The organism is Staphylococcus auricularis, from assembly GCF_051172115.1.
Classification (GTDB): Bacteria; Bacillota; Bacilli; order Staphylococcales; family Staphylococcaceae; genus Staphylococcus; species Staphylococcus auricularis_A.
Genome location: NZ_JBPIZN010000002.1, coordinates 344,631 through 459,973, shown reverse-complemented (window position 1 = coordinate 459,973; position 115,343 = coordinate 344,631). Strand labels below are relative to the sequence as shown.

The following is a 115,343-nucleotide window of genomic DNA, read 5'->3' as shown; positions in this document are numbered from 1 at the left end:
TCAAGTTTTTTCTCTTCAAGTTCAATTTGACGGTCGAGTTTACTGAAGAAATCACCAATTTTTTGTTGTTCTTTTATAGATGGTAAATTAACAGAAAGATTTTTCACAATTTTAGCAGATAAATTACCTTGTCCTCCCTGTATATATACACTAAGAATATGATCTTTTTTTAACTTAAAAAAGTTATATAAAAATAATACAGATTCTGAGGTTCTAATGCATAATATTGCTTGATTAATTCCCCTTTAATTTTACTTATAGCAACTTCTCCGCTCGTAGCTCCATAAAGAGCAAATAGCAAATCACCTTTTTCTATTAACTTAGCTGAAGAATTTTGTAATGCATTATTGTTAATATGCAATTCTGTACTTAATTTCGCTATTTCTCCTGATCGTATGAAGGGTATATTCCCATTGTAATAACTTGTCTTATTTGAAGCAGGAGTGCCCCCACTAAATGTATTAGATATATTTTTAATTTTTGTTTCTTCCCACTCGTCTTCAAATCCAGGAAATCTGAGTTCTGGTACGTTTTTTGTTTCATTAGTCATGTTGTGCCACTCCTAGTTCTTTGAGATAACCGTTGATTTCGTTTTCAATGTCTACGATTTGATCATCGATGTCATTGATATCTTGTTGTACTTGTTCTAAATCGATGGGCTCTTCTTCTTCAAATGTATCAACATAGCGTGGGATATTAAGGTTGTAGTCATTCTCTTCAATTTCATCTAACGTTGCGGCGCAACTGTATTTATCAATTGTTTCTCGATTCGCATACGTATTGACGATTTTCTCAACATGTTCGTCAGTTAAGTGGTTTTGGTTTTTACCTTTTTCAAATTCATTAGATGCATCTATAAATAACACATCTTGATCGGCTTTACGACATTTTTTAAATACAAGGATACATGTTGGAATACTTGTGCCATAGAAGATATTCGCTGGTAACCCAATCACCGCATCTAGATAATTTTTCTCTTCAATAAGATATTGACGAATGGTACCTTCTGCAGCCCCACGGAATAACACACCATGTGGAAGCACAACCGCCATCGTACCGTCGTCATCAAGATAATGAATCATATGTTGAACGAAGGCAAAGTCGGCTTTAGATTTTGGTGCGAGTTTACCGTAACTACTGAAACGTTCATCGTTATTGAATTTTGAATCGGCTGGCCATTTCGCACTATAAGGTGGATTGGCAACCACGGCATCGAATTTTTCGTCTTCAAATGCTGGATTTTCCAATGTATCACCATTATAAATATCGAAGTTTTCATAGCGTACATCGTGAAGCAACATGTTCATTCGAGCCAGGTTATATGTGGTGTTGTTGCGTTCTTGGCCGTTATAACGATACACCGTTGCTTCTTTACCGACACGAAGTAGGAGTGAACCTGAACCGCATGTAGGGTCATAGACATTTCTTAATTTATCATGACCAAGTGTCACGATTTTCGCTAAAATTTTAGACACTTGTTGCGGCGTATAAAATTCTCCTGCTTTTTTACCGGCGCTTGCCGCAAAGCGACCGATGAGATATTCATATGCGTCACCTAACATATCAATTTCCATATCGCTATGAACGAATGGTATTTCAGACAAGTGTGCAATCATTTTACTAATAAGCTGGGTGCGTTCTTTAACCGTATTTCCTAAACGTGTAGAACTTAAGTCCATATCACTAAAGAGTCCAATAAAGTCTTCTTCACTATCTTGACCAAGTGTGGATGTTTCGACTTTACGAATCGCTTGTGATAGGTGTTCAATATCAAACGTTTGATTTTCAATTTCTTTAACCATGGTGCTAAAGAGATCTTGAGGTTCGATGTAATAACCGACATTATCGAGTAGTTCTTCTTTTAAATCATCACGGTATTCCTCGTCTTCCCATGCTTCTTCATAGTCTACATCTTCATCAGCGAGTGCTTCTGCGACCTCTTCTTCTGCCTTCTCAGATAGGAATCGATAGAAGATCAATCCAAGTATATAGTTACGGAATTCACTCGCGTCCATATTCCCTCTTAATTCATTTGCGATATTCCATAAATGTTTGTGTAATTCTGCTTGTTGTTGGCGCTGTTTCTCGGTTACTGACATATTTGTTCCTCCAGTAATTAAAATAATGTTGCGGATAAGTATTTCATTTCCAAATCGTAGCGTTGTTGTTTCAATAATTTCATTTTTGCTTTTGCTTCAAATAACTTCCCAATAATACGTTGTTCCTCTATAAAAGGAAACGTGATATGCATCGCGCGTATACTGCTGATGGATATCTTTTTAGTCTGTGTACCGCTTTGAACCGCACGATAAATTTGGTTCTGTGCTTCTTTCGAACGATTGAACCAATAAACAAAGTATCGTGGATCAATCTCATCATTCAATTCTACGCGTGCATAGTTAAAGGTTAAAAATGTTGCGTTATCATTATGCACTACCGCAGCTCTTTGGAGTGTTAAGTTGATCACAACATCCCCACGTTTCACGATCACTTTTGCACTCTTTTCTGCGACGTTGACATATTTCGGTGTTACTTTCACCGGGACATGCGCAAATACATCTTTATAAAAGTCATGATTGTCGTAAAGTTTATAACGCATCCCCGCTTCGTCTTCCACAATCCGTGACGTTAAGACTCCAGGTAAAATTTGTGCATGTTCTTCTAGTTTCATTGACATTCCCTTCAATGTAATAATATTTTATTTCATATATCGCTGTGGATTTAGTATAGCATAATCCACCCACCGATACAAAGATTTTTTAAAACGATTTCACCACAAAAAGACAAGGTGTGTTCACCTCGTCTTCATTCCCAATGTGATCTATATATTTATATTCCCTACTTCTTAATTTTTATTTTAGTTGTGCGACGTCTTTATATATTTTTAACATTTAAAGTGACTTTTTGGTATAATAAAAGATGTAAACCCTAGCTATGTCTCGAAATGAAAATAAATGAAAAAAGTTTTACTGTTTTTTTACAAATTCCCTAAATCTGGTTTTATTCCCGCCAACGTGGGTAAAACTTACTACACGAACTTCAATAATCACGATTTGCTATTTCTAGCAATTCGTGGTCTACATATGTACCGTAAAAGTAATCACTCAGTCTTTGATGATTTGTTTCATTTCTAGGAAAATTTTTATCCAAGGTGATAGACAGAGCCAGTGTACCTAACGGCGTGTTATCACCGATAAAATCAACAGCGAAATCATAAAAGGACATACCCTCACCCCTAAATGGATTTTCTCTCTTCAATGAATCCAAACTTCACAACACATGTTGTTTTCTCTATTTTATTTCTCACTATTCGACAAGGTGTTACTCAAAGTATAACGCGCGAATATGATTTAAACTTTATTTCAAACTAAACTTTATGTAAAGTTTAAGCCATGCATTTTCTCTCAAAAAATAATTTTTATGAATCACAATTGAATAGATTAAAATGATGTATAAAAAAATTCGTATCACCCATCGTCGAATGATGGCGCAATACGAATTTTTTGGTTTATTGCGTTTTTAACAATGTAAGATTAAACTTGAATATTACCATTTTCATCTGATTTTTTAAACAATGCGATAATACCTTGAATGATTGCGATGATGTGAGTAATACCTGCTAACCAGAAGAAAAGTAAGAATAAGATACCAAGTCCTGTTTTACCTGCGTAAAAGTTATGGATACCGAATCCACCAAGTAGGAAAGCAAGGACGATGTAGATGACTTTGTTTACCTCTCTCACTGATTTCACCTCCCGTAATGTTGTCAGGTTGACGGTGACAATTTTTTACCTGTGACTTATATAGCCGTATGTGATTGAAACTAAACTTCATCTTATCGCCAGTGTCTTGATTGCGCTGTACTGTTATGTGTAAAGAAAGAGTGGTATGATTGGAATTAATCATTATCCGCAGTATCAACTACTACAAGTTGTACAATCTAGGAGGTGTCGTCATGAGTCAACATTTCACAGTCGTGTTATGGGTGTCCATCATCTTTTTAATTATTGGAGGGATTACACTGACACTCTACTTAACAAAACGCGGCCAAGAATCGAAAGAATCGCTATTAGGTGTGACGGTCATGCTACTCATATTTGGCGCGTTAGGTCTGTTATTCTCCTTAGTATTTAGTAGATTTTTACCGTAATTTGTGATCAGGTGTGTATAAATTCACAAATGGTTTCTCTACTCCGAAAACTGATATAACCGCTCAAAACTTTATGAAAACTACATATGGTTTTGCACCTTCTTTCTGCTATAATTATAGTGATATATCAAATAATTTCAGGAGTAATTATGAGAAGAGAAAAAATTTATTCTCACATATTTTTTGTATTAACGGTAATTCTCGTCATCGGCCTCATCGCACTTGCCGCTTATGTTTATTTTGCAAAACCTTTTTCGAACGAAAATCAAACTTCATCCGATTATTATGAGAACTTCAAAGAAATGAAAAAAGATAATACTGAAGGTAAAGATTATCAGATTGATCATCAAAACGCTGATAGTGATATCCTCATTACAGCGATTCATGGTGGTGGGATTGAGCCCGGGACAACTGAACTTGCGAAAGTGACCGCTGACAAAGGCGAATACAATATGTATACCTTTAGAGGCTTATTAAAAGAGCATAACTCAAGATTACACGTCACATCTACAGAGTTTAACGAACCACGCTTAATCCGTATGATTAAACGTTCCAAAGTCGTTGTGTCTTTACACGGCATGGATAGCGATGAATCCGTCGTCTACATGGGCGGTGAAGACGCGACATTGAAAAAATCAATTAGAGAAGAATTAGAGAACGCTAATTTCACTGTTAAAAAAGCGCCGAAAGCTTTAGAAGGTGAATCTCACCTTAATATTACCAATAAATACGATAGCAGTAACGGTGTACAATTGGAAATCTCCGAAGGCTTGCGTAGAGAATTCTTTAAAGATGATGAACTCACACGCGCTTCAAGAGAGAATCCAGACAATTACAGTGAAGCAATGGAAGACTTCTCAGCAGCTTTAATACGCGGGTTGAAAACAGCCGAATAATGAGAGGCGTATGCCTAGTTGGGTGCCCTATTTCATTCTGTCATGTAAAACATGGCAGAATTTTTTATTGCGGAGATTTAATCGTTTAAAAAGCATGAGTCTGAGACAATATATCTTGTTTCAGACTCATTTTATAATCTATATGTTAACTTGAATAGAATTTTTAGATTCCCCATTAGAATGAAATTTATTTATAAGACACAAAAAAACTGCCAATAACGTCCATCGCGCTATCGGCAGTTTGAGGGCAGCCCTAATAAAGGGCTACGAGATATTAAATTTAAGTTTAATTACATTTTAACAACGTTAGCCGCTTGTTCGCCGCGGTCGCCTTCAACGATGTCGAATTCAACATTTTGGCCTTCTTCTAACGTTTTGTATCCTTCGCCTTGGATTGCTGAGAAGTGTACGAATACGTCATTCGCATTTTCTCTTTCGATAAATCCAAAACCTTTTTCTGCATTAAACCATTTAACTGTACCGTTATTCATCTAAAATACCTCCATGTGCTTTTGCACGAAATTTTTGTAACAAATACATTTCATTAAAAGGAGAATATTCTAAACAAATAACTCACAATCAATTTCACGTTCTTTTATTACTTAACTCTCACTATACACGCATTTGTCGTAAATGTAAAACTATTTTTGAAATTAATTTTTTAAAACGCCGAATTAATACGTATTTAGCAATTACAAAATGACTTATTTATCACGATTTCAACCATTTAATCACTAAAATTACAGCAGTCAAGATGAATACAGCTGTTAAAAATTCCACTTTCTCTTTTTTAGTTGTTTTTCTTACATTTATTGTTACTTTCATATATTTTACAGTGAAAGCCTTTTTTTTTATAAATTATTCTATTTTTTATTCACTGTATTGTTCACCTCATTATTAACTATACCACTACTCAAGATGTCTATACATGGAATATGACACTTTATCTACATCTACAATATAACTCAGTACTTTACCCTCTTAATTTAAAGTTATATTTGACAAAATAAATCCTACAGATTAGTATAGTGAGTAATCACTCACTATACTTTCGGATATAAATATATCTTATGGAGGATAAAAATATGTCTTATACACTAAATATAAAAACGGATTTATCTCTGCTCCTCAGAAACCAAAAATTAACGCCAGCAAAAGAAAAACTCTTACTATCTAGTATTCACTTATTTTCACTATATGGATATAACGGTGTGAGCACTTCAAAAATTGCTGAGGAAGCCAACGTAAGTGAAGCTACGTTATTTAAATACTTCAAAAGTAAACGCGGATTGTTAGAAGCAATCATCTCGCCTATTATCGATAATTTTGTCCCCTCTTATGAAGACATTTTCGCTGAGCAGTTGGAACACAGAAAACACTCAGACTTAAAATCACTTGTTCATTATATTGTGACAGATAGACTGAAATTCCTACGTAAAAATAAGGAAATTGTATGTATCCTGTTGAGTCAACTACTGATTGATGATGATGTCAGAACCCAACTTATTACTCATCTAGAGAAAAACCATGATGCCAATGCGAATAAAATTTATGATATTTTCTTGAGTACCGATGAACTCGCAAGTGATATTGACTATTCTGCTCTGCTTAGAATCGTCATGGGTCAATTAGTCATCTATTTCACACAGTCATTCCTCTTCAAAAATACACAGATCAACCAGAAAGATTTAGAGGCACAAATTTATCGTGCTTTAAAGAAGGAGGCGTAACATTATGAAATTCATCTTACGTCATTTTTATAATATCAGTGTGTTTATAGGCATTATAGCTATCATAGCTACAATTATTTATTGGGATCATTTAAGTGTCCTTCAGCGTTTAGCATTGCTTAATTTTGCAGTCATTAATTTTCATTTCTTTGAAGAGTTTGGTTTTCCTGGGGATTTCCGAAATTCTGTAACACGATGTTTGCTTATAAAAACAGTCCAAGACCAGAACGCTTTCCACTCAACCAAATGTCAGCTTTATTAATTAATTGGGGTACAGCATTAATATTGTACATTCCACCTATTTTCTTTCCAGAAAAAATTTGGTTCGGTTTATCCCCAATATTATTCGGTGGTTTAGCTCAACTGATTGTACACGGTGTGGTCAACAATAAAATGATGGGAACCCTTTATAATGTAGGTTTAGCGACAGTCTTATTTGGTCATTTCCCTATCATGGTTATATACATCATTTATATTCACACACAACACCTAGTCAGTGGTTGGGATTATTTGATTGGGGTAATCATCATGGTAGTTTGGTATGTTGTCGGGGTACGTTTACTTATTTCTAAAGGCTTCGAAAATATAAACTCCCCTTATCCATTTGCACCTGAAGAAATGGCAAGATTTAAACGTTAGTATATAGAATAAAGGAGTAAAACGTGGATATCGCGTTTTACTCCTTTTTAAATATATTGCTTTACCACGATCATGGAAGTTCTATTTTTGCTAGAATTAAATTTCAATAAGTTATTTCCACCCAAAATACAACTTCGCTTTGTGCTCAATTTCTTTGATAAATGTTGCTTTACCATCGGTGTATTTATCCCTATTGTCTGGGTACCATTGGGCTAACTGTTCTTTTAATGCTTCATAATTTCGAGCTTCCTTAGGATTTTTACGAAGATAGTCTCTGAAATCTAAATGTCTCTCAATTTGTGCTTGAGCACTTTGATCAAAGATGTGTACATGATGCGTTCTCTTCTGTGTATTCTTGTTTATTTTCAAGAAAAATCGGCGGCTAGATATGCCATTTTCACCTAAACCTTCATAACCTAGATTTTGCATTGCTGAATGATAGCGATCTATATCTTTAATGTTTTTGACTACACATAAAATATCGATAATTGGTTTTGCCTTTATATTTGGTATCGCAGTACTTCCTATATGATGAATAGTTATTAAATCTTGACCTAAAACATGTTGCAATTTCTCTTTTTCACTCAAGTACATATTTGGCCAGTCAGGATTGTAGTTCTCAAGTTCAATATTCACCTGTATCATCCTTTATAAAATTTTATTGTCATGTTTCATTTTAGTTTATAGTGTATTTTACAGGTTCAGCTTCTTTAATCATTTCTGTGGACATTGTTTCATTTTGTGCATAGTCATGTGCTCTAGACCAAGCTGTGTCGTTTGTTTGGATGATATTCAACATATCCTTCGCACTATAATCCTTATATTCTGTTATTACATTTTGAACTAATTCTCTTAAATAGTCACTATTTTCGAGACGAGAAATCTTATATTTTATAGGCAAGGTTGCTTTGTCTGACATACTAAAAATGGATTGATCATCTTCTACTGAAAGTAACTGATTCTCTTTTTGAGATGCATCATAGTCTTCAATTATGATTGGACCGTAATTAGAAGCTAAAAACGCTTCATTAAATAATGGTGTTTGAAATTGTAAAAGATAGCGTTCGTAGACAATGTAGAGCAATTTTTGTAATTTTAGTGGGGTTGTAGGATGAAGTATTAAAATATATCTCGCCACATCCATCGCACATAAACTTTGTGTACTTTTAGCGACCTCCAAAAATTCATCAAAGTCTTCATAGTAATCGATATCTCTAAAAAAACTATCCTTTTCTTCAATACTTGATATTGATTTATCCGAAGCACTAATTATATGTGTATAATATTCAAGATCTAAACGATCTAATTTGGAACCATAACTATTTAAATTATCAAAATCACTTTCTTGTTGTATTAATTTGTGAAATGCCTGTCTTCTACCGTCCATTTCGTTTTCCAAAAAGATTAAATAGTGTTTATAAAACATCCATGTCACCCCATATATAATTGCTAGAAACATTTTCATATTCTTTCCAATCTAAATATTCTTGTTTATACTTTTTATGAGATTTTTCGTTACTCACTCGATCGCTTGAAAGCCATATTTGTAATTCACAAGGAAAACACTGATTACTGATTTTAAAATATATATGCAATGCTTTATATCCTTGTTTGCTAGCGTTTTGAATCTTAACTTTGATTAAATCATAATTATTTTTTACATAAAATTGTATACCTTTAGATATATCTTCTAGTGTATTATTACTGTGGATGATAAACCTATACCCCAATAAATCATTTAAACACTTATTTATTAGATATTTCCCTCTACCCTCTTTTGCATGATATCTGTAAAGTTTTAGTTGGATGGATTTTCTATTTTTAATTCTACTTCCTATATCTAATTCGAATACTTCCTTTTTTACATGTATTTCTTTATCTTTTTTTACTATCTTCTCAAATAAAAGTATCGTTTTTAAGAAACACGCGTCTATTTCCATTTTCTCTATATCAAATATTTTATCTATACACGTCTTTTTCAAGTTACAGCTGTGAGGATTTTCTGCTACAAATACTTCCGTATAGTTTATCATCTTATTGTAGATACTATCGATAACTTGTGTTAAATAATAAAATTCTTCTTTGTACTTCATTTCGTGACCTCTACTTTATTATTTATATAGAGTATACATTCACTTAACGGTTAAAACAATACTACACTTTTTACTTAATTTTTACTCTAAATGATCATGTTATTATAATGCTTAAAACATTTTGTTATATTCTATGAATATTTAATTACCGAAATGTTACAGATAAAAGTAGGAGATTCATATGAATTTGATAGTAATATGCTAATTATTTTTTAAACTGTTTCCTCCTCAAATCAATAATGTTAGCAGCTGATTAAGATCTGTTTTAAAGTTCATCAACTTTTGTGGTTGGATGGCGAAAACCACTCGAATTTTTGATACAAAAAAGCGCAAATATTTCTATAACATTAAATAACCAGCCCACAGATTATAAGCAGATAATTGCGACTATGTGTATAAATATATCAAAACTACTGGAAATATCTATATCGCTGATATTGAGCAAAACGTTGAAGTGAGAAGGATTAAATCAGTCATTGTATATGTTATACTCACTTACAAAACCAAGTTCGTGTCACTTTTTTAATAATGAAAACGATGAAATTATACTTATAATTACTAACAAATTCATAAGTGATGGGCAATACTTTAACAAAATATAAAAATATAGCGTAATTTACAATGAGCTGGTCAAAGAGGAATTACAAAACAACAGTTTGCTCATGCAATGAGATATGGTCAAAAGTATACTGATAAAAAAACTGGTGCTAAAATACTGTATGATAAGAGTTCTAAAACAACTTTAGTATTAGATAAATCTGGTAAAACAGTTGTTACTACTTACAAACAAAATAGTCCAAAAAAAGTCTGGAGAAAGGGGCACTAATCATTGTCTATAAATCCAACAGTATTAAAAGATGTATCTTTTAAAGAAAACAATATACTTTTATCACTAGTTCATATAGAATCAAAAACTATTGATGATATAAAACATATCTACTTCAATATGATTATTACTTATGGAAACTCTAGTATCAAAAGAGAAATTATGCTATTTGAAGATGATATTTTAAACTTAAGTATTAGTAATTTTACCAATGACTCCCCTGACTACTTTTTTATTGAGCCAGATTTTTGGTTAACAGTTATTCAGTTAAACAATAATGATTTGATTTTATATATAAATTTTGATTCCGGGTTAATTCATACGAATATAGCTACTGAGTCAGGATTTTCAATACGCATGAATATTACGAAAGATTCGTTTGATACATTTATAAAAAATCTAAAGTCTATTATTTGAGGTTAGTACAAAACCTTCTTCCTTCAGAAAAAACAGTGGTTATTTGCTATAAATGATAGCAATAACCACTGTTTTCATTTTCTAATAAAAAAGTAACTCGATGAACTATTATTTTTTTATATTTGAGGCCATTCATACAAATCCAAGTTCTCGTTTTATTTATTGGAACATGCGACAATTTCTCAGATACTCGACCCCCTACTCGCATTTGCTAGGTGAACGTAAAAAAGAGTAAGGTCAACGAGTCAGAGAATTGTTTTCTTGACACTTATTTAACACTTACTCCTTCAAACCCTTGATATATCAAGGATCAGCTATGGAGACGGCGGGATTCGAACCCGCGTCCAGAGGTCCTGATACAAATCTTTCTACGTGCGTAGTCTATCTCGGAATTTCGCATGATGCACGGTGATAGACAACCAACATCACGCTAGCTTGATTGAATCTCTTCTAGACAGACTTCAAGCGGCAGTGTCTAGCGTATCCTACTTAGGGTTGAATCGCGTTAACAGCACATAGGAGATGCTGTTAGGCGATGCAGAGTGCTATTACGCAGCTACTGCTAAATTATTGTTTGATTTGCCAGTTATTATTAACTTAATGTGTTGGTACGGAGACAACCCTCCGACACGCTTAATAAGCTCGGGGGACCCCTGTCGAATCCAAGAACGCCCCCGTAATCAAAAATGACATGTACTTTCTGAAAGGGATTAACGAAAATTTTACAACTTCTTAACCTTTTAACAGAAAGCACATACTATCGTACCAAAATCTTTCATATTAAGCAACGGTTTCGCTTAATAACGGTCTTTCATCGCTCTATCTACGTCACGTTTCATCGCTTTTTCTTTCAGTGCTTGACGTTTATCATATTTTTTCTTACCTCGTGCAACACCGATTAATACTTTACAATGGCCGTGTTTCAAATAGAGCTTCAATGGTACGATAGAGTAACCTACTTCTCGCGTTTGGTTACCTAATTTAGCGATCTCGCGTTTATGCAAGAGTAATTTTCTAGGACGACGTGGGTCATGATTAAATTGATTGCCTTCTTCATAGGGTGCGATATGCATATTTTGAAGGTAAATCTCACCACGTTTTACCTGTGCGTAGCTATCTTTTAAGTTGGCACTGCCACGACGAATGGATTTAATTTCTGTACCTTTTAGCACGATACCCGCTTCCATCGTGTCTTCAATATTATAATCATGTCTCGCTTTACGATTTTCAGCGAGTGTGCCCGGTGATTTTTTCTTTTTCTTCGCCATTACGTGTCACCTCTTTGTTGAATTATTTTTTCTTTCTACGTGCTTTTTTCTTGATGTTCTTGTCTTTGTAGAATGGTTTGTGTTGGTTATTGCCATTCTTTTCACGTTGGCGTTGGTTCTTACCTTTACGTTGTTTCTTCTTGTTTTTATTCTTAGATTTATTTTGTTTATCGTTTCCAGCTTTACCACGCGTTTTCGCTTGGATTGTTTTTTCACGTGCTGGACGCTGTTTACCATTATTTTTCGGTAACGGCATACCGACGATTTGGAAATCGATCATGCGTTCATCAACATCTACATTGGTAACTTTAATTTTAACCGTGTCACCAATCTTGAACACTTTCGCACTGTGCTCACCAATCATCGCCATGTGACGTTCATCAAAGTGATAGTAGTCATCTGTCATATTCGCTACAGAGACCATACCTTCAATCGTATTCGGTAATTCGATAAACATACCGAAGTTTGCGACTGAACTGATGACGCCTTCGAATTCTTCGCCGATGTGTTGTACCATATATTCAGCTTTTTTCAATTCGTCTGTGTCACGTTCAGCATCTATGGCACGGCGTTCACGTTGTGACGTATGTTCTGCAATTTCAGGGAGTTTTTCTTCCCATTCATGTTTTTCTTTACCATCCATAGAGTTATCGATGAGATATTTTCGAATTAAACGGTGAACCGTTAAGTCTGGATAACGTCTAATCGGTGATGTGAAATGTGTATAATATTCTGCAGATAAGCCGAAGTGTCCTAAGTTGGTATCTTCATAACGCGCTTGTTGCATAGAGCGTAACATCATCGTAGAAATAACCATTTGTTCTGGTTTACCTTCTACTTCTTGGCGAATTTTTTGTAGTGTAGATGGATGGATATTTTCACCTGTACCACGTACGACAATGCCGAAGTTTGTAATGAACTCGAAGAATTGAGTAAGACGATCTGATTTCGGTTGTTCGTGAATACGGTAAATGAATGGCACTTCCATACGGTTAAAGTGTTCAGCAACAGTTTCGTTCGCTGCCAACATGAAGGATTCGATTAAGCGTTCACCTTCACCGCGATTTCTCAATTGAATATCAGTCGGAATACCATCTTCATCTACAATCACTTGTGCTTCACTAATATCGAAATCAATTTCACCACGACGGCGTCTCATATCAATTAAACGATTAGATAAATCTTGTGCTAGATCGAGCATCGGTGTCAACTCTGCATATTGTTGACGTGTTGCTTCATCATGATCAGTAATGATTTTATTTACCGCATCGTAGGTCATTCGATAGTTTGAATTGATGACACTATCAAAGATTTCATGTTTCACGACATTACCTTTTTGATCAAGCTCCATACGGCAACTGAGTGTAAGTCGATCCACGTTTGGATTTAATGAACAAATACCGTTACTTAAACGGTGTGGAATCATTGGAATGACGCGATCGACAAGGTAAACACTGGTACCACGTTCATAAGCTTCTTGATCAAGGGCTGAGCCTTCTGTGACATAATAGCTGACGTCCGCAATGCTGACGGTTAATTGCGTATGACCATTGTTTAACGCTTTGACGCTGATCGCATCGTCAAGGTCTTTCGCATCTGCACCATCAATCGTAATCGTTAACTCATCACGGAGATCACGACGATTTTTAATTTCTTCTGGTTTAATTTCGTCAGGTACATTTTCCGATTCTTCTAACACGTTATCAGGAAATTCGATTTCAATGCCATGTTGATAAATAATGGATAGAATATCGACACCTGGGTCATTTTTATGACCTAAGATTGCAGAAATCTGACCTTCTGGATTATCGGTCGCATCAGCATATTTCGTAATTTGTACTAGCACTTTGTGACCATCGACTGCACCTAAGTGGTGACCTTTTGGAATAAAGATATCCTGCATAATCCGTTTATCATCCGGGATGACAAAGCCGAAATGTCTTGCTTCACTGTAGGTACCGACCACTTGTGTCACAGAGTGTTGTTCAATCTGTTTGACCTCGCCTTCAATCTTACCTTTATAGCGCTGAAGTTCAACGAGGACCGTATCGCCGTCGAGTGCACGATTGATTTTGTTAGGTGGGATAAAGATATCTTCACGATCTTCCTCTTCTGGTCTTAGGAATGCGAAGCCTTTTTTATTTTGGCTGAGTTTCCCTTTGACCAATTGATGTGTTTTATCTTTACTTTTTTCCTTACGTTGATAACGATCTTTCTTCGTCCGTTCGATGAGACCGTTTTGTTCGAGTTCCACCAATACCTTTATTAAATCTCTAAATGAGTCAGCACTGTCTAAACCTAATGCATCCTGAAAGTCTGAAACAGACATCGGTTCATAGTCAGGTTGTTTGATAATTTCTTCAACGGATTGCTTTAAATTCATCATGCCCCTCCTTTCTCATTAATTGCGTGTGTGTTGTGACTTGGGTCTATAATGAATGTGTTTCGTTGTGTATGTGGTTTCTCGCACTTTAATGTGCTTACATATCCCAATCAATAGATTTTAAAAATTGTTCAATGTCTTCAAATAATTGTTCTTTTTCTTTGCCAATCGTAATGACGTGCTCTGAATTGGGATACCATTTAATGGATTTCGTTTCAGCATCTGTTTCATCATAAATGATATTTGCTGAATCTGTATTAATCATTTTATCTTGTTCTGCTTGAACGACAAAGATCGGATCCATCACTTCGTCAATGTGATCGCGTACATCTTGAATTTGGCTTTGTAATTCGCGAAGTGTTTCTGTTGGATGAAATGCTTCCATCTCTCGATCAATAGTCGCTTGATCTTTTCCTTCGTACTTTTTAAAATTGCGGGCGTAATCTAATACACCTTCAAACATGGCACCTTCTGTCTTGATATACATAGGCGCACACATTGTTATAATACCCTTTACATTTCTGTTTAAGCTTAATTTTAAGGCATAGCAACCACCGAGCGATAACCCAGCTACAACGATATCGTCGTAACCTTGATCGACTAAAAAGTCATAAGCATCTAACACATCTTTAAACCAGACGTGTGGACTTGAATGGAGAATCTCTTCTGGTGGTGCGCCATGTCCTTCATATTGGGGTGCATAACATGTGTAACCTTGCTTTTGTAAATAACGGCCGAGCTGTCTGACATCGGCTGAGCTACCAGTGAAACCATGTAGCAGCAACACTGCTTGTTGTCCTTCTTCAAAGAAAAATGGTTCAGGTAATTTCATAGGCAATACGTCCCTTCCTTTCCCTTGATCCCACCCTATTGCGCTAAACGGCGTAAGTGATCTCGGTTAACATGGATTACTATTATTTTATCATTTATATTTAAAGAAATAAAAAAAGAGGCAAGACAGAAATCTATCTTTGCCAACTTGAACGTTCCCGATCAAGTAGCCGACCACAATGGATTGATCCATTGTACACGTGTAACATGAGATTTCCAAGTCCTACCTTGCAACATTATCGCTGATTTTCTTTTTCACACTCAGTGACATCCTGTGTAATGATTACATTGATATGCTTGCTCTATCGTCTATCGCCATATCATCGCACTTTGAAATTAAAATCCGAAATAGCTAATCGCAATCATTAACAAGAAGAAAATGACGGACAATACAATTGTAACTCTATGCAAAAACAAATCGATACCGAGTTGTTTTTGTTTACCAAATAATTGTTCGGCGCCACCGCTTATCGCACCAGATAGTCCATTACTTTTACCTTCTTGGAGTAACACAACAGTGACTAATGCAATACAATCTATGATTAGTAAAACTGTAAAAAGTGTATGCATACATTTTGTCCTCCATTCATAATATACGCCCTGCATTATATCACATGCGATGGACAATTATCAATTATCTATTAAATATGCTTTTGCGTTTAACTGACACAACGACCATCCAAATCGCTAGAATGATAGAAACGGTTAACACGATAATAATAGGCATTGTCGCTAGCCATGTTTTTTGCGTGGCGATTGCACTTAACAACAAATTAAGATTGACTAGATTGGTTAATACGTTCGTAATATATACTACAAATAGGAACCACCACAAGTACATATGTCTGCTCCAAATTGCGAGGATCCCTGTCGCATACGCAATCGTGTACATGATACCTGTAAAGCGGAAGATGTTGATAATTTGACCTATCGCATTCTCTGTTGGTTTCTGGCTACTGTCTACAAGCATTTGTCTGACGACTTGATCATCTAACACGATAAATAAATGAATAGCCATTAATATCGCCATAATTAAAGACGCATATGCAATAAAATTACCTGTCTTTTCTTCTCTCGTTTTTTCGTTATTCTCCATTTGTGCAACAGGCCTTCCTTTCCGTAAACTACTCTCACTATTATAACAGTTTATCATTTAAAGATGAATGGTAAGCGTTATAGAAAAGGTGATGCATAGATTGATCCTGAAAAAGCGTCTTATTTCCCAGGAAATCAGTGAGATGAATGATGGCACCAAGCGTGCATCTCAAGCCGTCCAATTTACCAACACAAAAAGTCCCTACTAGGCAACCTAGTAGGGACTTGAGAATCATGTGCTAAACACTAAAACGAAGTGCTTATTTTTCTAAATTATAGAATGATTTAATGCCGTCGAATTTAGCTGTTTCGTATAATTCATCTTCAATGCGTAGAAGTTGATTGTATTTCGCAATACGGTCAGTTCTTGATAGAGAACCTGTTTTGATTTGACCCGCATTTGTCGCTACAGCGATATCAGCGATTGTTGTATCTTCAGTTTCACCTGAACGGTGTGAAACAACTGCTGTGTAACCTGCTTTTTGAGCCATTTCAATCGCATCAAATGTTTCAGTTAATGTACCGATTTGGTTCACTTTGATGAGGATTGAGTTACTGATACCTTTTTCGATACCTTCAGCTAATTTAGCAGTGTTTGTAACGAATAAGTCGTCACCCACTAATTGAACACGGTCACCGATGCGGTCAGTTAATAATTTCCAACCGTCCCAGTCGTTTTCGTCCATACCATCTTCAATTGTGATGATTGGGTAATCGTTTACTAATTTTTCAAGGTAATCCACTTGTTCTTCAGCGCTGCGTTTAGCACCTTGGTCTCCTTCGAATTTAGTGTAGTCATAAACACCATCTTCGTAGAATTCTGAAGAAGCACAGTCAAAGCCTAAGAATACGTCTTCACCTGGAGTAAGTCCAGTAGCTTTGATTGCTTCAAGAATTGTTTCTACAGCGTCTTCTGTACCTTTAAATTTAGGCGCAAAGCCACCTTCGTCACCAACTGCAGTTTCTAAGCCACGTGATTTAAGAATTGATTTTAAATTGTGGAAGATTTCTGCACCCCAACGTAGTGATTCTTTAAATGTATCTGCGCCTGTTGGTAAGATCATGAATTCTTGGAATGCGATTGGCGCATCTGAGTGAGAACCACCGTTAACGATATTCATCATTGGTACTGGTAATTGTTTACCATTGAAACCACCGAAATATTTATAAAGGGGTTGGCCTAAGAAGTCAGCAGCAGCACGGGCAACAGCGATAGAAACACCAAGAATAGCGTTCGCACCGAGTTTACCTTTGTTTGTTGTACCGTCTAATTGGATCATCATTTTATCAAGAGAAACTTGATCTAATGCTGAGAATTCACCTTCTAAGATTTCTGGAGCGATGAGTTCGTTCACGTTATCTACCGCTTTAGTCACACCTTTACCAAGATAACGGTCTTTATTACCGTCTCGAAGTTCGACTGCTTCATGTTCACCTGTAGAGGCACCTGATGGTACAAGTGCACGACCAAATGCACCGCTTTCTGTTAATACTTCAACTTCAACAGTTGGGTTACCACGTGAATCAAGGACTTCACGTGCATATACGTCTGTAATAATTGGCATAATATCATTCTCCTTATATAAATAGTTGAATCAGCTATTTCAATTTTATTATAGCTTGCTCATGTTGAGATACAAAACAATTGATTGAGATTATTCGTGATTGATGAGTGATTCGCCTGTCATTTCTGCTGGTTGTGCTACTTGCATTAAGTCTAATAATGTCGGTGCTAAATCACCAAGGCGTCCTGTTTCACGCAATGTGACACCATCTTTTGTCACGATGACTGGTACAGGATTTGTTGTGTGTGTCGTCATCGGTTGATCATCATCGGTTAAGACCATGTCTGAGTTACCGTGGTCTGCTGTGATGATGGCATAACCATCCATGTCTAAGATTTTATCAACGACTTCACCTAAGCATTCGTCAACCGCTTCAATCGCTTTAATTGTCGGTTCTAACATACCACTGTGGCCGACCATATCAGGATTAGCGAAGTTGAGTAAAATGAGGTCTAAATCACCTTTGTCTAATTCTTCTAATAGTGCATCTTTAACTTCATATGCACTCATTTCTGGTTTCAAATCATACGTAGCGACTTTAGGTGAATCAATCAAACGTCTACGTTCACCTTCAAATGTGTCGTTACGACCACCACTCATAAAGTAAGTCACGTGTGGATATTTTTCTGTTTCTGCGATACGCAATTGTGTTAAGCCGTTATCTTGAGCGACTTCACCAATGGTATTCACTAAATCAATTTTTTCAAATACGATCGCTGCATCGACATCATCGTTGTATTTTGTAAATGTCGCATAGTATAAGTCATTCACTTGTTCGACGTTAAAGCCATCGAATGCTTTATTCGTAAAGATTTCTGATAGTTGAGCAGCTCTGTCTGGACGGAAATTATAGAAAATGACTGCATCTCCGTCATTCACACCGTTATTTTGCCCATCAACGATGAACGGTTCGACAAATTCATCTGTTAAATCGTTATCGTAATTGGCTTCTACACCTGCTTTGGCAGATTCGTATACCGGTCCGTCAAAGTTGCGAATAGCGTTATAAGCGCGTTCTTCGCGTTCCCAACGTTTATCACGGTCCATCGCATAATAACGACCAGAGACAGATGCGAATTGTCCGATGCCAAGTGCTTCGAATTGTGCTTCTGTTTCTTCGATATATTTGAGTGCTGATTTTTGATCGACGTCACGACCATCTAGGAACGCATGTACGTACACTTGAGACACGCCGCGTTGTTTCGCTAATTTCAATATCGCGAAAAGATGTTTATAGTGACTATGAACACCGCCATCTGATAATAAACCAAATACGTGAAGTGCTGAGTCATGATCAAGTACGTGATCCATCGCTTGATTAAGCACACCATTATCAAAGAACTCACCGTCTTCAATCGATTTATTAATACGTGTCAAACTTTGGTAAACAATGCGACCTGCACCAATGTTCATGTGTCCTACTTCTGAGTTACCCATTTGGCCTTCAGGTAACCCTACATCTAAACCACTTGCTTCGATTTGAGTTGTAGGAAATGCATTATAATATCTGTCAAAGTTAGGTTTATGCGCTTGTTTCACAGCGTTCCCATGTTCGCTTTCTCTATTCGCAAAACCATCCAAAATAATGAGTGCAGTAGGTTGTTTCGCCATGTTATTTTGCACCTTCTAACAATTGTACGTAGTCTTCAACTTTAAGTGAAGCTCCGCCAACTAACGCACCATCGATATCATCTTGACCCATGTATTCTTTAATGTTGTTAGGTTTTACGCTACCGCCGTATTGAATGCGTGTTTCATTTGCAACTGCTTCACTAGCGATGTCAGCGATTGTTTGTCTTACAAATGCACACATTTCGTTAGCATCTTCAGCGTTAGATGATTTACCTGTACCGATTGCCCATACTGGTTCATAAGCGATGATGACTTGTTTCAATTGATCTTCAGATAAGCCTTCAACCGCTTTTTTCACTTGGTTACCTACAACTGTGTTAGCTTCACCATTTTCACGTTGTTCATTCGATTCACCGACACAGATAATTGGAGTCATACCATGATCGAAGACCGCATGTGCTTTTTTATTTACTTCTTCATCCGTTTCGTGGAAGATGTCACGGCGTTCTGAATGGCCGATGACTACATATTGTACACCTAAATCTGCAAGTGCAACGGGTGATGTTTCGCCAGTAAATGCACCGCTTTCTTCAAAGTACGTATTTTGTGCGCCGATTTTTAATCCTTCTGCTTTTCCTTCTTTCACGAGGTTGACCAATGCATCTAATTGGATTGTTGGTGCACAAATCACAGATTCCACTTCGTTTGTATCTGGTAATTCAGGTAATGCGTTGATGAAATCTTTTGCCTCTTGCACCGTTTTGTTCATTTTCCAGTTACCTGCGATAATTGGTTTTCTCATTCTAAACACTCCTATAAGTTAGAATTTTATTGTTCCATCGTAATGCGATTATTTTTCAGAAATTGAATCAATACCTGGTAAGTCTTTACCCTCTAAGTATTCTAATGAAGCACCGCCACCTGTTGAAATGTGACTGAAGTCATCTTCGTAACCGAGTGAAATCGCTGCTGCTGCAGAGTCACCACCACCGATAATTGTGTTGGCATCTTTCAACTCAGCAATTGCTTCGCAGACACCGATTGTACCTTTCGCAAAGTTACTGAATTCGAAGACACCCATAGGTCCGTTCCATACAACAGTGTGTGCACCTTGTAATTGTTCTTTGAATAAGTCAACTGTCTCTGAGCCCACGTCCATCGCTTCTTGATCAGCAGGGATTTCGTCAGTAGAAACGACTGTGATTTCAGCGTCATTTGAGAATTCTTTTGCGACTTTACAGTCAACTGGTAACACGATTTGGTCGCTGTATTGATCTAATAAATCTTTCGCAAAATCAATTTTGTCTTCCTCTAATAAGGATTGGCCAATTTCTTTACCTTGTGCTTTTAGGAAGGTATATGCCATACCGCCACCGATAAGTACTTTATCTGCGATTTGAAGTAAGTTTTGGATGACACCGATTTTGTCTGAAACTTTTGCACCACCAAGGATGGCTACAACCGGTTTATCTGGTGATTCTACAACGCCGCCAATATATTGAATTTCTTTATCCATTAAGTAACCTGCTGCTGTCTCTAAGTGTTTCGCAATACCAACATTAGATGCGTGTTCACGGTGTGCAGTACCAAATGCGTCGTTTACAAATACGTCACCTAATGATGCCCAATATTCACCTAATTCTGGATCGTTTTTAGATTCTTTTTTACCATCTAAGTCTTCGAAACGTGTATTTTCAACGAGTAATACGTCGCCCGCTTCAAGTGCTTGGATAGCAGATTCTAATTGTTCACCGCGTGTCGCAGGTACAAATTGGACGTCTTTCTCTAATTTATCTGATAAATCTTTTGCGACAGGGGCTAATGTTAATGATTCTTTGTCACTTTCTTCTTTCACTTTACCTAAATGAGAGAAGAGTACGACTTTACCACCTTGTTCAATGATGTATTTAATCGTTGGTAATGCTTGTACAATACGGTTGTCGTTTGTGATTTCTCCGTCTTTCATCGGCACGTTAAAATCAGCACGTACTAAAACGGTTTTGTCCTTCAACTCTAAATCAGAAACAATTTTTTTGGCCATACATTTTTCCTCCTCTAAATGCAATCTAAAGTAAAATAAGCGGAGAAGCGTTTGTGCTCCCCGCTTACTCATTAAGCTTACCTTATCCAATTACAGCACAATTAAATCATTATTTATTGTTGCGAATCTCTTATTTAGCTTGAGTAGCTAAGTGTTCTAATGTACGAACTAATTGTGCAGTGTAAGACATTTCGTTATCGTACCATGCAGCAACTTTGATTAATTGGTGATCGCCAACAGTCATGACACGAGTTTGAGTTGCATCGAATAATGAACCGTAAGTCATACCGATCACGTCAGAAGAAACGATTTCGTCATCTGTGTAACCGAATGATTCAGTTGATGCATTTTTCATTGCGTTGTTTACGTCTTCGATTGAAACATCTTTTTCTAATACAACTGTTAATTCTGTTAATGAACCAGTAGCAACTGGGACACGTTGTGCACCGCCGTCTAATTTACCATCGATTTCAGGGATAACTTTACCGATAGCTTTTGCAGCACCTGTTGAGTTAGGGATGATGTTTTGTGCAGCTGCACGTGCACGGCGTTTGTCACCTTTTTTGTGAGGTGCATCTTGTGTATTTTGGTCACCAGTGTATGCGTGGATTGTAGTCATAAATCCTTCTACTAAACCGAATTCATCGTTAAGTACTTTAGCTACGGGTGCTAATGAGTTAGTTGTACATGAAGCACCTGAAACCACTGTTTCTGAACCATCAAGTGTATCGTGGTTTGTGTTATAAACAATTGTTTTAACGTCACCTTTAGCTGGTGCAGAGATTAATACTTTTTTAGCACCTGCTTCGATGTGTGCTTCTGCTTTTTCTTTGTCTGTGAATAAACCAGTACATTCAAGTACCACGTCGATATCTAAGTCTTTCCAAGGTAATTTGCTTGGATCTGGTTCGTCGAATGATTTCACTTCTTGACCATTAACGCGGAAACCGCCTTCTACGATTTCAACTTCGCTTGTGAAACGACCTTGCATTGTGTCGTATTTTAATAAGTGTGCTAACATATCATCATCTGTTAAGTCATTGACTGCTACTACGTCAATGCCTTCAACATTTTGAATTCTTCTGAATGCTAAACGACCAATTCTACCAAAACCATTAATTGCTACTTTTACTGCCATGATACATGGCCTCCTTTAAAATGATATTTAAAAAGTGTATGTCACTTCTTATTACTGACTTCTGTGATGACCTTTGCTGCGCTCTCATCTGTGATAAGCACGGTGTTCTTAGGTGCAATCGTTAAATACGCTTTAATTGCTTCACCTTTGGATTTGCCTCCTGCTGCTGCGAAAATATACGCTTTCGACTCTAAATCTTCGAGTTGTAATCCAATGGTTTTCACTTTATGAACAATATGTCCTTGTTCATCAAAGTAATACCCAAATGCTTCTCCCACAGCATGATGATGTTGAAGTTTCTCAAGGACATCTTGAGAACTGTGACGTTGACGCGCGATCTTCAGCGCATCACCAATGCCGTGAATCGTAATGTTGGATTGTTTGATAATGTCTAATGTATGCAACACGGAAGGTTCTTGCATGAGATTGTCATATGTCGTTTCGCTCACATTATCCGGCACGTATAGTGTGGTGTAATCACCACTCGTTTGTTCTGCCATACTCGCCACGATGGTGTTCGCTTGAAAAACGACATTCTCACCAAGTCCACCTCTTGCAGGTACGAAGAAAACGTTGGCGTTTTGACGGTGCATCGCGTTACTCACATAAGCCATTGTTGAGCCACCCGTTACGGAAATAATGGCATCATCATAGAACTTATCTTCGAGTAATTGTCCCGCTTGGGTTGCGAGCTCTGTCTTCACCGTCTGTTCGATATCTGCATTACCTGGAACGACGTAAACATCTTTAATGTCGTATTGCTCTTTCACGCGTTGTGCAAGCTGTTCATTATCAGAATACACATTGAAAAAGCGCGCGAGTTCTTGAACAATCGTCTCACCTTGAGATGTAATTTCCATTCCAGTCGGTTTAACTTTAATCAAATCTTGTTGCTTTAACAAATCTGTCTCAGTACGGAGGACACGTTCTGTTAATGCGATCGTTTCACTCAAACTACGTCGGCCGATCGGTTGTTCTTGTTTAATAGTAGTGAGAATTGAAAAACGTCTATACATTTTTTCAACAAGTTCTGGAACCAATTGTTGCTGAAGCCGAATCAAATCTTTCACTACTATCCTCCTCCGTTCTTAAATAAGTGAAAGGGTCATGCTTTAACCACAGATTGACCTTTTTCGTCCCTCGTGGGACAAAAAAATATAACCTCTTTCATCTGTCATATTACTATTAAGCTTTCGAAATTGCAAGAAATAATGTCAAAATTGTCACAAATACCTTGTGCTAGGCATTTTTATCGATGTATGAACACATCGGTAATGTTTTACCCAGATAGGTTGAGCATTAATCATCTTTACTGTAGATGGCTTTATAGAGGCGTTTGATGTGGGTATTTGTACTATTTCATTCGCTTATATTTTGCGCTAAATGGTTTGAGAAGATAAGATATAAGATGAGTATGTAAGGAGGCACAACATTATGTCTGAGAATAAAGAACCAGAAGTCCTTGATCCAGATGATCGTGACTATAAAGACGATGATTACTTCGAACGACAAACGCATCCCGCATATGATTATCACGATCCACATCGTCACGTTTATCAACGCCACGTCTCATTCGGGTGTGGGCCTTTTGGTTGCGTGACAGGATGTTTATTCTGGATTATGATATCCATGCTGTTGTCACTCATCCTCACTTGGTTAGCGAATATGATTTTTTGGTGAGATGATGCACTTGTAAGATTTGGGATCTTCTGTAGAGGTTTATCATACAAATCGCAGTCTCGGTAAAAATAGCTTGATATAAAGAAAGTAGCGGATGACAAACCTTTTTGAGGGCGCCATTCGCTACTTTTTTATCATTCGTTACTATCTTGTCCACTGTTATTGTTGGATTGGTTACTACCACTTGATTGATTACTGCTACGTTGTTGAGACTGTGGTGACTGTTGTGTTTGCTGATTAGATGATTGTTGAGATGAATTATTTTGTTGTGATTGTTGTGTTGATGGTTGTTGTTGTGTCTGTTGTGAACTTTGAGCTGATTCTCTTGAAGGTTCACTCGTTTGTCTTTGTTGTGTAGTTTGTTGTTCTTGCGTACTAGGTTCTTGTTTAGACTGTTGTGTTTTAGGCTCTTTGGATTGTTCTTCAGTGCTTGGTTGCTGTTCTGTTGAACGTTTCTCACGTGTGCGCTCTTCTGAAGTTCGTTGTTGCGTTGTTTTCGGTTCTGAAGTTCGTTGTTGCGTTGTTTTCGGTTCTGAAGTTCGTTGTTGTTGCGTTTGTTGTGTCTGCTGAGTTTGCGGAGCTTGTTGTGTTTGTTGAGTCTGTTGCGTTTGTTGCGCAGTTTGTTGTGTTTGTTCCGTAGACGGTTGCTTACTTTTTTCTTCAGTTGATTTCTTATCTTTGTCCTTATCTTTATCTTTGTCTTTGTCTTTATCTTTGTCGTTGTCTTTTTGTTTTTGTTCTTCTTTTTGTTTATCCGCTAAACGTTCTTGGCTTTTGTTAGAATTATCAACGAACGCAAAAATCGCAAATGTTAATCCACCTAATAAGATTAAAACGATAATCGCACTAACAATTTTGGCGAAACCGCTCATCTTTTTATTGGATCCATTATCATAGTCATGTTTTTGATTAGGCATATACTCCCTCACTCCATATACGGTTCATTACTTATTTCCACAATATGAACATTTCATTTCAAATCTATATTTTACACTATTTATCTATCATAAAACATAAATTTGCTGCACGACAGTGTATTGTCTGGTCCCTGTTTAATGGTTACGTTATCGTGTGCATATCTTAGATACTTAAGTTAATATTAAGCCAAATGACGTCCTCTTTTCAACCGAATTACTATAACTTCATATTTTTATGAAATAGGTTGTTTGAAATTATTGGCGTGACATCAGCTTTTGGTGAAAATTAATCCACAGTTAAATTTTCCCATAAAAAAAGTTAGATGATGTAATGACTTCATACATCTCTAACAGTCATGTCATTTATCTTTATATAGAACTTCACTTATCAATTATGTCAAAATATTGTAAGCTTTTCATTTAAGTTAACGATTACTCTAAATGGTATAAATATAGAGGATGCGTTAATATAATAGAAGAGGTCGAGACAATAGCGTTTACAAGCGATGTGGCAACGAGCAATTTAATGTTGCCTTCTCATTGATTCAGAAGTAGCGAACAACTGAATCAATATTGCTCTTCGAATAACGTGAATCATTCCCCAAGGCATAAACGTTTAGTGTCTCAACCCCATTTAACGGGAGTTAAAAACAGTCTTCGGATAACCGTCTGATACGATTGCTATGCGAAGACATCTCTATTATAACGTAAATATCAAATTTTGATAGCCCTTGAAGGCATAACTTAATGACATATTAATGACTAATTACGTTTTACATGGAATTTGAAATCATCATTACTAGCAATGATAAGACATTTTATAGAGGTGAAGTTATGAAACACTATTTAATTACAGGTGGTACAGGGTTAATCGGTCGTCGTCTCGTTAACGTACTTAAAGAAACGGACGCCCATCTCACTATCTTAACGCGTAAAGATAGAAAGAGTGAGCATCCAAAGATCACCTATATCAACTGGCAACAAGCTGGATGGCAAGACGAAGTACCTGACATAGATATTGTTATCAATCTAGCGGGTGAATCGTTGAACCAACGTTGGACACCAGGAGCGAAACGCAATATCATGCTTAGCCGTCTGAAAGCGACACAAGCGCTCTACGATTTATTTGCTCACGTACACACAAACCGAGCACGTTGTTCAATGCAAGTGCAATCGGCTTTTATAAACCAGATTTAACGCGTACATACACAGAACTCTATCGCACTCAGCCCTTTGATTTCTTATCAGATGTCGTCTATCAATGGGAACGTTTAGCGCGTCAATTTGAGGCGTTCGGTACACGCGTCGTAATCGGTCGTTTTGGTATCGTTCTCGCAAACGAAGGCGGCGCTTTTCCAATGATGAAACTACCTTATAAGCTGTTCGCTGGCGGAAAATTAGGTTCAGGTAGACAATGGTATTCATGGATTCACATTACTGACTTGATCCGTGCCATTTTATATACGGTGCACGAACCTTTTGCACAGGGCGTATTTAATATGACAGCCCCAATTCCTGAAAGACAAAATTTATTCGGCTATACATTAGGTAGAAGTTTAAATCGACCTCACTATAGTTGGGTCCCCACTTTTGTGTTGCGGACGATACTCGGTGAGATGTCGACTGTGTTAGTAGATACCCAAAAGGTACTACCCAATCATTTACAAGCGATTGACTTTAACTTTGTCTATCCGAACCTCAAAGTCGCACTCGATTCATTAACAGCATAAAACTTATAATTGAAGGATGATTAGATGCAATCGGATACCTTTACACACATATTAATGTTGTGTTGCAGTATACTCTTAATCGTGAATGGCATGCTTTCGTTTGCCTCATCAGGTCCAGCGATCTTGATGTCTAGTCTATTTATCATTATTGGCTTAGGCTTATTGCTCGTGTCATTGCGACTCATCATACAACATCATGCACATAAACAATAAATTAAAATCAAAGCAACTTTATTCGTTTTTATACTTTTTTCAGCAGTTTTAATATATGATGATTCATAGGCGCAATATGTCTCCTTTATTTTATTGTTTAGTCACTTAAAATGTTAGAGACATTTGCGCTTTTCGTGTATTGAAAAGTGGGATGACTTTTTGTCATCCCACCACAAAAGATGAAGACCCATTAAAATGTAGGGAAACGAGATCCCCCCTATCATAAAAGTTCTGAAACAATAAAAAACTACCTACAACATATCTTGCTGTAGGTAGTTTTCTTCATCTTCATTTTTTATTATTTTTCTGGAGCCATAACTTCATCGATTAAGCCATATTCTTTTGCTTCTTCAGCAGTTAAGAAATTATCACGATCTGTGTCACGTTCAATTGTTTCAATAGATTGACCTGTACGTTCAGCAAAGATTTTATTTAATTTTTCACGTGTTTTAAGAATATGGTTCGCAGCAATTTCAATCTCTGTAGCTTGACCTTGCGCACCGCCTAATGGTTGGTGAATCATGACTTCCGCATTTGGTAACGCGAAACGTTTACCTTTAGCGCCAGCAGTGAGCAAGAATGAGCCCATTGAAGCCGCCATACCAATACAGATTGTTTGTACATCTGGTTTAATGTGTTGGATAGTATCATAAATCGCAAAACCAGCTGTCACACTGCCTCCTGGAGAATTAATATATAGATAGATATCTTTTTCAGAATCTTGAGCTTGTAAGAATAGTAATTGAGATACGATTGAGTTTGCGACATTATCATCAATTGGTGAACCTAACATGATAATACGGTCTTTTAATAAACGAGAATAAATATCGTAAGCACGTTCACCACGATTTGTCGTTTCAATTACTGTAGGAATTAAGTTCATGAATATATGCCTCCTTGATTGTAACTATTAATGATATTGTATAATAAAAGTCAAAAATGGTCAAAACATTTAGTTTGTCTGTTTTAATATTTAGTTATTGACCCAACTTAACAATATTTGTAAACTAGTATTGTTGTTTGTTTTTACCCCTCGTAGTGTAATGGATAACACATAAGATTCCGGTTCTTAGGATAGGGGTTCAATTCCCTTCGAGGGGATCATCTATTTTCTCATATAGCCTAAAACCTTGATATTACAGGGCTTTAGGCTTTTTATTTTGTAGCAAAATATAGGGAAACCGAACGGAAATGACGCAAAACTGACGCAAAAAACATCCTTTCGAAAGTGTCATACTAGTTTTTGAATGAAGCTGAAACCCATGAATGCCCAGGGTTTCAGCTTTTTTATTTTCAAATAAAGATGCAGAAAATGTTTTTTCATAACATAAGCGTTCGATCGTAAATCCGCTGTGTCAGTTAATCATCGTCTCGTCTAATTACGAGCACATAAATAAATGTGATGAGCGAAAGTATAACACCTAATGTGATGACTCCATTGGCAGTCGTATCATCAAATAGATGAATCACATCTAATTTACCTAAAGTGTCATAAACTACGTTATTAGATAACTCTGCATCAATAAAGCTTAACATCAGTGCGGTGATGAACGTTCCCACTAGCACGATGAGCGCATCTTTAATGGCAAATAACAGTTTACGCAATGGTTACCCTCCCTAATTCAAAAAATAATCATTTTAGCTTTCATCTGTATTTATCTCTCTTAACAAATTTGTCATTAATCATACCATGAGCCCTAGAAAAAAGTAAAAAACACAGATTTTACTAATCTTAAAAATCTGTGTCTCAACCTTTTATATTTTTTCATTTGTGGTTAAAGCTCAACGCGTTCACCATTACGTATTTTATCGGCGAGTTCATTCAGCTTACGCAATCTGTGATTCACACCTGATTTAGAAATTTTGCCTGTCGACATCATTTCACCTAATTCTTTTAGTGAAATTTCTTGATGTTCGACTCTCAGTTTCGCAATTTCTCTCAACCGGTCTGGTAGATTATCAATACCGATTTCTTCGTCTATCAACTGAATGCTCTCGACTTGGCGCATCGCCGCGCTCACCGTTTTATTCAAATTCGCTGTTTCACAATTCACGAGACGGTTCACCGAGTTACGCATATCACGCACGATGCGAACGTCTTCAAATTTTAACAGTGCTTGGTAGCCACCGATTAAACTTAAAAAGTCTGAGATACGTTCAGCCTCTTTGAGATACGTGATGCTACCTTTTTTACGTTCAATGTGTTTCGCATTGAGGTCGTATTCGTTCATCACTTTCGTTAAACCTTCTGAGTGATTTTCATAAAGTGAGAAGATCTCGAGATGATACGAAGACGTCTCAGGATTGTTCACAGAACCGCCAGCTAAAAAGGCACCACGTAAATAACTCCGCTTCATCTCATCATCTTGAATCATCGCAGGATCAATGTCATGCGTGAACACACCGTCTTTCAAAATACCCAAATCATCTAAGATTTCACGCGCGCGCATTTTGATGCGGCATATATAAATATTGTTTTTCTTTAATTTCATCTTTTTACGTACTAAGATTTCAACATCTACATCAAACACTTTTTTAATTAATGAATAGATGCGTCGTGCGGTTGTCGCATTTTCGGTTTGTACGTTAATAATAAATTGTTGATTGGACAGACTGAGCGCGCCATTCATCCGGATAATGGCACTGAGTTCTGCACGGCCATTCGGCACATCAACTTCGATTCTCGTCAATTCATTTTTCATATCTGATGCAAAGCTCATCGTCCGATCAACCTCCTTACTTTCTATATTTTAACGGCGTTTGTTTTTGCCTTTATTACGCTCGAATTCAATTGTACTTGTTTCTTTCAAGGCAATTTCATAAATCATTTTCGCGAGTACATCCGTATTATGTCTGACATAGTACTCTGGCGTAATTTGAATTAAATCTGGATGTGATACGACTTCGATCCCTGCTGCTTCTAAACGAGCTTGATCGGGTTCAGGTGGGACACCGTTTCGTTGTTTATAGCGTTCTAACACAACTTCATCAAAATCTTGCGTATTACAAATGACATAATCCACAAATGATTGGTTCACATGACGATGTAACGCATTCACGTGATCATAAGCAGTATAATCATTCGTTTCTCCAGACTGAGTCATGACGTTCGCCACATAGAGCTTCGGTGCGTCACTTTGAACGACCGCATCCGCAATGCCTTTGACACAAAGGTTAGAAATGACACTCGTATAGAGTGAACCAGGTCCGAGCACAATAAGGTCTGCTTCTTTCAACGCTTCGACCGCTTCTTCCATCGGTTGTACATCTTCAGGTTCTAAAAATACGCGCTCAATTCGTTTATTTTTCTTAGGAATTTCAGATTCACCGCAGACGATTTCACCATCGGTCATGACCGCATTTAATCTCACACTTGAATTGGTAGATGGAATGACCTGACCTTTGATGTTTAAGATTTCGCTGAGTTCCTTCACCGCATGACCAAAATCGTCACTGATGTTTGTGAGTGCCGCAATAATTAAATTGCCGAGCGAATGGCCTCCGATTTGATTTTCTTTAAATCGATATTGAAAGAGCTTTTCGAGTGTAGGTTCTGTTTCACTGAGCGCTGCAATAACGTTTCTAATGTCTCCAGGAGCTGGTATATCCATTTCACTGCGAATTTTACCCGTACTGCCTCCATCATCAGAAACGGTCACGATGGTCGTGATATCGATTGGAAAATTTTTCATCCCTCTCGCTAACACTGATAGCCCTGTACCGCCACCGATAAGTACAATTTTAATTTGTTTCATGTTTCTCTCCACTTTCTATGTGCATATCACGGTGATGCACGTATACATTATAATCAAAACGACCTCTCAAATCTTCAGCAATTCGTTTTGCCAATGCGACTGAACGATGCTGTCCTCCTGTACAACCCATTGCGATAACGAGCTGAGATTTACCTTCTTTTTTATATCCTGGAATCATAAATTGAAGTAAATCGATGAGTTTGTCGTAAAATACTTGTGTTTCATTCCACTTCATCACGTAACCATAAACATCTTTATCTTCACCGGTTAAAGGTCTAAGTTCTTCAACATAGTATGGATTAGGTAAAAATCTTACATCAAATACCAAATCGGCATCGATTTGAATTCCATGTTTAAATCCAAAGCTTGTCACTTGGATACTAAATGCTTCTTGATGATCTTTATTAAAATAATCCCCAATACATTGGCGCAATTCCTTTGTGGTCATGCCTGTGGTATCAATCGTGTAATTCGCGATACTCTTCACTTTATCGAGTAACGTGAGCTCTTCTTCTATCGCTTTGACGAGTGATTTACGTCCTGTGCGATTCAATGGATGTGCGCGACGTGTTTCTTTATAACGAGAGATTAAACGTTCCGTTGTCGCTTCGATAAACATGACATCAAGCTCAACGTCATCATGGTTTCTAATCTCGTCTAACTCTTTGAGCAGTGATTGGAAGAATTCTTTACCTCTTAAATCGATCGCAATCGCGACCTTTTGTAGAGAAGGGTTGCCTTGTTCCATCAGCTCTACAAATTTAGGTAGTAGAATGGGCGGCAAATTGTCGACACAGAAATAGCCGTTATCTTCTAGGCTTTGAATGACGACAGATTTACCTGCACCTGATAAACCTGTTACAACTAATAATTCACTTTTCACTTTTTCATTTTCCTCAGATTGCATATCCACACCGTCCATTGTATATTGATCCGCGTTAAAACATCATGCATCGTTAAAAACTGTTTGCTACGTGATGTGTTGTCAATGTGATCTTGTTTGATACATCTCATATTATGAACTTATTATCACTCATATTCTACATGAAAATACTGCAAGAAAATAGTTAAAACGATTTTTAATAAAAACGACTAAGGCGTTACGCGTAGTTTTTGGTCTACGCTGTTGTTGCCTTAGTCGTCCATACTCAAGTTATATATCATCTGTTATAAAGATTCCCGTGACTGGCCTTGTTCCCTATAGCCTCATGTGAGATTACTGGAATTCATTTTCCAACCGGTCGCGCTTCAACCTGGTCTTCACTCATCTCGTGTTCATTTCAAGTGTGACTTATTCTGCAGCTGCTTTATCTTTAATTGCTTCAATGTAAGCAATCGCACTTTGTGCAGCGATACTACCGTCACCTGTTGCTGTAACGATTTGACGTAAGCCTTTATCACAAACATCACCTGCTGCGAAGATACCAGGGACGTCTGTGCTCATGTCACTTTTCGCTGAAATGTAACCGACTTCGTTTGTAATGCCTAAGTCTTGGAATGGTTCAGTTAATGGTTTCATACCAATGTAAACGAACACACCATCTGCGTCAAGTGTTTGTTTAGATCCGTCTTTCGTTGAAACAAGTGTCACTGAGCCTACTTTGCCATCTTTTTCATTGATGGATTCAAGTGTGTGACTCCAGATGAAATCAATTTTTTCGTTTTTGAATGCACGGTCTTGTAAGATTTTTTGTGCACGTAATTCATCACGGCGGTGAACGATGGTTACGCTATCCGCGAATTTAGTTAAGAATGTACCTTCTTCTACGGCTGAGTCGCCCCCACCGATAACGAATAATTTTTTCCCTTTAAAGAATGCGCCATCACATACAGCACAATAGCTTACGCCACGGCCACCAAGTTCTTCTTCACCCGGCACACCGATTTTTTTGTATTCAGCACCTGTCGCAATGATGACTGCGTGTGCTGTAACATCGTCATTACCAAGGTGTATTACTTTGTAGTCACCTTTGTCTTCAATAGATTTGATATCTCCGTATTGATATTTCGCGCCGAATTTTTTAGCGTGCTCAAACATTTTAGTTGAAAGATCTGGACCGCTAATCATTTCAAAACCAGGGAAGTTTTCTACCTCTTCTGTATTCGCCATTTGACCGCCTGGCATACCACGTTCAATCATTACTGTTGATAAGTTTGCGCGAGATGCATATACCGCTGCAGTCATACCTGCTGGCCCTGCGCCTACAATCGCAACATCAAAATCCACTTGTTCAGCCATGTTAAATTGCCTCCTCGTTCGTAGTCATTATGGCGTATTATATAACAATACACACCTTACTGAAACTTATATGCTCAACAAATAGTCTACCATTTTATTCAATTGATACATTGAAATATCAAATTCCTCAGTCAGTTGTTTTTTCGTCATTTTACGCTCATCTTGTTGGTAGAAAAGATAGATAAATGCTGCAACGTAAGGTGTCACTTGTTCTAAATCTGCTTTGTCATCGATAATGGCTTCTGCTTGATCAATCCATGCCACCAACAAATCTTCCTCATCTGTGAACTCATCATTTTCATAGATCGTTACTAAACCGCGATGAATGAAATCAATCTTCGTTAATTTCAAACCTTGGATTAAGTAAGATAAATATAATTTTTCATAGTCACCCATTGATTCTAAGATCGACCAGATCTCTTCTGTCATCAACACTTCGCGGCCTTTTAATTGGTTTAACAAGAAGATTCCATACAAACGGTAATGACTATCATCAGACATTAAGTATGGCATGATGTGTAAGTTAAAGAAACTCTTGCTTTGTTCAATGATCCAAGGTGGGAAGGCAATGTGTATCGGTGTGAGTCGTCTGAGTTTACTCCAATACATTTCACTGTCTTCAACGTTGCCTAAATAGTAGCTGTTGAAACTCAATGCATTAAAGAGCTGTAAGGATTGGAATTTACCTTTTTTATAAAGTGGAAGTAATAGTTGTTGTGATGCTTCGTATTCTTTCAAGTAACTAAGTACAATCCCTACTTTGAAAGATTCATCATCATTCATCGGTGCGACTTTTTTCAAAATGTTTAAGTACTTCGGAGCTTTTTCGTCTTTGATATTGTGGAGTAATAACGTGTAATGGCAAAGTGCGTTGACATCTGTACTATCTTCAGCAAGTAGTGACTCGAGGATGGTTTTCGCCATGTCATATTCGCTTAAATATAAGTAAATCATCGCTAATAGATTGCGGATGATACGATGTGTCTTGATCTCTTCTTCTTGATCTAGCAAGTATCTGCGTGCTTCAGGCAATCGACCTTGTCCAAATAAATATTGGAAAATGATCTGAACCGCAAACAAGCGACTTTCTGTTTCTATTTTCTGAGGTGTGTGGTATCTCACCTCAAACATGCTCTCAAGTTCTGCTTGATAGTCCTCATCACCGGATACGATGACATAATTTATGCCGAAGAGAAATGCTTTATTCGGATCATTCAGATCAATATTAAGTTGACTGAGTTGGTAATAACTTTCTTCGACATAGCGTTTATTGACGATATTTTCGAAGTAAATATTTTCAGCTTGACTGCTTTCACCGTTATGAACTAAGCAGGTACTATATTTGACTTGTGCATCTAAATCTTGAGGTGACGAGTCCAGCACTTTTTTAAAATAAGTGGCTGCTTTTTTATAGTCTTGTTGCAAGTAACGTTGCTCAGCCATTTTGCGGTAAAAATCTGTGTCTAGGGTCATGGAAATTACATTATGATGTTGTTGTGCCATCATCGTCACCACCTTATCTTTGTTTAAATTGCATTGGGTTTCCGTATGCGAGTGTATCATCTGGCACATCTTTCGACACGATGGTACCTGCCCCAATCCGTACCCGATCTCCAATCGTGACACCAGGTAAGATGGTCACATTTGCCCCAATCATCGTATGGTGCCCAATGTGAACGGGTCCTGTGCGGAAAGATTCAACTAAATATTCATGTGTTAATATCGTTGTATTATACCCTACAATACTATTTTCGCCAACGGTAATCAATTCCGGGTACAATAAATCTGGCACGACTTTAAAGGCAAAAGCAGCACGCTCACCTAAAGTCATATGCAAGACATTTCGAAATAGCCAATGCTTCAACTTCACGTTTGGGATATAACGTGCCACTTCAATCACACAAGTTTGTTTGAATAACTTCAACGGACTGATGTAATGGTACATATCCCATAATGTATTAGGCTTTTTCGCTTTCGTCTCTTTTAAATTTCTCATCTGTCATCACTTCTCTTGCGCATTTTTTGACCATGGGAGAGGTCCCACTGCTCGATATTGAGGTGCGTTGTAACGAACGCGACGAACAACCATAATGACGATACCGATGACGATTAAAATGACTGAAACGACTTGAGCGACGCGAATATTTTCTGTCAACATCAAGCTATCTGTACGTAATCCTTCGACAAAGAAACGGCCGACAGAATACCAGATTAAGTAAAGACAAAATGTATCGCCGACGCGTAAATATTTACGGCATGTGATTAAAATGACAAAGCCAAGCACATCCCAAATCGATTCATAAAGGAATGTAGGGTGGTAATATTGTCCTTCAATATACATGTTGTTGATAATGAAGTCTGGTAAATGGAGATTTTCTAAAAATGAACGTGACACGGGGCCGCCGTGTGCTTCATGGTTCATAAAGTTACCCCAACGGCCGATTGCTTGCCCTAAGATCATACTCGGCGCAACCACGTCACCGATTTGAAATGGATTAATGTTTTTAATCTTACAAACGATGAGGCCCGTAATAAAGCCACCGATCAATCCACCATGTATCGCTATGCCGCCATTCCATATTTTAATGATCTCCCCTGGATGCTCGGCATAATATGGAAATTGGAAAATGACAAAATATATTCTCGCTGCAAGAAAGCCGAAAATAGCTCCCCAAAAGATAATATCTACTAATGTGTCGGTATGATATCCAATACGTTTAATACTCGCTTGTGCGATGAAGTACCCAAGTAAAATACCGCATGCGATGATGATGCCGTACCATCGTACTTCAATCGGTCCGAGTTGAAACGCCACCGGATCTATGTAACCTAGCGTTAAATTCATGACTTCTACCCCTCATCTTTTTGACTGTTGCGCTTAATTTCTGCGTTCAATCGCTCGTTAAAATCTTCAGCTGTATTAATACCCATGATATTTAAGCGATAGTTCATCGCTGCTACTTCTATGATAACCGCAAGATTACGTCCAGGTCGAACTGGAATCGTTTTTTTCGTAATTTCTGTATCCAGAATGCGCAATGTTTCTTCATGTAGGCCTACTCTGTCATAGAGTTTGTCTTTATCCCAATTTTCTAAGTTAATATTGAGACGTATTCTCTTTTCTGTCAAGACGGAACCTGCGCCAAACAATGTCATGACATTGATGATACCTAATCCTCGAATTTCTAATAAGTGTTTGATTAACTCAGGTGGTCGACCTACGAGTTCATCTTTCGTGATTTCTCTAATCTCTACGTTGTCATCAGCGACGAGTCTGTGTCCGCGCTTCACTAATTCAAGTGCGGTTTCACTCTTACCGATACCGGAATCACCTGTGATTAACACACCAATTCCGTAGATATCGACGAGCACACCGTGTAGCGACGTAGAACGCGCGAGTTCATGTTCTAAAAATGTAGTTAATCGACTCATCAATTGTGTCGTTGGCACATCTGAGCTGACGAGCGGTGTATCGAGCTCTTTCGCTGCTGCTAATAATTCATCAGGGGGTTCTAATCCTCTCGTTACGATAATGGCTGGCGTTTCTGGTTGGCATAGTTTGCGCATACGCCCTTTACGTTCTTCATCAGGTAATAAGTTGAAGAAGGACAATTCGGTTGTTCCAAGTAGTTGTATACGGTCTGATGCATAGTGCGAGAAATAACCCGCCATCTCTAGACCTGGACGAGAAATATCTGCATTCTTAATCGGTTTCGTCAAACCGCCTTCTCCAACTAATAGTTTCAAGTCAAATCTATCTATGATACTTTTTGTTGTTAACATAGCACACCTCAATTAAATTGACATACTTCCATTATGATAACATCATATCAAATTTTAATGCTATAGGTATTCTATCACGTTAATCATTTTCGAAATAAAAAAGTGAGCTTCAGCCGTTTAACTTTCATGTGCTCAAGCTCACTTTCATTTCATATTTACTTTACTTATCTCGTTCTAACACAGGTTTTAAATATTGACCTGTGTAGCTTTCAGGCACTTCTGCGATTTCTTCTGGGGTACCCGTCGCAACAATAGTACCGCCACCTTCACCGCCTTCAGGTCCTAAATCGATAATATAGTCTGCTGTTTTGATGACATCTAAATTGTGTTCGATAATCACGACGGTGTCACCATTTTCAACTAAACGATTTAGCACTTTCAATAAGCGGCTAATATCATCTACGTGGAGTCCTGTTGTCGGTTCGTCCAAGATATAAATGGAACGACCAGTAGAACGTTTGTGGAGTTCAGACGCTAATTTCACACGTTGCGCTTCCCCACCTGATAGCGTTGTCGCAGATTGACCGAGTTTCACATAACCTAATCCAACATCTACAAGTGTTTTCAGTTTGCGATAGATTTTCGGTACATTTTCAAAGAAGTTCATCGCTTCTTCAGCACGCATTGCAAGGACGTCGGCGATATTTTTACCTTTATAAGTCACTTCTAACGTTTCCCGATTATAGCGCGTACCGTCACACACTTCACATGGCACGTACACGTCAGGCAAGAAGTGCATTTCGATTTTGATGATACCGTCACCTTTACAAGCTTCACAGCGGCCACCTTTCACGTTGAAACTGAAACGGCCTTTTGAATAGCCTCTGATTTTCGCTTCGTTTGTTTGAGCAAAAATATCACGAATATCGTCAAAGACACCTGTATACGTCGCAGGGTTTGAACGCGGCGTACGTCCAATCGGTGACTGGTCAATATCAATGATACGTTCTAGTTCATCGATACCTTCTACAGCATCACAATCCCCTGGTTTCACTTTAGAATTGTTGATGCTTTTCGCTAAAGATTTATAGAGCACTTCGTTGACGAGTGAACTTTTACCAGAACCAGAAACTCCTGTCACGACCGTCATTGTAGAAAGTGGCACAGAGACATCTACATCTTTTAAGTTATTGCTGCGCGCACCTTTGATATCAATCGTACGATCTGTAGCTTCACGTCGATGTTCAGGTACTTCAATGCGTTTTTTATTGCTTAGATATTGTCCAGTTAAGGAATGCGTATTTTTCATCACTTGTTTTGGCGTACCGCTTGCGACGATTTCACCACCGTGATCACCTGCACCTGGACCTACATCAACAAGGTAATCCGCTTCACGCATCGTATCATCGTCGTGTTCTACGACAATCAGCGTATTTCCTAAGTCACGCATTTCTTTTAATGTTTGAATTAAGCGATCATTGTCACGTTGATGTAAACCGATGGACGGTTCATCGAGTACATATAGGACTCCAGATAAGCGTGAACCGATTTGCGTTGCTAAACGGATACGTTGTGCTTCCCCACCAGACAATGTGCCTGAAGGACGTTCAAGTGTAAGATATTCGAGACCCACATTATTTAAAAATTGTAAGCGTGAAATGATCTCTTTTAAGATTTGTGTGGCGATTTGCATATCTTGATCGGATAGTTCTAGATTTTCAAAATAATCGAGCGCATCTTTAATGGAATAAGCAACGATTTCTCCGATATTTTTCTCTCCCACATAGACAGAGAGTGCTTCTTTACTTAAACGTTGACCATGACATGTTTCACAAGGGAGTTCGACCATGTATTTACTCATCATTTCACGTGTATATTCTGATGGTGATTCATGGTAACGACGATCAATATTATTTACAACCCCTTCGAATGGCATCGTACGTTTACGTGTTTGGCCATTACGTTGTTTGAACGTAAACTCGATTTGTTTGTCACCTGAACCATACATAAGGATATTTTTCTGACGATCCGTCAATTTCTTATACGGTTTGTCCATGTTGATTTTGTAAACTTCACATACACGTTTTAATAGTGTTGGGTAAAAGTCTGAACTTGTCGGTTCCCAAGGGACGATGGCGCCTTCATTAAGGGTTAATTTGTCATCAGGTACAACAAGGTCGAGATCGACATTAAGTTTTTGGCCGAGACCATCACATGTCGGACATGCACCAAATGGGCTGTTAAAGCTAAACATACGAGGTTCTAATTCACCGATAGAAAAACCACAAATTGGACACGCATGGTTTTCAGAGAATTTCATGTCTTCTCCATCGATGACATCTACGACGAGATTACCTTCTGAAAGTGAAAGCACGGTTTCGATAGAATCTGCAAGACGTGATTCAATGCCTGATTTTACAACAAGTCGATCGACCACGACTTCAATCGTATGGTTTTTGTTTTTATCGAGTTCAGGTACTTCATTAATATCAACAATCTCGCCATCTACACGTACACGTACGTAGCCTTTCTTACTGATGTCTTCGATGAGCTTTTCATGTGAGCCTTTACGGTGTGATACAACAGGTGCGAGTAATTGAATTTTTGTACGTTCTTCAAGCTCTAAAATGCGGTCCACCATTTGTTGTACTGTTTGAGATTCGATTGGAATATGATGGTACGGACAATACGGCGTACCAACACGCGCATAGAGTAAACGAATATAGTCGTAAATCTCTGTTACAGTCGCAACTGTTGAACGTGGATTTTTGCTTGTTGTTTTTTGGTCGATAGAAATGGCAGGTGAAAGGCCTTCAATGGTGTCGACATCTGGTTTGTCCATCTGCCCTAAAAATTGACGTGCATAGGCACTCAATGATTCAACATAGCGGCGTTGACCTTCTGCGTAAATCGTATCAAAGGCTAATGAAGATTTACCTGAACCAGAAATACCGGTCATGACAATTAATTTATTTTTAGGTATTTCAATATCTACACCTTTTAAGTTATGGGCACGTGCCCCTTTCACTACAATGGATGGTTGTTTCATACTTGGTCACCCTTCTGCTTTTAATTCGAATAACATATCTCTGAGTTCCGTAGCTTTTTCGAAATCTAAGTCTTTCGCTGCTTGTTTCATTTCTTTTTCTATATTATCAATCGTTTTTTCACGTTCTTTTTTCGTCATTTTCTTAGGTACTTCTGTTTGTTGTTTTTCGTTTGTATCGTCACTTTCAACGGTTGCACTAATCACATCATGAATTTTCTTATTAATAGTTGTTGGTGTGATGTTGTGCTCTTCGTTATAAGCCATTTGTATTTTACGACGACGTTCGGTTTCATCGATCGCATATTGCATTGAGTCCGTCACTTTATCACCATACATGATAACCTTACCTTCACTGTTACGTGCGGCACGACCAATGGTTTGGACGAGTGAACGATCTGACCGTAAGAAACCTTCTTTATCGGCATCTAAAATCACGACGAGTGACACTTCAGGAATATCAATCCCTTCTCTAAGCAAGTTAATTCCTACGATGACGTCATACGTACCCATTCTTAAGTCACGAATGACTTCAATCCGTTCTAGTGTCTTAATTTCAGAGTGGAGGTAGTTAACTTTGATACCCGCTTCTTTCATATAAGTCGTTAAATCTTCACTCATTTTTTTCGTTAACGTTGTGACGAGGACACGTTCATTGCGTTCGATGCGTGCTTGAATTTCGTCGAGTAAGTCATCGATTTGATTTTCAGTAGGTCGTACTTCAACTTTCGGATCGAGTAAGCCGGTTGGACGGATGATTTGTTCGACCATTTCATCTGTGTGTTCTAATTCGTAAGGACCTGGCGTAGCAGAGACATAAACGAATTGTTTTGTTTTCTCTTCGAACTCTTCAAATTTAAGCGGTCTGTTATCTAATGCACTTGGAAGACGGAAGCCATGATCTACAAGCACTTGTTTACGTGCTTTGTCCCCATTATACATACCTCTTATTTGCGGTAGTGTAACATGGGATTCATCGATCATTACGAGCCAGTCATCACCAAAGTAATCTAATAATGTATAGGGTGTGGAACCCATAGGACGTAGTGTTAAGTGTACGGAATAGTTCTCTATACCCGAACAGAAGCCCATTTCACGCATCATTTCTAAATCGTAGTTTGTTCGTTGTTCTAGACGTTGCGCTTCGAGTAATTTATTTTCACCACGTAATTCTTCCAAGCGTTCTTCTAATTCACTTTCAATACGTTGAATCGCTGACTGCATTTTTTCATCACGGGTAACGAAGTGGGATGCCGGGAAGATCGCAAAGTGTTCACGGTCTCTTAATACTTCACCAGTTAAGTAGTTCACTTCGCGAATGCGGTCAATTTCATCACCGAAGAATTCAACACGAATACACATTTCTTCGCGTGACGCTGGGAAGATTTCAACGACGTCCCCTCGCACACGGAATGTCCCACGTCTAAAGTCAATGTCGTTACGTGTATATTGTACGTCGACTAATTTACGTAATAATTCACTGCGGTCCATTTCCATACCGACACGTAAGCTTACAACTAAATCACGGTATTCTTCTGGGTTACCTAAACCGTAAATACAGCTGACACTCGCAATGATAATGACGTCATCACGTTCGAATAACGCACTCGTTGCGGAGTGACGTAATTGGTCAATTTCGTCATTGATTGACGCATCTTTTTCAATAAATGTATCCGTGGAAGGTACATATGCTTCTGGTTGATAGTAATCATAATAGCTGACAAAGTATTCCACTCTATTTTCAGGGAAGAATTCCTTAAACTCACTATAGAGTTGACCAGCTAATGTCTTGTTATGTGCGATGATTAATGTAGGTTTCCCTACTTTTTTAATCACGTTACTCATCGTAAATGTCTTCCCTGTACCAGTGGCACCGAGCAACGTTTGATGGCGTTTACCTTGCTTTACGCCTTCCGCAATTTTATCGATGGCTTGCGGTTGATCCCCTTGAGGTTCAAACTCTGATTCTAACTTAAAAGGATAATGTTCCATATAAAATGATGCCCCCTACGATTATGATTCATCTTTCAAATTGAACTCTTTATACAATCTTGTGGTCATGTTACGCGCTATTGTCCATAATTTTATCTATATTGTATCAAAAATCGAAAAATTAATACAAACATCTGTTCGCAAAATACCGAACAACACAAAAAAGCTGGAACAATAACGTTTCACTCTACTCGTGTCGCCATTTGACTAATGGTCACACCACTTTCGATGGGAGTTGGAGTAGAGATGATGCGCTCCAAATCCTTCTACTACGTTAACTGTTCCAACCTTTTTAAAAGGTCCTATGAAATTGTAATTTAAATGCTTTGCTTTTTTGAAAATGCGGTCAATCATCATCTTCGCTACGCTGATGAAACTTCAAGCGATCCACAATGACATAGCCTGCAAGCAACGACACGACATCTATAAAAATGATCCAATTACTGTGGAAAAATCCTTTTTGGACCGACACGCCGATTAAAATAAGGGTAATGATGGTACCTACCCACTTACTACGCGTGACCACGCTAAATAATATGATTAATACGCAAGGGAAAAATGCAGCGAACATGTACCAGATCATCTCAATCACCTATTTCTTTTATCGAGAATGGCCATCGTGGTTTCTCGCAATTCAGTGCGTGGAATAAAGCGTTCCGTCAACATTTCGGGAATAATGTGGTCGATAAAGTCTTGGACGCACGCGAGATGATCGAATTGGATGATCGTTTCTAAAGAGGCTTCGTAAATTTCGAAAAATAACGATTCAGGGTTACGTTTTTGAATCTCACCAAACGTTTCATAAAGCAAGTCGATTTTATCTGCAACCGCTAAAATCTGACCCTCTAACGAATCGTCTTTGCCCTCTTGTAATCTACGGCGATAGATTTGTTGATATGGTTCTGGTATTTCCTCGGTAATAAAGGTATCGACCATTTCTTCTTCAACTTGGGAGAACAGTTTCTTCAATTCACTACTCGCATATTTCACGGGTGTCTTAATGTCACCTGTAAAGACCTCTGCAAAGTCATGGTTCAGTGCTTTTTCGTACAAACTTTTCCAATTAATTGTATTGCCGTGCGCTTCTTCTACGGTACCCAAATATTGAGCAATCTTCGTTACCTTAAAGGAATGCGCAGCGACATTGTGTTCGAAATATTTAAATTTACCCGGTAATCGAATGAGTTTTTCTAAGTCAGATAAACGTTTGAAATATTGATGTATTCCCATTGTAACCCCTCCTCTCTTTTAAGCTAAATCTTTTGTTTTATCGTATGAATTGCGCAACCTCTATCAAAGGTCGTCATCATTGAATTCACTTAAATTATGCAATGTTTTTCATGATTTTTCAAAACATAACCGAACTAACGCATTGGCGAACGTGTGGTCTAGTATTAATTAAAGATTGAGAAGCAAAACTTCTCTCGTTTACGCTTCTTGATTATCCATTTGTGTGCGGAGGTAAGATTCAATGAAATCTTCAATTTCTCCGTCCATTACGGCATCGATTTTACCTGTTTCTTCATTAGTACGGTGGTCTTTCACCATAGAGTATGGGTGGAAGACGTAGGATCTAATTTGACTACCCCAACCAATTTCTTTTTGGTCTCCGCGAATTTCAGCCATTTCTTGTTCTTGTTTTTCTAGTTCACGTTGGTACAATTTAGATTTCAACATTTTCATCGCTGCTTCACGGTTTTTAATTTGAGAACGTTCATTTTGGTTATTTACGACGATACCTGTTGGATGGTGGGTAATACGGATGGCAGATTCGGTTTTATTAATGTGTTGGCCCCCTGCACCACTCGCTCTGAAGGTATCTACGGTAATATCATCTGGATTAATTTCGATTTCAATTTCATTGTTGTTAAATTCAGGAATGACATCACATGAAGCAAATGACGTATGACGTCGACCAGATGAATCAAATGGAGAAATGCGGACTAAGCGGTGAACGCCTTTTTCTGCTTTCAAGTAACCGTATGCGTTGTGACCTTTCACGAGTAATGTCACACTTTTTACACCTGCTTCATCACCGGGTTGATAATCGACGGTTTCAACTTTGAATCCTTTTTGTTCACAGTAGCGTTGATACATACGAAGTAACATGCTCGTCCAGTCTTGAGATTCTGTACCACCTGCACCGGGATGCAGTTCAACAATCGCATTGTTTGCATCATATGGTCCATTGAGTAATAACGTCAGTTCGAATGCATCGAGCTTAGGACCGTACGCTACGACATCACTTTCTAAGCCTTCTTTCAAATCTTCATCGTATTCTTCTGCGAGCAATTCACGTGTCGCATCGAGGTCTTCGAGTTCTGATTCACGTTCATGGTACGCGTTCACGACGGATTTTAATGCGTTATTTTTATCAATAATTTCTTGTGCTTTTTGTTGATCATCCCAAAAGTTTGGGTCGGTCATCATTTCTTCGTATTCTTGGATGTTTGTCTCTTTCTCTTCTAAGTCAAAGAGACCCCCTAAGTTGTTCTAATTTCGTTGCATAATCATCTATATTACGTTTGATTTCTGATAATTCCACTATAATCTCTCCTATATAAGTATCTTCAATTGCTAATATATTAATATAGTTATTTTACATAAACACGACCCATAGATGCAAACGACATCAATCGCGACATGCAGGAAGTGACTGACCACAATGCGTTACACGTCATGTATAAAAAACTAGAGTGAACGAGACATATACGTCCTCTCACTCTAGTTTCTAAAAATTATTTATTGTGCAGCGCCGTGACAGTTTTTATATTTTTTGCCGCTACCGCATGGGCAAGGATCGTTACGGCCGATCTCCTCACCTTTGACATATGGTTTAGGCTTTGCTTTTTCTTTACCATCTTGTGCGCTGATATGTTCACCTTTACCTAAATCTGTATTTTTCTCACGTTCAACATCGTCGTCCACAGTGATAACAGATTTAAGCAAGAATTTACTTACGTCTTCTTCAATGTTTTGCATCATGATATCAAAGAGTTCGTGTCCTTCATTTTGGTAATCACGAAGCGGGTTTTGTTGACCGTAAGAACGTAAGTGGATCCCTTCTCTGAGTTGATCCATCGTATCGATATGGTCCGTCCAACGTCCATCGATAGAACGAAGTAAGATCATGCGTTCAAACTCATTGAATTGATCACCAATTTTATCGCGTTGACTTTGAAGCACATTTTCAATCTTAGACCATACAATATTGAAAATGTCTTCGCTATCTTTACCTTTAATTTCTGACTCTGACAAGTCGCCTTCACTTAAGAATACATCTTCAACATAGTTGATAAATGGTTCGTAATCGAGATTGTCATCATCTTCATTAATGTAATATTGAATACTGCGATCGAGAGTTGAACGTAACATTGTTTCTGCAAGTTCATCACTGGATTCACTATCAATGATGTTATTACGTTCGTTATAGATAATTTCACGTTGTTTACGTAACACGTCATCGTATTCAAGGATACGTTTACGGGCATCGAAGTTATTCCCTTCAACACGTTTTTGTGCAGATTCAACAGCACGAGAAACCATGCGTGATTCGATCGGTGTAGAATCATCCATACCGAGTCGACCCATCATTTTTTGAAGTCGTTCTGAACCGAAACGAACCATTAAATCGTCTTGTAGTGAGAGGTAGAAGCGGCTATCCCCTTTATCACCTTGACGACCAGAACGACCACGTAATTGATCATCGATACGACGTGATTCGTGACGTTCTGTACCGATAACAGCTAAGCCACCGAGTTCTTCAACGCCATCACCGAGTTTAATATCGGTACCACGACCGGCCATGTTGGTAGCGATCGTCACTGCACCTTTACGTCCTGCGTTAGCGATGATTTCTGCTTCACGTTCGTGGTTTTTCGCGTTGAGTACATCGTGACGTACGCCGCGTTTTTTAAGCAGATTTGAGATGTATTCACTGGTTTCAACAGCAACTGTACCTAAAAGCACGGGTTGACCTTGTTTGTATTTTTCAATGACATCTTCCACAACCGCATCGAATTTACCTTTTTTACTAATGAAGATTAGATCTGGTTTATCTTCACGTTGAACCGGTCTATTCGTGGGAATTTGCGTTACTGTCATATTATAGATGTTTCTGAACTCTTCTTCTTCCGTTTTCGCTGTACCTGTCATACCTGCTAATTTGTTGTACATACGGAAGTAGTTTTGGAACGTGATTGAAGCCATCGTTTTAGATTCGTTTTGAATTTTCACGCCTTCTTTAGCTTCAATAGCTTGGTGTAACCCTTCTGAGAAACGACGACCTGGCATTGTACGACCTGTAAATTGGTCCACGATGAGCACTTCACCGTTATTGACCATGTAGTCGACGTCACGTTGTAACGTTACATGTGCACGTAATGCCGTATTGATGTGGCTGATAATGTCGACATTTTTCACATCGTAAAGGTTATCAATTTTGAACATGCGTTCTGCTTTATCGATCCCTTGTTCAGTGAGTTGTACTGATTTTGTTTTTTCATCGTAATTGTAGTCTTCTTCGCCTTTCAACATTTTGGCGAATACATTTGCTTGTGTGTACATGGATGTTGATTTTTCTGCTTCACCAGAAATGATTAATGGTGTACGTGCTTCGTCGATTAAAATAGAGTCGACCTCATCAATGATTGCGAAGTGTAACGGTCTCATTACGCGTTCTTCAGCGTAATTCACCATGTTGTCACGTAAGTAATCGAAACCAAGTTCGTTGTTTGTACTGTACGTGATATCTTGGTTATATGCTTTACGTTTTTCTGCCGTAGATTTACTGTTTAAGTTTAAGCCAACGGTCAGACCTAAGAACTCATACAGTTCTGCCATTTCTTCACTTTGTACACTAGATAAGTATTCATTGACTGTGATGACATGCACGCCGCGTCCTGCAAGCGCATTTAAATACGTAGGCATCGTTGCAGTTAACGTTTTACCTTCACCGGTTCTCATCTCTGCAATGTCACCTTTATGAATTGCGATACCACCCATCACTTGGACTTTGTAAGGTATCATATTAAATACACGTTTTGAGCCTTCTCTAACTAAGGCAAACGCTTCTGGTAATATATCAGTTAATATTTTTTCTTGTTTTTTAATATCATATTCAGCTTGCACTTGTTCTTGTAGTGCTTTCGTTTTTTCTCTTATTTCTTCATCAGTTAATATAGACATGTCCTCTTCTAAGTCGAGCACTTTGTCAGCTAATTTACCAAGGCGCTTTATTTCTTTCTTATTGCCATCAGCAATCTTTGATAAAAAACCCATTTTTTTCGCTCCTTTAGCTATATAACTCTTACGCTTACAACAATGTATCATATCACTTATAGGCTTAAATTTACACTTAGAGCTATTGTTACGAACACGACGCCCTTTTAACTTTTATCATCAAGCATGGATGTGTATTTTATGCGGTTTTCGCGCGTGTCGTCAATGTGTTAGCTCGAGTAAAATGAATGTTTAAAATCAAGCATGTTCATTCATTGTATCATGCTTTGTTGTTCGTTAAATTGAACCGTCTCTTCTATTATACATGAAACCCTTAAAAAGTATGCAAGTGTAGAAATAATACGTAGCTTTGAAAATGGGTTGAATGGGTTAGAGGTTTGTTGGGAGCGTTGTGATGAATAACAAAACGTGCACTAACTTCCTAAATACTATAGGAAGTTAGCACACGGGATAGTGATCGATTCAAAGCACATTTATTTGGCTTATTCTGTTGTTTCGATTAAGCCGTATTTACCATCTTTACGTTTGTAGACAATGCTTGTACCTTCTGTTTCAGCATCGGTAAAGATGAAGAAATCATGACCTAATAAGTTCATTTGTAAGACCGCTTCTTCAGAGTCCATCGGTTTTAAGCTGAATTGTTTTGAACGGATGATTTCAATGTCGTTATCCGTTTCTTCTGATTCAGACGTTTGTGGCCCTTCAGCTGCGAGTGACGCAACATCTGTATCGATCGGTTCTGATGTGAAGATATCTTGATCACCTCGATCGCGATGTTTGCGGTTTACGCGTGTTTTGTATTTTCTAACCTGTCTTTCCAGTTTGTTAGTAATTAAATCAATACCTGCATAGAGGTCATCGTGACGTTCTTCTGCTCTTAATGTGACATCTTTTAATGGAATCGTCACTTCAATCTTTGTCGCAGAATTTTGATAAGTTTTTACTTTAACGTGTGCTGTCGCATTAGGGACATTGTTAAAGTAACGTTCTAACTTACCAATTTTCTCTTCGATGTAATTGCGAATGGCATCAGTGACACTGAGGTTCTCTCCATGAATTTCAAATCTAATCATAGTTATCTCTCCTTTAAAACCTCTTTAGTTGTGTATTGCTTAACCTCATTTTATCACGTTTCTATTATCGTGCAAGCGTTAACACATCGAATTTTCTGATATTTCTATCATATAAGATTTCGCCCGCATGATGAACGGTCATCCCCGTCGTATAAATATCATCGATGAGTAAAATAGATTTGTTTGTCAGATCTTCTTCTGCCTTTAATTCAAACGGATTCGCAAGATGTGCACGTTTTATTTTAGACAATTCGGATTGCTTAGGACGTAGCTTGGTCGTTAATAGTTCGTGGTAGTGAACCCCTTTCTGTTGTAAAAGTTGTCGCACAGGATTAAACGTGCGCTCTCGGTCACGTTCATAAGGTGAAGGAATCGGCACCAAGTAATCATACCTCTCTTTTGGTAATTGTAACTGTTGCGCAAAGCATTCACTTAAAGCGACGTCTCTCATAAATTTATACTGTTGAATAAGTGCTTTCACATGTCCTTTGTATTGGTAATCACAATACAGTTGATGCATGAGCTTAAAGCGTTCTGCTAAAAACGCACAGTCTAAACAATCCCGCTCTCCTTCTGCCAATAATTTTAAGCACCTTGGACATCTATGAGTATGATCTATCCTGCATGCGTCCCATTGTGCAGTACAAGCTGGGCATAGCTTTGGATCCTTTTGATAAAAATGAGTGATCGTGATTGGAGTATGAAAATGACTTTGACATTGTACACATTTAGTCATCGATCCACCCTCTTACTTTCGCCAATTTATTCATCTGGTTCATCTCACGTTTTGCGCGCAACATTGATAAAGAGATTCCTTGATGATAGAACCAAACACGTCCAGTCGGCGCTACCATTTTACGACCAACTCGGCCAGCAATTTGAATGAGTGCTGCTTTTTCAAATAACTGACTGTTAATGACGACGACATCGAGACGTGCCATCGTGAACCCCCGTTCTAAAATCGTGGTCGTAAATACGACGGGATGTTTTTCTGCCCTGAGTGCTGCGACCTTTTCTAAGCGCAACGCATCTTCACTATAAACACATATGAGGTCTTCTATATAAGGTCGATACGTTTCAAATGCCTGTTGCATCAATTCGATATGGTTGAAAAAGACGAGTGTAAAACGCGATTGTTTGATTTGGTTTAATAAAAGATGAAGTAATTGACGTTGAATCTTTTGAGAGTTGAACTTAAGGTAGTGGAAAGTAGGAAGGGGTAAAGCGTGTCGATGAAAGCGCGCAGGTAAAATAATATAATGATCTGGTGTGTGCGAATCATTGATTTCGGCGGCGTAGCGCTCATGTAAATGATGCTCGCCTGATCTTTGGTCGCTAGAGTAATCGCCCTTTGTAATGCTTGGTCGTTAACTAACGGAAAGCATCGACTTCATCGACAAATACCGTATCAAAATGGTTTTTAAAACGGTAGAGTTGGTGCACGGTCGCAATGACAAAATGTCCTTCATATTGTTGTGTTTGTCCTTGATACAAAACATCGATACGTTCTTCGGGAAATGCGTCTTGAATCCGCATACTGATTTCAACGATGACATCAACCCGCGGAGAAATAACAGCGACATTGTCCCCCCGCTGTCTTGCATATTGAATCGCTTGAAAGATCATTTCCGTCTTACCTGACCCAGTCACCGCATGAATTAATAAATCATCATGCGCTGTGACCGCTTCAACGATACGGCTTGAGGCTTCTGATTGTTGTTCTGACAATGCAAAGTCTAACTGATAATGCGCTTTGGATATAGCTTGATGCGAGGCGGTCAAAGAGATGTCTTGAAGCGTATCCATGCGGCCTAACGCAATACACCTGCGACAATAATAGATTGTCTCACCTGTATGAATATGACAATAATGATAAAAATCTGTAGGTTGCGTTGTCCCACATTGATTACAATAGTGTCGTCCGTTTTGTCGAATCACACCTTTCATCGTTGTTTGAATCTTTTCGTCTGTAAGTAACTGTGTGTCGGTAATGATTTTGCCATAATATTTCACATTTTTATTCATGACTTGTTGTTTGAGTTCAATTTTGTCTTTTCATACTGGACTCGTTTATTCCTTTCTAAGTTGATTCATGACTAAATAAAAAGACGACATTTTATAAGAAACTGTGTCACTAAGCACATAAACGCGCGTAAAAAACACAATCTATAAAATCTCGCCTTATTTTTTAATTAAGTTGTTCGAATACGTTTGTTCATATATCCTAAACCGAAACCACCTGAACCAAGGTGTGCTGCAATCACCGGTCCGAGTTTAGAATGATGGATTTGATATTGTGGGTAATGTTCATCGAGATAGTCATGTACCCATTGTGCATCTTCCGGTTTATCGCCTTCGATGACATACAACGTCACTTCATCGCCATAAGGTTCAATGCATGCGATCACTTTTTTGATGATTTCTTGAAGTGCACGTTTTTTCGTACGTACTTTTTCTTCCGGTAAAATTTTTCCATCATTAAATTTCAATACAGGTTTCATTTTTAACAATGTCCCTACCCAAGCTTGGGCGCCTGTGATTCGGCCACTTTTCTGTAAGTTTTTCAAATCATTTACCATTAAATAAGCCCCTGTACGTTCACGTAAGTCAGTGAGTTCATCTATGATCTCACTCGGTGTTAACCCTTGTTCTATTAACTCAATCGCATAGAGCACATAACCGCCTTCAACCATACATGCAAGCTTTGAATCAAACGTGTGCACGTTAATACCTTCGACTAACTCGCCTGCTTGGGTTGCAGTTTGATATGAGCCACTGATGCCTGAAGATAAAAATACTGCAATAACATCTGTATAGCCTTCATCCCTAAACTTCTCATACTTTTCAATAAACGTACCGATTGCGGGTTGGCTTGTCGTAGGAATCGTTGCTGATGTTGCCATACGTTCATAAAATGTATCTGTAGATAACGCGTCATTTTCTATAAAATTATCACCATTATCAAATGTCACACTGAGCGGTGCCACTTCGATATGATATTTATCAATCAATGATTGGGATAGATAACTTGTTGAATCTGTTAAGATAGCAATTTTCATCTAAATCCTCCTCAATTATACTAATCAATATGATACATGATTTCGTTTGAAATGAAAATGTATTTTTACATTTAAAACATGCGCCTTTTCGGTGTATAATAAATGAATGTACTAAAAAGACGGGGTGACACGGACATATGGAATCAATTATTACAATAAAAGAAGAACACACTATCGAAAATGTCATAAATAAATCGCGCTTTATCGCGCACATTAAACCAGTCGAAACTGAAGATGAAGCGAAAGATTTCATCAATGAAGTGAAACAAATCCATCATGACGCGACGCATAACTGCTCTGCCTATACTGTTGGCGATCAAATGAACATTCAAAAAGCGAATGATAATGGCGAGCCGAGTGGTACAGCAGGTGTTCCGATGTTAGAGGTGCTTAAAAAATTAGATATTCATAATGCTTGTGTCGTCGTGACACGTTATTTCGGTGGCATTAAGCTCGGTGGTGGCGGTCTTATCCGTGCTTATAGTGGCGCAGTGAGAGACGTCATTCATGATATCGGTCGCGTGGCATTACGTGAAGCTATTCCAGTCACTGTCACAATCGGTTATGATCTCACCGGTAAATTTGAATACGAACTCGCCTCTACAACTTATATGTTGCGAGATACTGTGTACACAGACAAAGTGAGTTATCACATTGATGTCGTCGCAGATGAATACGATGACTTTATCGACTTTTTAAATCGCATTACTGCAAGTCAATATGAGTTAGAAACTCATGACTCCATGCGTTTACCCTTTGATATTCCAACAGATTAAACGCCTTACTTCTTATTGATTGTGACAATCAATAAACTGAACTGACTTCGCACGTTTCATAGCGTCTGTCAGTTCAGCCCACTTGTCAGCTTCTACTGCTACCCTTTTCAATTTTATTCAGTTATTCGTAAATCCTATTGTATTATTAACTTTCATCTTCGTGTTTATGCTTTTTCGCAACGAGCTTCAACAATGGTTTGTAATCATCATCTATTAAGCCTGTGAATTCAACGATGAGTTCAATCGTCACAAGGATTAATATGAGCATCATGAGTACACCCCATGGTTGTGACAGGTACAATACGATACTAGAAAGGCTAAACAACACGGCAATCGCATAGATGAGGAGCACCGTCTGACGATGTGTATAGCCTAGCTGCAACAATTTGTGATGTAAATGTGATTTATCCGCTTGCATGATGTGTTGCCCCTTTTTCACCCGTCGGACCATCGCAAATAACGTATCGATAAACGGTACTGCTAAAATAACGATTGGGAAAAAGAGTGAGATAAAGGTAATATTTTTAAAACCGAGTAATGATAAGAATCCGATGATAAAGCCGATGAGTAATGACCCGCTGTCACCGAGAAATATTTTCGCAGGATGAAAATTAAAAAATAAAAAGCCAATTAATGCGCCGACTAACACACTACAAATCATCAAGATGAAAATATTCGCTTGTAACAGCGCGATAAAGCCAATACTGATGAGCCCAATCGCTGAGACACCTGAAGCAAGCCCATCTAAACCATCGATTAAATTAATCGCATTCGTGATCGCAACAATCCAAATTACAGTAATCGGTATGCTTAAAATGCCAAAGTGAATCGTCGGACCAATCGGAATAGATATAAAGTCGATGGCGATCCCGTAATACGTCACGACAAGTGCTGCGACGATTTGAGCGAACAATTTCACGATCGGTTTTAAATCATAAATATCATCAATTAATCCGGTTAGATACATGATTACGGCCCCGATAATTAACGGCTTCACTTCCGTTTCAATCGGATGGCCTAACCAAATGCCGAGTAGAAATGAAATTAAAATCACCGTACCGCCTAACACAGACACAGGTTTGACATGAATTTTACGATAGTTTGGTTGGTCGACAATACCTAATTTATATGAAATTTTAATCACAATCGGCGTTAAGATTAAACTAACTAACATTGAAAAAATAACTAATAATATTGTATACATCGATGCACCTTCATCTAGTCTTAATCATGCATTAAAAAATATCTCACTAATTATATCAGATACGGACTCCCTTTCAAAACATAATCCAGCCTTTTCTTGTGAATTTTAACCCTCTGATAACTCAGCCACACCATAATTTAGAGCAATATTCCACTTAAATCATGCGTGTTATCGCACCGAAAAAGGCTATGCTGCTCCCTCACTCAAAGCGTTACCCGCGCGCAATCTTTCCCCAATCTATCTATAATATGATGACAATTAGTATATTTTCACTTACAATATGATAGTGTTTACTTAAAGGAGCGTTATCATATGTTTGAAGCTATTATATATAATATTGCAGTCACTGTAGCAGGTATTTACTTATTTCATCGCTTGCAGTATTCCGAAAATAGAATTATGGTCTTTTCACGAGGCTATGTCACGATTTTAATGACGCTGATCGCTCTATTATTATCAGCTTATCCTATACCATTATTAAACGAACACGCGCTCTACTTGAGTTATGTGCCATTGCTCTTTTTAGGTCGTTATACGAACATGCCTTACACATTACTTTCAGCAATCGTTATTACTTTAGTCGACACGCTGATCTTAGATGTCCCACTCATGCACGGTATCATATGGATGGTCATCGCCATCATCGTCGGTACAGTCGGACCGTTCATGAAACAAAGTGATATCGTTGCGGTTCAAATCTTGAATGTAATCAGTTTGATCATCTTTCTCGCACTCGCTCTCGTCACACCTTATTTCGATATCGTGAGTGTACTGTTCTTGATCCCAATTTCATTCATCTTAACGATTACCGCTTCAGTCACATTTGTGGATATTTGGCATTTCTTCTCCCTTGTTGACCGTTATGAAAATGAGGACAAATATGACTATCTCACTGGGCTCGGTAACGTGAAGGAATTCGACCGTCATTTAAACAAAGTGTCACAAGAAGCGGAACGCCATCAAGAAAGTTTGGGGCTGTTACTCATCGATATCGATGGCTTTAAAGACGTCAATGACCAATATACCCATCAAGCAGGTGACGCCGTGTTACGTCAAATGGCACAATTACTTATTAACTACGTGCCTGCACAATTCAGCATTTATCGTAATGGCGGTGAAGAATTCTCTGTCGTCCTTAGAGACTATACACTCGATCAATGTGTGAAACTCAGTGAAAGTATCCGTACAGGAGTAGAAAAATCAACGTTCCATCTCCCAGAAAAAGAAGTGATCAAACTTTCTGTATCAATCGGTATCGGTTACCTCACACAAGAGGAATATAAATCACAACGTAAAGTGTTCAAAGATGCGGACGATATGTTACACATTGCGAAAAACGAAGGTCGTAACCAAGTGATGTTTAACCCTATCGTGAAACTTTAGTGATAGACACAATCTACCACTAAACAAATACACCATACAATATCGTAACTTTATCCATGCTTATGGGTAGAGTTTTTTATGGTTTCTCACCTTTTATGAAGGGTATGGTCAACGAGAGGTTCTACAGATTACTTCCTTGCATCCCATTTTAATTTTCCATTTCAACTTCAACAAGACACAATTTCAGTGCTGTCTGATTGTATGTCTTTCTCGTAATTATTAATTTAGCGTGACAGTCGTTCATTCCCTATTGCAAGTTGGTTTGTGAGGTTGTAAACTTTCAATTGTTCTATCACATATTAAAACTACTCATATGGAGGTGGCATGCATGTCTGAATCAGTCAAACCTGCAAATAACGATACGTTGACCGATGTCGTGTTAACTGCAGGTAAAATTCTGTTAGAGAGCGGTGCAGAAACCTATCGCATAGAAGATACGATGAATCGGATCGGTGCGAACTTTGGTTATCCAGATACATATAGTTTCGTCACATCAACCGCCATTATCTTTACGCTCAATGATGACTCGAATACCAAATTGATTCGGATTCGTGAGCGTACGACAGATTTAGAAAAAATTGCACTCGTAAATAATATTTCTAGAAAAATCGCATCGAAGTCTTTAACCGTGGATCAAGCGAAGCGGGAATTGAACATGTTAGATCGCGCCTCACTACAGTTTTCTTTCTTACTTAAATGTTTCGGCGCTGCAATTGCATGTGGGTTCTTCGTCTTCATGTTTGGCGGCGTAGCGAGTGACTTTATTTATGCGGTCATTGCAGGCGGTGCTGCATATCTTACGTTTTCTTATATTCAACAATATATCCAAATTAAATTCTTCTCTGAATTCGTCAGTGCCGCTGTCGTCATTAGTGTCGCCACCATCGCGACGAATTTAGGAATCGCCACCAATCAAAATATCATCACGATTTCCGGGGTTATGCCGCTTGTACCAGGGATTGTCATAACCAATGCGATTCGTGATTTGATGGCAGGCGAATTACTCGCTGGTATCTCTCGTGGTGTTGAAGCAGCATTAACGTCCTTTGCGATCGGCGCTGGTGTCGCGATCGTCTTACTCATATTTTAAGAAAGGAAGGTTCGAAAAGCATTGATTAACTTTATAGCAACGTACGGTTTTCATTTTATCGTCAGCTTTATCGCAACGTTACTCTTCTCCATATTGTTTAATGCGCCACGTAGATTGCTGGCAGCTTGTGGTTTCGTTGGTGCGATTGCCTGGGTTATCTATAAATTCACATTAGATATGGACCTTGGTAAAGTCATGGCAGCCTTCCTCGGAAGCTTTATCTTGGCATTGATGAGTCATATTATGAGCCGTCATTACAAACGTCCAGTCATCATCTTTATCGTACCCGGACTCATTCCGCTCGTACCTGGGGGATTAGCATATGAAGCGACACGCTTTTTAGTCAGCAACCAATATACACATGCGGTCAATACATTTTTAGAGGTGACATTGATTTCAGGTGCCATCGCCTTTGGAGTCTTATGTGCCGAAATTGTGTATCATCTCTACATACGCATCACACAACATTATGCTAAAATGAGAGGAGAAAAGGTTACAAAATCTTATAACATGAACAATAGAGCATAAGGGGTGGAACACAATGAAAGAACAACTTATTGAACGTCTTAAAACTTATACCATGATTGATACGCAATCCAATCCGGATTCTACCGATACACCATCCACATTGAAACAATGGGATTTACTTCATTTACTCGAAGAAACCTTACAAACACTTGGCTTAGAAACAGATCTTGATCAATACGGTTATTTATTTGCGACATTACCAAGTAACATCGACGAAACAGTACCGACTGTTGGATTTTTAGCACACGTTGATACGTCACCTGACTTTAATGCGACCAACGTCAATCCGCAGATCATTGAAGCGTACGATGGTAAACCGATCCAACTCGGAGATACAGATCGCGTATTAAGCCAAGATGTTTTTCCAGGTATGAAAAATGTTGAAGGACATACGTTAATGATTACAGACGGTACCTCTTTATTAGGCGCAGATGATAAAGCAGGTGTCGTTGAAATTGTAGAAGCGGTTAAATATTTAACCGAACATCCTGAAATTAAACACGGTGACATTCGCATTGGCTTTACACCAGACGAAGAAATCGGCCGAGGCCCACACAAATTTGATGTCGATCGTTTTAACGCTGATTTCGCATATACGATGGACGGTAGTGAATACGGTGAGTTACAATATGAAAGCTTTAATGCAGCTGAAGCCATCATTACTTGTCACGGTGTGAACGTACATCCAGGTTCAGCGAAGGATGCGATGGTGAATGCCATCACGTTAGGCACAGCTTTCCAAAATGCCTTTCCTGAAAATGAAGTACCTGAACAAACAGATGATTACGAAGGATTCTACCACTTGATGAAATTCAATGGTGATGTAGAAAAAGCAACATTACAATACATTATCCGTGATCACGATGCGAACCAATTTGAAGCACGTAAACAAAAATTATTAGATATTCGTGATAACATCAACGAAAAATATAGTAACGACCCTATCGAAGTCACAGTGAACGATCAATATTACAACATGGGCGATAAAATCAAAGCACATCCAGAAGTGATTGATATTCCAAAACGCGTCTTTGCTGCACTCGACATTGAACCGAATACATCACCAATCCGTGGAGGTACAGACGGTAGCCAACTGTCATATAAAGGACTACCTACACCGAACATCTTTACTGGTTGTGACAACTTCCATGGACCATTTGAATACGCGTCTATCGATGTCATGGAAAAAGCAGTGAAAGTCATCATCGGCATCGTCGAAGAAGTCGCTAAAACTAAAAAATAAAATATGACATAAAAAAGAAAGCCTTGATATGTAACTTGAACCTCAAGTTCATACCAAGGCTTTTTACGCGTTCTACGCTTCTAATGTTGTTTTAAGTAATTTAATCGCTTGGACGGTATAATGACGAATTTGAATACCTATTTTGAAATCAGTATATGTTTCAGGCATTTCCATAAAGGTATTGAACATCGCAGTCACGTCCATATTTTCAAACAGTTCGAATTTGTCCGGTGTCGCACAAATCGCAATAGACGGTTTACCATGTTTCGATGCAAGTTCAGCGATACGCAGCGTCGTTGTCTCGAGTAATTGATCCGCTTCGTTGACACCTTCACCAAAGATGATTAAGTCTGCTTTTGATATCAGTGATTCTAAATGCGTGATTTGATCAACCAAGGCTTGGCTCGTCTTAATTTCAGCGTCATATATTTGATTAAGTAACGCCGCAACACCCCCACCTGCACCGCCACGTTCTACGTAACCGAGCGCGAGTTGTTTCTCACTTTTAAGTATTTCGCTAAAGTACCATATCGTATTATCAATATCCGCTGCTTCTTCACGGCTGAGACCAAGTGCTGGATAAATTTGCATAATTTCACTTTGTTTACCGTAAAGTCGGCTACTAAAGTCAGACATCACTTGGATACGTACCTCGTTTAAGCGTGGATGTAAATCATCGAAATCAACCCGACGAATATATTTCAAGATGTAACTCCCTTTCGTCACATCAATAACTTCGCCTTCATCATCATAGAATTTAGCACCGAGTGCTTGTAACATACCTGCACCACCATCAAAGCTACCTATACCACCAAGTGAAATAACTAAGTGTTCAGCATCGTTATTGAGTGCATCCGCCATGACTTCACCTAAACCATAACTTGTACGTTGATTCACAGGCTTGTTACCTTTTAAGAATAGGTTACCTTCTATCACTGTCATTTGATTATCTGTGGTGCCGTATGTGGCTTCGACCGGTTGCATATCTGCGTCGTGCACTTGCACTTTATACTTGGTACCTGATTGCCATAAAAATACAGAATCCATTAACTCATGACGACCGTTAAATAACGGGACTTGCACGATATCAGCTTTATCAAATTGACTCGCTACCGCTTCTTCGACATAGCGGTTTGCTTGATAGCTCGATATAATGCCGTTGAATTCGTCCATGGCTACTAATACTTTCATCTTGTCACCTCATTATTTCTGTACTTCCAATTATTGTTTATATTTATTTTCGTCGATTTACGTTATACCGTTTTTATTATACATGCCAAACTCTGATATTTCACATATAACGAAATCGTACTTGAGAATGATAACCTTTGAGTCGTATCCTTTGTGTCCTCACCGTTTATCATTTTCGATGAGTATTATTTCGTTTTTGAAATGGAACAGTTTTCTCGACTTTATATGATCTAGAGCCTAGTTTAAAAGGCTGAGACAAGTGAATGTCCCAGCCTTTTAACTCTCTTATCATTTAATTTTTATTCTTCTGCTTTGGCTAATGATGAAACATTTATATCTTCATGGTCTGCATTCCATACCGCTTCTTTATCTACGAAATAGAATACTTGTGGAGATTCATGTTTCACATTTGTTTTTTCTGCAATATAATCGGATAGTTTACGTTCTTCTTGAACGACTAAGTAATAACCATCCATGTCTCTTTCATATAAGAACTTATTAAATTGATCGAATGCATTTGCTGAAATTGGACACGTTTCACTGTGTTTTAATACAAATACATATTTATTATCTTCTAGCACTTGTTCAAACTGGTCAATCGAACTCAGCTTCGTAGCCATTCTATTCACCTCTAACATTATTACCGCGATGAAGCGGTTTTCCTGTGCATTGTTTGTGATACGATAGCATCAACGTTATTCATTATACACAAATATCTTTTTGTTGTTAACCGTCTCCGCAAAATTCAGTCATTGAATCGTCAAAATACGATTATTGATAAGCCAATTTTACTTCATTTAATTCGTCTTCAAATGCTTGATCATACTGCTCTAAATCTTCACCTTTCTTCGGTAATTTATGGTGATCGATTTTAGAGAGCTTTTCACTGATATCCATCGTTTCTTCACGTGTTTCATAATAGTTCTGAAGACTGTAATACATTTCAATCGCATTTTTTCTTGCGTCGTTGATTTGGACGCTCTCGATGTTTGTCTTGTTCAAGTCTCTGATTTGTTGCCCAATCAATGGCATCACAGCTTCACTGATCCCGTCTTGTGCAGCTTCTGTGTCTTTATTTTCTATCGTTGCTTCAGCTGTACTTTTTAATCTTTTATTATTGTCTTCTAATTTCTGTACAAAACGAGCTACTTCTTCGGTATTACCCGCTTCTTGTCCTTTTTTAACATTTTCCTCGATGCGTGATCTATTTTTCTCAAATAGTTTCGTATAATAAAGAATATCTTCGTTCGCTTTCACCGACTGATTACATAATTTCACGAAGGTGTTCAGTTGATTCAGTTGTTGACGTTTGTCATCTACCGTTTCTAAATAACTCGATTTCAAATCTTTCACTTCGTCAGAATCAGCAGGTAATTGCTTGGCAGCTGCCTCGTAATCATCAAACTTCGGCATCAATTTGTTATTGATATCGTCTTGAAGCTGATTTAACGCTTTTTTATTTTCATCGGCCATATCCGTTTTACTCAAACTTTCGAGTTCATTTAGATTGATGTGATTCATCGTTTCCTTCATGTGATCTTCGGCTTCTTGTACATCCATCAATGCACTTTCAAATTTTCTCAAATCGGATGGCTCATCTTTACTACATGCAGTCACTGCCAGTACACAAAGACCTATCAACAATACACTCAGTAGTTTTTTCATTTTACACTCCTTATTCATCTATATTATACCGAAAGCAGTTTATCTTGAAAATATTTTATGATATATTGTTGCAGAATTTATCATTTATTTTGTAACAATCACACGAGAAAGGAGTAGCCTATGTATTCACGTGTTCAAGATTTCATCTATTCAGACGATGATCAAGATTTTAAAGCGCAGTATGATGCATTACAAGAGATGTTGTTTAACCTGTTAGATACTCCTGTAAAATCAACCCATCACATTGGTGGGACTGCCCATTTTAATTACCCTACTGAACCGATTCTCGACATCCTTGTCGGTGTAGATAATCTACACGATATTACATCACTTGATGAAAAAAGATTAAACTACGAAGGGTTCTTCCGCTTACACCACCCATATAAAAAGAAAGTGATGATGGCGAAGTTTAATCAGTTAACGATGTTAAAACAAACGGTCCGTTTGCACATTATACAACGTGAAACACCTTTATTTTATCAATATTTATCGATGCAGCAAGCATTAACGCATAACACAACGTTCGCTCAACTTTTCCAAGAGAAGAAAATGCAAGCCTATCAACATAGTGATACGATTAGACAATATGAGACACAAAAGGAACGCATCTTTAATCAATTATACAAACTTTATTTAAAAGATAAGGATGCATAATCTCATCATGCGCAAGAAGTTACAAAAATATAAAAAATTGCCAGCGTGTAGCATTCATTTTCGCAAAATAGCGTAATCATTGCTATAATGTAAGTTGAATTAAAGTAGAAAGGAAGTTCTGCAGTGCATAGAGAGGATATCTTACAGGCCTTAGAACAGCTTGTACCCAAAGAAATTATCAAAGTAGACGAACCTTTAAAACGTTATACATATACGGAGACAGGAGGTAAAGCAGACTATTATGTCTCCCCTACAACCAATGAAGATGTTCAGAAGATTGTGCGCTTCGCATATGAACATGATATCCCCGTCACTTATTTAGGCAATGGTTCTAATATCATCATCCGTGAAGGCGGTATTCGTGGTATTGTCCTCAGCTTGTTAGAGCTCAATCACATTGAAGTCTCTGATACGTCAATCATCGCTGGTAGTGGCGCTGCAATCATTGATGTATCTCGTAAAGCACGTGATTATTCACTTACCGGTTTAGAATTTGCATGTGGTATCCCAGGTTCTATCGGTGGTGCGGTATTTATGAACGCTGGTGCATATGGCGGTGAAGTGAAATATTGTATCGACTACGCTTTATGTGTGGACGAAAAAGGTACGCTACATCAATTCACTACGAATGAACTTGAACTTGATTATCGTAACAGTATCGTTCAACAAAAACATTTAGTTGTGGTTGAAGCAGCCTTCACGCTTACACCTGGCGATCAAAAAGAAATTCAAGCAGTGATGGATGACCTTACAGAAAGACGTGAATCTAAACAACCTTTAGAATACCCTTCATGTGGAAGTGTATTCCAAAGACCGCCTGGCCACTTTGCAGGTAAATTGATTCAAGACTCAGGTTTACAAGGTCACCGAATTGGCGGCGTAGAAGTATCTACAAAACATGCCGGATTTATGGTCAACGTCAATCAAGGTACAGCTACTGATTATGAAAACCTCATTCATCACGTGCAACAAGTCGTGAAAGAAAAATTTGATGTCGATTTAAATACCGAAGTACGTATTATCGGAGAACAACCGACTGAAGCTTAAGGTGGTTAAGTGATGAAACCCAAAGTGTATGGTTCGCTCGTAGACAATGAAACGCGGTGTACGCACTATCATACAGATGTCGATATTATCGCAATCAAGTTTAAATGTTGCGACAAATATTATCCATGTTATCAATGCCATGCTGATCACGAAAACCATCCAGTACAACGCTGGCCAGAAGAAGAATGGGATACAAAAGCAATTCTTTGTGGTGTGTGTAAGCATGAACTTACCATCCGCGAGTACATGCATACCGATCACTGTCCGCAATGTGGTGCACAGTTCAATGCACGTTGTCAGCTGCATTATCACCATTATTTTGAGACAGATGAAGCTTAATGTGTGGAACACAGACGGACCAACATTTAGATTCCATATGAAAGAAAACAATCAGTTAGTAACGAGGAGTGTGAGATGAATGGCTATTTTGGGCATATTTATTCTTGTAATTGCATTATCTGCCACACAATCGCTTCTTGCGCAATATGAAGCGAAAATTGTCGGCTTTATCGTACCCACTGTTTGGGTCATTTGTATGCTACTCATGTATTATTTCTCAGAGACGTTTAACATTGTAGACTTAATCATTGCCACACCGATTGGTATTTTGATTTTATGTGTTGCAAGAGCAAGAGAGCTTAAAAATCGTCGCGAAAATAATCAATAGGATAGAGATTTATCATTGAACGGTTTAGAATTCAAACCCATGCCAGGTTCATCTTATACAACGAAAAATACCTCGTAGGTATACTTTTTGTATACTTACGAGGTGTTATTTTTGTGATAGATGCATCAATTAATCATCAAATTCAAAGTCTTCATCTTGTAATGCTTCGACGTTGAGGGCAAGTGTGTAGCCGTCCCCTTTAACTGAGAAGAAATCGTGGTTTTTAGTCGTTGTATCTAACGCATTTTCAATGATTGGATTGAATTCACGTTCTTCAAAGTATGGTTCAAAACCGAGGTTAGATAAGGCTTTGTTACCGTTGTAGCGGACATAGTTCAACACATCATCTGTTAAGCCGATGTCATCGTATAATTTGTGTGTATAAGAGACTTCGTTTTTATATAAATCTTCGAGTAAATGATACATGTGTTGATCCGCTTTTTGTTTTTCATTTTCAGAAAGTTCATTGCGTAGACTTTGCGCGTCTAAACCAGTGAATACACCGTGGATAGATTCGTCTAGCAAGATTTTACGGATAATTTCTCCAGATGTCGTCATTTTACCTTGTCCTGCGAGATAAAGTGGATAATAGAAACCAGAATAGAATAAGAATGTTTCTAGGAATACACTGGAAACACGTGCGATGTATTGATCAAAGATAGAAGCTTCTTTACCCCATAATTTATGATAATTACCGACAATAACGTCTGCTTTATATTTTAAATGAGGTTCTTCAAGTACCCAGTTATCTAATAAATAGTTTGTCTCACTAGATGGAAGTAACGTTGTGAAAATGTGTGAGTAACTTTTCGCATGAATTTGTTCCATCATGGCCATGAATCCATACACCGCTTTTTTACGTAAATCAGTGGTATGTAACATGATGAGTGGCATACCATCGTCAGCTTGGTGTGTATCTAATCCCGTTAAGCCTGCGAGCGCATATTTAAATGCATTTTGTTCTTCTTTTTCAAGCGTCTTCCAACTTGCAATATCTTTTGAAACTTTAAATTCAGTCTCAACCCACATTTGAGAAATATTTTGTCGCCAAAACATATTGGTCATATCTTCTTGCGTATTCCAATTTACTGCTTTCATTTATACTTTCTCCTAACTAATTATGTAGATCAGCCAGGGAAAAGTTGAACGCACTTTCCCCTAACTCACTAAAGATTTGTCCCCATGAATTAACCCGTTTTATGACATTTAATCCTTAAATAGCACAGCTTGTACATTCTTCAACGCTTAATAACTTGTTACGTGTATAATAAAGTGATTTTAATCCTTTATGGTGTGCATACACATAGAGTCGAGATAGTTCTCTTGTTGAAACTTCAGAGTTTACGTATAAAATAGTTGAAATACCTTGGTCTACGTGAGTTTGAATTGTTGCGATAAGATCAATTAATTTCATTTGATCTGTGTTAAATGCTGATTTGTAATACCACATTGTTTCTGGTGATAAGAATGGCATTGGGTAGAATGTTTCCGCATTGCCATAAGTACGACGTTCGATTTGGTCAACGATTGGCATAACAGAAGTGGTTGCATTTTGTACATAAGAAATGCTTTGTGTTGGTGCAATCGCTAAGCGATAAGCATGGAATAAGCCGTATTTTTCAACTTGTTGTTGTAGTGCTTTCCAATCTTCTGCAGTTGGAATATCAATACCGTCGAACAATTGACGTACTTTATCGTATTGTGGCTCGATTGATTCAGATGTGTAATATTCGAAATATTTACCGTTTGCATAATCAGATTTTTCAAAGTCTTTATATGTTTCGCCACGTTCTTTCGCTGTTTGCATAGAACGTTCAAGTGAATAATAGTTCATCATCATGAAGAAGACATTCGCGAAGTCTTTTGCTTCTTCAGATTCATAGCTGATTTTGTTTTTAGCGAGATAACCGTGTAAGTTCATCGCACCAAGTCCAACTGAGTGTAATTCGTTGTTTGCTTTTTTAACACCAGGTGCGTTTTGAATGTTTGCTTCATCACTAACCACTGTTAATGCATCGATACCAGTGTGTACGGAGTCTCTAAATTTACCTGATTCCATCACATTCACGATGTTTAATGAACCTAAATTACAAGAGATGTCGCGTTTGATATCATCTTCAACGCCGTAATCATTGATGACTGATGTTTCTTGTAATTGGAAGATTTCTGTACACAAGTTACTCATTTTGATTTGACCGATATTTGCATTTGGATGTACACGGTTCGCATTATCTTTAAACATTAAGTAAGGGTAACCTGATTGTAATTGTGTTTGTGCGATGAGATTTAACATTTCACGTGCATCTTTAGATTTTTTCTCAATGTTTGGATTTGCAACTAAGTCATCATAGTATTCATCGAGGTCTAAATCATCTAATGTAACGCCGTATTCTTTGTATACCGTATGGGGTGCAAACATGTAGAATGATTCACCGTTTTTAGCGAGTTCAAAGAATTTAGAAGGTACGATTAATCCAGTAGAAATCGTAGACAATCTTAAATCTTCATCGGCGTTTACTTTTTTCGTATCTAAAAATTCTTCAACATCATAGTGGAAGATGTTTAAGTAAACGGCGCCTGCGCCCGGACGTTGTCCAAGTTGGTCTGCATAACTGAAACCACCTTCTAGTGATTTCGCTACAGGTAATACCCCTTTTGCGACACCTTTGATGCCTTTAATCGCTTCACCACGTGCTCTCAATTTAGATAAGTTGATGGCAACACCGCCACCGATTTTACTTAATTGTTTCGCTGTTGAATCGATGAAGTTGATAGAGTTTAAACTATCATCTGCTTCTAATAAGAAACAAGATACGAGTTCACCGCGGCGTGCACGCCCTGCATTTAAGAATGTAGGTGTTGCGGGTTGATAACGTTGTTCGATCATAGCAGAAATGAATGTTTTAGCTGTGTCTACGTTACCATTAGCTAAATACAATGCAACGATAGTTACGTGCTGGTTATAATCTTCGAGAAATTGTGATTTGTCGTTCGTTTTTAATGCGTAGTCTTTGTAGAATTTACCAGCAGACATGTAACTCGCAAACTGAAAATCAATGTTTTTGGCATAGTCAGTGACTTCTTCTAATTCTGCTTCTGTGTATTTTTCAAACACGTCAAAATAGAAGTTATTATCAACGAGATAATGCAAACGTTCAATTTCTGTATCGAAATAGATGGTCTTGTCTTTAATTTCTTGTAAATAGACTGCTAATGCTTCTTGGTCTTTTTCTAATTGAAAGAAACCATTTTCGTTACGTTTTGTAACTTCATTATTCAATTCAATGTGATTGTATTGTTTCTCGTCCATAATTTTCATTCATTTGACCTACCTTTTCCTTAAATTCTATAACATCTTTATTTGAACCTTGAACTTCAAATTTCATTAATAGTGGAACTTGATATTTTTCTGAGATGGTTCTGCCGGCTTTTGCAAAATTGGGACCCCAATTTCGGTTACCGCTTGCAGCAACAGCTTGTAAGTTGTCGCTGTTTACATCTAGGAAAGATTGTACTGGAGCCGGAACCTCACCGAATCCAATCGTACCTGTAACTAAAATATACGGTTCATTGATTTGATCGTGGCAATTTTGTTCCGTGATTTCCAATGCATCTTCTATTTCTGCACGTTTAATAAATCGACGTACGTTACCTGAAAATGAAAAATATACAACCTTCATTGGATCACCTTCCTAAACTCATATATGCTTTATTCAATCGTGCTAAACGAGTTATGATTTATCTCTAAATTGATTATTGATTCGTCTTACGTTTTCTTCATTGAAATAAAGAAGGAGGATGTATCTCATTGTTGTGATTGTGCATGAGTCAAAAGTAACTCTAAATGCATGATTTTAATCCTATTCAATGTCTGATCCTTATTTCCTTTAATCTAGATGTTGTGTTTTATCGTTTTAAATTTGGCTTATGTTGTGGTTGTTTTTGCTTCACATATAGGTCTTATATGCGATTTTCGTACATTTTATAGTTATTTGGAATTTTCAACCAACCACAACATGTTGTGGTTGGTCTGGATTCCTAATACTATATTATGTGTTTCATTATACATAACTCTAGAATCATTTTAAAGAGATTTCTGGTTCACTGTGCTGTCACAAAATCTTAATGTTCAGAGTTAAAGGCGCAGTCACACCGTTAAAACAAATTAAAGGTCATGAAAAATTTTTTTGGATCGAAATTTCCAGCTATTTTATTTGCTTTCTCAGAAGTTATTTGCTTCGATAACATATCGCTCTATTTATAATGATTTCGCTCATTCGATTTCAAAATTCACTAATGAACAAATTATTTCGTGCACCACTTAAACAAGAACGTATGTTCGCTATCTATCATAACCTATACTTGTTAAAATTTCAAGTTCTCACGTGATTACAATTTATATGTTTTTGTGCTAACATATATACGGTAAAAATATTATATTGGAGCGATCGCAGTGAACGCAAAAGTTAAAGGTATTATTGCCATTCTCATTTCAGCAATAGGTTTTAGCTTTATGTCTGTGTTCTTTAGATTATCAGGTGACTTACCTGTGTTTCAAAAATCACTTGCCAGAAATTTAGTAGCCATGTTTATACCGTTATATTTTATCTACAAATTTAAACAGCCACTCTTCGGTAAATTGAGCAGTCAACCGCTATTAATTTCACGTTCCACACTGGGATTAATTGGTGTGTTGTTCAATATTTACGCCATCGACCACATGGTGTTAAGTGATGCAGACACATTGATGAAACTCAATCCATTTTGGACGATATTGCTCAGTTTAATCTTTTTAAACGAGAAAGTACGTAACTACCAAATCATCGCTATGTTCGTTGCTATATTTGGTATGTTATTTGTTGTTAAACCTGAATTTTCATCATCTATGATTCCTTCTATCATCGGATTATTATCTGGTATCTTTGCAGCGAGTGCCTATACTTGTGTGAGAGCATTAAGTTCCAGAGAAGCCCCTTATACAATCGTATTTTATTTTTCATTCTTCTCTATTATCGTCTTAATTCCTTTCACCGTAGCAACATTTGAACCGATGTCTTGGTTACAAGTCGTTTATCTTATCGGTGCAGGTATCTCTGCCGCAGTCGGTCAAATTGGTGTAACTATCGCTTATAGCTATGCCCCTGCGAAGGATATTTCTATCTTTACGTACGCATCTATTCTCTTCACCGCATTCTTTGGCTTTATTCTGTTCGGAGAATCACCAGACTTCTATGCAGTGTTAGGTTACTTAATTATCATCGGTGCTAGCTATTACATGTTCGAAAAAGCACGTCGTCAACCACCAGAAGAAGCGAACTCATAGACTACTTAATAAAGGAGTGAAATGATTATGGCTGAAGGTCGTAAAAAAGAAGAATTAGAAGACATTACCTTATTAGGAAACCAAAACAATCAGTACGATTTTGACTACCGCCCTGATGTGCTTGAAACATTTGAGAATAAGCATCAAGGTAGAGACTACTTCGTTAAATTTAATTGCCCTGAATTTACGTCATTATGTCCCATCACAGGGCAACCCGATTTCGCAACCATTTATATCTCTTACATTCCGAATATCAAAATGGTCGAATCCAAATCACTCAAACTTTATCTCTTTAGTTTCAGAAACCATGGAGACTTCCATGAAGACTGTATGAATATCATCATGAATGATTTAATCGATTTGATGGATCCTCACTACATCGAAGTTTGGGGTAAATTCACGCCACGTGGCGGCATTTCTATTGATCCGTATACAAACTATGGTCGTCCAGATACGAAATACGAAAAAATGGCAGAATATCGTTTGATGCAACATGATTTATATCCAGAAAAAGTTGACAATCGTTAAACCATTATAGATGAAGTTAAATATTTTCGCGATGTTAAATAAGGTACAACTCGTCATGAAATCGATGACGCTGTTGTACCTCTTTTTTATTTTTCCAACATCTATTTTGTGCATTTTAATTAGCACTCCTACACCTATCCCTCCCTATTCAATCCGCTTCATATAAAATAGCAACATCTATTTCTGTATTTTCTGAAAAAACAGTTGTTAAATCGGTAAAATCATAATAAAATAAAGAAAATAATTAAAGGGGGATGGATGATTTAATGAAACAAACATCTTATACTCACGAAGAAGTCATGAAAAGTACACCAAGAACGGGTTTCTTCGGACACCCTAAGGGGTTAAGCACACTCTTCTTTACTGAATTCTGGGAACGATTCAGTTACTACGGTATGAAAGCCATACTCGTGTATTATCTTTATTATAGTGTGGCCAAAGGTGGATTTGGTTTAGACGAGAGTGTCGCACTACAAATCGTATCTATATACGGTACACTCATCTACATGTCTGGCGTTATTGGGGGCTGGATTGCAGATCGTATCACCGGGACACAGCACGCCGTCTTTTACGGTGGATTCTTGATTATGATCGGTCATATTTTACTCTCGTTACCGAACAACTTAACGCTCGTCATGATTGCGTTACTCTTCATCATCTGTGGTACAGGGTTACTCAAACCTAATATCTCTACAACAGTCGGTGAACTCTATGATACAAATGATGCACGTCGAGACTCTGCATTCACATTATTCTATATGGGGATTAACCTCGGTGCATTACTCTCACCACTCATCACAGGTTATCTTCAAACGAGAGTTGGTTTTCATGCTGGCTTCTTAATCGCAGCGATTGGTATGTTCTTCGGTTTAGTTTTATACGGTATCAAACGTAAGAAAAATTTAGGCTTAGCGGGACTTAACGTGCCGAATCCACTCACAAAGCCTGAGATCAAAAAAATTAGTCTCTTTACAGCGATTGTAATCGCACTGTTTGGCGTATATTTAGTTATCCTGCACTTGAATGAAGCTTTATCATTAGCCAATTTCAGTCTGCTCATTACCATTTTAGGTATTGTGTTACCTATTATCATTGTCATTAACATGCTGAGCAGTAAAGACGTCACTTCAGATGAAAGATCTCGTGTTTTCAGCTACATACCTTTATACATTACCTCTGTCGCATTTTGGATGATTCAAGAACAAGGTTCAACAATTTTAGCTTCATTTGCAGATAAAAAGACCCAACTTGAAATGTCCGAGCTGACAGGTGGTGCGATTGACTTTACCATTCCAGCAGCATGGTTCCAATCACTCAATCCAATCTTCATCGTCGCATTAGCACCTGTGTTCGTAACATTATGGGTGAAACTCGGTAAATACAACCCACCGACTGTACATAAATTTGCTTTAGGTACCATTATTGGTGGTTTATCTTATTTAATCATGTTCTTCCCACTTGCCGGAGGATCATCTCTCATTCATCCAATTTGGCTCGTCCTTAGCTTTTTATTAGTAGTCATTGGCGAGTTGCTCATTTCACCAGTGGGCTTATCCACTACAACTAAACTCGCACCATTAAGCTTCACAGCACGTATGATGAGCTTATGGATGTTAAGCAACGCTACTGCACAGGGATTAAATGCACAACTCGTGGTGGTATATACAAAAATTGATTCACTCCACTACTTCGTTTATTCCGGACTTGTAGCGGTAGTTATCGGTATTATCTTATTCGCCATTTCACCGATTGTAAAACGTGCGATGAAAGGCGTTTATTAATACGAAAGCTTTCTATATTGAAATAAACAGTTAAACGATAATTGAACAACTTCTGTTCAAACACGTTTAACTGTTTTTTGTGCTTTTTCTCTATTCATTTTTAAAACGAAAGTTTTACAGTTCAAAATTGAGTTATCCCTATTTAAAGAATAAGCATATTTATTATATTAATGTAAAAATACTAAATAATTATAGATGATAATGTATTATTTTTAGAAAATTATTGCAAGTCGCATATTTAAAGCGTACAATCAAGCTTATATAAACAAAATTGGGAGAAAGGACGGGAAGGACTATGAGCAACACAACACAAAGGCAACCCGCAACACCTGACGTCCCGCAACACGGATTCTTTGGGCACCCTAGGGGACTAGGTGTGCTATTCTTCGTGGAATTCTGGGAACGATTTAGTTACTATGGCATGCGTGCACTACTGATTTTCTACATGTATTATTCAATAGAAAAAGGTGGTCTCGGCATACCTGAGACAACAGCACAATCGATTATGTCAGTTTACGGGGCACTCATTTTCATGACTTCAGTACTTGGGGGTTGGATCGCTGACCGCATTACTGGGACTCGAAAAGCAACATTAATTGGGGCAGTCTTCATCATCATTGGACATGTCTTCTTAAGTTTACCTTTAGCGATCGTAGGACTATGTTTATCCATGTTATTTATCATTGTAGGTTCTGGTTTAATGAAACCTAATATTTCTAATGTGGTTGGGCGTCTTTATCCAGAAAATGATAAACGTATGGATTCAGGATTTGTTATATTTTACATGTCAGTCAACTTAGGGGCATTCATTGCACCGTTGATTTTAAATCACTTTGCTGATACAAATAACTTCCATGGTGGCTTTTTAATTGCTGCTTTTGGTATGGCATTAGCATTAGTTTGTTACTTACTATTCAATCGTAAAAACTTAGGTGACGTTGGTATGAAACCAACAAATCCTTTAACAGCAGCTGAGAAGAAAAAATATGGTTTAATCTTCGGCTCAGCTATCACAATTATCGCAATTATTTTAATCATTACATTAGCAACAGGTACATTTTCATTTAACATTATTAGTACCATCGTATTGATCTTAGGTATCTTGTTACCAATCTGTTACTTTACAATCATGATTCGCAGCAAAGAGGTCACTAGTGTAGAACGTTCACGCGTTGTTGCATTTATTCCTTTATATATCTTGGGCGCATTGTTCTGGGCTATCCAAGAACAAGGTTCAAACGTACTTAATATCTTCGCGTTGAAACACAGTAATATGACCATCAATCTATTTGGTTGGACTGCTGATTTCGGTAAAACGTGGTTCCAATCTATTAACCCATTATTCATCGTATTGCTTGCACCTGTACTGACAATACTTTGGAATAAACTCGGATCACGTCAACCTACCCTACCATCTAAATTTGTTATCGGAACAGCACTTGCAGGCATCTCTTACATATTTGCGAGTGTCGTAGGTTACTTATCTGGCGGTCAATTCTCTGTAAACTACATCATTATCGCGTACATCATCTGTGTTATCGGTGAATTATGTATCTCACCAACTGGTAACAGTGCCGCTGTAAAATTAGCGCCAAAAGCATTCAATGCACAAATGATGAGTTTATGGTTATTAACCAACGCAACTGGTCAAGCTGCAAATGGTACTTTGGTAAAATTAATCGAACCACTCGGCTACCAAAATTACTTCCTATTCTTAGGTGGTATTGCAGCTCTTGTAGCCATCATCACATTGATGTTTGTACCTAAAATTGTAAGAGGTATGAAAGGTATTAAATAATTTCCATACTTATTAGCAAAACTAGACAATGTTTGTTATCTTTATTATTAAACTACATTGTCTAGTTTTATTTATTTTATCTATACATAACTCATAAACAAGAAGGAGAAACCATGTCACAACAATATCAACACGGGGTGCTTTTCTACCATAATCACAGTGGTATCAACGACATCCATCAAGGACTCGGTGATGTTACAAAAGCACTCACACAACTATGCAAACACGTATCGATTCAATTAAGTGAATCTGAAGGCGACATCATCGATTATTGCGCATCTATTAAAGCGAAACGCTACAGCGATGATGTAGATGTATTATTCATTCTCGGCGGTGACGGTACTGTGAATGAACTCATTAATGGGGTCATGCAACACGATTTAAACTTACCGATTGGCATCATCCCAGGTGGAACTTTCAATGATTTCACGAAAACACTCAACCTATCACCGAAACATGATGAAGCGAGTCAACAATTATTACAGGCCCGCCCTACAACATACGACGTCATCAAAGTAAATGATACGTATGCACTCAATTTCGTCGGCTTATGCCTCATCGTACAAAATGCTAAAAATGTACAAGCAGGCAATAAAGACCTCTTCGGTAAACTCAGCTATATCGGTTCGACGATGAAAACACTCATCCACCCCACTTCATTTGATTACGAATTAACAGTAGACGGTGAAACGTGGACAGGGTCTACCGCTATGATTATCATCGCTAATGGACCATTTATTGGGGGCAGTCGTATACCCATGACGGATCTTAATCCTTCTGATGGTTACCTCGATATGTTTGTCTTTAAAAAGAAAGACTTTAGTATCTTAAATGACATTTTCAAACAACGTGACAGTATTAATTGGAATCACATGACGAAAGGCATCAAGCACGCTTTAGCACAAAAAATATCTCTATCTACCAATCAATCAATGGATGTCGATATCGATGGTGAGATTGCGCTTAGTACTCCGTTAGATATCGAAGTGATTCCGCGAGCCGTTGAATTACTCACATTGCCTGCAGAAGACACTTCAAAATAACATAAGTTTACGAAAAAGGAGAGAAACCGTCATCGATTTCTCTCCTTCTTTTTATGTCATCTTATATTGTTTGTACCTAATCTTGTTTCAAGAATAACTCTTCCACATCACGCCAATTGTTCACGCGTGTAAATCGGTCATCTAATTGGTTGTGTTCAGCCGTATACATGATTGGTTTACCCGTAAAGGCGGTTAATTGACGTGGGTTATCATCGATTAAATAATCCGTATTGATAACTGATTTTGTACCACAGAATACAAAATGTTGGGGATCTAAAAATGGAAAATTCGTTCTTAACCATTCGTATTTATCGTGAAAGGATGTCGGTACATCCATCGCAGCTGTAGCAATAAAAATATCATAGTGAGCCGTTAATTTTTTAACGACTTCTTGTGCATCTTGCATGACTTCTAATGACTTAAAGAAGCCTGGTTGGTACAAGATATCTGTCAATAATCCATCATGTTCAGGCATGGCTTGTCTAATCTTTTGACCGTTGAGTTGATCTACAGTAAGCCCCATATCTGTGCGTTCGTTCACTTCTCTAATGATAGCCCCGAGCGTATCTGCTAATACCTCGTCCATATCAATTGCGATTGTTTCTCTCCCCATAACAGCTTCAACCCTTTCCTCTTGTTTACTAAAGTATAGCAAATAATATACATTTTAACCAAAAGTTACTGCAATCAATCTATTCCTAATTTAATTTTAAAAAAAGAGATTGAGACGTGTGGTGTCTCAACCTCTCAATGGCGTATCCTATTTTTTAATTTAATAATCAAAGTTTTTCAAGACTTCGATCATTTTATCGTTTTGTTCAGGGAATCCGATTGTAATACGTACCCCTGTTGGGAATTGTCGTGTGATACAACCCACACGTAATAACGCTTCATATAACGCTTGTGGACGGGATGTATTTACAAAGATAAAGTTCGTTTGACTTGGATAGAAGTGCTCACTTTGTGGAATCGCAAAGAATTTAGCCCGTTCTTTCGCGTTACGTTCACGAATTTGTTTCACATAATCTTGGTCTTCGTAAGCAGCTACTGCCGCATACTCAGATAGACGACCAATATTAAATGGTGGGCGGACAATGTTCCATTTTTCTACTGCGTCTTCAGCTGCAATCACGTAACCGATACGCATACCTGCTAAGCCGTATGCTTTTGAAAATGTACGTAACACAAATGCGTTTTCATATTTTTGTTGTAATGCCAATGTATCAGGATAATCTGAAGCAGTGACGAATTCGAAATAAGCTTCATCGATCACGACAGGCACTTCACTTGGAATTTTTGATAAGAAATCATCTAATTCATCATGCGTGAAATAAGTCCCTGTTGGGTTGTTTGGATTACACAACCATACGAGTTTCGTGTCGTGATCCACTTTGGCAGCAATTTCGTCTAAATCGAAATTCCCTTCACTTAATGGGACTAAATCAACTTCTGCGGATTCTACGATGGCATTGTGATAATATTGACCGAACGTTTCTGCACTGGTTACAATCTTATCTCCTGAATTGAGAACGGCACGTGAAATCATGAGAATGACTTCGTCTAACCCAGCACCGAATAAGATGCGAGAACGGTCAACTCCTAATGCTTCACTGATGGTTTCTCTTAATAATGGTGCAAAGGTTTCAGGATAGTAGTATAGCTCATCCAAATGTTCTTTAATAATCTCTTTCACATTTGGGGATGGGCCGTATAAGTTCTCATTAGATGATAATTTATATAATTCACCTTTAATGCCATGCTCTTCTCTTAATGCTTGCGGTGAGAGTCCCGGTTGATACGCTGATAATTTTTCTAGTTGTTTCTTCATTTTATAGATACCCCCTAAATTAACAGAAACTTCGGAACTTACTGTCTATTATATCCTTTGTGCGTTTTAAAAAGCAATGCAGTTTATTGAATTAAGTGATGTTTTTCAAGATATTCACGCGCTACCTCATATGGGTCCGCATCCTTTTCAGTGACCTGATAATTCATTTCCTGCATTTCATCATCTGTAATCTGACCTTCTAACTTGTTCAATGGTGCTTTGATTTCAGGATGTGAAGACAAATATTTTTCCTTAAAGACGGGTGCGCCTTGGTATGGTGGGAAGATGTGCTTGTCATCTTCTAATGCCACCATATCGTATTGTTTTAACTCTGCATCTGTAGAATAGGCATCTACTAAGTTAATGTCACCATTTTCAACGGCTTGGTAACGCAATTTCGGTTCCATCGTTGTAATGTCTTTAAAGTCTAAATCATATGCCTTTTTCACCGCTGGGTAACCATCACTACGATCATTAAACTCTAGCGTGAAACCAGGTTTGATTTCATCTGAGACTTTATTTAAATCACTGATCGTTTTAAGTTGATGTTCCTCAGCAAAATCTTTCTTCACTGCGAGTGTGTACGTATTGTTAAACTTCATCGGTTTCAACATCGTCATATCAAATTTTTGTTCTAAACTTGATTTCGCTTGTTGATAAACTTGCTGCTCTTCTTTGGATTTTAAGTCTTCCTTCGTCAATTCCCCTAACACGGTTCCTGTAAACTCTAGGTAGCCATCGATATTGTCTGATTTCAACGCATTAAATAAGAATGAAGTTTTGCCCATTCCATCTTTAACCGTTACCGTATGTTCTGTCTCATCTTCAATAAGTATTTTATACATATTAGTAATGATGGATGGTTCTGAACCCAGTTTACCCGCTAAGGTGATGTTATCATTTTTCTGACTCAATAACGGTGCGACGATGACAATCACAGTAATGATCAAGATTGCACCTAAAGATAGTAATAGTTTTTTATAAGATAAGCGTTGCATGAAGCGCAACACAAGATCAAAAATGATTGCGAGTAATGCAGCAGGTATCGCACCAAGCACGATGAGTGATGTATCATTGCGGTCGATACCGAGTAAGATCAAGTCACCTAAACCGCCTGCACCGATTAACGCAGCCAATGTCGCTGTACCGACGATGAGGACCATCGCTGTACGAATCCCTGCCATGATGACCGGCATCGCAATCGGAAGTTCAACCTTGGTGAGACGTCGACCTGGTTTCATACCAATTCCTCTCGCCGCTTCAACTAACGACGGATTTACCTCTGAAATCCCTGTATATGTATTTCTCAGAATAGGTAATAAGGCATAAACAACGAGCGCAATGACTGCAGGAACTTTCCCGATTCCAAATAGCGGTATCATGAGTCCAAGTAAAGCAAGTGATGGTATCGTTTGGAGTACCGCTGCAATATTCATCACAATTTCAGAGAGCTTTTTCGTCTTCGTTAACAAAATCCCTAATGGCACACCGATTAAAACGGCGATGATGAGCGCAATGAACGAGAGTTGAATATGCTCAACAATCGTTGTGACGAGTTCATCTTTCTTTGAGTCAAACGTTTGGAAAAATGCATTCATGTCACATCACCTGCTTCATTATCTGCTAAAAAGCGAAGTAAAGCTGCACGTGACACTTGATAGCATTGGTCACCTTTACGCACAATAACCGCTTCATGTTCAGCTAATAACTGATAAGCCGTTTGTAGTGAGTCTGTGCTCTCTACCTCAGGATACACTTCGTCATTCTTCTCTACACGTAATGATTCATCAAGAACTGTTGCGAGTTGCCGTTGATCTTGTTCAGAATGGATTGCTTCACCCATAAATGTTTTGACGAAATCATTTTTAGGATGTTTCGCAAAATTTTCCACCGTATCGATTTGTTCGATATGGCCTTCGTTTAATAAACAGATACGATCTCCTAACTTAACTGCTTCTTGAATATCATGGGTTACAAAGACAATCGTCTTTTTAATTTGTGCTTGTAATTCTAATAAATCGTTTTGTAATTTCTCACGGCTGAGTGGGTCGAGTGCACTAAACGGTTCATCCATCAATATCACAGGTGGATCAGCCGCTAAAGCACGTGCGACACCGATTCTTTGGCATTGTCCGCCTGATAATTCATCCGGTTTGCGCTTTTTATAATATTCGGGTTCCATGCCCACCATATTTAAAAGCTCATCAATACGTGCATCGATGTCTTTATCTTTCCACTTTTTCATTTGAGGTACTTGCGCAATATTGTCACGTACCGTCATATGCGGAAATAATGCAATTTGTTGTAAGACATACCCGATGTCCCAACGCATTTCATATACCGGATAATTACTAATCGGTTTATCTTTAAAATAAATATAGCCTGTCGTTAGCGATACAAGCCGATTGATCATTTTGAGTGTAGTGGTTTTTCCGCATCCTGATGGCCCAATCAACACGAAAAATTCCCCTTCTTTGATTCGGAAACTGACATCATCTACGGCCACTTTATCCCCGTAGCGTTTCGTTACATTTTTAAATTCAATCACGTTGTCACCTTCATTCTCCCTTTTGTCCTGTCTTTTCCCTACCTCATAAGGTTCAAACGCAAATCAATCATCTATCTCAGTTATTTTACGCCGGAAAATGATTGCTATAAATTCTCTTTTAGATGCAAAAAATGGAACCTATCTCTCATTTGAGATAAGCTCCATATCTTCTAAGATCAATATACACATAAAGCAATGCTTATGACGTTGAAAGTCGTGTTAAACGCCTGCTTTATATGTTTGTATCGTTTCAAGGAATTTCGGACAGTAGTGTTTCAACTTGTAACTGCCGACCCCTTCGATTGCGATCATATCCTGTTTCGACTCAGGCTTACGTTTCGCAAATTCTTCTAACGTATAATCTGAGAAAATGCTGACCGGTGCGATACCGAGTTGTTGACTGAGTTGTTGTCGCACATCGACAAGTTGGTCAAAGAGATCTCGATCGACACCCTCAACCGTATTGATATGCACTTTTTCTTTCGTCTTGTGTTTAAATGGTGTCGTATAGATTTCAATGTCACCATTCAATACGGATTTAACGGAATTATCGCAGGTCAAAATACTATTATATTCATTGAGGAATCCTTTAAAACGCAATTCGTCAATGAGATGGCTTAATTCAGATGTTGTATAGTCTTTCATAATGCCATGCGTAGAGAGTTGGTTATATTGTCGCTGTTGGATGTAATCAGAGAGTTCACCACGTAAGACTTGAATGAGTACACTATAACTTTCTTGTTGTTGCATTCGAATCACACAACTCAAAATCATCTTCGCTTCTTCTGTCATATTATACGTCTTATCTGTATGTTTACAGTTACTACACTGACCGCATTCTTCCAATCGTTCATTGGGTTCAAAGTAGTGCACTAATGTCGCTTCGAGGCATTTTTTCGTTTTCGTGTACTGAATCATTTTGGTCAGCTTTTCACCCATTTTATCTTTATAATCATCATCTGCTTTAGATGAGGTAATAAAGTATTGATGTAATCCGATATCACGTTCAGAGAATAGTAAAATACAGTCACTCGGTAATCCATCGCGACCCGCACGACCTGCCTCTTGATAATAAGATTCCAAATCGCCTGGCATGTTGTAGTGTATGACAAAGCGTACATTGGATTTATCTATCCCCATACCAAACGCATTCGTCGCTACAACGACGCGCACGCGATCATAGATAAAGTCATTCTGCGCTTGTTCACGCTCTTTATTCGTTAACCCCGCATGATAGTATGTGCTGTTAACATGATTATTTTGTAACGCCTCATCCAGTTCTTCGACTTGCTTACGCGTCGCACAATAAATAATGCCCGCTTGTTTAGGATGGTCTTTCACATAGTCAATGACAAAGTTTTGGCGTTGAAATGTCGGATTCACTTGGAAGATTAAATTCGGCCGTTTCGTGCTCGTTTTAATTTCATCTTCATCCGCAATGTGTACTCGTGACATGATATCTTTTTGAACCTCAGCCGTCGCGGTTGCTGTTAATGCGACGATCGCAAAATCTTGTGGCAAGCTGAGCACTTTCGAAATCACAGCTTGATAGCTCGGTCTAAAATCATGTCCCCATTTTGAAATACAGTGCGCTTCATCAAAAGCAACTAAACGTATCGATAATTGACGTAATAATGCAATGAATTCAGGATTGTCAAAACGCTCTGGTGCAACGTAAAGAAATTGATATTTGTCTTGAGTCAGTCCACGTTCAATCTCACGTTGTTTCGCTTGGGATAAACTGCTGTTCAAATAAATCGCTGAAATCCCTGCAGCAGTTAGTTGATCAACTTGGTCTTTCATTAAAGAAATTAGCGGACTAATGACGATGGTGATACCGCCAAGCATCAGTCCTGGCACTTGATAGCATATGGATTTCCCTCCGCCAGTTGGTAGCACCCCTAATACGTTACGATGATCCATAATTTTAGTTATTATTTCTTTCTGACCTGGACGAAAGGTTTCATATCCAAAATAGTGCGATAAAGTTTGCTCCATCATTCGTATTCCCTCATTGTTCTTTTAATTCTTCTAATTCGCTCCATCTCAACATATCCGCTTCGTAGCGTTCATTGAGTTGTTGTTGCTCATCACTTAAGTCTTTAACTTTCGCATAATCTGAACTTGCTGCTACCATTTCATCGTCTATTTCAGTTAATCTCTGTTCAGTTTCTTCAATCCGTTCTAACAATGTTTCGTATTCTCGTTTTTCCTTATAAGATAATCCTTTTTTGCGTTTCTTAGGTTGTTGAGTTTGTTTTGGTGTCGATGCTGCAGCCACTTGCTGAGCTTCCTTTTGCTGTTCCTTTTGAAAAGCGAGATAATCATCGAAATCCCCTATGATACGATCCATCACCCCATCGTGGATGTACCAATATTCTTGTGCAACTTTATTCAAGAAATAGCGGTCGTGACTCACCGTGATGACTGATCCGCCGAATGTATTGATGTAATCTTCTAAAATAGTGAGTGTTTCAGTGTCTAAATCATTGGTCGGCTCGTCTAGCATTAACACATTCGGTTGGTGCACTAACAGTTTGAGTAGGTACAACCTTTTCTGTTCGCCACCCGATAGTTTAAATAGCTTCTTGCCGTGCGTTTCGCTCGGGAAAAGGAAACGTTCAAGTAATTGTGTGACAGATACTGACGTGCCATCTTGTTCTTCAGCAACTTCACTTTCTTCACGCAGATAATCGATGACACGAACATCACGATCTAATCGTTCTTCTGTTTGTCTAAAGTAGGCGATCTTGACGGTTTGGCCAATTTTCAGCACGCCATCATAATCCTCATCTTCACCACTTAAGATATTCAGTAATGTCGTCTTCCCTACACCATTCGGTCCAACAATACCGATTTGCTGACCATTCTGAATGATTTGAGTAATGTCCGCAAAAAGCGTCTTGTTGTCGATTCTTTTCGTCAGATGTTCGAGCTCAAACACTTGCTTACCTAATCTGGAGTAAGCTAAGTTCAACGAGCCTTTATCTTGTTGATGTTGATTTTTAACATTTTGTTCTAAATCTTTAAAACGATTAATCCGAGCTTGTTGTTTCGTCGATCTTGCTTTGACACCTGCACGCATCCATGCAAGTTCTTGTTTATATAACGCTTTTTGTTTTTCCTGTTGTTTCTGTTCGATTTGCTCATTTTCAGCACGCATCGCAATGTAATCTTCATAATTACCTGGGTAAGAAGTGAGTTGCCCTCTATCCAGTTCAACAATGCGTGTAGCCACTTCGTTAAGGAAATAACGATCGTGCGTGACGAAAAGCACCGTATGTGGATACTGTTTCACATAGTTGATTAACCAGCTGATCGATTCAAAATCAAGATGGTTCGTCGGTTCGTCTAACAATAATAAATCAGGTTGCTCGATTAATGTTTTCGCTAATCCGACACGTTTTTGTTGTCCCCCAGAAAGTTCGTGTACTTGCTTTGCGGTCTCGGTAATCCCAAGTTTAGATAAAATGGTTTTAACCTCTGCATTGTAATCCCAAGCATCGTTCTCATCCATTTTCGTCTGTGCTTGCATCATACGTTCAAGATCCGCATCACTTTGTGTTTCAAGATAACGATTCATCGCATGCTCATAATCTTTAATCAATTGTGCGACTTTCGAATCTGAGGCTAACACGGCGTCAAATACTGTTTGGTTTTCATCGAAGGTTTGTTTTTGTGAGGAATAGCGTATCCGATAACCATTTGGATGCGTCACCTCACCCTCGTAATCCTCGTCTAGATTAGCAATCACTTTCAATAATGAACTCTTACCGGTCCCATTGATTCCGACGAGTCCTATTTTTTCTCCTTCAGATATTGATAAATGCAAATCATCAAATATCACTTTATCTGCATATGATTTATTTAAATGCTCAATCTTGTATGATTCCATTCTCCAACACCCTTTTAACATCGTAATCTCAATATAAATCTGTTAAAATAAATTTCAGTTCTATATATTATACATCTTTTTCAGTGCAAATGATACAAAGGAGGCATGGGTATGGCCGAAATATTTCAAAATCTACCTCCTGCTATCCAAGCATTAAGTGCTGGTATCGTAACGTGGTTACTGACAGCACTTGGTGCGGCGGCTGTCTTTGTGTTTAAAACGATGAACGACAAAGTCTTAAATACAATGCAAGGTTTCGCTGCTGGAATCATGATTGCAGCCAGTTTCTGGTCTTTATTACAACCTGCCATTGAATACAATGAAGATGGTGCCATTCCTTGGTTACCTGCAGCAATCGGATTCTTACTAGGTGGAATCTTTATTCGTGGCTTAGATTTTGTCATTCCTCATATTCATCGGAATGCAACAGATGAGCACCAACAACGTGAAGGTGTGAAAACGAAAAGTTTAAATAAAAGCACCTTACTTGTGTTAGCCATCACACTGCACAATATCCCAGAAGGTTTATCCATTGGTGTCGCATTTGGTGGCGTTGTCTCAGGGAACGGACAAGCGACCTTACTCGGCGCACTCGGCCTCGCAATCGGAATCGGTATTCAGAATATACCTGAAGGTGCAGCCGTTTCTATGCCAATTCGTGCGGAAGGTGCGTCACAATGGAAAGCATTCAACTATGGGCAATTATCAGCTATAGTCGAACCTATCTTCGCAACAGTTGGTGCAGCAGCCGTATTAATCGTCACACCGATGTTACCTTACGCACTCGCTTTTGCAGCTGGTGCAATGATCTTCGTTTGTGTGGAAGAACTCATTCCAGAGTCACAATCGGGTAACAACACGGATTTAGCGACATTAAGTTTAATGGTTGGATTCACAATTATGATGATTTTAGACGTTGCACTTGGATAGTAAAAGGCATTTTTTGCAAAATAAACCCCTTACTCACAATGGAGTAAGGGGTTTTTACTGTTATTGTTTTTCTGAACCTTTTGGACCTGTTGGATAGTTATAATCCGAAGGTTTCACTTTGTCGAAATCTGGATTGTCGTAGAATCTGAATAAATCACCATTCAAGATCTTATCACTTGTTTCCAGATCTTTTTCGGTCTGTTGTTTACGTTTATCGAAGTCCTTTGGTTTTTCTGTGACAGGTTGATTGTCTTCGTTATCATAGATACGACCATTCACATATTTGTAGTCTTTTGTAATAAAGTCACCATTTCTGAATGCGATTGTATCATCGTGATCTTTAGAGAAGAGATCTGTACCCATCATCGCATAATTTTTAGTGTCGATGCCTTCTAAATGGAGTAATGTCGGCATGATATCGACTTGACCACCATAAGTTTCATTTACGCCACCGTCTTTACCAGGTATTTTCATCCATAAGCCTGTACGGTTTAAATCAGTGAATTTCGCTGGTGTGATATCTTCATCTAATAATTTTTCCATCGCTTTGTTATGATTTTCAGAAATACCATAGTGGTCACCGTAAAGTAGGATTACTGAATCATCATAGAGACCTTTATCTTTCAAGTCTTTCACAAATTGTTCTAACGCTTGGTCTAAATAATGTGCTGTTTGAATATATCCATCTACTGTTGAGTCCCCTGTATCCGGTTGATCAATAGAAGCATCTTCTTCAGATAGTGTGAATGGATAATGGTTCGTTAACGTAATTAAGTGTGAGTAGAATGGTTGTTTTTCTTTATCTAAGTAGTCCACAGATTCTTTAAAGAACTCTTTATCTTTCAGACCTAAGTTTTCGATATTTTCATCTGACATATCGAAGTACGTTGCATCATAGAATTTATCTAACCCAAAGTGTTTATAAATTTGATCACGGTTCCAGAATGTTTTGTAGTCCCCATGCATAACGTTCGTTGTATAACCTCGTTTTTGTTCTAGGATCGCTGGTAGTGATTGATATGAGTTGTCACCTTTTAATGAGAAAGCAGATCCTTGAGGTAAACCATATAAACTGTTATCCATCGTTAACTCTGCGTCAGATGTTTTGCCTTGACCAGTTTGATGGAAGAAGTTAGGGAAGTAAGTGAAATCTTCATTACCTGAAGAGAGTTTGTTTAAGAATGGTGTCACTTCTTCGCCGTTCACTTTTTTATTGATCAAGAACGTTTGGAAACTTTCTAAGTGTATTTTAATGATATTTTTCTTCTTAGCTGCGCCGTAATATTCTGGGTTTGGTTCTGAATGTTTTTGTTTTGTATAATTTAATACTCTCGTTAAGTCATCTTCATTGGCTAACGCTTTTTGTTGATTACTTTGGATAGTTTTGACGCCATCATAGACCGTGAAGTTATAAGGTCCTAAGTACTTAACTAAGTATTTATGGTCGAATGTACGTGTGAGTAGTTCTGGTCGATCTGCTTCTGCAAATGCTAAGTTCAAGAAGAACAATGCAACGGAAGCAGCCATCACAACGGGTACGAATTTTTTACTAAATACACGTTTGCTTAACCATTTTTGTTTAAAAATGAGAATAAATAGGTATACAGCTGTATCAGCAAAATAAATAAAGTCGTACCATTTGAATGTTGCGCCCACAGCACCACCCATTGAATCAACATTACTTACCTGATTCAAAGTACTGAACGTTAAGAAGTCAGAGAAGAATCTAAAGTATACGACGTTCGCATACAATAGAACAGTAAGTAAGAAACCGCCAGTAAAGATGAACCAAAATGCTTTTTTACCTTTAAAGAATAAGAACACACTTAGTACTAAGGCGATTAAGCTGTAGGGGTTAAGTAAGAGTATTAAGTTTTGAGTTAAACCCTTAACGCCTAATGAAAAATCAACATAGTACGAAAAGTATGTTTTCAGCGTAACAGTCAGGACTGTTAAAATAAAAAAAGCAAAAAGAGACAGTTTCTTTTTGTGTATACTCATGTTTGTTTCCTCCGTTTTTATTTACTATGGAGCAGTCTCACTCAGCATAGTATGTCAGTATTCATCAATTTTGTGCGTCATTCGATGCGTTACAAAAATAGATTTATCGCGTTACAACAGACGAAACATTCGTTTATTGCAATCATAGATTTCTATACTTTTGCGTGTCTCGCGTATGCTATCGCTTTGTTTTTTATCTTTTCTTCAATCTCCCCTAGACAAATGTGCCGAGCGTATAGTTTGTGAAACGATCAATTTGCATCATTGCCTACATCTTCAATTGGGGAACTTTCCTATCGCTTATTTCTTTACTTTCCTGCTATATAACGACACTTACGCTTTCATTTATCAAGCGTATCGTCCAGAATTATTATCTATTTACTTTAATCGGTTCATTCACTCTGTTTAATTTCTCTGTTTGTAAAATTCAAATGAATGATAGAATAATTTCGTCACACTTTCTTTACAAACACACTATATTTGTAATCTAAATGTAACAAAATGCGCATATTTCAATAATCAAATATAGAGCAAATTGAATTAAATATCAAGTAAAAAGACACTTTTTTCAATATATATAACCCTAATATTGTTTGTTTTTAGCTTGAAAACCGCTGAACTATGCGGTTTGTTGTCATTACCATTAACATGATAATTTTATTTTCAATATAATCCATTATATAGAAAGATAGCTTAAAGCTAATCAGACTTGAGACTTACGTATACGATTTCTTTTCTACTCGTTTCTTTATCCTCAATGTTCATATGTATATGCGGTGATTGAATGTGTTTCACGTATATAAAGTCGCATCATGACAGCATTGATCACCAATTTCTTATTTTTTCACTTTTCTTAATGACGCACTGTTTCTATCACTTTTAAACCTATTTTACCACAAAAATACCCTTTACCTTATTTTAACATTTCTAACTGCATACGATATTCAATGCCATGGAATAATTGGTTCATCCAATTACTATATTTAACGAGATTATTTTCAGCACGTTCAATATCAATAAATTGGAATTTAAGTTTAGAACCTTGTGCTTTTTGACCAAGTTTTGTTAAATGATAGCTTGCGATAGTCCCTATTTGCGGATAACTACCTAACGTGTAATGGTCGTTGAGTAAAATGATAGGCGTACCGTCGCGTTTCACTTGAATCGTACCCCATTTCACAGATTGATGGGCGGGCATATCATCGTAATAAGCTTTCACAGGGGTACCTTCTACAAGCATGCCGATACGATTCGCTTTGCTCGTCACTTTATATTCATTGAGCGTAAATTGTTCTAACGCATCACTATCAAAATCTTCCGTTCCTTTACTTTTAATCACATGAATGACGTCTGACATATAATTAAATGACAATGCATAGCCATCGATGCCCCAATCCGTTTGATGGGTATCTTCCAGATTCTCAAATAATTTTTCATGACGTTCGTTATAATCACGTTTCATATTAATCTCGTCGCCTTTACGCAATTTGCGACCGTGAAAGCCACCAATTTTTGCTTTAAAATCAGTCGAATTAGAACCTAACCATTCTTCCAATTCAAAGCCTCCAGCTACTGCGAGATAAACACGGCCTGTACGGCTTGTTTCAGTAAAGCGGAGCACGTCCCCTTTTTCCATTAAATAAAGCTTATTAGGAAGAACTGTCATCGTTTGTGTGCGTGCTTTAAAGCTCCCACCACTTAATGCGATTAATGTCGGCTCAGTAAAGCGAATACGAGCCATTTTATGTGTCATCTCTAGTGTGGCTTCATTCTTATCGTTCGCTACGAGGCGATTTGCAATTTCATGTGCGAGGACATCCATGGCACCACCTGGAATCACACCATTATGTTCATAACCTTGGCGTCCAAAATCTTGGAAGCTTGAAAACAAGCCGCTATCTTCTATTATGATTGACATGGTTTAAATCCTCCTAATTTCAGTTGATCCGCTTCATACGCTTTAAATCGCACATTGTCCCCGAGCGCAAGTCGCGTAAATGGCTGTTTGTTCGGTGAAAATAATTCGAGAGGTGTATAACCAATGACTAACCAATCACCATAAGAGTCTGTCGTTACGATACCGGTTTTTTTACCTTCAATAATCACTGAACCAGCTGGAATAAAGTGCTTTTTATCTCCAGTATGATTGACGTATAGCGTCTCATCCATACCTGTTAAATAAGGGAAACCAGGAGAATAGCCCATCATAGAAACAAAATACGTCGGTTGCGTATGTGTAGAAACAAATTGGTCATAATCCATTTCATAGTAATCTAATAGCTGAGCTAAATCAGGACCGTGATCACCGCCATACACGACAGGAATTTCAACCGGTTCCTGTAAATGTTCTACATAAGCGGTCTCAAGTTGTATAGACTCGAGCAGTGATTTCATATATTGAAAAGGTGATTGAATATGATGATGTTTAATCATATCCCGCGCATCATAGCAGACCATCATATCAGATTCAGTCGGCACAATTTCAGTGATAAATGGATAGTCTTGTTTCACTAAATAATTTCTCAATGCCACTAAATCTTCAGTTAAATGCTTGGAGACGGGTTTCTCTATCGATACCACAATCGCTTGGTCTCCTTGGCTATATATCTTCATAAATTCACCTCATAAGTAATGTCTAATCCTTTATTTTCAATCCGTATACGGTTAAAATTAAGCTCCTCAAAATTATGATAACAAAAATGAAGTCTCACTTTCACTAAGAAAACGGTCATCATAGCGGATTAAGCAACTAAAAATGCTGTTAAAAAGTCATTTATTCATCTGACGTTTCAAATTTCATCTCTACTGGCACAACTTCACGTAAGCTATTGATTAAATACGTTCTGAGTTCCCCATGTTTGAACGCTTGGACAAAATCACTAACATTGATGTCTTGTGCTTCTATACGTCCTTCATCAAGCAACATTTGTCTCATACATCCTTGAAGTAAATCTGTATCATATGTCGGTGTAAAATAGCAGTCGTCCTTTTTCATTAAAATATTGCCAATATCAAATTCTAATATTTTGCCTTTTTCATCATATAATAATACTAAATCAGTCTGATGATCGTGTTGTAAGTGATCTCGATGTGAGGTTTTATGAACTCTCTCTTCGACTGGCGTTTGGGGATCAATCTGTTGTAATTTTGCGGTAAATTCCACTTTATCCGGAAGCTCAGCAATGGTGTAATGCATCTCCCCTTGTTGATCATTCGTCACTTTGACACGCCAAACCCCTTTGTCATAACGAGATTGAAGTTCATCGATGATTTGATTCCATTGTTGCACTGAAAAATCAAACCCTAAATCGACACTCCCCCGCATCATACGTTCAAAATGATAGGTTAATCGTTTAATCATGCCGTTTTCCAGACGCATTGTTTCGAATAATTCCATTACAGTGCCTCCAGTATGCTTGTTTTATCTTTAAATTCACGTACTTCAGACATTGGATCAGAATCGATAGTAATGCCTGCTCCTACGCCGTAAATGGCTTGTTGATTGATATATTGAATCGTACGAATCGGTACGTTAAAAATACGCTTGCCATTCGGTAATAATAAACCAATTGTACCACAGTAGATATGTCTTGGCTGTTGCTCTAATTGAGCGATATATTTCATCGTATTTAATTTAGGCGCACCGGTAATTGATCCACATGGGAAAAGCGCGCGCAAAATATCGACGAGTGAGTGAGTCGAACGCAATTGTCCTGTAACCATGGATGTCATTTGTAGCACGGTCGCGTAATGTTCCACCGCAAAGAGTTGATAGACCTTTACAGAACCTTCACGAGCGATGCGTGAAATATCATTTCGTAGTAAATCGACAATCATGACGTTTTCAGCACGATCTTTTTCTGAATGTGCGAGTATTTCAGCATTCTGCACATCTTCCTCCTGTGTGCGTCCTCTAGGCATGGTCCCTTTCATTGGCTTGCTCACAATGACGTTGTCCATCGATTTAAAATGGCCTTGTTGAAAGAATAGCTCCGGTGAAATAGAGGCAACTTGTACGTCAGGTGTATCGATTAATGCCGTATAAAACCCATTGCTTTGTTGTTGTAATGTTTCATATAGAGCACTGATAGGCTTCTCTGCCGTCGTTTTCAAACGAGTTGTATAGTTTACTTGATATGTATTGCCACGTACAATCTCATCTTGCACTTTTTGAATACCTTTAACTAACATATCGTCAGATAATTGAAATTCGAACGGCGACATTGACTCAGCCAAATCTGTTTCATGTGAGGATGCTTCCTGTGGGCCTTCCTTGACTGGCTCGTCCAACACATAAGCTGCCGCATAAATATAAGGATCTTCTACCTCACATGTTGTCATTTCTTCATTAAAATAACGTGCCGCTTCATAAGGTAAATAAAGTGCGACGTAGTATCCTTGTCGTTGTGCTGATTCCGCAAAATCAACTACTGCTCCCACGTCTGCTAATTGTGTTGCAACGCGTTGATCTACAATATGATCAAATTGACATGCATACGTTTCAAATTCTGTTTCATCTGTATAATATCTATAATTAAATTTGATTTGCATATGTCTCACCTGTTAAATTCAAAAATAATTGTATTTGTTCAGTACCGTATTCACTCAAGATAGATTCAGGATGATACTGTACACCAAAGATGGGTTGCGAGCGATGTGCCACAGCCATGATGACCCCTTCATTATTTTCTGCTGTAACGTTAAGTTCAGAAGGCAACGTCCGACGATCTGCCATTAATGAATGATAACGCATCACATTAAATTGCTGTGGTAAATGTTCAAAAAGTGTGGACTGATCGTGAGTTAATGGTGTGGTATGTCCGTGAACTGGCTTGTCATTTGCGATAACATCGCCGCCATAATAATCAATGAGTAATTGGAAGCCGAGACATACCCCCAATATCGGACAACGTTTTTCAAATGTACGAATGATGTCATAAAGAACCGGATAATTCTTTGGCACTCCGGGTCCAGGAGAAATCACAAGTGCACTTGGCGTCAAACTTTCTAAAGTCTCAATCGTCACGCGATCCACATCAATGACCCGCACGTCCTGTTTGGTATTGCGTGCGATTAAATCGACTAGGTTATATGTAAATGAATCTTTATTATCTATCACTACTATCATTTTGTCACCTCAATGTATGCGGATACAATTTATACTTATTCTTATTATCCCAAAGTTGACCTTGATTTTACAATATAAATATATTAATCTAGAGAACGTATAATTTGATCAACAGAGGTTACTAGCTGATACCCTCTATAAAAAACTAGACTTGTATGACGATGTCTATCTTTTTATAGAGATAGGCTTTTTTTATGCCATGAATCTCGTTGAACTGTTTGCTAAACCGATTTATTAAGGAGCGCAATAAACATGTCCGAACAATCTTTAGATCCAAATAAAGCAGTCGTTGTTTTCAGTGGTGGCCAAGATAGCACCACTTGTTTATTTTGGGCTAAAAAACATTTTGAACACGTCGAACTCGTGACATTCCAATACGGCCAACGTCACGATACAGAAATTGAAGTGGCACAACAAATTGCACAAGAACAAGGTTTAAAACATCATGTCCTAGATATGTCATTATTATCTCAACTCACACCTAATGCACTCACCCAACATGATATGGAGATTGAACAAACAGATGATGACATGCCGAACACATTTGTACCTGCGCGCAATCTCTTGTTCTTATCATTTGCTGGTGCCCTTGCATATCAAATCAACGTGAAAAATATTATTACAGGTGTATGTGAGACGGACTTTTCTGGTTACCCAGATTGCCGTGATAGTTTCATTAAATCTATGAATGTCACATTGAGTCTCGCAATGGAAAAAGACTTTGTCATTCACACCCCACTCATGTGGCTCGACAAAAAACAAACATGGGCGTTAAGTGATGAACTAGGTGTCTTAGATTATGTGCGTTACAATACGCTCACTTGCTATAACGGCATCATCGGTACGGGTTGTGGTGAATGTCCAGCTTGTAAATTACGTGCGCGCGGATTAAATGCCTACTTAGCAGAGAAAGGTGCGAATTAATATGTTCCAACAAATGTATCCGTCTGTCGCTCACCCTTATGCATTCGAACTCAATAAAGACTTTAATTTTTCAGCTGCGCATTATATTCCTAGTGAAGATGCAGGAAAATGCATGCGCACACATGGACATACGTATTTCGTTAACTTAACGATTGCGGGTGACGAACTCGATCACAACGGCTTCTTAGTTAACTTTGCAGAATTAAAATCACTCGTTCATGGTCAATTCGACCATCAATTATTAAATGAACTCCCCCAGTTTAAAGACAAAAGTCCTTCTACAGAAATCGTCGCTCAAACGATTTATCATATGGTACAAACAGCACTTAATGAACGTGACAACCAACCCCATTGCGTCCAAGTCTTCGTAAGAGAAACACTAACAAGCTATGTTGTTTATCGTCCTAAGGAGCAACAACATGGCTAAAATACCTGTGTTAGAAATATTTGGTCCAACCATCCAAGGTGAAGGACGCGTCATCGGTCGAAAAACAATGTTTGTACGTACAGCAGGTTGTGATTATCGCTGTAGTTGGTGTGATTCAAGCTTTACATGGGATGGCAGTGCTAAAGATCAAATCAAGATGATGACAGCTGAAGAAATTTATGATGAGCTCTATCGCATAGGTGGAGATTACTTCAACCACGTGACGATTTCAGGGGGTAATCCTGCACTCATTAAAGGCATTCAAGATTTAGTCGATCTTTTTGATGAAAAAGGCATCCATAGTGCACTAGAAACACAAGGCAGTCGTTTCCAACCGTGGATGCGTCAAATCGATGACTTAACGATTAGTCCGAAACCGCCTAGTTCTATGATGAAACCTAATCTCATGACACTCGATGAAGTGATTGAACAATGTGTACCTGAAACACTTAATTTAAAAGTCGTCGTCTTTGATGATAAAGATTTTGATTTTGCGCGCGATATTCACCACAGATATCCATCTATCCCGTTCTATTTACAAGTGGGTAACCCTTATCTAGATGGTGAATATATTGAAAATCATACTGCGAGATTATTAGCACTCTATGAATCACTCGTCGATCGTGTGATTAACACGTCAGATATGAATGACGTTTATGTGTTACCGCAATTGCACACGTTATTGTGGAGTAATAAAAAAGGCGTATAACTCATCATTAAAGAGGAGCAGATATGAGATGTGAGATCTTATCTGCTCCTTTTTGTCTTTCCGTTATTTAAGCGAAGTCACGTCAACACATCTCAAACACTCCCCTAAAACATAACGCATCAATCATTTCTCTATTGATAAATAAAAGTTATTGAATGATTAACTGTGACTGAATTGGTATAATGATGCAATGAAGTAGGAAAATTAAGGAGATCATCATGCTAGTACCCATAATCATCAATATTATTGCGGTATCGATTATCTTTTTCATCGATTTATACCGTCATAATTATAAGCAGCTTACATTTAGTTCTATGCTTATTGCGATAACAGTTAATGGTCTCGTCAATTTATTTCTCGTTGGTAATTATGATTATATTTCATTTTACACGCCGATCATGCTCCTCGTATGGACGGTCCTACAATTATACTTAGATCATAAACATCCAACTCGTATGATCAAGAACCAAAAATTTATCGCGTATATCATCACTATCATTGTAAGCACGTCACTCATACTTACATATATTACAAGCAATGATTCATACTATATGTCCATACCTTATCTGTCTCCTGCGATATTTTTAATCGGGGCGATATTATTGTTCTATTCTACTTTTCAACCACAGGAACAAGAACAAATCAAACTACTTTCGATGATTAAGCATCCCATCACATTGGGACATCTGATTATTATTCTTTCCTTAATTCTCATGACATTATTAACACCTTACTGGTACGCCTTTATCATTGTGTACTTGCTATTTATATTATATTTGTTTTGGGTGAATGTTTTTTCTATAAAAAAATGATTAACTTTAATTCAAATGTGGTATATGACAGGGAGACACTTAAATAGGAGGAGGGACAATATAATGGGATTCATCCTTATGTTAATCGTCGGTGGTTTAATCGGTTGGATCGCAGGTGGCATCTTAGGTAAAGATATCCCTGGTGGTATTCTCGGTAATATCATCTCAGGTATCGTTGGTGCTGCTCTAGGTAGTTGGCTATTAGGCGAATGGGGTCCATCTATCGGCAGTATCCATATCTTCCCTGCGTTAATCGGTACGATTGTATTAATTGCAATTGTGTCACTTGTATTAAACTTAATTCGCAAATAATATGACATAGCGCTTTGTGGCATCACAATCGCTAGAAAATTAATACTTAAACATAATATGTGTAGAAACAAAAGAGACCGGGACACACGTCCTGGTCTCTTTTGTTACATGATATTCTATTCATATCGCATGTAGGTGCCTCTATCAATGACGAACGAGTGCTTTTTCATGCGTTTCAGCCTCATCGTGTGCTTTCTCGTCTTCATGTCGCTGAGCTTGTTTAACATGTGGGTCTTCTTCACGGTTAACATCATTGATTGGCTTAAGATTGGTAGCCTGAACAAGATATTTCGGTCGTTGTTTGACTTCAAAGTAAATCCGGCCAATATATTCACCAACAATACCGATTGCGATCAATTGTACCCCACCAAGGAATAAAATCGCCGCAATCGTTGAAAAATAACCTGGTGTATCGATGCCATTAAACATGATATCTATCAGGATGTATAAAATATATAAGACGCTAATGAACGACACAAATACACCAAAATAGATCAATAATCTTAACGGTTTCGTATTAAATGAAAGCAAGCCATTGATACCATAATTCAGTAATTGTTTAAATGACCATTTTGATTCTCCCGCTTCACGCTCTACATTTTCATACGTAAATATTTTGGTATTATAACCGATCCATTCATATAGTCCTTTAGAAAAACGGTTCGCTTCATCTAAAGACACAAGTGATCTCACTGCGCGTTGGCTCAACAGTCTAAAATCACCTATACCATCATTTAATTGGATGTCTTCCACGAAATGGTTGATCAGTTTATAATACATTTTCGTTAATAACTTGCGAGACTGCTTTTCACCATCTCGATTCCGTTTTGCGACTACTTGGTCGTAACCCTCTTTATAGCCTTCCACAAGTTGAGGAATGAGTGTCGGTGGATGCTGTAGATCTGCATCGATCATCACGACAGCATCACAATCCACACTATGTTGGAAACCTGCGATCATTGCAGATTCCTTGCCAAAATTCCTACTAAAAGAAATAAATTTAACATGGTGATCACTTTCAGCAGCCTCTTGGATATAACTAATGGTTTCATCTTTACTGCCGTCATCTACAAATAATAAATCGTAATCATAATGTTGTTGAAGGCTATCTTGAGACAAGATTTCTGTGAGTCGTTGGTATGTTTTTACTATGATTTCACCCTCGTTATAACAAGGGACAATGACTCTTAATTTCATTGGCTACACCTTTCATTTCTTAACTTAGTCATTAGGATATGGATGACTGAACATCCTCTATTATTTGTACCTGATTGATGCTCATCCGCTTCGTTTTATCCTTACACCTATACCCTATTTCATCGATTGTAATGATGAATGAACACCTATTTTTAGGATGCATCGATGAAATTTCATTATTTTGTCAAGCTCTTTTATTCTATCAATTCCACTTACTATTTTAAAATAAAAAAACCAACTTCCAAACCCCACCGCTTCACAAACATCACGGGGCGTTGAAAGTTGGTCTACATACTAAGTTATTTTAAAGTATTCATATCAACGTCATCTGGATCGTAACCTTGACGATCATCTTTATTCAATGCATCGATATCATTGACTTCATCTTCAGTTAATTCAAAATCAAAAATATCAAAGTTTTGATTGATGTGTTCCGGAGATTTAGATTTTGGAATCACAACACGATTGTGTGCTAAATGCCAACGTAATACGACTTGAGCAGGTGTTTTATCATATTTTTTAGCGATGTTTACAATTGTGTCTTGATTTAATAAACCACCATCTCTCATCAATGGCATCCAAGCAGTCACGATGATATCGTGTTCGTCACAATAAGCTTGTGTTTCAGCTTGGTTAAAGAATGGGTGCACTTCGATTTGGTTTACTGCTGGCACAATTTCAGTTTCTGCCATTAATTTATCTAAATGATGCGGTTTGAAGTTAGCAACTCCGATGGCTTTTACTTTACCTTCTTTGTATAATTCTTCTAGCGCTTTATAGCTTTCAATAAATAAGTCATCCGCTTCACATGGCCAATGAATAAGATATAAATCTAAATAATCTAAGCCTAAATCTTCTAATGATTGATAAAAATGTTCTTTTGCACTTTCATAACCTTGATGGTTATTCCACAATTTAGAAGTGATAAATAATGATTCTCTATCGATATCACTTTCTTTAATTGCTTGTCCTAATGAAACTTCATTTTTGTAGAGGTAAGCTGTATCAAATGCACGATAACCTGCTTTAATCGCACTATCTACTGCTGTAGGCATTTGTTCGTCTGTGATTTTATAAACACCTAAACCTACTTTTGGCATTTCATAACCATTGTTTAATGTATATGTTTCAGTTGCCATCCATTTTCATCCTTTCATTATCTGTATTCTATATTTTTATGGTAACAAAAGAGCTACCGATGCGTCGCTTGGTAAAACTCATCTAGTCTGTTATACCCGATTTTAAATATATAAAAAAGTGGAACTGTGAAATCTCCTTGACGATTTCAAGTCCCACTATTCGTTGCATTAAATTAATCTTCGTCATCCTCTTCGCTATCCGCATCAAGCGTTTGACGTTCATTATTGTATTCATATCTCAAGATAACGTTTATAATTTGATGGTTGTCAATTTCTGAAATAATCCATCGATCATATTCCGTATCGACGTAATCGTTTTGTTGTAAATTCGTATTATGCGCTTGCAGCCAACCACCGATCGTATCGATATCCTCTGAATCTTCGAATTCAATACCATAATGTTCTTGTAAGTCGTTTAATAACACACGACCATTGATTTGATATTGATCTTCGCCTAGCTTCACAATGTCATTGACTTCATCATTATCAAATTCATCGCGAATCTCTCCGACAATTTCTTCAAGAATATCTTCCATTGTTAAAATACCAGCAGTACCACCATATTCATCGATGATTAAACTGATGTGTACGTGTTCTCGTTGCATACGAATTAATGCATCACTGATTCTTGTCGTTTCTGATATCATCGGTAGTTCATGAATATAGTTACCGATAACAATTGGTTTACCTGATGCATATTCAGTTAAAAATTCTTTGACATTGATAAAGCCTTTGACGTGATCTTTATCGCCGTCATCTGTAATCGGATAACGTGTAAATTGGTATGCTTTAATCGTTTCAAGTAATTCTTCTACGTTAAATGGCTCATTTAATGTAATCATTTGTGTACGTGGAACCATGATATCTTTGGCGTGACGTTCATCAAATGAAAAGATATTTTGCATATAAGCCAATTCTGTTTGGTTAATTTCTCCTCCATTATAACTATTGTTGATAATGATTTTGATTTCTTCTTCAGACATCGCATCACTATTGGCATCAGGATTTACACCCATAATGCGAATAATCAAACGTGCTGACCCGTTCATTAACCATATAAACGGCTTCATTATAGTACTGAAATAATAGAGTGGACGCGCATATACGAGCGCTAACTTTTCAGTATGTTGAATCGCAAGTGTCTTAGGTGCGAGTTCACCAAGTACGACGTGTAAATAAGTTACGATGATAAAGGCTACAATAAATGAGATCGTTGTGGTTAACGCATCAGGTAAATGGACGAGTTCAAAGATTGGATGTAGTAATTCGTTGAACGTCGGTTCCCCGAGCCAACCTAAACCTAAAGACGTAACTGTGATACCGAGTTGACATGCAGACAGATAATAATCCAAATTATGTAGCATTTTCTTAACTACCTTTGCATTACCGTTCCCTTCAGCTGCAAGTTGCTCGATACGTGTTGCACGTACTTTCACTAAAGTAAATTCTGATCCGACGAAGACAGTCGTCAACGCTATCAACAGAATAAATATAACTAAACTCACTATGGTCGTCGTTTCCAATAAGTTCCCTATTTAGGGATTCACCTCCAAATTACTCAATGTCACATCCGGGTGACCATTGTATACTAAGCTGCTTGTTCACGTTTAACTGTAGATACATTAAATCCTTCCCATCTGTGACACCTCCCTAAAAAGATAAACAATACTCATATTTTATCATAATTCGACTTCATTTTGGCAAAATATACAGTAATTATTCAATATAAAGTCCAATCTACCATTTAAACGTATTTTCTTTATTCCGTCAATAGTTCCGGTAGAAAAGTAACATTGTAGCTTCTTATTGTTTCTTTTCAAAGGTGTGAACCGTACCGTTTTTAATCGTTGTCTTCACTGTTATCTCATCATCAACAATCACTAAATCGGCATCCTTACCTGTCGCAATACTTCCTTTTACATCATCGATCTGTAACGCTTGAGCTTGGTTCAAGCTCGTCACACGCCAAAGTGATTCAAGATCATCACCTGTATAAGTCATCAAATTGCGTAAGCCTTCATTCATTTTTAAAATACTGCCGGCGAGTGCGCCATTCGCAAGTCTCGCCTCAGCACCTTGTACGACAACATCTTGCCCACCTAAATCATAATGACCATTTGGCATGCCTTTTGCACGCATCGCATCGGTAATAAGATAAAAATGTTGGTTTCCTTTTTGACGATAAGCAATCGCGACTGCAGTTGGATGTGAATGGATACCGTCCACAATAATCTCTGTATTTAAGCGATGGTCATGCCATGCTGCACCAATGACACCTGGCTCTCTATGCGCAAATGGTGTCGCTGCATTATATAAATGCGTGATATGTTTCGCACCTTGTTCTACGGCGCGTGTGACTTCTTCATACGTAGCTACGGTATGACCAATAGAAAAGACGATCTCATCGTGGAGTTGGCGTAACGTTTCATCTGCACCTGCTACTTCTGGCGCAAAGGTCATCACTTTAATCAAACCATTCGCAGCTGCTTGGTATTGTTTGATTTTTTCAACTGTAGGTCGTTGGACATAGGCAGGATTCTGTGCACCCACTTTATGTTCAGAGATAAAAGGACCTTCTAGATGAACCCCTGCGATTTCCGCTTCTTCTGTATGATTTTGTTCAGCTTGATATTTAGCTATTGTTTCTAATGCGTGTATAATATTTTCATCCGATTGTGTCATAGTAGTCGCTAAAAAGCTTGTTGTACCTTCTGACAAAAGCGAAGTTGCCAAGTGATTTAATCCTTGGGCTGAGGCATCCATTGCATCTTCACCGTGGCCTCCATGCATGTGAATGTCGATAAACCCTGGTAACACATGTTGACCCCGTGCATCTAATGTAGGTAAATCACCTTGATATGCACCTGACTCAATTTGCGTTATTTTTCCTTCATTTATGAAAATGTGTCCTTTATCTAAGACACCAGTTTCTGTATAAATCACACCATTTGTAATGACATATTGTTTCAATATTAATTACCTTCTTTTATTTATGATTATCTTCATTGTACAATAATGAAAAAGTTAACACATAATATTACTCGTCATTTTAAAAATATTTAAAACAAATGTATGAAAACATGGAACCATATTTTGGTTAGAGCAAGAAAAAACACGGTATTCCTGATATGAGGAACACCGTGTGGAATTATATTCTAATTATTCATCCATAGATTGGGAAGCTGCTTTTTCTACGTTAGTCACTCTCGGTTTTAATAAACCATAAATAATCGCTGAAACAATTGAGCCAATCACAATAGCAAGTAATGTTTGAGGCACATGAACAAAATCTGCGAATATAACTACAATACCACCGTGAGGCGCGCTAATTGCAGAACCTAAACCTAACGCAATAGCACCTGCAATACCAGAACCAACCATCATAGAAGGAATGACACGTAATGGGTCTGCCGCTGCGAATGGAATGGCACCTTCTGTGATAAATGAAAGTCCCATAATATAGTTAGGTGCAATAGAACCTTTTTGCTCTTTCGTAAATTTCTTGCGGAACATAATCATTGCTGTTGCGATCGCAATCGGTGGCACCATACCACCCACCATTGCTGCAGTAATCGGCGCAGTATTGCCGGCTGTTAACGCTGCAGTAGAAAAGACATAAGCCGCTTTATTAAATGGTCCACCCATATCGATAGCCATCATCGCACCTATGACAAAGCCGAGGATAACAATGTTTGCACCAGATAAACTGTTTAGTCCATCTATCAATAGATTATTTAACCAAGATGCCGGTGGATTGATGACGTAAATCATAAGTAATCCAGTGATTGCTACAGAAATTAACGGATAAATTAATGTAGGTTTTAAACCTTCTAATGATTGAGGTAACCATTTAACGGAATATTTAATACCTTGTGTTAAGTAACCTGCTAAGAAACCGGAAATCAAACCACCTAGGAATCCAGAATCACCTGCAACTGCTAACATACCACCGACTAAACCAGCTGCAAAACCAGGTTTATCCGCAATACTACGCGCAATGAAGCCAGATAAGATTGGAATAATTAAGGCAAAGGCACTTTCGTTACCAATTTTCCATAATTGCGCTGCAAATTCATTGTATTGACTACTTTTCGGATCAAATGAGTTAGGTCCGATTAAAAACACAATTGCCATGAGGATACCGCCAGCGATGACAAGCGGTAACATGTTAGATACACCATTCATTAAGTGTTTATAAATGGTTTTCCCAGCGCCTTGTTTTTCTCCACTATTTTGCGCTGATTTTTGATTGCTGTCTCCACGCGCAACAAATGGTTGACGAGATGTATCTAACGCTTGGTTGATGAGCGCTTCTGGTCGTTTAATACCATCAGCAACCGGAACTTCTATCACATTTTTACCATCAAAGCGGTCTGTCTCAACGTGCACATCTGCTGCGACGATAATCCCTGTCGCTTGCTCGATATCCTCAGAGGTTAAACGATTTTTAACCCCACCTGAGCCATTTGTTTCTACTTTAATCTTAATACCCATCGCTTCGGCTTGCTTTTTCAGAGAATCTTTCGCCATATACGTATGTGCGATACCTGTTGGGCAAGCAGTCACGGCTAAAACATATGGTTCATCAGCATCGATAGGTGCCGTAGTCGTTTCTGCTTCTGCTGTTTCCTCGTCTGTCGCTTCGTCATCTGCTTGATTAATAATGTTTAAAATCTCTTCAGGTGATGTTGCGTCTAATAAAGCTTGGCGAACTTGATCATCCATTAAAATTCCTGAAAGTTTTGCCAAAGCATCTAAGTGCGTTTGTGCGCCTCCCTCGGGTGCAGCAATCATAAAGAATAAATGAGCTGGTTGCATATCTAAACTTTGATAATCCACACCTGCTTTAGATTTACCAAACGCAATGGCTGGTTTATCTACTGCTGAAACCTTTGCGTGTGGAATCGCGATCCCCTCTCCGATACCTGTCGTACTTTGAGATTCACGATTGTGAATGGCTTCTTTATAAGCTGCTACATCATTTAAAACTCCTGCTTGGTTAAGCTGATTGACTAATTCATCAATAACACCATCTTTATTTGTGGACGTTAAATCCATCGCAATAGTATCTTTCGTTAATAACTCTGTGATTCTCATGTTATTCACTCCCATCTAGTGTTGCAATCGTTACTTGTGATTGAACGTCTTGGATTCCTTCTGCAGTTGCTAAATCATCGTTATAAGCTGTAGCTGTACCTGCTGATACGGCTTGGCGGAATGCATCGTTAATAGATAATCCAGCATCAAGACCTGCGACCATACCTGCAACAGTACTATCTCCTGAACCCACTGTATTTACGACTTGACCTTTCGGAACCGTTGCTTTTAAGCTTTGATTTTGATCAAGATAAATTGCACCATCACCGCCTAAAGAGATGATGACTGCTTGTGCACCACGTTCGAGTATTTTTCTTCCATAATATAGAACATCTTTATCTGTTTGAATAGTCGTATCAAACATGTGCTCCAATTCATCTTTATTTGGTTTAATGAATATCGGCTGATAAGGTAACACTGTTTCTAGTAAATCTTTTTCAGCATCAACTACGAGTTGTGCACCCGTTTGTTGTGTGATTTTTGCAATTTGGCCATACACATCTGATGGGATACTTTTAGGAATACTACCTGCTACGATGACTGTATCTTGTTCGGTTGTTTGTTTGATTTGATCCATTAATGTTTCATATTGATCGGTTGTAATCGTTGGTCCAGGTGCATTAATTTCTGTTTCTTGGCCCGTTTTCAACTTCACATTCATACGTGTGTCATCATCAATTCGCACAAAAGCTTCATTAATATGTGCTTGTTTCAAAGTGTCAACGATAAATTCTCCCGTAAAGCCACCAATAAAGCCCAGTGCAGTTGAAGTTACGTCTAATGTGCGCAACACACGAGAAACATTAATACCTTTTCCTCCAGCAAATTTATGTGTTGTCGTTGCTCGATTTAATTCACTGATATTAAAGCCGTCTAAATGCATGATATAGTCAACAGACGGATTAAAGGTCACGGTGTAAATCATTTTGCTCCTCCTATAACTGAATATTGTTGCTGTAATTGTTCATAACAGTCGAGTTGTGCGACTTGTGTTGAAGCTATGATAGATAGTTGATCTGAAGTCGATACATGTGCAAAATATCGGCGATGATACTTCGTATGATCGGCTAAAACATAGCTTTGTTGACTGAGACGCATCGCATATTCTTTAACTAAAGCTTCCTGTTCATCCGGTGTGGTTAACCCATGATTCACATCAATCCCATTAATGCCCAAAAATGCTTTGTCAAAACGATAACGTCGTAACGTATCGAGTGCACTGCCTCCAATTGTCGCTAGGGTTGTCGATTTAACATGTCCCCCTACAATAAAAGTTTTAATCCCTTGTTTTAACAATTCTTCAACGTGTGTTAAACCATTAGTCACTACAGTCAGATCACGTGCTGTGATATAAGGAATCATTTCTAATGTGGTTGAACCCGCATCGATAAAGATACAATCATTGTCATGTATCAAATTCGCAGCAAGTTTGCCTATCGTTTGTTTTTCTCTTAAGTTCTGTGATCTTTTATCTGTAAGATTCGGTTCAAATTTAGAAGAGGTATCTAAAGTGGCACCCCCATGCACACGTGATAACTTACCCATTTGTTGTAATTTAGACAAATCTCTACGTACAGTTGAGGCACTGCATCCTGTGCGATCTATTAATTCTTGTAATGTTAAGAAATCTTTCTTTGCTAACTCTGTCAAAATCAACTCATGACGTTTTTCTGTTATCATCTTTGCACCTCTCTTGGTTTGTATTATAAAACGAAAGCGGATACATTTCAATCAATTTTAATCAAAAACATTCAAAAACAGTCATTGTTTTTGAACGTTTTATGAATAATAGATCATATATCGAATGGCTTTAATAAGTACTTTTTATGTCTGATACCATAATATAGCCACATCATTCTTATTAAACGATGTGGCACTGTGAAATATTGTATGTGTAGGCTCTTTTATAATTAACTCTCATGCTTTATTAACGACACTTGAACATACTTATTATTGTGTCACGTTTGAAAGTTGAGCATGCGTGAGATGCATCAAATCCTGTACTGCAATGTGAATTTGTGTCCCTCTTTCTCCACCACTAATATAAATGGAAGATTTTGGTTCTGCTGAGGTATCGATAACGGTAGGAAATGCTTTTTTCATACCAATTGGAGAACAACCTCCTCTGATATAACCTGTCACACGTTTAAGATCTTCAAGTGGCATTAAATTGAGCTTTTTCTCGTTCACTGCCTGAGCAGCCACTTTCATGTCTAAGGATTGATTCACTGGAATCACGAACACAAAGTGCTCATGGTTAGCGTTTTCTAAAACTAATGTTTTATAAACCTCTGATTCATCTACACCCACCTCGTGGGCCACTGTTACTCCATCTAAATGTGCTTCATCAACTTTATATTCATTGACATGATAATCAATTTTTTCTCGATCCAAGATACGCATTGCATTTGTTTTCTTACGTTTTGCCATCGTCATCTCTCCTTAAATATTTATGTAAGAGGTTTACTTTTTAGAGTCAACATTATTATAAACTTCTGAGATATTTATATCGATAGTAACGACATACTTTTCTATTTCCAACTTTAATACCTAAATATGTATAAACAAGAGTACTGAGTCAAATATTTTCAATTTCTTCATTATAATTAGTGCGTTTGTTTACTTTCATTATAAAACATAAAAAAGCCAGACCCGATTAAGGGTCTGGCTCATCATTTATTGATGATTATTTTTCTTCATTATTGTTTTTACGGCGTCTACCGAGTAAGAATAATGAACCTAATCCAGCGAACAAGCTACCAAGTAATGTAGCATTTTGTGCACTGTTGTTATTACCTGTATCAGGTAATGCTTCTTCATCTGAGTCAGCGTCAGCATCGGCGTCGGCATCGGCATCTGCGTCTGAATCAGAGTCAGCGTCTGCATCGGCATCTGCGTCAGCGTCCGCATCTGCATCTCCTTCTTCATCTTCTTCAACTGTTACTTTAACTGGTACTTCTTCAGTTGATCCATCTGGGTATGTCACTTTGACTGGAATTTCAGCTTCAGTACCTGGTTCAGCGTCCGCCGGTGGCGTTACTGTCGTTGTACCATCTTCTGGATTTACATTTACATCCCAACCTTCAGGAATGCCATCTTCAGGAACTTCAAATTCTGTACCGTCTGGTACATCTCCTGTTTGCGGTACATCTACTGGTTTGCCTGGTTTTGTAGATGCTCCGTCATAATTTGGTGTATGACTTTGAGCGTCATTTGGACTTACTGTCACTTTAACCGGTACATCTTCTGTTGTGCCATCTGGATAAGTGACTTTCACTGGTACTTCTATTTCTGTACCTGGATTCACATCCGCTGGTGGCGTTACTGTTGTTGTACCATTATCTGGATTTACATCTACATCCCAACCTTCTGGTACTTCACTTGGTCCATCAAAGTGTGTGCCATCTGGTAAGTCTGTATCTCCTGTTTGTGGTACATCTACCGGTTTACCTGGTTTTGTTGTTGCATCTTCATAACCTGGTTCATGCTCTCCAGCTTGATTTGAATCTACTGTCACTTTAACTGGAACATCTTCTGTTGTGCCATCTGGATAAGTGACTTTCACTGGTACTTCCACTTCTGTGCCTGGTTTTGCATCCGCCGGTGGCGTTACTGTTGTTGTACCATTATCTGGATTTACATCTACATCCCAACCTTCTGGTACTTCACTTGGTCCATCAAAGTGTGTGCCATCTGGTAAGTCTGTATCTCCTGTTTGTGGTACATCTACCGGTTTACCTGGTTTTGTTGTTGCATCTTCATAACCTGGTTCATGCTCTCCAGCTTGATTTGAATCTACTGTCACTTTAACTGGAACATCTTCTGTTGTGCCATCAGGATATGTGACTTTTACTGGAATGTCAGTTTCTGTTCCAGGTTCTGCGTCCGCCGGTGGCGTTACTGTTGCTGTACCGTCATCTGGATCTACATCTACGTCCCAGCCTTCTGGTACTTCACTTGGTCCATCGAAGTGTGTGCCGTCTGGTAAGTCTGTATCTCCTGTTTGTGGTACTTTTACTGGTTTACCTGGTTTAGTTGTTGTATCTTCATAACCTGGTTCGTGTTGATTAGCATCTGTATCTTCAACAGTGACTTTCGCTGGCGCATCGTCTGTTGATCCGTCTGGATATTTAACTTTGACTGGGATATCTTCTGTTGTACCTGGTTTGATGTTTTCTGATGGTGTTACGACAACTTTACCATCGTCTCCTACTGTTGCTTCCCAACCTTCTGGTGTGCTTCCTTCTGGTATTTCAAATTCTGTACCTTCCGGTAATTTATTATCTCCAGTTTGATCAATTTCTACTGGTTTACCAGGGGTTGTTGTTGATGGTTTATATCCTGGATTATGTTGATTTGCTTCTGGATCTTTTACAGTGACTTTCGCTGGTGCGTCTTCACTTGATCCATCTGGATATACAACTTTAACCGGAATATCTGCTTCGTCACCTGGTTGTGCATCTGCCGGTGGCGTTACTGTTGCTGTACCATCATTTGGATCTACATCTACGTCCCAACCTTCTGGTATATCACTTGGTTTTTCAAAGTGTGTACCATCTGGTAAGTCTGTATCTCCTGTTTGTGGTACTTTTACTGGTTTACCTGGATTTGTTGTTGTATCTTCGTAACCTGGTTCGTGTTGATTTGCCTCAGTATCTTTTACAGTGACTTTCGCTGGCGCATCATCTGTTGAACCATCTGGGTATTTAACTTTAACTGGAATATCTTCTGTTGTACCTGGTTTGATATTTTCTGATGGTGTTACGACAACTTTACCATCGTCTCCTACTGTTGCTTCCCAGCCTTCTGGAGTACTACCTTCCGGTATTTCAAATTCTGTACCGTCTGGTAATTTATTGTCACCAGTTTGATCAACTTCCACTGGTTTACCAAGGTTTGTTGTTGATAGGTTGTATCCTGGGTTATGTTGATTAGCCTCTGTATCTTTAACAGTGACTTTCGCTGGTGCATCATCTGTTGTACCATCTGGATATTTAACTTTGACTGGAATATCTTCTGTTGTACCTGGTTTGATATTTTCTGAAGGTGTTACGACAACTTTACCATCGTCTCCTACTGTTGCTTCCCAACCTTCTGGTGTGCTACCTTCTGGTATTTCAAATTCTGTACCGTCTGGTAAATTATTATCTCCGGTTTGATCAACTTCCACTGGTTTGCCAGGATTTGTTGTTGATGGTTTATATCCTGGATTATGATCGCCAGCTTGATCAGAGATAACATTAATTTGAGCATTTGTATTATCTACAGTGCCATCTGGATATGTGACTTTAACTGGAATATCTTGTTTTGTTCCTGGTTTTGTATTTTCTGGTGGTGTCACTGTGATTGTTCCGTTGTTTTGATCAATATTCGCATTCCAACCTTGTGGTGTTTGTGGAATTTCGAACTTACTTCCTTGAGGAATATTTGGATCTTTAGATTGGTCTACACTCACTTGTTTACCAGGTCTTGTTGTTGCAGCGTCATAGCCTGGATTGTGATCTGCTGCTTGATCAGATACAATTTCGATTTGTGCATTTGTATCATCAACAGTACCATCTGGATATGTGACTTTAACCGGAATATCTTGTTTTGTTCCTGGTTTTGCGTTTGATGGTGGTGTTACTGTGATTGTTCCATTGTTTTGATCAATGTTTGCATTCCAACCTTGTGGTGTTTGTGGAATTTCAAATTTACTTCCTTGCGGAATATTTTGATCTCCTGTTTGATCTACACTCACTTGTTTACCTGGTTTTGTTTTAGTTGGATTGTATCCAGGATTGTGCTCTTCAGCAGCATTAGAACTTGGAGTATATTCAAATGTAGAACCATTTAAATCTGTTCTCATCCAACCAATATCTCTAGTAGGTACTACAGGGTTGTTATAAGTTTGACTAGAAGTGATTAAGAAATTATATTCATCATCTTTATTTAATCCTAATTGTGATAATGTTGCTTTCCATTGTTTACCAGCGTATTCAGCTGTTAATGTTTCACTATCTGAATCATAACTTAAATGTAGATTACTTAATGTTTGACCGTGGAATTTTCCATCATTATTATTATCATTCGTATTATCTGCGTAATCGAATTTATTTTCTTTATTTTTCTTATTCGGAACATTAGTACCTACAGCTTGAGTTGTACCATTTGGTCCATTTTTAACAAATGTTCCATATCCTTGGAATTCTCCGCCTTTTTGTTGTTCGGCTTCTTGGTCCATAGGATCATCATAATGGTAAGCAGTATCTACTTTAAATCCAGCAGCATCTTTCATACCTTTATTCTTAAGATACCACCATTTTGCATATAATCTTCGCCGTCACCTTTAGTGAAGATTAAGCCCCATCCGTCACCACCACTGTATTTACCAGTGTGGTTGTTAGCAATTTTTATATTAAAATCAAAATCATTTTTAAATGAGATTTTATCTTCGAGTTGAAGAGCACCCATTTTTTTCTTAGGTCCTACATTGTAATTGAAATTGGCAACTTCTTCCGCTAATAAATCATTAGGTTTTTGGAATTCTACGTCACCATATTTTTCAAATTTTTCTTTACCTCTAACAGTAGCTGGTGGAACTACACCTGCTTCATTAATATCTCTTGATGAATTTAAAGGTGAACCTGAAGCTAATGTATTGATAGAGTTTGCTCTTAATGTTGAAACATTATTATTACGAACAGCATCATCAGTATATGTAGCTTCGTTTGCTTTCAATTCATTTTCTGGTATTTGATCTTCAGTAACTTCTTCTGAATCATGTTTATTTTCTTCTACTGATTCAGTTTCAGCTTCTTCAGATTGTTTTTCTGTTTGTTCGTTATCATCCGAATTTTCAGAGTTTTCATTCACGCCAAGATTTTCAGATTGTTCATCTTCCTGTTTTGACTCATCAGATTCTTCTTTAGCATCTGACTCTTTAGCTGACTCTTCGGATTTTTGGTCCTCAGATGATTCATTTTCGTCAGTCACTTCTGATTCTTCATTTTCTAACTCTTCGACTTCATCTTCACGTTGAGCATCTTCATCTTCTGATTCTTCTTCATTTGATGATGTTTCAGATGATTTGTCGTTAGAATCTGTGTCTTCGTCTTCAGAAGTTTCTTCGACATCCTCTGATACGCTATCAGCTGATGATTCTGAATCTTCGTCTTCTGATTCTTCAGTTGATTCTTCGTCCTCTGCTGATTCATCTTCGGTTTGTTCAGATTCTTCATCTTCTGACGCTTCTTCAGCTGTTTCTTCATCTTCTGATTCTTCTTGTTCATGAGTTGCTTCTACATTTTGGTCATCAGATGATGTATCTTCAGCACTTTCAGTATCTTCGGAAGATTGATTAGCTTCTCCTTCTTCTGAATCTTCAGTGTTTTGAGAGCTTGAAACATTATCTTCTGATTCTGTTTCTTCAGTTTCAACATCTGCTGATTCATTTTCAGTGCTTTCTTCTTGAGTTACTTCTGGTGATTGCTGTTCCGTAGTTGCGTCAGAGTGCGTTGTGCCTTGAGTTGTTGTTTCTTTATTCTCGTTGTCTACTTCGCTTGCTTGTGCATCATTGTTTACACCAAAGAACAATGTTGCACCAATTAAAATTGATGCCTGCCTACAGTAAACTTACGAATAGAATACTTGTTCATACGGTTAGGCAGAAATTCTAATCTTCTGCTACCTGAACGTTTCTTCCGTTTTTTCATGTGCATACCTCCAGATTTTGATTTTGGTACGGATAATTGAAATAAACAAATATTCCCTTTTCCATACAAAATTCATTATAATCAAAAACTAGATATAACACAACTTAATTTTTAACTTTTTATTAATTGTAACAATTTCTTAATCTTTTTCATCTGCCGTTCCAAATAATTAAGTAAATTTAGCTTATCGTTATGTATAATATTGCATTAAATACTTTTTATTATAGTTATTTTTTATATACTTTAGTTAATTAGAATTAAATATTTATTACAGATAGGAATTATTCTAGTAGGCTTAATCCTCCGGTCTAAGCGGTGTATTCTGGATCCGAAAAGAGTTAAATTACGGTTTTGCTTACATTTTCACATAAAAACATGTGCACAACTATCAGATGCCACAACTATGTGACTGGACAACAAAGTTTTATGTAACCTATTTACCCTATCATCACAACTTAAAACTTAATCATTCTGATTTACTTAAAATTTATATTGCCAAAATATCTTTTTTTGCAATTTTTGGCTTTAATTTTTGAATAACTTGTCTTCTTAAAACTGCAAACTCATGTTTTCTATCAGACCTTTTTATCAATAAGTTTTAAGTAAAGTTGGGTAAAATTATTTGGAGTTTCTCAATAATTTCTTTACTCTTATATAAAATATCCTAAACAACGTAAAAAAAGAGACTCATTTCTTCATATTGTGATAGAAATAAGTCTCCTCTAATTAGACACATATTTAATTTTTTGTAACAAATCGATTACGCTTGGCTCTTCAAAAATCGTGTCCTTCTATTATATAAAGTTTGCCATTCTGATCATAATAGCAGAATTACTCATCTAATTGGTTTTTCTTTCTAAGATTTCGACGGACTGCTTTTTCAATGTAAATGACTATAATACCTCCGACCATTATCAGCATGGACATGAAAAGTGGCAATTCATAATAGATATCATAAACTGCACCTGCGATCAGTGGACCAACAAAGTTACCCATACTTGTAAATGTAGAGTTGAGTCCGCCTGCAAAACCTTGTCTATTTCCTGCAATATTTGAATAATAATTAGTCAGTGCTGGTCGAATTAAGTCAAAACCAATAAATACGATAAAACTAATCAACATGATTGGCCAATAACTATGTGATAATGTCAAACTGAATAATACAATGATGGAATAAAGCAAGGCACAAATAATAAAGTTTAATTCAGACATAAATTTCATTAATTTATCGAATAAGAAGACTTGAATCAATGCACCTAGCACACCCCCAGCCATGATGGCTACAGAGATATCGATAGGAGAATAGTCTGCTTTATCTGCTGCATATAATGGGAATAATGTTTCAAATGCAGACAATCCAAACGCTAGGACAAACGTTAGAATGACTGGCGTAATGAACACCTTAAGATTAATTTTTGAAATGGTTTCTGTAGAAATGGTTGCAAATCCAGCTTGCGTTTCATGTTTAGGATTTTTCAATAAGATTACTGACAGTATGAGTGCAATAACCCCACTTGTACCTGCGACAAAGAATGGAAGGCGGTGTGAGAATTCAGCGAGGAATCCCCCTAGCCCTGGACCAAGAATATAACCAGTGTTGATAATACCTGACATATATCCAAAGTTTTTCGCTTTATCTGCACCTGGTGAGATATCCGCAATCATACCTGTAACACCTGGCATAACCATACCGGCACTAAAGCCGCCTAAAATTCTGGATATAATCAACAGTGCAAATGTATTACTTATTGCGAACAGATATTCTGAAACTGCATAGAGTACTAATCCGATGACAATGATTAATTTTTTACCTAATTTATCTGCTAAATTACCACCAAAGGGAGAAATAATCATTTGAGCAAAGGCGAATACAGCGACGAGGATACCCAAGTCGCCCCCTTTGAGTCCGAGATCCTTCAAATATACCGGAAGCACTGGAACAACCAAACCGATCCCCAAAAATACTAAAAATATATTAAAATACAAAATTGCTAATTGTTTTTTCATACTTCCGCCCCCAGACTTATTTTAATTCATTTATATTGATAATTATCAATATATTGTTACCTAGTTGTTAAAAATTTACCGAACCTGTATTTTATACCATAATATTGTACAAATGCAATAAATTTTTCTTATATAACAAGAAATAATCAACCTGTCTCACATTTTCATCCTGAAAATAACTATTTCAACTCTCGGATACTAAAATAATTCATATATGCACTTAAGAAACAGAATCACACATTTTTGCATATGTATAATTATTCAATATCTTGTTTGAACTTTTCGCATTTACATCAAAGAAAAATTGCTTTATCTTATTAATTGCTAAGTATTACTTATCAGCGTAGTATTAAAAGCTGATTTAATGAATCATTTATCAACTAATAGTGGTGTGGTGTATCCCTATAAACCTAATAAATACACAACATTTCGCTATCATTTAAAACTTGATTACTCTCTTGAATATAAAACTTTCGACTTTAGACATCTGTTTTTCAGTAACCCTAATGATTATTATTTAATTATCGTTGCTACATACGCATCTTAAATCCATTGTATACTTTAGTTGTAACAAGTGCGTGTAGCTCAAGCAACTTATATTTTTATCCCTTTAGGAAAGTAGGTTTAGTCATGTTAGCGCGTTATATTGCTCGTATCGTTTTCATTATTTTGATTACGCTATCGTTAACCTATTTCAGTCATATATTACCATTTATGACTTTAAACTTAATACTGGCATATATTCCATTTGAATTGTGCTTTCTACTCAAATTATTTAAACCGCACAAAGCATATGAATGGCCTTTATTTATTTTAATTGGCTTGATATTTGTATTCATGGTGCCGAACACCTTTTATATGGTGACGGATATGATCCATTTAAATCAATTTAGTTTTGATTTTCGTTCAGCTCTTGTATTGATGGAATGGGCACATTTCAGCTTTCTCGTTGCAGGCGTATGTTTGGCACTTTACTGTTTATGCCTTATGTTCTTGGAATTGGATCATTTTACGACGCATGTTTGGCTTAATCATGTTTTAGTAGTTGCATTGATGTTTTTAGATGGTTTAGGCATTTACATTGGTCGTTTCTTAAGATTCCATTCTGTTTATCTCATCAATGAACCATCACGTATATTCACGCTCGTATGGCAACAGTTTGATTTAAATGCATTTATTTTCATTCTGTTTATGGTGTTGTTACAAGGCCTATTATACTTATTTATGAAAGGAGTTCGTATTGCGAAATGACCACACAAATTTGGATATTCATCGGTATTATCGTCATTTTACAACTCCTCATAGGCCATTTACTCCATGATATTGGATTTAGCTTGTGGCTCAGTATTTTACTTATGTTACTGCCATTTGGTATCGGCATATTTATACTCCAATTAACTTACTATGAACGCTATTTCCCTGAGTGGAATGTACCCGCGAGAGAAAAGATACGCCTTGAAATCATTTACCTCGCAACATTTCTCGAATTTGTTGCACTGTATCTATTTCTATTTATATTTTAAAAACGAATATCCCTAGATAATAATAAACACACTCAAGTCTCACGTCGTAACAAGTCATTTTCACAATACTGGTATTGTCCACAGGGGTTATGACGCCTTATAAAAAATAAAACGCGCGCCCTCCTTGTTACATCCGTACTTGAGTGTGTTTATTATTGTTTATATGAGATTGTTTGCTTTTGCATATAGGAACATGGAAGCCACAAATAAACCTAACGATAGGATTGTGAGTAAAAATGTTAACAGCATCGTACGTTTGAAGTGCTTGATGAAAGCCACAAAGAAGATGCCGCCATTATAGAGAAAGAACAATCCAAATAAAACCATCATTAAGTTAATATCAGGATAAATGATATTGGCTAATAATACGATAATCGCAAATCCTAGATAAGGCAAATGAATGGTGTTTCGTTCGAATTTACGTTGATTCTCGAGATATTGTTCACTGTTTTCAGCCATTAACCTTCCCTCTTTCTTTCATATTCTCCCATTATAATCTCACAGCATGAAACGTTCAATCCTTGTTGAAAACAATTAAGTGAATTGTAACATGTCTAATTGATTTCTTAAGCGATCTTCATCCAATTGTTCGCCAATCAATACAACTGTGAGTGGCACTTCTGCGTCGATCACCTCATATTCTGGGAACAATCCAGAAAATTGAAACGTATAAACAAGATCTGGTTGATCTTTAAATGAAACAAATCCTTTTAACCGAAGTACATTTTCCGGTAAGCGTAAAATAAATTGATTGAATAGCTGGCGTTGAATCGGCCCTGTAAATGTATACTTCATCGAATTGATACCATGATGTGAATGATGATGCGCATGAGCTAACTGACCATGATCCTTAGTTTGACTCCAATCTGTATCTGGAATTTGACCATACATCGTTTCAATATAGTGCGCAGTTGGATTTAATTGCTTGATATGTTGAAGTGCTTCTTGATCTTGCTCAGTAATTAAATCCATCTTATTCACGAGCAACAAATCTCCATATTTTATTTGTCGTTCCATTAATCCGTTTACGTTTGATGTATATTGGTTCCGCTTCACATAACGTAATGCATCGATCAACGTGATTACAAACGGCTGCTCAACATCTTGTACGATGCTTGGATCTTGGCACGCAGCGATAATTTCTAATGGTTCTGCGATACCTGTTGCTTCTATTATAATGTGATCGATATCCCCCTGTTTATTAAAAATGTTAAGCTGTTGTACTAAATCTTGATTTAATTCACAGCAAACACATCCGTTTAATATGGTTGCGGTTTCAATGTCGCCATTGACAAGGTGTCCATCGACATTAAAATCTCCAAATTCATTTACAATTATTGCAGGTTTCTCATTATTTTTTAATAATTCCTTAATATAATGGTTGAGGAATGATGTTTTTCCACTTCCCAGGAATCCGGTAATGATTGAGATTGATAATGACTTGTCTATTGTCTTTTTCATTATAGTAACCGTCCTCTTATTTGCATAATAGATAATTTTTTAATATAATTAATATGTTAGTAGATAATTTTTGTTATAGCATGTTGCTTTATGAATTTCGAAATATCTACAACAACTTATACATACTTTTAAATTCATATATCATCTATGATAACGTATGTAGTTCGTCATGCGATAACAAGACGAATTCGGATCCAATTTAGAGAGAAACAATATGGATAGAATGTCTGGAGGAGAACTTTATGTCAGAATCACTAAACTTGAAGGAACAGTTTTGTTTTAGTTTATACAATGCGCAAAGACAAGTAAATCGCTATTACTCAAATCATGTCTTCAAAAAATATAAACTAACATACCCTCAGTTCTTGGTATTAACCATTCTGTGGGCAGAATCACCAGTAAACGTAAAAAAAGTTGTTACTGAATTAGCTTTAGACACAGGCACCGTCTCACCGCTCCTAAAACGTATGGAACAGATGGACCTCATTCATCGTGAACGTTCAGAAATCGATCAGCGTGAAGTATACATTCACCTTACACCTAAGAGTGAACAAATTCGCCCTGAACTCGATACTGCATGTAACGATGTTGCTGCGGCTTCTTCATTAACTCAAGAAGAATTTAAAGAGCTGAATCGTTTACTTGATAAAGTGATTACAGCTTTTAACGAATATAAGAAAAACTAAATCACATTGGGGATGGTCAACGAGCTGTCTGACAATAAAGTTCATCGAGGCACAAATCACTGTGCGAAGACATTTAATCTATCAAAGATGAACAATGATAAGGGCGTGACATGAATCAGGATGTATGAATCAATGTTATCTCTCATCCCCGATGATGACTTACAATGTTTGAACACCATCATTAAAATAAGTAATGATGACATGTGGGTGGGACAAGGAACTCTACGTCAATATAGATTCCAGTACCGCCCCTTTTTGTGTAATGATTCTTTCATCTCACTATTGCCTAACACTACTAACTCATGCGTCACGTGTATCACTTCTAACTCAAAGTTTCTATATTTTAACATATTTTGCTACAGCGCGCTGCTTGGTTTGATTGGAAAATCTCAGACGTATATATGGGGAGAAATACGCTTAGTACTTTAGTTGGGGAGCGTTTATCTTCTTCTAAAACTTTAGTCTCATTTATTCTATATATGTAGTCACGGTTCATTTTAGTGTGCTATTATATAGACTTGATGAAAGATGTACTCGAAAATTTAAGATGAAGAAAGTAGGTTCTGTATGATTATCATTGAATTGTTTAAAGCTATCATTCTTGGTATCGTCGAAGGTTTAACAGAATTCGCGCCAGTCTCATCTACAGGACACATGATTCTCGTTGATGATATGTGGCTTAAATCTAAAGAATTCTTAGGCTCTGAAGCTGCATTTACATTTAAAGTCGTCATACAGCTAGGATCTTGTTTTGCTGCAGCATGGGTCTTTCGTGAACGCTATTACGAAATGTTACATATCGGTAAATACAAACAAGAGGAAGCAACGACCCCTGATGGTAAGCCTCCAAAACGTTTGAATTTACTTCACATCATCGTTGGGATGATTCCAGCTGGTATTCTCGGTTTATTATTTGATGATTTAATCGAAGAATACTTATTCAGTGTTCCAACTGTCATGATCGGTTTATTCATCGGCGCTGTTTACATGATAGCTGCTGATCTGTTTAGTAGAAAAGTGAAAAATCCGCAACACGTCGACCAAATTAATTTCTTCCAAGCTTTTGTCATTGGTTTATCTCAAGCCATCGCAATGTGGCCTGGATTCAGTCGCTCCGGCTCTACTATTTCAACCGGTGTCTTCATGAAATTAACACACAAATCTGCGTCTGACTTCACATTCATCATGTCTGTACCCATCATGGTCACAGCAAGTGGTTTGTCATTAGTGAAAAACTTTGAGTACATACACCTCAGTGACATTGGCTTCTACATTGTCGGATTTATCGTCGCATTTATTGTTGGACTCATTGCGATCAAAACTTTCTTACACTTGATTAACAAAGTTAAATTGATACCATTTGCGATTTATCGTATCGTGCTCGTCATCTTTATCGCGATCTTATATTTCGGTTTCGGTATCGGTAAAAATATCACAGGTTGATCTTATTTTAACCTCTAAAGCATGTATGTTATACAATCGCTTTGGAGTTTTTTTTAGTATATGATAGGGTAATAATAACAATAGTAAATGGATATGGAGGCAGCGCTATATGGATAAAAAACAAGTAATTAAAACGATTATTACCGTTGCGCCAGTATTTTTAGTGCCACTCATTACTGGACGTAAACGTTTTAAAAATCATCCTGATGTACAAAAGGTGACGCGTGCAACAACACAAACATCTAAAACCGTCGCCCATAAAACAGTAGATGCTAAAAACTATGTCGTTGATAAAAAACATCAACACGATCAAAAACGTGAACTTAAACGTATCGCTAAAGAACATGAC

106 protein-coding genes, 1 tRNA gene, 1 other RNA gene and 2 pseudogenes (2 of these 110 cut by a window edge) are annotated in these 115,343 nt (G+C 37.7%); 33 read left to right on the top strand and 77 right to left on the bottom strand.

The window, feature by feature from the left end; translation table 11 throughout:
• The 6 genes from ACSBRB_RS06365 to ACSBRB_RS06340 all read right to left on the bottom strand — a co-directional run.
• Positions 1-218 carry part of the coding region annotated (locus ACSBRB_RS06365) for a restriction endonuclease subunit S (RefSeq protein ID WP_435032103.1) on the bottom strand (this coding region is incomplete at its 3' end). Its footprint begins 48 nt before the window's first position, so 218 of the 266 annotated nt are shown.
• A complete protein-coding gene (locus tag ACSBRB_RS06360) occupies positions 170-550 on the bottom strand; it encodes a restriction endonuclease subunit S (RefSeq protein WP_435032094.1) in 381 nt (126 codons plus the stop codon). The genes ACSBRB_RS06360 and ACSBRB_RS06365, both read right to left, overlap by 49 nt.
• Positions 543-2,099, bottom strand: a complete 1,557-nt coding sequence (locus ACSBRB_RS06355) for a type I restriction-modification system subunit M (protein ID WP_435032093.1) — start codon at positions 2,097-2,099, stop codon at positions 543-545. Before ACSBRB_RS06355 ends, ACSBRB_RS06360 begins: the two co-directional genes overlap by 8 nt.
• Positions 2,100-2,116: 17 nt before the next feature.
• Positions 2,117-2,671, bottom strand: coding sequence for a restriction endonuclease subunit S (locus ACSBRB_RS06350; RefSeq protein WP_435032091.1), 555 nt, complete (start codon positions 2,669-2,671; stop codon positions 2,117-2,119).
• Between the two features lie 368 nt (positions 2,672-3,039).
• Positions 3,040-3,225, bottom strand: a complete 186-nt coding sequence (locus tag ACSBRB_RS06345; protein WP_435032090.1) for a YozE family protein — start codon at positions 3,223-3,225, stop codon at positions 3,040-3,042.
• A gap of 308 nt (positions 3,226-3,533) precedes the next feature.
• Entirely contained in the window at positions 3,534-3,743 is a 210-nt protein-coding gene (locus ACSBRB_RS06340) for a TM2 domain-containing protein (RefSeq protein WP_435032089.1), read from the bottom strand.
• 212 nt (positions 3,744-3,955) lie between these two features.
• Here ACSBRB_RS06340 and tsaT point away from each other — a divergent pair, with 212 nt between their 5' ends.
• Positions 3,956-4,150 (top strand): type II toxin-antitoxin system toxin TsaT, encoded by a 195-nt coding sequence (gene tsaT, locus ACSBRB_RS06335; RefSeq protein WP_278926470.1) that lies wholly within the window; start codon positions 3,956-3,958, stop codon positions 4,148-4,150.
• Positions 4,151-4,299: 149 nt separating this feature from the next.
• Positions 4,300-5,046 carry a poly-gamma-glutamate hydrolase family protein gene (locus ACSBRB_RS06330; protein ID WP_435032088.1) on the top strand — a complete coding sequence of 249 codons (747 nt, stop codon included), beginning with the start codon at positions 4,300-4,302 and terminating at the stop codon, positions 5,044-5,046.
• A 290-nt stretch (positions 5,047-5,336) separates the two neighbouring features.
• Here the strand turns inward: ACSBRB_RS06330 and ACSBRB_RS06325 are convergent, their stop codons facing one another.
• Positions 5,337-5,537 carry a cold-shock protein gene (locus tag ACSBRB_RS06325; protein WP_107391902.1) on the bottom strand — a complete coding sequence of 67 codons (201 nt, stop codon included), beginning with the start codon at positions 5,535-5,537 and terminating at the stop codon, positions 5,337-5,339.
• Positions 5,538-6,131: 594 nt separating this feature from the next.
• Between ACSBRB_RS06325 and ACSBRB_RS06320 the strand changes: the two genes are divergently transcribed.
• Both ACSBRB_RS06320 and ACSBRB_RS06315 read left to right on the top strand, forming a co-directional pair.
• A complete protein-coding gene (locus ACSBRB_RS06320) occupies positions 6,132-6,776 on the top strand; it encodes a TetR/AcrR family transcriptional regulator (RefSeq protein ID WP_435032087.1) in 645 nt (214 codons plus the stop codon).
• 195 nt (positions 6,777-6,971) lie between these two features.
• Positions 6,972-7,415, top strand: coding sequence for an HXXEE domain-containing protein (locus ACSBRB_RS06315; protein WP_435032086.1), 444 nt, complete (start codon positions 6,972-6,974; stop codon positions 7,413-7,415).
• Positions 7,416-7,526: 111 nt separating this feature from the next.
• Here ACSBRB_RS06315 and ACSBRB_RS06310 read toward each other — a convergent pair whose 3' ends face one another.
• The 3 genes from ACSBRB_RS06310 to ACSBRB_RS06300 are packed head-to-tail and all read right to left on the bottom strand — an operon-like array spanning position 7,527 to position 9,508.
• Positions 7,527-8,051 (bottom strand): GrpB family protein, encoded by a 525-nt coding sequence (locus ACSBRB_RS06310; protein ID WP_435032085.1) that lies wholly within the window; start codon positions 8,049-8,051, stop codon positions 7,527-7,529.
• A gap of 40 nt (positions 8,052-8,091) precedes the next feature.
• Positions 8,092-8,841, bottom strand: coding sequence for a Panacea domain-containing protein (locus ACSBRB_RS06305; protein WP_435032084.1), 750 nt, complete (start codon positions 8,839-8,841; stop codon positions 8,092-8,094).
• Positions 8,831-9,508 carry a nucleotidyltransferase family protein gene (locus ACSBRB_RS06300; RefSeq protein WP_435032083.1) on the bottom strand — a complete coding sequence of 226 codons (678 nt, stop codon included), beginning with the start codon at positions 9,506-9,508 and terminating at the stop codon, positions 8,831-8,833. Before ACSBRB_RS06300 ends, ACSBRB_RS06305 begins: the two co-directional genes overlap by 11 nt.
• A gap of 829 nt (positions 9,509-10,337) precedes the next feature.
• Here ACSBRB_RS06300 and ACSBRB_RS06295 point away from each other — a divergent pair.
• Positions 10,338-10,751 (top strand): hypothetical protein, encoded by a 414-nt coding sequence (locus ACSBRB_RS06295; RefSeq protein WP_435032082.1) that lies wholly within the window; start codon positions 10,338-10,340, stop codon positions 10,749-10,751.
• A gap of 314 nt (positions 10,752-11,065) precedes the next feature.
• Here the strand turns inward: ACSBRB_RS06295 and ssrA are convergent.
• The 12 genes from ssrA to ACSBRB_RS06235 form a co-directional block, all read right to left on the bottom strand.
• Positions 11,066-11,427: a transfer-messenger RNA gene (ssrA, locus tag ACSBRB_RS06290) on the bottom strand.
• Positions 11,428-11,548: 121 nt separating this feature from the next.
• Positions 11,549-12,019 (bottom strand): SsrA-binding protein SmpB, encoded by a 471-nt coding sequence (smpB, locus tag ACSBRB_RS06285; protein WP_435032081.1) that lies wholly within the window; start codon positions 12,017-12,019, stop codon positions 11,549-11,551.
• 22 nt (positions 12,020-12,041) lie between these two features.
• Entirely contained in the window at positions 12,042-14,402 is a 2,361-nt protein-coding gene (gene rnr / locus ACSBRB_RS06280) for a ribonuclease R (RefSeq protein ID WP_435032080.1), read from the bottom strand.
• A 97-nt stretch (positions 14,403-14,499) separates the two neighbouring features.
• A complete protein-coding gene (locus tag ACSBRB_RS06275; protein WP_435032079.1) occupies positions 14,500-15,240 on the bottom strand; it encodes an alpha/beta hydrolase in 741 nt (246 codons plus the stop codon).
• Positions 15,241-15,569: 329 nt separating this feature from the next.
• Positions 15,570-15,803, bottom strand: a complete 234-nt coding sequence (gene secG / locus ACSBRB_RS06270; protein ID WP_435032078.1) for a preprotein translocase subunit SecG — start codon at positions 15,801-15,803, stop codon at positions 15,570-15,572.
• A gap of 64 nt (positions 15,804-15,867) precedes the next feature.
• Positions 15,868-16,329 carry a hypothetical protein gene (locus ACSBRB_RS06265; protein ID WP_435032077.1) on the bottom strand — a complete coding sequence of 154 codons (462 nt, stop codon included), beginning with the start codon at positions 16,327-16,329 and terminating at the stop codon, positions 15,868-15,870.
• Between the two features lie 259 nt (positions 16,330-16,588).
• The gene (gene eno / locus ACSBRB_RS06260; protein WP_435032076.1) at positions 16,589-17,893 is read right to left on the bottom strand and encodes a surface-displayed alpha-enolase; all 1,305 of its coding nucleotides are present in this window, start codon (positions 17,891-17,893) and stop codon (positions 16,589-16,591) included.
• A 90-nt stretch (positions 17,894-17,983) separates the two neighbouring features.
• The gene (gpmI, locus tag ACSBRB_RS06255) at positions 17,984-19,504 is read right to left on the bottom strand and encodes a 2,3-bisphosphoglycerate-independent phosphoglycerate mutase (RefSeq protein ID WP_435032074.1); all 1,521 of its coding nucleotides are present in this window, start codon (positions 19,502-19,504) and stop codon (positions 17,984-17,986) included.
• 1 nt (position 19,505) lies between these two features.
• Complete coding sequence (tpiA, locus tag ACSBRB_RS06250; RefSeq protein WP_435032073.1) at positions 19,506-20,267, bottom strand: triose-phosphate isomerase; 762 nt, start codon at positions 20,265-20,267, stop codon at positions 19,506-19,508.
• Between the two features lie 48 nt (positions 20,268-20,315).
• Positions 20,316-21,506 (bottom strand): phosphoglycerate kinase, encoded by a 1,191-nt coding sequence (locus ACSBRB_RS06245; RefSeq protein WP_435032072.1) that lies wholly within the window; start codon positions 21,504-21,506, stop codon positions 20,316-20,318.
• 130 nt (positions 21,507-21,636) lie between these two features.
• The gene (gene gap, locus ACSBRB_RS06240; RefSeq protein ID WP_435032071.1) at positions 21,637-22,644 is read right to left on the bottom strand and encodes a type I glyceraldehyde-3-phosphate dehydrogenase; all 1,008 of its coding nucleotides are present in this window, start codon (positions 22,642-22,644) and stop codon (positions 21,637-21,639) included.
• A 41-nt stretch (positions 22,645-22,685) separates the two neighbouring features.
• Positions 22,686-23,714 carry a sugar-binding transcriptional regulator gene (locus tag ACSBRB_RS06235; protein ID WP_107391890.1) on the bottom strand — a complete coding sequence of 343 codons (1,029 nt, stop codon included), beginning with the start codon at positions 23,712-23,714 and terminating at the stop codon, positions 22,686-22,688.
• A gap of 364 nt (positions 23,715-24,078) precedes the next feature.
• On the opposite strand from ACSBRB_RS06235, the gene ACSBRB_RS06230 reads away from it, so the two are divergent.
• Positions 24,079-24,324 (top strand): hypothetical protein, encoded by a 246-nt coding sequence (locus tag ACSBRB_RS06230; RefSeq protein ID WP_435032070.1) that lies wholly within the window; start codon positions 24,079-24,081, stop codon positions 24,322-24,324.
• Between the two features lie 134 nt (positions 24,325-24,458).
• Here ACSBRB_RS06230 and ACSBRB_RS06225 read toward each other — a convergent pair whose 3' ends face one another.
• On the bottom strand, positions 24,459-25,241 hold the full coding sequence (locus ACSBRB_RS06225; protein ID WP_435032069.1) for a DUF4887 domain-containing protein: 783 nt from the start codon (positions 25,239-25,241) through the stop codon (positions 24,459-24,461).
• An 834-nt stretch (positions 25,242-26,075) separates the two neighbouring features.
• On the opposite strand from ACSBRB_RS06225, the pseudogene ACSBRB_RS06220 reads away from it, so the two are divergent.
• A pseudogene (locus ACSBRB_RS06220) lies at positions 26,076-26,971 on the top strand (TIGR01777 family oxidoreductase).
• Between the two features lie 24 nt (positions 26,972-26,995).
• Positions 26,996-27,184: a hypothetical protein gene (locus tag ACSBRB_RS06215; RefSeq protein ID WP_435032068.1), complete on the top strand. Its 189-nt coding sequence runs from the start codon at positions 26,996-26,998 to the stop codon at positions 27,182-27,184.
• A gap of 298 nt (positions 27,185-27,482) precedes the next feature.
• Here ACSBRB_RS06215 and clpP read toward each other — a convergent pair whose 3' ends face one another.
• Positions 27,483-28,067 (bottom strand): ATP-dependent Clp endopeptidase proteolytic subunit ClpP, encoded by a 585-nt coding sequence (clpP, locus tag ACSBRB_RS06210; protein ID WP_435032067.1) that lies wholly within the window; start codon positions 28,065-28,067, stop codon positions 27,483-27,485.
• Positions 28,068-28,213: 146 nt separating this feature from the next.
• On the opposite strand from clpP, the gene ACSBRB_RS06205 reads away from it, so the two are divergent.
• Positions 28,214-28,285, top strand: a tRNA-Arg gene (locus ACSBRB_RS06205).
• Positions 28,286-28,543: 258 nt separating this feature from the next.
• On the opposite strand, the gene ACSBRB_RS06200 is transcribed toward ACSBRB_RS06205, so the two are convergent.
• The 20 genes from ACSBRB_RS06200 to fakB1 form a co-directional block, all read right to left on the bottom strand.
• Positions 28,544-28,789 (bottom strand): hypothetical protein, encoded by a 246-nt coding sequence (locus tag ACSBRB_RS06200; protein WP_435032066.1) that lies wholly within the window; start codon positions 28,787-28,789, stop codon positions 28,544-28,546.
• Between the two features lie 170 nt (positions 28,790-28,959).
• Positions 28,960-29,904 (bottom strand): DNA-binding protein WhiA, encoded by a 945-nt coding sequence (gene whiA / locus ACSBRB_RS06195; protein WP_435032065.1) that lies wholly within the window; start codon positions 29,902-29,904, stop codon positions 28,960-28,962.
• A gap of 30 nt (positions 29,905-29,934) precedes the next feature.
• Positions 29,935-30,939: a gluconeogenesis factor YvcK family protein gene (locus ACSBRB_RS06190; RefSeq protein ID WP_435032064.1), complete on the bottom strand. Its 1,005-nt coding sequence runs from the start codon at positions 30,937-30,939 to the stop codon at positions 29,935-29,937.
• Positions 30,926-31,846: an RNase adapter RapZ gene (gene rapZ, locus ACSBRB_RS06185; RefSeq protein ID WP_435032063.1), complete on the bottom strand. Its 921-nt coding sequence runs from the start codon at positions 31,844-31,846 to the stop codon at positions 30,926-30,928. Before rapZ ends, ACSBRB_RS06190 begins: the two co-directional genes overlap by 14 nt.
• A 384-nt stretch (positions 31,847-32,230) precedes the next feature.
• The gene (gene trxB, locus ACSBRB_RS06180) at positions 32,231-33,178 is read right to left on the bottom strand and encodes a thioredoxin-disulfide reductase (RefSeq protein WP_107391885.1); all 948 of its coding nucleotides are present in this window, start codon (positions 33,176-33,178) and stop codon (positions 32,231-32,233) included.
• Between the two features lie 66 nt (positions 33,179-33,244).
• Positions 33,245-34,681, bottom strand: a complete 1,437-nt coding sequence (locus ACSBRB_RS06175) for a tetratricopeptide repeat protein (RefSeq protein WP_435032062.1) — start codon at positions 34,679-34,681, stop codon at positions 33,245-33,247.
• Positions 34,682-34,694: 13 nt separating this feature from the next.
• Entirely contained in the window at positions 34,695-35,174 is a 480-nt protein-coding gene (locus ACSBRB_RS06170) for an acyltransferase (RefSeq protein ID WP_435032061.1), read from the bottom strand.
• A 6-nt stretch (positions 35,175-35,180) separates the two neighbouring features.
• Positions 35,181-36,023 (bottom strand): prolipoprotein diacylglyceryl transferase, encoded by an 843-nt coding sequence (gene lgt, locus ACSBRB_RS06165; RefSeq protein WP_435032060.1) that lies wholly within the window; start codon positions 36,021-36,023, stop codon positions 35,181-35,183.
• 5 nt (positions 36,024-36,028) lie between these two features.
• On the bottom strand, positions 36,029-36,961 hold the full coding sequence (gene hprK / locus ACSBRB_RS06160; RefSeq protein ID WP_435032059.1) for an HPr(Ser) kinase/phosphatase: 933 nt from the start codon (positions 36,959-36,961) through the stop codon (positions 36,029-36,031).
• A 160-nt stretch (positions 36,962-37,121) separates the two neighbouring features.
• Positions 37,122-39,950: an excinuclease ABC subunit UvrA gene (gene uvrA / locus ACSBRB_RS06155; RefSeq protein WP_435032058.1), complete on the bottom strand. Its 2,829-nt coding sequence runs from the start codon at positions 39,948-39,950 to the stop codon at positions 37,122-37,124.
• Positions 39,951-39,956: 6 nt separating this feature from the next.
• Entirely contained in the window at positions 39,957-41,939 is a 1,983-nt protein-coding gene (gene uvrB / locus ACSBRB_RS06150; RefSeq protein ID WP_435032057.1) for an excinuclease ABC subunit UvrB, read from the bottom strand.
• A gap of 346 nt (positions 41,940-42,285) precedes the next feature.
• On the bottom strand, positions 42,286-42,522 hold the full coding sequence (locus ACSBRB_RS06145) for a CsbA family protein (protein WP_435032056.1): 237 nt from the start codon (positions 42,520-42,522) through the stop codon (positions 42,286-42,288).
• A 5-nt stretch (positions 42,523-42,527) separates the two neighbouring features.
• Positions 42,528-43,169, bottom strand: coding sequence for a YfbR-like 5'-deoxynucleotidase (locus ACSBRB_RS06140; RefSeq protein ID WP_435032055.1), 642 nt, complete (start codon positions 43,167-43,169; stop codon positions 42,528-42,530).
• Between the two features lie 198 nt (positions 43,170-43,367).
• Positions 43,368-44,484 (bottom strand): peptide chain release factor 2 gene (gene prfB, locus ACSBRB_RS06135; RefSeq protein ID WP_435032054.1). Its coding sequence is split into 2 segments (ribosomal slippage): positions 43,368-44,411 and positions 44,413-44,484, totalling 1,116 coding nucleotides; the frame shifts between segments, so codons are not numbered across the junction.
• Positions 44,485-44,681: 197 nt separating this feature from the next.
• On the bottom strand, positions 44,682-47,219 hold the full coding sequence (gene secA / locus ACSBRB_RS06130) for a preprotein translocase subunit SecA (protein WP_435032053.1): 2,538 nt from the start codon (positions 47,217-47,219) through the stop codon (positions 44,682-44,684).
• Between the two features lie 443 nt (positions 47,220-47,662).
• Positions 47,663-48,253: a ribosome hibernation-promoting factor, HPF/YfiA family gene (hpf, locus tag ACSBRB_RS06125; RefSeq protein ID WP_435032052.1), complete on the bottom strand. Its 591-nt coding sequence runs from the start codon at positions 48,251-48,253 to the stop codon at positions 47,663-47,665.
• 64 nt (positions 48,254-48,317) lie between these two features.
• Complete coding sequence (locus tag ACSBRB_RS06120; protein ID WP_435032050.1) at positions 48,318-48,833, bottom strand: ComF family protein; 516 nt, start codon at positions 48,831-48,833, stop codon at positions 48,318-48,320.
• A gap of 148 nt (positions 48,834-48,981) precedes the next feature.
• A complete protein-coding gene (locus tag ACSBRB_RS06115) occupies positions 48,982-49,395 on the bottom strand; it encodes a helicase-related protein (RefSeq protein WP_435032102.1) in 414 nt (137 codons plus the stop codon).
• Positions 49,396-49,624: 229 nt separating this feature from the next.
• A complete protein-coding gene (locus tag ACSBRB_RS06110) occupies positions 49,625-50,266 on the bottom strand; it encodes a DEAD/DEAH box helicase family protein (RefSeq protein ID WP_435032049.1) in 642 nt (213 codons plus the stop codon).
• Between the two features lie 179 nt (positions 50,267-50,445).
• Complete coding sequence (gene fakB1, locus ACSBRB_RS06105; protein WP_435032048.1) at positions 50,446-51,312, bottom strand: fatty acid kinase binding subunit FakB1; 867 nt, start codon at positions 51,310-51,312, stop codon at positions 50,446-50,448.
• 137 nt (positions 51,313-51,449) lie between these two features.
• On the opposite strand from fakB1, the gene ACSBRB_RS06100 reads away from it, so the two are divergent.
• The gene (locus ACSBRB_RS06100; RefSeq protein WP_435032047.1) at positions 51,450-52,088 is read left to right on the top strand and encodes a YigZ family protein; all 639 of its coding nucleotides are present in this window, start codon (positions 51,450-51,452) and stop codon (positions 52,086-52,088) included.
• 145 nt (positions 52,089-52,233) lie between these two features.
• On the opposite strand, the gene ACSBRB_RS06095 is transcribed toward ACSBRB_RS06100, so the two are convergent.
• A complete protein-coding gene (locus ACSBRB_RS06095) occupies positions 52,234-53,292 on the bottom strand; it encodes a glycosyltransferase family 4 protein (protein ID WP_435032046.1) in 1,059 nt (352 codons plus the stop codon).
• A gap of 312 nt (positions 53,293-53,604) precedes the next feature.
• Here ACSBRB_RS06095 and gdpS point away from each other — a divergent pair, with 312 nt between their 5' ends.
• From gdpS to pepT, 4 genes are all read left to right on the top strand, one after another.
• Positions 53,605-54,675 carry a GGDEF domain-containing protein GdpS gene (gene gdpS, locus ACSBRB_RS06090; protein WP_435032045.1) on the top strand — a complete coding sequence of 357 codons (1,071 nt, stop codon included), beginning with the start codon at positions 53,605-53,607 and terminating at the stop codon, positions 54,673-54,675.
• A 328-nt stretch (positions 54,676-55,003) separates the two neighbouring features.
• The gene (locus tag ACSBRB_RS06085; RefSeq protein WP_435032044.1) at positions 55,004-55,765 is read left to right on the top strand and encodes a threonine/serine exporter family protein; all 762 of its coding nucleotides are present in this window, start codon (positions 55,004-55,006) and stop codon (positions 55,763-55,765) included.
• Positions 55,766-55,798: 33 nt separating this feature from the next.
• Positions 55,799-56,293, top strand: coding sequence for a threonine/serine exporter family protein (locus tag ACSBRB_RS06080; RefSeq protein ID WP_225309990.1), 495 nt, complete (start codon positions 55,799-55,801; stop codon positions 56,291-56,293).
• Between the two features lie 13 nt (positions 56,294-56,306).
• Complete coding sequence (gene pepT, locus ACSBRB_RS06075) at positions 56,307-57,536, top strand: peptidase T (RefSeq protein WP_435032043.1); 1,230 nt, start codon at positions 56,307-56,309, stop codon at positions 57,534-57,536.
• 72 nt (positions 57,537-57,608) lie between these two features.
• On the opposite strand, the gene ACSBRB_RS06070 is transcribed toward pepT, so the two are convergent.
• From ACSBRB_RS06070 to ACSBRB_RS06060, 3 genes are all read right to left on the bottom strand, one after another.
• Entirely contained in the window at positions 57,609-58,727 is a 1,119-nt protein-coding gene (locus tag ACSBRB_RS06070; protein ID WP_435032042.1) for a glycerate kinase, read from the bottom strand.
• A gap of 299 nt (positions 58,728-59,026) precedes the next feature.
• The gene (gene ytxJ / locus ACSBRB_RS06065) at positions 59,027-59,347 is read right to left on the bottom strand and encodes a bacillithiol system redox-active protein YtxJ (protein WP_059106862.1); all 321 of its coding nucleotides are present in this window, start codon (positions 59,345-59,347) and stop codon (positions 59,027-59,029) included.
• A 151-nt stretch (positions 59,348-59,498) separates the two neighbouring features.
• Positions 59,499-60,392, bottom strand: a complete 894-nt coding sequence (locus ACSBRB_RS06060; protein ID WP_435032041.1) for an EMYY motif lipoprotein — start codon at positions 60,390-60,392, stop codon at positions 59,499-59,501.
• Positions 60,393-60,512: 120 nt separating this feature from the next.
• Between ACSBRB_RS06060 and ACSBRB_RS06055 the strand changes: the two genes are divergently transcribed.
• From ACSBRB_RS06055 to ACSBRB_RS06040, 4 genes are all read left to right on the top strand, one after another.
• Positions 60,513-61,046: a GrpB family protein gene (locus ACSBRB_RS06055; RefSeq protein WP_435032040.1), complete on the top strand. Its 534-nt coding sequence runs from the start codon at positions 60,513-60,515 to the stop codon at positions 61,044-61,046.
• A 123-nt stretch (positions 61,047-61,169) separates the two neighbouring features.
• Entirely contained in the window at positions 61,170-62,093 is a 924-nt protein-coding gene (gene murB / locus ACSBRB_RS06050; protein ID WP_435032039.1) for a UDP-N-acetylmuramate dehydrogenase, read from the top strand.
• Between the two features lie 12 nt (positions 62,094-62,105).
• Positions 62,106-62,432, top strand: coding sequence for a CHY zinc finger protein (locus tag ACSBRB_RS06045; protein ID WP_435032038.1), 327 nt, complete (start codon positions 62,106-62,108; stop codon positions 62,430-62,432).
• 79 nt (positions 62,433-62,511) lie between these two features.
• Positions 62,512-62,760, top strand: coding sequence for a hypothetical protein (locus ACSBRB_RS06040; protein ID WP_435032037.1), 249 nt, complete (start codon positions 62,512-62,514; stop codon positions 62,758-62,760).
• Positions 62,761-62,889: 129 nt separating this feature from the next.
• Here the strand turns inward: ACSBRB_RS06040 and nrdF are convergent, their stop codons facing one another.
• The 3 genes from nrdF to nrdI all read right to left on the bottom strand — a co-directional run bounded on the left by nrdF (position 62,890) and on the right by nrdI (position 66,440).
• Positions 62,890-63,858 (bottom strand): class 1b ribonucleoside-diphosphate reductase subunit beta, encoded by a 969-nt coding sequence (nrdF, locus tag ACSBRB_RS06035; protein ID WP_435032036.1) that lies wholly within the window; start codon positions 63,856-63,858, stop codon positions 62,890-62,892.
• A gap of 115 nt (positions 63,859-63,973) precedes the next feature.
• Positions 63,974-66,079, bottom strand: coding sequence for a class 1b ribonucleoside-diphosphate reductase subunit alpha (gene nrdE / locus ACSBRB_RS06030; protein WP_435032035.1), 2,106 nt, complete (start codon positions 66,077-66,079; stop codon positions 63,974-63,976).
• Positions 66,042-66,440, bottom strand: a complete 399-nt coding sequence (gene nrdI / locus ACSBRB_RS06025) for a class Ib ribonucleoside-diphosphate reductase assembly flavoprotein NrdI (protein WP_435032034.1) — start codon at positions 66,438-66,440, stop codon at positions 66,042-66,044. Before nrdI ends, nrdE begins: the two co-directional genes overlap by 38 nt.
• Positions 66,441-67,213: 773 nt before the next feature.
• Here nrdI and ACSBRB_RS06020 point away from each other — a divergent pair.
• The 5 genes from ACSBRB_RS06020 to ACSBRB_RS06000 all read left to right on the top strand — a co-directional run bounded on the left by ACSBRB_RS06020 (position 67,214) and on the right by ACSBRB_RS06000 (position 73,233).
• Positions 67,214-68,083: a DMT family transporter gene (locus ACSBRB_RS06020; RefSeq protein WP_435032033.1), complete on the top strand. Its 870-nt coding sequence runs from the start codon at positions 67,214-67,216 to the stop codon at positions 68,081-68,083.
• A gap of 27 nt (positions 68,084-68,110) precedes the next feature.
• Positions 68,111-68,611, top strand: a complete 501-nt coding sequence (queF, locus tag ACSBRB_RS06015; protein WP_435032032.1) for a preQ(1) synthase — start codon at positions 68,111-68,113, stop codon at positions 68,609-68,611.
• Between the two features lie 266 nt (positions 68,612-68,877).
• The gene (locus ACSBRB_RS06010; protein WP_435032031.1) at positions 68,878-70,392 is read left to right on the top strand and encodes a peptide MFS transporter; all 1,515 of its coding nucleotides are present in this window, start codon (positions 68,878-68,880) and stop codon (positions 70,390-70,392) included.
• Between the two features lie 295 nt (positions 70,393-70,687).
• The gene (locus ACSBRB_RS06005; RefSeq protein ID WP_435032030.1) at positions 70,688-72,190 is read left to right on the top strand and encodes a peptide MFS transporter; all 1,503 of its coding nucleotides are present in this window, start codon (positions 70,688-70,690) and stop codon (positions 72,188-72,190) included.
• A gap of 113 nt (positions 72,191-72,303) precedes the next feature.
• Entirely contained in the window at positions 72,304-73,233 is a 930-nt protein-coding gene (locus ACSBRB_RS06000; protein WP_435032029.1) for a diacylglycerol/lipid kinase family protein, read from the top strand.
• Between the two features lie 76 nt (positions 73,234-73,309).
• Here ACSBRB_RS06000 and ACSBRB_RS05995 read toward each other — a convergent pair whose 3' ends face one another.
• From ACSBRB_RS05995 to ACSBRB_RS05970, 6 genes and pseudogenes are all read right to left on the bottom strand, one after another.
• Positions 73,310-73,846, bottom strand: coding sequence for a 5' nucleotidase, NT5C type (locus ACSBRB_RS05995; RefSeq protein ID WP_435032028.1), 537 nt, complete (start codon positions 73,844-73,846; stop codon positions 73,310-73,312).
• A 159-nt stretch (positions 73,847-74,005) separates the two neighbouring features.
• Positions 74,006-75,061 carry a histidinol-phosphate transaminase gene (gene hisC / locus ACSBRB_RS05990; protein ID WP_107391853.1) on the bottom strand — a complete coding sequence of 352 codons (1,056 nt, stop codon included), beginning with the start codon at positions 75,059-75,061 and terminating at the stop codon, positions 74,006-74,008.
• Positions 75,062-75,144: 83 nt separating this feature from the next.
• On the bottom strand, positions 75,145-76,659 hold the full coding sequence (locus tag ACSBRB_RS05985; protein ID WP_435032027.1) for an ABC transporter permease/substrate-binding protein: 1,515 nt from the start codon (positions 76,657-76,659) through the stop codon (positions 75,145-75,147).
• A 235-nt stretch (positions 76,660-76,894) separates the two neighbouring features.
• Positions 76,895-77,609 (bottom strand): annotated as a pseudogene (locus ACSBRB_RS05980) (ABC transporter ATP-binding protein); the annotation flags it as partial.
• Positions 77,610-77,828: 219 nt separating this feature from the next.
• The gene (recQ, locus tag ACSBRB_RS05975) at positions 77,829-79,610 is read right to left on the bottom strand and encodes a DNA helicase RecQ (protein ID WP_435032026.1); all 1,782 of its coding nucleotides are present in this window, start codon (positions 79,608-79,610) and stop codon (positions 77,829-77,831) included.
• Positions 79,611-79,620: 10 nt separating this feature from the next.
• Positions 79,621-81,504, bottom strand: coding sequence for an ABC-F family ATP-binding cassette domain-containing protein (locus tag ACSBRB_RS05970; protein WP_435032025.1), 1,884 nt, complete (start codon positions 81,502-81,504; stop codon positions 79,621-79,623).
• Positions 81,505-81,615: 111 nt separating this feature from the next.
• On the opposite strand from ACSBRB_RS05970, the gene ACSBRB_RS05965 reads away from it, so the two are divergent.
• The gene (locus ACSBRB_RS05965) at positions 81,616-82,434 is read left to right on the top strand and encodes a ZIP family metal transporter (RefSeq protein ID WP_435032024.1); all 819 of its coding nucleotides are present in this window, start codon (positions 81,616-81,618) and stop codon (positions 82,432-82,434) included.
• A gap of 60 nt (positions 82,435-82,494) precedes the next feature.
• Here the strand turns inward: ACSBRB_RS05965 and ltaS are convergent, their stop codons facing one another.
• From ltaS to ACSBRB_RS05935, 6 genes are all read right to left on the bottom strand, one after another.
• Positions 82,495-84,435 (bottom strand): polyglycerol-phosphate lipoteichoic acid synthase LtaS, encoded by a 1,941-nt coding sequence (ltaS, locus tag ACSBRB_RS05960; protein ID WP_435032023.1) that lies wholly within the window; start codon positions 84,433-84,435, stop codon positions 82,495-82,497.
• Positions 84,436-85,348: 913 nt separating this feature from the next.
• Positions 85,349-86,353 (bottom strand): 5-oxoprolinase subunit C family protein, encoded by a 1,005-nt coding sequence (locus ACSBRB_RS05955; protein ID WP_435032022.1) that lies wholly within the window; start codon positions 86,351-86,353, stop codon positions 85,349-85,351.
• Positions 86,341-87,048: a 5-oxoprolinase subunit B family protein gene (locus ACSBRB_RS05950; RefSeq protein WP_435032021.1), complete on the bottom strand. Its 708-nt coding sequence runs from the start codon at positions 87,046-87,048 to the stop codon at positions 86,341-86,343. Before ACSBRB_RS05950 ends, ACSBRB_RS05955 begins: the two co-directional genes overlap by 13 nt.
• A gap of 160 nt (positions 87,049-87,208) precedes the next feature.
• Positions 87,209-87,832, bottom strand: coding sequence for an aminotransferase class IV (locus ACSBRB_RS05945; RefSeq protein ID WP_435032020.1), 624 nt, complete (start codon positions 87,830-87,832; stop codon positions 87,209-87,211).
• Complete coding sequence (gene pabB, locus ACSBRB_RS05940; protein WP_435032019.1) at positions 87,832-88,986, bottom strand: aminodeoxychorismate synthase component I; 1,155 nt, start codon at positions 88,984-88,986, stop codon at positions 87,832-87,834. Before pabB ends, ACSBRB_RS05945 begins: the two co-directional genes overlap by 1 nt.
• On the bottom strand, positions 88,970-89,563 hold the full coding sequence (locus ACSBRB_RS05935) for an anthranilate synthase component II (RefSeq protein ID WP_435032018.1): 594 nt from the start codon (positions 89,561-89,563) through the stop codon (positions 88,970-88,972). Before ACSBRB_RS05935 ends, pabB begins: the two co-directional genes overlap by 17 nt.
• Before the next feature lie 252 nt (positions 89,564-89,815).
• Here ACSBRB_RS05935 and queC point away from each other — a divergent pair, with 252 nt between their 5' ends.
• From queC to ACSBRB_RS05915, 4 genes are all read left to right on the top strand, one after another.
• On the top strand, positions 89,816-90,487 hold the full coding sequence (gene queC / locus ACSBRB_RS05930) for a 7-cyano-7-deazaguanine synthase QueC (RefSeq protein ID WP_435032017.1): 672 nt from the start codon (positions 89,816-89,818) through the stop codon (positions 90,485-90,487).
• 1 nt (position 90,488) lies between these two features.
• Complete coding sequence (gene queD / locus ACSBRB_RS05925) at positions 90,489-90,914, top strand: 6-carboxytetrahydropterin synthase QueD (RefSeq protein WP_435032016.1); 426 nt, start codon at positions 90,489-90,491, stop codon at positions 90,912-90,914.
• Positions 90,907-91,623, top strand: coding sequence for a 7-carboxy-7-deazaguanine synthase QueE (queE, locus tag ACSBRB_RS05920; protein ID WP_435032015.1), 717 nt, complete (start codon positions 90,907-90,909; stop codon positions 91,621-91,623). The genes queD and queE overlap by 8 nt, the downstream gene beginning before the upstream one ends.
• An 872-nt stretch (positions 91,624-92,495) precedes the next feature.
• A complete protein-coding gene (locus ACSBRB_RS05915) occupies positions 92,496-92,747 on the top strand; it encodes a GlsB/YeaQ/YmgE family stress response membrane protein (RefSeq protein WP_180991901.1) in 252 nt (83 codons plus the stop codon).
• A gap of 144 nt (positions 92,748-92,891) precedes the next feature.
• On the opposite strand, the gene ACSBRB_RS05910 is transcribed toward ACSBRB_RS05915, so the two are convergent.
• From ACSBRB_RS05910 to norA, 12 genes are all read right to left on the bottom strand, one after another.
• A complete protein-coding gene (locus tag ACSBRB_RS05910) occupies positions 92,892-93,944 on the bottom strand; it encodes a glycosyltransferase family 2 protein (RefSeq protein WP_435032014.1) in 1,053 nt (350 codons plus the stop codon).
• A 299-nt stretch (positions 93,945-94,243) separates the two neighbouring features.
• Positions 94,244-95,083 (bottom strand): aldo/keto reductase, encoded by an 840-nt coding sequence (locus ACSBRB_RS05905; RefSeq protein ID WP_435032012.1) that lies wholly within the window; start codon positions 95,081-95,083, stop codon positions 94,244-94,246.
• A 173-nt stretch (positions 95,084-95,256) separates the two neighbouring features.
• Entirely contained in the window at positions 95,257-96,606 is a 1,350-nt protein-coding gene (locus ACSBRB_RS05900; RefSeq protein WP_435032011.1) for a hemolysin family protein, read from the bottom strand.
• A gap of 280 nt (positions 96,607-96,886) precedes the next feature.
• Positions 96,887-98,053 carry an N-acetylglucosamine-6-phosphate deacetylase gene (nagA, locus tag ACSBRB_RS05895; RefSeq protein ID WP_435032010.1) on the bottom strand — a complete coding sequence of 389 codons (1,167 nt, stop codon included), beginning with the start codon at positions 98,051-98,053 and terminating at the stop codon, positions 96,887-96,889.
• Between the two features lie 189 nt (positions 98,054-98,242).
• Complete coding sequence (locus tag ACSBRB_RS05890; RefSeq protein ID WP_435032009.1) at positions 98,243-100,180, bottom strand: PTS fructose transporter subunit IIABC; 1,938 nt, start codon at positions 100,178-100,180, stop codon at positions 98,243-98,245.
• Position 100,181: 1 nt separating this feature from the next.
• A complete protein-coding gene (gene pfkB, locus ACSBRB_RS05885) occupies positions 100,182-101,105 on the bottom strand; it encodes a 1-phosphofructokinase (protein WP_435032008.1) in 924 nt (307 codons plus the stop codon).
• Positions 101,102-101,860: a DeoR/GlpR family DNA-binding transcription regulator gene (locus tag ACSBRB_RS05880; protein WP_435032006.1), complete on the bottom strand. Its 759-nt coding sequence runs from the start codon at positions 101,858-101,860 to the stop codon at positions 101,102-101,104. The genes pfkB and ACSBRB_RS05880 overlap by 4 nt, the downstream gene beginning before the upstream one ends.
• A gap of 270 nt (positions 101,861-102,130) precedes the next feature.
• On the bottom strand, positions 102,131-102,610 hold the full coding sequence (gene ybaK / locus ACSBRB_RS05875) for a Cys-tRNA(Pro) deacylase (RefSeq protein WP_435032005.1): 480 nt from the start codon (positions 102,608-102,610) through the stop codon (positions 102,131-102,133).
• Between the two features lie 256 nt (positions 102,611-102,866).
• A complete protein-coding gene (locus ACSBRB_RS05870; protein WP_435032004.1) occupies positions 102,867-106,457 on the bottom strand; it encodes a YPDG domain-containing protein in 3,591 nt (1,196 codons plus the stop codon).
• Positions 106,454-107,755 carry a hypothetical protein gene (locus tag ACSBRB_RS05865; RefSeq protein ID WP_435032003.1) on the bottom strand — a complete coding sequence of 434 codons (1,302 nt, stop codon included), beginning with the start codon at positions 107,753-107,755 and terminating at the stop codon, positions 106,454-106,456. Before ACSBRB_RS05865 ends, ACSBRB_RS05870 begins: the two co-directional genes overlap by 4 nt.
• An 11-nt stretch (positions 107,756-107,766) precedes the next feature.
• Positions 107,767-107,817: a YSIRK-type signal peptide-containing protein gene (locus tag ACSBRB_RS05860; protein ID WP_435032101.1), complete on the bottom strand. Its 51-nt coding sequence runs from the start codon at positions 107,815-107,817 to the stop codon at positions 107,767-107,769.
• A gap of 888 nt (positions 107,818-108,705) precedes the next feature.
• Positions 108,706-109,881 carry a multidrug efflux MFS transporter NorA gene (gene norA / locus ACSBRB_RS05855; RefSeq protein ID WP_435032002.1) on the bottom strand — a complete coding sequence of 392 codons (1,176 nt, stop codon included), beginning with the start codon at positions 109,879-109,881 and terminating at the stop codon, positions 108,706-108,708.
• 630 nt (positions 109,882-110,511) lie between these two features.
• Between norA and ACSBRB_RS05850 the strand changes: the two genes are divergently transcribed.
• Together ACSBRB_RS05850 and ACSBRB_RS05845 are read left to right on the top strand one after the other, a co-directional pair.
• Positions 110,512-111,132, top strand: a complete 621-nt coding sequence (locus ACSBRB_RS05850) for a DUF1361 domain-containing protein (RefSeq protein ID WP_435032001.1) — start codon at positions 110,512-110,514, stop codon at positions 111,130-111,132.
• Positions 111,129-111,404 carry a hypothetical protein gene (locus ACSBRB_RS05845; RefSeq protein ID WP_435032000.1) on the top strand — a complete coding sequence of 92 codons (276 nt, stop codon included), beginning with the start codon at positions 111,129-111,131 and terminating at the stop codon, positions 111,402-111,404. The genes ACSBRB_RS05850 and ACSBRB_RS05845 overlap by 4 nt, the downstream gene beginning before the upstream one ends.
• A 159-nt stretch (positions 111,405-111,563) precedes the next feature.
• Here ACSBRB_RS05845 and ACSBRB_RS05840 read toward each other — a convergent pair whose 3' ends face one another.
• Positions 111,564-111,863: a hypothetical protein gene (locus tag ACSBRB_RS05840; RefSeq protein ID WP_435031999.1), complete on the bottom strand. Its 300-nt coding sequence runs from the start codon at positions 111,861-111,863 to the stop codon at positions 111,564-111,566.
• 75 nt (positions 111,864-111,938) lie between these two features.
• Entirely contained in the window at positions 111,939-112,865 is a 927-nt protein-coding gene (locus ACSBRB_RS05835) for a CobW family GTP-binding protein (RefSeq protein WP_435031998.1), read from the bottom strand.
• Between the two features lie 242 nt (positions 112,866-113,107).
• Between ACSBRB_RS05835 and mgrA the strand changes: the two genes are divergently transcribed.
• The 3 genes from mgrA to ACSBRB_RS05820 form a co-directional block, all read left to right on the top strand.
• Positions 113,108-113,551 carry a global transcriptional regulator MgrA gene (gene mgrA, locus ACSBRB_RS05830; protein WP_059108098.1) on the top strand — a complete coding sequence of 148 codons (444 nt, stop codon included), beginning with the start codon at positions 113,108-113,110 and terminating at the stop codon, positions 113,549-113,551.
• Between the two features lie 567 nt (positions 113,552-114,118).
• A complete protein-coding gene (locus ACSBRB_RS05825; protein ID WP_435031996.1) occupies positions 114,119-114,994 on the top strand; it encodes an undecaprenyl-diphosphate phosphatase in 876 nt (291 codons plus the stop codon).
• A 109-nt stretch (positions 114,995-115,103) separates the two neighbouring features.
• On the top strand, positions 115,104-115,343 hold the 5' portion of the coding sequence (locus tag ACSBRB_RS05820; RefSeq protein ID WP_435031995.1) for a hypothetical protein. It continues 210 nt past the right edge of the window; 240 of the gene's 450 nt are visible here — the first part of the coding sequence; it begins with the start codon at positions 115,104-115,106; its stop codon lies off the right edge, out of view.

What these genes read in the sequence shown, in the direction of transcription:
- ACSBRB_RS06360 (WP_435032094.1), bottom strand. Translation starts at nt 550, where the DNA reads ATGACTAATGAAACAAAAAACGTACCAGAACTCAGATTTCCTGGATTT.
- ACSBRB_RS06355 (WP_435032093.1), bottom strand. Translation starts at nt 2,099, where the DNA reads ATGTCAGTAACCGAGAAACAGCGCCAACAACAAGCAGAATTACACAAA.
- ACSBRB_RS06350 (WP_435032091.1), bottom strand. Translation starts at nt 2,671, where the DNA reads ATGAAACTAGAAGAACATGCACAAATTTTACCTGGAGTCTTAACGTCA.
- ACSBRB_RS06345 (WP_435032090.1), bottom strand. Translation starts at nt 3,225, where the DNA reads ATGTCCTTTTATGATTTCGCTGTTGATTTTATCGGTGATAACACGCCG.
- tsaT (WP_278926470.1), top strand. Translation starts at nt 3,956, where the DNA reads ATGAGTCAACATTTCACAGTCGTGTTATGGGTGTCCATCATCTTTTTA.
- ACSBRB_RS06330 (WP_435032088.1), top strand. Translation starts at nt 4,300, where the DNA reads ATGAGAAGAGAAAAAATTTATTCTCACATATTTTTTGTATTAACGGTA.
- ACSBRB_RS06325 (WP_107391902.1), bottom strand. Translation starts at nt 5,537, where the DNA reads ATGAATAACGGTACAGTTAAATGGTTTAATGCAGAAAAAGGTTTTGGA.
- ACSBRB_RS06320 (WP_435032087.1), top strand. Translation starts at nt 6,132, where the DNA reads ATGTCTTATACACTAAATATAAAAACGGATTTATCTCTGCTCCTCAGA.
- ACSBRB_RS06315 (WP_435032086.1), top strand. Translation starts at nt 6,972, where the DNA reads ATGTTTGCTTATAAAAACAGTCCAAGACCAGAACGCTTTCCACTCAAC.
- ACSBRB_RS06305 (WP_435032084.1), bottom strand. Translation starts at nt 8,841, where the DNA reads ATGTTTTATAAACACTATTTAATCTTTTTGGAAAACGAAATGGACGGT.
- ACSBRB_RS06300 (WP_435032083.1), bottom strand. Translation starts at nt 9,508, where the DNA reads ATGAAGTACAAAGAAGAATTTTATTATTTAACACAAGTTATCGATAGT.
- smpB (WP_435032081.1), bottom strand. Translation starts at nt 12,019, where the DNA reads ATGGCGAAGAAAAAGAAAAAATCACCGGGCACACTCGCTGAAAATCGT.
- rnr (WP_435032080.1), bottom strand. Translation starts at nt 14,402, where the DNA reads ATGAATTTAAAGCAATCCGTTGAAGAAATTATCAAACAACCTGACTAT.
- secG (WP_435032078.1), bottom strand. Translation starts at nt 15,803, where the DNA reads ATGCATACACTTTTTACAGTTTTACTAATCATAGATTGTATTGCATTA.
- ACSBRB_RS06265 (WP_435032077.1), bottom strand. Translation starts at nt 16,329, where the DNA reads ATGGAGAATAACGAAAAAACGAGAGAAGAAAAGACAGGTAATTTTATT.
- eno (WP_435032076.1), bottom strand. Translation starts at nt 17,893, where the DNA reads ATGCCAATTATTACAGACGTATATGCACGTGAAGTCCTTGATTCACGT.
- gpmI (WP_435032074.1), bottom strand. Translation starts at nt 19,504, where the DNA reads ATGGCGAAACAACCTACTGCACTCATTATTTTGGATGGTTTTGCGAAT.
- tpiA (WP_435032073.1), bottom strand. Translation starts at nt 20,267, where the DNA reads ATGAGAAAACCAATTATCGCAGGTAACTGGAAAATGAACAAAACGGTG.
- ACSBRB_RS06245 (WP_435032072.1), bottom strand. Translation starts at nt 21,506, where the DNA reads ATGGCCAAAAAAATTGTTTCTGATTTAGAGTTGAAGGACAAAACCGTT.
- gap (WP_435032071.1), bottom strand. Translation starts at nt 22,644, where the DNA reads ATGGCAGTAAAAGTAGCAATTAATGGTTTTGGTAGAATTGGTCGTTTA.
- ACSBRB_RS06230 (WP_435032070.1), top strand. Translation starts at nt 24,079, where the DNA reads ATGTCTGAGAATAAAGAACCAGAAGTCCTTGATCCAGATGATCGTGAC.
- ACSBRB_RS06225 (WP_435032069.1), bottom strand. Translation starts at nt 25,241, where the DNA reads ATGCCTAATCAAAAACATGACTATGATAATGGATCCAATAAAAAGATG.
- ACSBRB_RS06215 (WP_435032068.1), top strand. Translation starts at nt 26,996, where the DNA reads ATGCAATCGGATACCTTTACACACATATTAATGTTGTGTTGCAGTATA.
- clpP (WP_435032067.1), bottom strand. Translation starts at nt 28,067, where the DNA reads ATGAACTTAATTCCTACAGTAATTGAAACGACAAATCGTGGTGAACGT.
- whiA (WP_435032065.1), bottom strand. Translation starts at nt 29,904, where the DNA reads ATGAGCTTTGCATCAGATATGAAAAATGAATTGACGAGAATCGAAGTT.
- ACSBRB_RS06190 (WP_435032064.1), bottom strand. Translation starts at nt 30,939, where the DNA reads ATGAAACAAATTAAAATTGTACTTATCGGTGGCGGTACAGGGCTATCA.
- rapZ (WP_435032063.1), bottom strand. Translation starts at nt 31,846, where the DNA reads ATGCAATCTGAGGAAAATGAAAAAGTGAAAAGTGAATTATTAGTTGTA.
- trxB (WP_107391885.1), bottom strand. Translation starts at nt 33,178, where the DNA reads ATGGCTGAACAAGTGGATTTTGATGTTGCGATTGTAGGCGCAGGGCCA.
- ACSBRB_RS06175 (WP_435032062.1), bottom strand. Translation starts at nt 34,681, where the DNA reads ATGGCACAACAACATCATAATGTAATTTCCATGACCCTAGACACAGAT.
- ACSBRB_RS06170 (WP_435032061.1), bottom strand. Translation starts at nt 35,174, where the DNA reads ATGAGAAATTTAAAAGAGACGAAAGCGAAAAAGCCTAATACATTATGG.
- lgt (WP_435032060.1), bottom strand. Translation starts at nt 36,023, where the DNA reads ATGAATTTAACGCTAGGTTACATAGATCCGGTGGCGTTTCAACTCGGA.
- hprK (WP_435032059.1), bottom strand. Translation starts at nt 36,961, where the DNA reads ATGTTAACAACAAAAAGTATCATAGATAGATTTGACTTGAAACTATTA.
- uvrA (WP_435032058.1), bottom strand. Translation starts at nt 39,950, where the DNA reads ATGAAACAACCATCCATTGTAGTGAAAGGGGCACGTGCCCATAACTTA.
- uvrB (WP_435032057.1), bottom strand. Translation starts at nt 41,939, where the DNA reads ATGGAACATTATCCTTTTAAGTTAGAATCAGAGTTTGAACCTCAAGGG.
- ACSBRB_RS06145 (WP_435032056.1), bottom strand. Translation starts at nt 42,522, where the DNA reads ATGATCTGGTACATGTTCGCTGCATTTTTCCCTTGCGTATTAATCATA.
- ACSBRB_RS06140 (WP_435032055.1), bottom strand. Translation starts at nt 43,169, where the DNA reads ATGGGAATACATCAATATTTCAAACGTTTATCTGACTTAGAAAAACTC.
- secA (WP_435032053.1), bottom strand. Translation starts at nt 47,219, where the DNA reads ATGGGTTTTTTATCAAAGATTGCTGATGGCAATAAGAAAGAAATAAAG.
- hpf (WP_435032052.1), bottom strand. Translation starts at nt 48,253, where the DNA reads ATGATTAGATTTGAAATTCATGGAGAGAACCTCAGTGTCACTGATGCC.
- fakB1 (WP_435032048.1), bottom strand. Translation starts at nt 51,312, where the DNA reads ATGAAAATTGCTATCTTAACAGATTCAACAAGTTATCTATCCCAATCA.
- ACSBRB_RS06100 (WP_435032047.1), top strand. Translation starts at nt 51,450, where the DNA reads ATGGAATCAATTATTACAATAAAAGAAGAACACACTATCGAAAATGTC.
- ACSBRB_RS06095 (WP_435032046.1), bottom strand. Translation starts at nt 53,292, where the DNA reads ATGTATACAATATTATTAGTTATTTTTTCAATGTTAGTTAGTTTAATC.
- gdpS (WP_435032045.1), top strand. Translation starts at nt 53,605, where the DNA reads ATGTTTGAAGCTATTATATATAATATTGCAGTCACTGTAGCAGGTATT.
- ACSBRB_RS06085 (WP_435032044.1), top strand. Translation starts at nt 55,004, where the DNA reads ATGTCTGAATCAGTCAAACCTGCAAATAACGATACGTTGACCGATGTC.
- pepT (WP_435032043.1), top strand. Translation starts at nt 56,307, where the DNA reads ATGAAAGAACAACTTATTGAACGTCTTAAAACTTATACCATGATTGAT.
- ACSBRB_RS06070 (WP_435032042.1), bottom strand. Translation starts at nt 58,727, where the DNA reads ATGAAAGTATTAGTAGCCATGGACGAATTCAACGGCATTATATCGAGC.
- ytxJ (WP_059106862.1), bottom strand. Translation starts at nt 59,347, where the DNA reads ATGGCTACGAAGCTGAGTTCGATTGACCAGTTTGAACAAGTGCTAGAA.
- ACSBRB_RS06060 (WP_435032041.1), bottom strand. Translation starts at nt 60,392, where the DNA reads ATGAAAAAACTACTGAGTGTATTGTTGATAGGTCTTTGTGTACTGGCA.
- ACSBRB_RS06055 (WP_435032040.1), top strand. Translation starts at nt 60,513, where the DNA reads ATGTATTCACGTGTTCAAGATTTCATCTATTCAGACGATGATCAAGAT.
- ACSBRB_RS06045 (WP_435032038.1), top strand. Translation starts at nt 62,106, where the DNA reads ATGAAACCCAAAGTGTATGGTTCGCTCGTAGACAATGAAACGCGGTGT.
- ACSBRB_RS06040 (WP_435032037.1), top strand. Translation starts at nt 62,512, where the DNA reads ATGGCTATTTTGGGCATATTTATTCTTGTAATTGCATTATCTGCCACA.
- nrdF (WP_435032036.1), bottom strand. Translation starts at nt 63,858, where the DNA reads ATGAAAGCAGTAAATTGGAATACGCAAGAAGATATGACCAATATGTTT.
- nrdE (WP_435032035.1), bottom strand. Translation starts at nt 66,079, where the DNA reads ATGAAAATTATGGACGAGAAACAATACAATCACATTGAATTGAATAAT.
- nrdI (WP_435032034.1), bottom strand. Translation starts at nt 66,440, where the DNA reads ATGAAGGTTGTATATTTTTCATTTTCAGGTAACGTACGTCGATTTATT.
- queF (WP_435032032.1), top strand. Translation starts at nt 68,111, where the DNA reads ATGGCTGAAGGTCGTAAAAAAGAAGAATTAGAAGACATTACCTTATTA.
- ACSBRB_RS06010 (WP_435032031.1), top strand. Translation starts at nt 68,878, where the DNA reads ATGAAACAAACATCTTATACTCACGAAGAAGTCATGAAAAGTACACCA.
- ACSBRB_RS06005 (WP_435032030.1), top strand. Translation starts at nt 70,688, where the DNA reads ATGAGCAACACAACACAAAGGCAACCCGCAACACCTGACGTCCCGCAA.
- ACSBRB_RS06000 (WP_435032029.1), top strand. Translation starts at nt 72,304, where the DNA reads ATGTCACAACAATATCAACACGGGGTGCTTTTCTACCATAATCACAGT.
- ACSBRB_RS05995 (WP_435032028.1), bottom strand. Translation starts at nt 73,846, where the DNA reads ATGGGGAGAGAAACAATCGCAATTGATATGGACGAGGTATTAGCAGAT.
- hisC (WP_107391853.1), bottom strand. Translation starts at nt 75,061, where the DNA reads ATGAAGAAACAACTAGAAAAATTATCAGCGTATCAACCGGGACTCTCA.
- ACSBRB_RS05985 (WP_435032027.1), bottom strand. Translation starts at nt 76,659, where the DNA reads ATGAATGCATTTTTCCAAACGTTTGACTCAAAGAAAGATGAACTCGTC.
- recQ (WP_435032026.1), bottom strand. Translation starts at nt 79,610, where the DNA reads ATGATGGAGCAAACTTTATCGCACTATTTTGGATATGAAACCTTTCGT.
- ACSBRB_RS05970 (WP_435032025.1), bottom strand. Translation starts at nt 81,504, where the DNA reads ATGGAATCATACAAGATTGAGCATTTAAATAAATCATATGCAGATAAA.
- ACSBRB_RS05965 (WP_435032024.1), top strand. Translation starts at nt 81,616, where the DNA reads ATGGCCGAAATATTTCAAAATCTACCTCCTGCTATCCAAGCATTAAGT.
- ltaS (WP_435032023.1), bottom strand. Translation starts at nt 84,435, where the DNA reads ATGAGTATACACAAAAAGAAACTGTCTCTTTTTGCTTTTTTTATTTTA.
- ACSBRB_RS05955 (WP_435032022.1), bottom strand. Translation starts at nt 86,353, where the DNA reads ATGTCAATCATAATAGAAGATAGCGGCTTGTTTTCAAGCTTCCAAGAT.
- ACSBRB_RS05950 (WP_435032021.1), bottom strand. Translation starts at nt 87,048, where the DNA reads ATGAAGATATATAGCCAAGGAGACCAAGCGATTGTGGTATCGATAGAG.
- ACSBRB_RS05945 (WP_435032020.1), bottom strand. Translation starts at nt 87,832, where the DNA reads ATGGAATTATTCGAAACAATGCGTCTGGAAAACGGCATGATTAAACGA.
- pabB (WP_435032019.1), bottom strand. Translation starts at nt 88,986, where the DNA reads ATGCAAATCAAATTTAATTATAGATATTATACAGATGAAACAGAATTT.
- ACSBRB_RS05935 (WP_435032018.1), bottom strand. Translation starts at nt 89,563, where the DNA reads ATGATAGTAGTGATAGATAATAAAGATTCATTTACATATAACCTAGTC.
- queC (WP_435032017.1), top strand. Translation starts at nt 89,816, where the DNA reads ATGTCCGAACAATCTTTAGATCCAAATAAAGCAGTCGTTGTTTTCAGT.
- queD (WP_435032016.1), top strand. Translation starts at nt 90,489, where the DNA reads ATGTTCCAACAAATGTATCCGTCTGTCGCTCACCCTTATGCATTCGAA.
- queE (WP_435032015.1), top strand. Translation starts at nt 90,907, where the DNA reads ATGGCTAAAATACCTGTGTTAGAAATATTTGGTCCAACCATCCAAGGT.
- ACSBRB_RS05910 (WP_435032014.1), bottom strand. Translation starts at nt 93,944, where the DNA reads ATGAAATTAAGAGTCATTGTCCCTTGTTATAACGAGGGTGAAATCATA.
- ACSBRB_RS05905 (WP_435032012.1), bottom strand. Translation starts at nt 95,083, where the DNA reads ATGGCAACTGAAACATATACATTAAACAATGGTTATGAAATGCCAAAA.
- ACSBRB_RS05890 (WP_435032009.1), bottom strand. Translation starts at nt 100,180, where the DNA reads ATGAGAATCACAGAGTTATTAACGAAAGATACTATTGCGATGGATTTA.
- pfkB (WP_435032008.1), bottom strand. Translation starts at nt 101,105, where the DNA reads ATGATTTACACCGTGACCTTTAATCCGTCTGTTGACTATATCATGCAT.
- ACSBRB_RS05880 (WP_435032006.1), bottom strand. Translation starts at nt 101,860, where the DNA reads ATGATAACAGAAAAACGTCATGAGTTGATTTTGACAGAGTTAGCAAAG.
- ybaK (WP_435032005.1), bottom strand. Translation starts at nt 102,610, where the DNA reads ATGGCAAAACGTAAGAAAACAAATGCAATGCGTATCTTGGATCGAGAA.
- ACSBRB_RS05870 (WP_435032004.1), bottom strand. Translation starts at nt 106,457, where the DNA reads ATGAAAGATGCTGCTGGATTTAAAGTAGATACTGCTTACCATTATGAT.
- norA (WP_435032002.1), bottom strand. Translation starts at nt 109,881, where the DNA reads ATGAAAAAACAATTAGCAATTTTGTATTTTAATATATTTTTAGTATTT.
- ACSBRB_RS05850 (WP_435032001.1), top strand. Translation starts at nt 110,512, where the DNA reads ATGTTAGCGCGTTATATTGCTCGTATCGTTTTCATTATTTTGATTACG.
- ACSBRB_RS05845 (WP_435032000.1), top strand. Translation starts at nt 111,129, where the DNA reads ATGACCACACAAATTTGGATATTCATCGGTATTATCGTCATTTTACAA.
- ACSBRB_RS05840 (WP_435031999.1), bottom strand. Translation starts at nt 111,863, where the DNA reads ATGGCTGAAAACAGTGAACAATATCTCGAGAATCAACGTAAATTCGAA.
- ACSBRB_RS05835 (WP_435031998.1), bottom strand. Translation starts at nt 112,865, where the DNA reads ATGAAAAAGACAATAGACAAGTCATTATCAATCTCAATCATTACCGGA.
- mgrA (WP_059108098.1), top strand. Translation starts at nt 113,108, where the DNA reads ATGTCAGAATCACTAAACTTGAAGGAACAGTTTTGTTTTAGTTTATAC.
- ACSBRB_RS05825 (WP_435031996.1), top strand. Translation starts at nt 114,119, where the DNA reads ATGATTATCATTGAATTGTTTAAAGCTATCATTCTTGGTATCGTCGAA.